Raw genomic sequence first — 114,259 nt, 5'->3', positions numbered from 1 at the left:
CGCCGTCGCGGGCGTCCAGGCCTGCTACTTCGCCGCCATCGCGCGCATCCCGGTCAGCGTGGCGCTGCTGATCGAGTTCCTGGGGCCGGTGCTGGTGCTGGGCTGGATCAGGTTCGTCCGGCGGCGGCCGGTGAGCCGGTCGGCCGCGGTCGGCGTGGTCATCGCGCTGGCCGGGCTGGCGTGCGTGGTCGAGGTCTGGTCCGGCCTGACCTTCGACCCGCTCGGCCTGCTGCTGGGGCTGGCCGCGGCGGCCTGCCAGGCCGCCTACTTCGTGCTCTCCGACAGCAGTGCCGAGGCCGACCCGCGGGCGCTGACCTCCTACGGCCTGCTCGTCGGCGCGGTGGTGGTGGCCGTCATCGCGCGGCCGTGGGAGATCGAGTGGTCGCGGCTGGCCGGCCAGGTCCAGCTCGCCGGGTACGCGGTGCCGGCGCTGGTCTGCGTCGCATGGGTGGTGCTGGTGGGGACCGTGCTCGCCTACCTGACCGGCATCGTCGCGGTGCGGCGTCTGTCGGCGCCGGTGGCGGGTGCGGTGGCGTTCCTGGAGCCTGTGGTGGCCACCGTGCTCGCGTGGTCGCTGCTGGCCGAACACCTCGGTCCGGTGCAGCTGGTGGGCGGTGCGCTGATCCTCGCCGGCGCGTTCATCGCCCAGCGCACCGCACCGGACAAGCCGGGGGAGCGGGAGCTGCTGGGCGTGTGAGGGCCGCTCAGGCGGCCACGCGGCGGAACGCGGACTTGGCCAGGCTGATGACCAGGGTCTCGATCAGCGCGATGGCCACACCGGTCAGAACGGTCGTCAGGAAGTTCATGGTGCTCGTTCTCTTCGCTCGGGAACCAACCTTGCACCGTCGACGGTGAACGGACGAGGTGAGCCGACGGTGGGTGCAACGTGACGGGCAGGTAAAACGCCTGCTAACAGTCGTGTCCCCCGGCGGCGCGCCGCTGTCACCGGCCGGTTGCGGACCCCTCACCGCCGCTCTGGAGCTGCCAGATCCAGACCGCGACCGTCGCCACCGCCGCGGCGGTGAGCGCGGCCAGCCACTGGTGGGCCAGCAGCGGGCTGCTGCCGAAGAACTGGCTCACACCCGGCACCTGCACGACCCCGGCGAGCACGACCATCGACGCCGCGCCGGCCAGCAGCACCAGCGGCGTCCTGCCCCGCATGGCCATGGTCTGGCCGAGCTGCGCCGACACCAGAGCCACCAGCCCCGCGGTGCGGGCCTGCCCCGCGGTGGCCAGCGGCCGCGTGAGCAGCCACGCCGCCGCCGCGGCACCCGCGGTGGCCGCCGCGCGGACGTAGACGTCCCGGTTCAGCGCGGCGCCCAGCGACACCTCCGGGCCCTCCGACAGCAGCTGCTCGGGCGTGGCACCCGGCGGCGGGCGGACGGCGATGGCCAGGGCGGGCAGCACGTCGGTGAGCAGGTTGACCACCAGCAGCTGGCGGGTGTTGGGTGCGGCGGCGGTACCCAGCAGCCCCGCCCCGAGTGTGAAGGCGATCTCACCGAGGTTGCCGCCCAGCAGGATCGACAGCGCGTCGTGCACCGAGGCCCACATCCCGCGGCCCTCGACGATCGCGTCGCTGATCGTCTCGATCCGGTCGTCGGCGATGACCAGGTCGGCGGCCTCCCTGGCGGCGGGCGTGGCGCGCGAGCCGAGGGCGATGCCGACCTGGGCGAGCTTGATCGCCGGGACGTCGTTGGCACCGTCCCCGGTCATCGCCACCACCCGGCCGCCCTGGCGCAGGCTGCGCACGATGCGGGCCTTCTGCGACGGGCTGACCCGGGCGAACACCGCGATCTTGGGCAGGTTGGAGGTCAGCTCGTCGTCGTCCATCGCGTCGAGCTCGGCGCCGTTGACCACGCGCCTGCCCCGCAGCATGTCCAGCTCGACGGCGATCGCCTCCGCGGTGCTGGGGTGGTCGCCGGTGATCATGATGACGTCGACGCCGGCGCGGGAGAGCCTGCCGACCGCTTCGGCGGCGGTGGGGTGCACCGGGTCGGCCAGCGCGAGCAGACCGTAGAAGTCCAGGTCCGCGACGTCGTCGTCGTCCAGCTCCGGCCTGGGGCTCGCGGAGCGCTCCGCGACCGCCAGCACCCGGTAGCCGAGCTGGGCGAGCCGTTCCACCTCGTCCTCGATCTCCACCCGCGCGTCGCGGTCGAACGGCCGCTCCCCGTCCTGCCCCAGCCACCGGACGCAGCGGCCCAGCACCACCTCCGGGGCGCCCTTGACGCTGACGCGGTGGCCTCCGGGCCCGGCGGCGCGCACCGCGTGGTAGCCGCGCGAGGGCTCGAACGGGAGATCGGCCAGCACCGTGAAAGCGTTGGTGATGCCGATCCCGGCCCGCTGCGCACCGTCGACGACGGCCTGGTCGGTCGGGTGCGCCAGCGGCCGGTCGTCCTCCGGCTCCGGGCTGGCGTGCACGGCGGTGGTGACGACCTGGCGCAGCCACGGGTCGAGGTGCTCGACGGCGCGGCTGGAGCGGCCGTCGGAGACCTCCCGCAGGCTGATGCGCCCCTGGGTGAGGGTGCCCGTCTTGTCGAAGCAGAGCGCGTCGACCCGGCCCAGCGCCTCGATCGTCTTCGGGCTGCGCACCAGCACCCCCCGGTCGGCCAGTCGCCGCGCCGCCGCGGTCTCGGCGACCGTGGCCACGAACGGCAGGCCTTCGGGCACCGCGGCCACCGCCAGTCCCACGGCGCGGCTGATCGCCTGGCCCGCCGGGTGGCCCCGCACCAGGTCGGCCACCGCCAGCGCCACGCCGGCGCCCGCCGAGATCGGGATCGTGCGCTTGGTCAGCGCGCTCAGCCTCGCCTCGACACCGCCGGTGCCGGAGCATGCGCCGCCGTCGTCCTGGGTCGTGGTGCTGCCGAGCTCGGTGCGCGAGCCGGTGGCGACCACGACGGCGATGGCGCGACCGCTGGCGACCACGGTGCCCTGGTAGAGCATGGAGGTGCGGTCGGCGACCATCGTCGCCCCGGTGGCCTGCGGTGACTTGGCGACCAGCTGCGACTCGCCGGTGAGGCTGGACTCGTCGAGCTCGACGCCCTCGGCCTCCAGCACCCGGCAGTCCGCGGGCACCCCGTCACCGGCGTGCAGCTCGACGATGTCGCCCGGCACGAGCTGGTCGGCGGGCACGGTCCGGGTGGTGCCGTCGCGCCGCAACCGCGCGGGCAGCTGCCCGGCCGAGAGCAGCTTGGCCAGCTCGCGGTTGGTGCTGACCCGCTGCACGCCGTCGACCACCGCGCTGGCGCCGAGCACGAACATGATCATGCCGGCGTCGAGGAAGGAGCCGAGCCCGGCCGAGACCGCCGCGCCCACGCCGAGCACCGCGGTCATCGGGTTGATCAGCCCTTCGATGGTCGCGGTCGTAACCCCCACCTCGGTGTGGTCGGTCTCCACCGGTTGCTTGCGGCGGGCCGCCTCCGGCTCGTCGAGTCCGCGGGGTGAGGTACCCAGCAGCGCGAGCACCGCCTGCACCGGCAGAGCGTGCCAGGGCGTGCGCGCCCGCGCGGACGGCGGAGGCAGGTGCGTGACCTGGATGCCCGTCCACGTCCCGGTGCCCAGGGCGCACAGCGTGGCCGCCTGCACGGGCATCGACGCCCGGGACGGGGCGGTCGCGGCGGGACCGAGCGCGCCGAACGCGGCTCCCGCGCAGGACCCGGCCACCGACAGCGCGGCGGCGTAGTTGCTCGCGCGGCGCGCGTAGGGCACGGCGGCCAGCAGCGTGTGCGCCTCGGCCGGGTTGATGCAGGAGACGTGCGCGCCCCAGGGCACCCGGCTCTCGGCGTCGGGCAACCCGATGCCGACGTCGGAGGCGAGCAGCGCCGAATGCGCCCGGAAGGAGACCACCGCGACGACGCGCCCTTCGGCCTGCAGGTCGCGCACGGACTGCGCCAGCCGGCTGCCGCCCGCCACGACCCGGTCTACCTCGAGCCGTTCCCCGAGCTTGCCGCCGATGCCGGCGACGGCCACGGTGCCGACCCCGCGCGCCGCGTCGACGAGCGCCTCGGCCAGCGGGTCGAGCTCCGGGGCGACGCTTGCGATGGCGACCGGTTCGGAGTCGTGCAGGAGCACCACGACGGTGCCGCCGCGCCGGCTCTCCTCCCTTGCGGCGTCGCGGATGTGGGACGGCAGCGCTGCTTTGCAGTCGGCCAGCGGCATCGTCGACCAGGCGCCGTTGCGCTCGCGCTTGCGGGGGTCGGCGGGGTCGATGAGCTCGTTGGCGCGCTCGACGAACGTGGTGATGTCGGTGCCGGGGTCGACGCCGAGAACGGTGTCGACGACGTCACGTCCGGTGCGCAGCACCGCCGCGTCGAAGACCACCGCGTCGACGCGGTCCAGCCGGCGCAGCGCGTCGGGGTCGAGCACGAGATTTCCCCGGTGCGACAGGGCGCTCGCGACCTGCGCGGCGAACGCCTCGCGTCCCGCCGAGCCCGGGCGGGGCACGCCCGCTGCGAGGGTGGCCAACGCGCGCTGGGGGAGCCGGGAGATCGCGAGCACCGCGCCGTAGCCGCCGAGGGCGAGCGCACCCGAGGTGTTGGCGACGCGTTCCACCGCGCCGTCGGGCAGCGGTACCGGACGCGGTGCGACCTCGACCGGTGCGCTGCGGTGCGCGCCCGCGGCGGCGTTCTGCTCCCACCGCCGCCACGCCTCGCGGCGGGCCAGGTACTCGCGCGTGGTGCACAGCCGCTCGCAGGTGTCGGTGAACAGGCCGAGCGGCCGCTGGGCCAGTGCCTGCGATGTCAGGCCGGCCGCGGCCAGCGAGGTGTCCAGGAACGTGCGGCCCACGGCCTTCTCGGCCGTGGATCGCATCCACGGCACGCTGCCGACCAGCGAGAAGGTGACCGGAACCAGCGAGGGCAGGGCCCGCACCGGCAGCACGGACGTGGCCATCGCGTAACCGAGTCCCGCGATGCCGAGGCCGACCGCGCCGACCTCGCGCAGCAGGAGCGCGGCGTCACCGGGGTGTTTGACGCCCTGGGCCGGGCGGCCGTCGAGGTCGTGGCGCTGCTCGAAGTCGGTTATGGCGTCGGCGAGCTCGTGCGGGGTGACCGTTTCGGGGTCGTAGGTGATCGCGATGCGGCCGAGGACCCCGTTGACTTCCGCGGACCTGACGCCGGGCATGTCCTGCAGCAGTACTTCCAGCTTTCCCGCGAGGGCTTCGGTGCCCGGACGGTGCAGTCCCCTGACGTCGAGGTGCGTCCGGTCCTCCGCGGCGAACATCCGCCGCCGGGAAGGCGAGGCGACCACGGTGCGGACGGCGTCCCACACCGGGCTCGCGAGTTGTGAAGCTGCTGAGATCACGCGCCCTAGCGCCATGTATCACACTCCTGCCGGATTCGCGGTGCATCGCGGCGTGCGCCACCGGAGAGCGGGTCACTCGGAGCTGCGGGAGCTCCCCTGCTTCGACGCGGACCCGCCGCGTCGCACCATCGCGGTGCCGGCACCGATTGCAAGAGCCACCGGCCACTCGATCACCGACAGCGCGGCACCGAGGCCGAGCGCGCCGTAGAAGGCGGCCTGGCCGGGGGAGGGCAGCCTCGAGCGCACCGAGCTGGCGGCGGAGTTGACCTCCTGCCGGGTCGGCATGTGCACGTCGGGGGTGTGGAAGCGCGCGGTGACGAACGGCAGGTTGACGGTCGCGCCCTGCGCCTTGTTGCCGCCGCTGGAGCGCGCGGTGCTCGCCTGTGCCGAACTGGTCTGGGCGGTGCTCGTCCGCGCAGCGCTGGTGCGGGATCGTGCCGAAGTGGACCGCGCGGAGGTCGAGCGCGTCGAACGCGTTGATCCGGTGCGGGAACGCGCGGACGAGGACTTGGCGCTCGTGCTGGTGGAACGTCGCGCGGTGCTCCCGCCCGAGGTGCCGGTCTGGCGCGTGCCGGACTTCCTGGCGGCGCTCGAGCGCGAGGTGGCCTGCCTGGTGCCGCTACCGCTGCTACTGCTGCCAGCGCCGGCACTGCCGCGGGTCTGCCCGGACTTCCTGGCGGTCGAACCGCCGCGCCGCGTGCTGGACTGCCTGGTTTTCCTGGAGCTCGTTGTGGTAGCCATCAGGACCCCCTTCGCAGGTACTCGTAGTCCTCAAGCCTACGAGAGGGTGAACGGTCGATGAACCGTTTGGAGCAATGTTCTCTCGAACGAGGTGCGTTCCGGGCGTGCTCGGTCAGGCCGCGTCGACGTCTCGTTCCAACGCGTTGCGGTAGCGGCGTGCGACGAGTTCGACGACGCGGGGGTGCGCGCCGATGGGTTCGGCGACACCGGCGACCGGCAGCTCCGCGAGCGTCCGGTGGAACAGACCCGGCGCCAACAGGTACGGCGCTACGAACGCGCGCACACCGTCGCCGCACAGCTCGGCGGTCAGCGGTCGCGCGGTGGTGACGTAGCTGGGTCGCAGTCGCTGACCGCACCGGCGGCCGAGCAGCCGCGCGGCGGTGCGCACGTCGTCGAGTGCACGCGCGTCGGAGGAACCGGCGGCGGAGAACAGCACGCGGTCGCCGCGCCGCCATCCGGCGTCCCGGAGCCGGTCGAGCATCGCCTCGGCGAGTTCCGGTGCGGGTCCCAGCGGCGGGCAGACGGCGACCTCGGCATCGGGGCCGAGCTGCGCGGGCAGGTCGGTGCGGACGTGGTAGCCGGCCGCCAGGAACGCGGGCAGCACGACGGCCGGGCCGCCGATGGCGCGCAGTGCTTCGCCCACGGTCGGCCCGATGACGTCGACGTAGGCCACGTGCACCGGTACGTCGAGGACCTGGCGCGCCGCCTGTGCGATGCGGTCGATTTCGCGGGGACCGCACGGGTTCCTGGTGCCGTGGGCCACCAGCAGCAGCGGTGTCGTCACGGTCGCGGTCGTGCGCATGGTGCCTGGTCCTCCGTCGGTTCCAGCGGAATCCGGTATCCGCGTTTGATCACGGTCTGCACGAGCTCGGGCGCGCCGAGCGAGGCGCGCAGCCGGGCGATGGCCTGTTCGACGGCGTGCTCGTCGAGCGGGCGTTGCGCGGGCTGGCCCGCGTTGAGGGTTCCGGCAAGGTCGCGGCGCGCGATGACCCGGCCGGGTTGTTCCATCAGCGCGCGCAGCAGTGCTTTCGCGCTGGGGGAGAGCGGTTTGAGCTGGCCGTCGACCACCGCCGCGTGGCCCCGCAGCTGCAACCGGCGCCCGGCGACGGGCAGCACGCGCGCCCGTGCGGGCAACGCCTCGCACAGCGCGCGCACCAGTCCGCCGAGGCGGTAGCGCTCCGGCATCACCACGGCGATGCGGTGCTCGGCCAGCGGCGCGGCGGTCGCCGGTCCCACGCACGCCGCGAGCACCGGTCCGCGCAACGCCGACACGAGCCGGTCCAGGCGGCCGCGTTCGCCCGCCAGCGCCAGCAGGTTTTCCGCCGCGGGCGCGCTGGTGAAGGTGACCGCGTCGAGCTCGTGCGCGCATACGGCGTCGAGCAGGTTCTCCAGGCCGGTTACGTCGGTCGGCGCCGACCACCGGTAGACCGGCAGCTCCACGACGTGCGCGCCCGCCGCGCGCAGCGCCGCGGTGAACTCCGGCAGCGGCCTGCCGTGCAGTTGCACCGCGACGCGCCGTCCGGCCAGCGGCTCGGAGAGCAGCATCTCGAGCACCCCCGCGGAGGACTCCGACTCCGGCGACCAGGGGTCGGGCAGACCCGCCGCGCGCATCGCGCCCCTGGCCTTCGGCCCGCGCGCCAGCATCCGAGAGTCGTGCAACGCGCTCAGCAGGTCGTCGCCGACGCCCCAGCCCTCGGCGGCCTCGACCCAGCCGCGGAAGCCGATGCCCGTCGTGGCCACCACCACGTCGGGCGGCGCCTGGATGCACTCGTCCGTCGCGCGCCGCAGTTCCGTGTCGTCAGCCAGCGGCACGATGCGCAGCGCGGGGCCGTGCTGCACCCGCGCTCCGCGGCGTTCGAGGAGGGTGCCGAGCTCGTCGGCGCGGCGGGCCGAGGTCACCCCGACGGTGAACCCGGCCAGTTCGGGAGAAGCGGTCACGGAAGCCCGATCTCGACCACGTCGTCCTTGCGGCGCACCGCGAACGTCGGCAGCCGCGTGCCGGGGTCGTCCAGGCACTCGCCGGTCCGCAGCGAGAACACCTGCTTGAGCATCGGGGAGGCGACGGTGGGCTCGCCCTCGCGGTCGCCGACGATGCCGCGGCTGATGACGCCCGCACCGCAGTACGGGTCGACGTTGCCGACGGCGAACAGCTCGCCGTCACCGGTGCGGAACAACGCGACCGCGTGGTCGCCCAGCAGCGCGGGCACCCCGTACTCGGGGCTCAGCGACTCGTACGCGCAGATCTGCTGCCACTTCACGCTCGGACCTCCTGTCGGATCGACGGCATGGGAAGGGAGACGGGGCGGATCTGCCCGCGCTCCTCGGTGAAGCTGATGGTCGGGTCGGGTGCGTCCGGGGCGTTGACGAACGAGACGAAGCGCGCGAGCTTGTCCGGGTCGCGCAGCACGCCCGCCCACTCGTCGCTGTAGTTGCCGACGTGCTCGGCCATCGCGGCCTCCAGCTCGGCGGCGATGCCCAGCGAGTCCTCGACCACGACCTCGCGCACGTGCTCCAGCCCGCCTTCGAGCGACTCGATCCAGGCCGAGGTGCGCTGCAGGCGGTCGGCGGTGCGCACGTAGAACATGAGGAACCGGTCGATGAGCCGCACCAGCCCGTCGTCGTCGAGGTCGGCGGCCAGCAGCTCGGCGTGGCGCGGGGTGAACCCGCCGTTGCCGCCGACGTAGAGGTTCCAGCCCTTCTCGGTGGCGATCACGCCGAAGTCCTTCGAGCGGGCCTCGGCGCACTCCCGCGCGCAGCCCGACACACCGGACTTGAGCTTGTGCGGGGAGCGCAGCCCCCGGTAGCGCAGCTCCAGCCGGATGGCCATGGCCACCGAGTCCTGCACGCCGTAGCGGCACCAGTCGTTGCCGACGCAGGACTTCACGGTGCGCAGCGCCTTGCCGTAGGCGTGACCGGACTCGAAACCGGCGTCGACCAGCCGCCGCCAGATCTCGGGCAGCTGCTCCACCCGCGCGCCGAACATGTCGATGCGCTGACCGCCGGTGATCTTGGTGTAGAGGCCGAAGTCCCTGGCGACCTCCCCGATGGTGATGAGCTTGTCCGGGGTGATCTCGCCGCCCGGGATCCTGGGCACCACCGAGTACGTGCCGTTGCGCTGGAGGTTGGCCAGGAACCGGTCGTTGGTGTCCTGCAGGCCGGCGTGCTCGCCGTCGAGGACGTGGCCGCGGCCGAGGCTGGCCAGGATCGAGGCCACGGCCGGTTTGCAGATGTCGCAACCGCGTCCGCTGCCGTGCCTGCCGATCAGCTCCGAGAAGGTCTGGACACCGGTGGCGTGCACGATCTCGAACAGCTCGGAGCGGGACTGCGGGAAGTGCTCGCACAGCGCGTTGGAGGTGCTGACGCCGCATTCGGACAGCAGGTTCTTCAGCATCGGCACGCACGAGCCGCAGCTGGTGCCCGCCTTGGTGCAGCCCTTGACGGCGGGGACGTCGGTGAGCCCCTGCTCGGTGATGGCGCTGGTGATGTCCTGTTTGGACACGTTGTTGCAGGAGCAGACGATCGCATCGCCCGGCAGCGCGCCGGCGTCGACGCCGCTGCCCGCCGGCAGCAGGAGCTGCTCGGGCGGCGCCGGCAGCTCGCGCCCGACCAGCGGCCGCAGCACCGCGTAGGCGCTCGCGTCGCCGACGAGCACACCGCCGAGCAGCACCTGCGCGTCGTCGCTGAGCACGAGCTTGGCGTAGGTGCCGGCCGCGTTGTTGGCGTAGACGACCTCCAGCGCGCCGTCGGTCGTGCCGTGCGCGTCGCCGAAGCTGGCCACGTCGACCCCGAGCAGCTTGAGCTTGGTGGACATGTCGGCACCGGGGAAGCCGTCACCGGCGGCGTCCACGAGCTGCCCGGCGACCACCTCGGCCATCGTGTAGCCGGGCGCGACCAGCCCGTAGCAGCGCCCCTCGACCGCGGCGCACTCGCCGACGGCGTAGATGTGCTCGTCGCTGGTGCGGCACCGGTCGTCGACCAGGATTCCGCCGCGCTCGGCCCGCTCCAGCCCGGCCGGCTCGGCGAGCTCGTCGCGCGGGCGCACACCCGCGGAGAACACCACCACGTCGGTGTCGATGGTGGTGCCGTCGGCCAGCGTCACCCCGCGCACCCGGCCGTGTTCGTCGGCGTCGACGGACTGCGTCGCGGCGCCGCAGTGCACGGTGAGCCCGAGGTCGCCGACCAGGCGCGACAGCACCTGCCCACCGCCCTCGTCGACCTGCAACGGCATCAGCCGCGGCGCCATCTCGACCACGTGCGGGCGCATGCCGAGCAGCCGCAGCGCGTTGGCCGCCTCCAAGCCGAGCAGACCGCCGCCGATCACCACGCCTGGCCTGCCCTCGGTCGCGGCGTCGCGGATCTCGTCCAGGTCGTCCAGCGTCCGGTAGACGAAGCAGCCGTCGAGGTCGTGGCCGGGCACCGGCGGGACGAACGGTCGCGAGCCGGTGGCCAGCACCAGCGCGTCGTAGCCGAGCACCGCGCCGTCGGTCGTGGAAACCGTCCTGGCGTGCCGGTCGACGGCCGCCGCGCCGGTGTCCAGCCGCAGGTCCACCAGCGGGTCGTCGAGGAACTCGTGGCTGACCAGGCTCAGGTCCTCGGCGCTCTTGCCGTCCAGGTAGGACGACAGCGCGACGCGGTCGTAGGCCGGGCGCGACTCCTCGCCGAGCACGACGATCCGCCAGGTCCCGGCCGCGTCGCGGGCGCGCACCTCCTCCACGAGGCGGTGACCGACCATGCCGTGGCCGACGACGATCAGGGTGCGGGTCATGCGGCGCCCTCCTGTTGCTCTTCGGTGCGGGTGCGTAGTGAGCCGCAGATGCGGCGGACGTCGTCGGCGCAGCCACCGCAGCCGGTGGTCGCGCGAGTGGCCTGGGCGATGTCGGCGACGCTGCGCGCTCCCCCGTGCCACGCGGTGGTCAGCGCCTTCTTCGTGACGTTGTTGCAGCGGCAGACCACGGCGTCGTCGGGCAGCTCGACCGGGGTGGCGCGGGTGGCCGCGGCCGTGCCGAGCAGCAGGCCCAGCCGGTCCGAGGGGACCGGCAGGTCGCCGTCGTGCAGCTGGGTCACCGAGGCGATGGCCTGCGGGAAGCCGAACAGGACCGCGCCCGCGACGCGTTCGTCGGCCAGCGCGATCCGCGCGTAGCGGCCGCGCGCCGGGTCGGACAGCGTGACGACTTCGGCGTCGAGGCTGGCCAGCGCTTCGCGGGAACCGATCGAGACCAGGTCGATGCCGCGGGCCTTCAGCCGCGTCACGGTCTTGGTGCCGCGGTACCGGCCGCGCGCCCCGGTCAGCCGCTGGGCCAGCGCCTCGGCCTGCTCCCATGCGGAGGCGATGAGCCCGGACACCGTCCCGCCGTGTTCGGCGCAGTCGCCGACGGCGTGGATGTTCGGGTCGCTGGTGGCCATGCCGTCGTCGACCACGACACCGTGCGCGACCCGCAGCCCGGCGTGCTGTGCGAGCCCGGTCTCCGGTTCGACGCCGGCGCAGACCACGACCTCGTCGGCCAGCAGCACCTCGCCGTCGTCGAGGACGAGCTTGCCCGGTTGCCGCTCGACCGCCTTGCGCTCGAGCCGCGTCTCGACGCCGAGCGTGCCGAGCCGTTCGGCGAGCAGCTTGCCCGCGGTGGCGTCGAGCTGCCGGTCCATCGGGTACCTGCCGGGGTGCACCAGCACGACATCGGCGCCGCGTCCGGCGAGCGCGCGCGCCGCCTCGACGCCGAGGATCCCGCCGCCCAGCACCGCGACCCGGCCGCGGGGGAGCTCGGCACAGTCGGCGAGCGTGCGCAGGGTGCGGACGCTTCCGCCGTCGCGCAGTCCGGGGACGTCGGGCACGCGCGGGCGCGCCCCGGTGGCCAGCACCAGCTCGTCGTAGTGGTGGACGCCTCCGGTGTCGGTGTGCACCTCGCGGCGTGCGCGGTCGATTCCGGTGGCGCTCACCCCGAGCCGGACGTCGGCGTCGAGCGGGGGCAGCGCGATGCCGTCCGCGGTGAGCGAGCCGTCGAGAACCGAGCCGAGCAGCACGCGGTTGTAGGCGGCGTGGCTCTCGGCACCGAGCACGGTGATCGGACCGCTGTGGCCGTGGTGGCGCATCCGCTCGGTGAAGCGGTGCGCGGCGGGGCCGTTGCCGACGACGACGATGCGGCTCATCGGGTCACCTCCGGCTGGATGCGCACGGCGCTGACCTTGAACTCGGGCATCCGGCTGCGCGGGTCGAGCGCGTCGCCGGTGATGAGGTTGGCCCGCGCCTGGTCGGGGAAGTGGAACGGCAGGAACACCGTGTCGGTGCGCATGGTCCCGACCAGGCGGACGCGCGCCACGGTGTGCCCGCGCGCCGAGCTGACGCGGGCGAGACCGCCGTCGCTGAGCCCGGCCCGGTCGGCGGTGTCGGGGTGGATCTCCACGAACGACTCCGGTGCCGCGGCGTTGAGGTCGGGGACCCGCCGCGTCTGGGCGCCGGACTGGTACTGGGCCAGGACGCGTCCGGTCGTGGCGCGCAGCGGGAAGTCCTCGCTGGGCGTCTCGGCGGGGTCGCGGTGGTCGACCGCGGCGAACCGCGCCCGGCCGTCGGGGTGGGCGAAGCCGTCGAGGAACAGCCGCGGGGTACCCGGGTGCTCGGGGCCGGGGCACGGCCAGTGCAGGGCCTCGCCGTTGTCGAGGCGCTCGTAGGTGATGCCGGAGTAGTCGGCGCGCCCACCGCGCGAGGCGCGGCGCAGCTCGTCGAAGACCTCGCGGGGCGCGGTGGGGTAGCGGTGGCCGGGTTCGCCGAGGCGGGTGGCCAGGCCGTGCAGCACCTCCAGGTCGCTGCGCGCGTGCCTCGGTGGGACCTGCAGCCTGCGGCGGCGCAGGACGCGACCCTCCAGGTTGGTCATGGTGCCGTCCTCCTCGGCCCACTGGGTCACCGGCAGCACCACGTCGGCCATCCGCGCGGTCTCCGACGGCACGAAGTCGGCCACCACCAGCAGGTCCAAAGAGGACAGCCGCTCGGTGATGTGGCCCGCGTTGGGCGCCGAGACCGCGGGGTTGGACCCGAACACCAGCAGCGCACGCGGACCGCCTGCGGTGCCGAGGGCGTCGAGCAGCTCGTACGCGCTGCGGCCCGGTCCGGGCAGCGACTCCGGCGGCACGCCCCAGACGCCGGCGACGTGCTCGCGCGCCGCCGGGTCGGTGATCATCCGGTAGCCGGGGAGCTGGTCGGCCTTCTGGCCGTGCTCCCGGCCGCCCTGCCCGTTGCCCTGCCCGGTCAGGCAGCCGTAGCCGCTGCCCTCCGTCCCGGGCAGGCCCAGCGCCAGCGCGAGGTTGACGAAACCGGAGACGGTGTCGACGCCCTTGCTGTGCTGCTCGGCGCCGCGGCCGGTCAGCACGTAGGCGCGCTCGGCCTCCGCGAGCATCCGGACCGCGGTGCGCTGCGCGCTGACCGCGACACCGGTGACCCGCTCGACCCGCTCCGGCCACCAGGCCAGGGCCCGCTGCCAGGCGGCGTCGAAGCCGGTCGTGCGGGCGCGGACGTAGTCGGTGTCGGTCCAGCCGTCGACGACCGCGATGTGCAGCAGACCGAGCACCAGGGCCAGGTCGGTGCCGGGTGCGGGCTGCAGGTGCAGCGCCGCCTGTTCGGCGGTCGCGGTGGTGCGGGGGTCGATGACGACCAGCTCCGCGTGCCGCAGGTGCTGCATCAGCGGCGGCATGGTCTCGGCCGGGTTCGCTCCCGCCAGCAGCACCACGTCGGCCGATGCCAGGTCGGTGACCGGGAACGGCAGTCCGCGGTCGAGGCCGAAGGCGGCCGTGCCCGCCGCGGCGGCCGACGACATGCAGAACCGGCCGTTGTAGTCGATCTGGCTGGTGCCCAGCGCGAGGCGGGCGAACTTGCCCAGCAGGTAGGCCTTCTCGTTGGTCAGCCCGCCACCGCCGAAGACGCCGACCGCGTCCGGCCCGTGCTCGTCGCGGATCCGCCGCAGACCGCCGGCGACCACGTCGAGCGCGGTGTCCCAGTCGACCGCGGTGAGCCTGCCGTCGGCGCCGCGCACCATCGGGTTGCGCAGCCGGTCGGGCGTGTCCAGCAGCGCCGGGGCGGTCCAACCCTTCTGGCACAGCCCGCCGTTGTTGACCGAGAAGTCCGACGGTCGCACGGTCACACCCGCGCGTTCGCGGGAGAGCCGGGTGCCGCATTGCAGGGCGCAGTAAGGGCAGTGCGTTGCCACGGTGCGCAGATCAGGCATCGGCGCCGACCTTCGCCGAAACCCGGGTCGCCGACGCCTCCCTGGCGGCCGCACCCCGCAGGTACACCGCCCAGGTGACGACCACGCACGCCGCGTAGAAGGCGAGGAAGGTGAGCAGCGCGGCGTCCCCGCTCGCTGCCGCACCGCCGAAGGAGGCGCGGAAGGTGAGGTTGATGAACACCCCGCCGAGCGCGCCGACCGCGCCGGCGATGCCCATCACGGTCCCGGAGAACCTGCGGACCCAGGCGAAGGCCTCGACCGCGTCGCCGCCCTCGGTGATGGTCTGCTCGGCCTGCCGGGCGAACACCGCCGGAATCATCTTGTACACCGAGCCGTTGCCGATGCCGGTCAGCACGAACAGCACCACGAACGAGCCCAGGTACAGCGGGAACGAGTCGACCGCCGAGGCCACCAGCAGCATCCCGGTGCCTGCGGCCATGCCGATGAAGTTCCACAGCGTCACGCGCTCGCCGCCCCAGCGGTCCGACATCCAGCCGCCCACGGGCCGCGACAGCGAGCCCAGCAGCGGGCCGATGAAGGTGTAGGTCGCCGCCTGCAGCGGGGTGAAGTCGAACTGGTTCTGCAGCACCAGGCCGAACGCGAAGCCGTAACCGATGAACGAGCCGAACGTGCCGATGTAGAGGAACGAGATCCACCAGGTGTGCTTGTTGCCCGCGGCGGCGCGCAGCATCCCCGGCTCCCGGCGGACGGCGTCGACGTTGTCCATGCGCAGTGCGGCGAGCAGGGCCGCGACCACGATCAGCGGCAGGTACAGGCCGGCGACATAGGCGGGGCTGGTGCTGCCGACCGTCGCGATCACGAGCAGTCCGACCACCTGGATCACCGCGACCCCGATGTTGCCGCCGCCCGCGTTGAGCCCCAGCGCCCAGCCCTGGTGACGCTGCGGGAAGAAGGTCGTGATGTTGGTCATCGAGGAAGCGAAGTTCCCGCCTCCGACACCGGTCAGGGCGCCGATCACCAGGAACACCCACAGCGGCGTCCCGGGCTGCTGGACGAACCAGAACGTCAGTCCCGTCGGTACCAGCAGGATCGAGGTGGAGAAGATCGTCCAGTTCCGACCGCCGAAGCGGGTGATGCCCTGGCTGTATGGGATCCGCAGCAGCGCGCCGACCGCCGCAGGCGTGGTCACCAGCAGGAACTTCTCACTCGGCGAGAAGCCCAGGCCGATGGCCGGCGACATGAACAGCACCATGACCGACCAGATGCTCCAGACGGAGAATCCGATGTGCTCGGACAGGATGGACAGCCACAGGTTGCGGCGGGCCACGTACTTGCCCTCGCGCTCCCAGAACGCCTCGTTCTCGGGGTCCCAGCCCTCGATCCAGCGTCTGGAACCGGCTCCGGGGGAACGTGTCGTGCTCACCTGGCGTACCTCCTCGCGTCGTGCTGGGCCGACCTTAGGAACGGGGTGTTTCCAGGACCGGCGGTTCGCGTTACCGAGATGCAAAGCGGCCTTCACAAGATCGGCAGCCGCCTGTGTGAGGCGTGCGACGCAGGTCACGCCCGCATCGCCCGGCCGGGGGTGTGGGACGGTGGAGGGGTGACAGGACGAGGTGGCGACGCCGCCGCTGAGTGGCGGCGGGCGCGGGAGTTGTTCGGCGCGGCCCGGCGGATCACCGCCCTCACCGGGGCCGGGGTCTCGACGGCCTCGGGCATCCCCGACTTCCGGGGACCCAACGGGGTGTGGACCAGGAATCCGCAGGCGCAGCGGCTCAGCGACATCGAGAGCTACCTGGGCGACCCCGAGGTCCGCAGGCAGGCGTGGCAGAACCGGGCGCGGCACCCGGCGTGGAGCGCCGAGCCCAACGCCGCGCACCGGGCCTTCGCCGACCTCGCGGGCTCCGGCAGGCTCGGCGTCCTGCTCACCCAGAACATCGACGAGCTGCACCAGCGCGCCGGTCTGCCGGGGGAGAAGGTGCTGGAGCTGCACGGCTCGATGTTCGGCACGGTGTGCATGGACTGCGGTTCGACCGGGTCGATGAAGGCGGCCCTGGAGCGGGTGGCCGAGGGCGACGAGGACCCGCCGTGCCGGGCCTGCGGGGGCATCCTCAAGTCGACCACGGTGTCGTTCGGGCAGGCGCTGGACCCCGAGGTCGTCCGCGAGGGGCGCCGCGCGGCGCTGGACTGCGACCTGTTCCTGGCCGCGGGCACCTCGCTGACGGTGTACCCGGCCGCCGGGTTCGCCGAGCTGGCCGCCAAGGCGGGCGCCGATCTGGTCATCTGCAACGCCGAACCGACGCCCTACGACGACCTGGCCGCGGCCGTCCTGCGGGGTCCCCTGATCGAGGTGTTGCCGGAACTGGCCGCCGTCGCCTCGGACGACTCGCAGCGACCCCTCCGGACCTGGGGCGACCCCAGCACATGGACCTGACCGGCCACCACCGGTCGCCTTCCACCGCCGGCTGACGCGCCGGTGTGTTGTACGTGGGACGTGTGAGCCCTCGCGTTGCAAAAGTGGCAGTTTGCACCCCGAGCGGTGAGACTCCATTCAGCTCGCCGCCTCGTGCGAACAGGCGCGTCGAGGGCAGTAGGAGGAGGTGGCCGTGGTGGAGCTGTCCCGCGCGACGAGCAGAGCCGGCGCCGGAATCCTCACCGCGGTGACCGCCTTCGCGCTGGCCGTTCACGTCCCCGCCGCGGCCGCTCCGGAACAACCTCCGCCCGACCCGGCCGCGGCGACGTCGGAAGCGGGCCGGGTGGGGGAGCTGACCAGCACGCTCGCGGCGGCCGACGCCGAGCTGGTGGCTCTGGCGGCCGAGGTCGAGGTCAAGATGGAGGACGCGAACAAGGCGCGGGTGGACCTGTCCCGCGCCGAACGCGCCGCGCGCGATGCCCGGCGAGCGGCAGCCGCGGCCCGGGCCGAGGCCGACGCCGCCGCGGAGCGGATCGAGCGCCAGCGCCGCAGGATCGACGAGTTCGCGGCGAGCAGCTACCGGCAGGGCAGCGCGCTCGGCTCGGTGACCGCCTTCGCCGGCACCGGCAGTCCGGAGGAGCTGCTGGCGCGCGCGGAGTTCCTCGACGTGATCAGCCGGTCCGAGCTGGGCGTGCTGGAACGCCTCGAACGAGTCCGGGCGGACAAGGTGAACCGCGACTCGCTGGCCCGCGGGGCGGCGGCCGACGCCGAGCGCAAGCGGGCGGCCGCCGAGCGCGCGCGCCGCGCCGCCGAGGCCGCCGAGCGGACCGCCATCCAGGCCCAGGCCGGGCACCTGCGCCTGGCCGAGCGGCTGGCGGCCGGCCGGACCGCTGTCGAGGCGCAGCTCGCCGACGCCCGGGCGCAGGTGTCCGGGCTCGCCGGGCGGCCCGGGGCGGACGCCCGGTGGCCCGCGTCGCTCGGGATGGCGATCGGGGAGGGCTACGGCGGTGCCGACGGCGAGGCGGCGGACCCGAAGGTGGAGGCGGTGATCCGCCGGGCGCTTTCCCAACTCGGCGTGATCTACGCGTGGGGCGGAGGGAACGCCTCGGGCCCGACCAAGGGCATCCGCGACGGCGGTGTGGCCGACGCCAACGGCGACTTCGCCAAGGTCGGCTTCGACTGCTCGGGGCTCATGCTCTACGCGTTCGCCGCGGTCGGCGTCCAGCTCGACCACTACAGCGGCTACCAGTACGAGTCCGGGCGCAAGATCCCGCTGGACAGGATGCGCCGCGGCGACATGATCTTCTGGCGGGACGGTGCCAGCACGCACCACGTCGCGCTCTACCTCGGCGGCGGAAAGATGGTCGAGGCGCCGTACTCGGGGGCCCGGGTGCGCGTCACCGACGTCCGCTACGGCGGCATCGCCCCGTTCGCGGTCCGGATGTTCTGACCGCGTTGTTGTGACCGGGCGGTCGTGACCGGGCGGTTGTGACCGGGGTGGGCGCTGTTTCGGCGGTGCTGCGAGCATCAGCGGTATGACGTTGGCGTTCGCCGCGGTGGTGCTGGCCGGTGGGAGCGCGCGGCGGCTCGGCGGAGTGGACAAGCTCGGCCTCGCCGTCGGCGGCCGTTCGATGCTGGACCGCACGCTCGACGCGGTCGCGGGGGCCGACCCGGTCGTGGTGGTCGGGCCGCGCCGCGACACCGCGGCCGAGGTGGTCTGGGCGCGCGAGGACCCGCCCGGCGGAGGACCGCTGGCTGGTCTGAGCGCGGGCTTGCACGTGCTGCCCGAGGGCGTCGAGCTGGTCGCCGTGCTCGCGGGCGACCAGCCGCACCTGACCTCGGCGACCGTCATGCGGCTGCTCGGCGCCATCGGCTCGGCGAACGGTGCGGTGCTCACCGACGCCGACGGCATGCCGCAGTGGCTGCTGGGGGTGTGGCGGGTGCCGGCACTGCGCTCGGCGATGCCCGCGCAGGTGCGCAACCTTTCCGCGCGAGCGGTGTTCAAGGAGTTGGGACCGGTGCACGTGCCCGTGGTCGGCGCCGAGGCGTCGGACGTGGACACACCCGAGGACCTGCATCGCGCCCGAACCCGCAACCGTTCCTGACCGTTTTCGGCCGGCTTCCACGGGCCTGGCCACCACGCCCGTGATCACCACAGGCATCCATGAGTGGCCACCACGGGCGTGGTGATCACGGCTCCACGGGTCTTCGACCTGGGAAAAGATGGTTTCTCCAAGTGAATTATGACTGTGATTTCAGTGAAGAACGAAATCAATTCGCTGAGCGGAAAGCAACAGCCGGGCTGGCGAAGTCAGAGGACGGAATCAGCTCACGGGAGGGAACGGGCTGAGCCATTGAGGCGATGCGGGCGAGGCGGGACCGTGCGGCTGAAGGCCGCGATGGGCCCCGTCTGCCGTTTCGGCGGCGGGAGTGCGGGGTTGCCTGAGCACCGGCAGCCGCCGCAGGTGTCCGGCCGACTCGACCGCCGCGTCAGCCAGGGCTCGCCCCAGGTGCGGGCGCGGTGGTCAGGTGAGGGCGCTGTGGGGCGGCCAAGGTTGGTCAGCGAAGGGGAGCGGCGTGTGCCCGGCGCCCGCGTGCGTGAGTCTGCGGCAAGCGTGGTGGCCGTTCCCTGAGCGACCACGAACCCGTACCCCCACGGCGCCCACCGTCGTCACAGCAGCGGGCCGCCGTGCCTGGGCCATCCCCGCCGGCCAGGGGCACAGCGGCGGACCGTGCACGTCCGCGCGGTGGCTGCTGGGCCGGCGGTCCGCCGTGCCGAGCGGGCGCGTGTTCTTCACAGTGGTCACACCGGCCGTGCGATTGGCTGAGGATGGGCTGTTGCCCCCGCGCGTGGGCGGGGCGGTGGCGTGCCAGGATCTTGGTCGGCCGTACCGGCCGGACGGAGATGCCCGTGCGTGGGCCGACGACGCGGGCGAGAACAGGAGGCTGCAGAAGTGACCGAGCCCGGCAACGGTGAGGGCGGGACCGCGGGAGCGCCGGCCCGCGCCTCGGAGCAGGTGAACACGCCTGCTCGCGACGCGCAGCTGCTGGAGCGCACCGTCTTCGAGGTCAAGCGGGTGATCGTCGGCCAGGACCGGCTCGTCGAGCGGGTGCTGGTGGGGCTGCTCGCCAAGGGCCACATCCTGCTCGAAGGCGTGCCCGGCGTGGCCAAGACCCTCGCGGTGGAGACCTTCGCCCGGGTCGTCGGCGGTTCCTTCTCGCGGCTGCAGTTCACCCCCGACCTGGTGCCCGCCGACATCCTCGGCACCCGGATCTACCGGCAGGGCAGCGAGCGGTTCGACGTCGAGCTGGGGCCGGTGCTGGCCAACTTCGTGCTCGCCGACGAGATCAACCGCGCCCCGGCCAAGGTGCAGTCCGCGCTGCTGGAGGTGATGGCCGAGCGCCACGTCTCCATCGGCGGCGAGAGCTTCCCGATGCCGAGCCCGTTCCTGGTGCTGGCGACCCAGAACCCGATCGAGAACGAGGGCGTCTACCCGCTGCCGGAGGCGCAGCGCGACCGGTTCCTGTTCAAGCTGCAAGTCGAGTACCCGTCGGCCGAGGAGGAGCGGGAGATCGTCTACCGGATGGGCGTGGCCTCTCCGGAGCCGAACCCGGTGCTGGACCCCGACGAGCTGACCCGGTTGCAGGGCGTCGCGTCGAAGGTGTTCGTGCACCACGCGCTGGTCGACTACGTCGTGCGGCTGGTGCTGGCGACCCGGACGCCCAACGACCACGGGCTGTCCGACATCGCGGGCTGGGTCTCCTACGGCGCCTCGCCGCGGGCCAGCCTGGGCATCGTGGCCGCGGCGCGGGCCCTGGCGCTGGTGCGCGGCCGCGACTACGTGCTGCCGCAGGACGTGGTGGACGTGGTGCCCGACGTGCTGCGGCACCGCCTGGTGCTGTCCTACGACGCGCTGGCCGACGGCATCCCGGTCGACCACATCGTGAACCGGGTGCTGCAGACCGTGCCGTTGCCGCAGGTCTCCGCGCGTCCGCAGGGCGGTCCGCCCGCGCCGGTGGGTGCGCCCGCGCCGGGGCCGTCGGGTCCCGGTCACGCGCAGCCGCCCGGTGGTGGGCCCGCCTACGGGCAGGGGCCGCTCGGTCCGACCCAGCACCAGTGAGGGGAGGGCAGGTCGTGCCGGGGGCAGCCCGCGACGAGGGGCGACCGAGCTGGGCGCCGCCGTCGCTGGACAGCGGTCGGTTGCAGGCCGCGCTGAAGTCGCTGGAGCTGACCGTGCGGGGCAGGCTCGACGGGCTCCTGCAGGGCAACCACCTGGGTCTGGTGCCGGGTCCCGGCACCGAGCCGGGGGAGGCGCGGATCTACCAGCCCGGTGACGACGTGCGCCGGATGGACTGGGCGGTCACGGCGCGGATGAACGAGCCGCACATCCGGCAGACGGTCGCCGACCGGGAGCTGGAGACGTGGGTGGCGCTGGACCTGTCGCCGAGCCTGGACTTCGGTTCGGCGGCGTGCGACAAGCGCGAGCTGGCGGTGGCCGGTCTGGCGGCGGTGACGCACCTGACCAGTGGTGGCGGCAACCGGATCGGTGCCGTGGTCGACAACGGTGAGCGGCTGACGCGGATGCCGGCGCGTGGTGGTTCGGCGTATGCGCGGGCGTTGCTGAAGAAGGTCGTGGAGATGCCGCGGGCCGAGGAGGGCACGCGTGGTGATCTGGCGCGGTTGGTGGAGTCGCTGCGGCGGCCGCCGCGTCGGCGCGGGTTGGCGGTGGTGATCTCGGACTTCCTGGGGCCGTTGGAGTGGCAGCGGGCGTTGCGGGGGCTGGGCACTCGGCATTCGCTGCTGGCGATCGAGGTGCTCGATCCCCGGGATGTCGAGCTGCCGGATGTCGGCACGGTCCTGCTGTCGGATCCGGAGACGGGCAAGCAACGAGAGGTGCGGACGACGCCGGTGTTGCGCAAGGAGTTCGCCGCTGCGGCGGCGGCGCACCGCGAGGAGGTGGCGGCGGCGCTGCGGCGGGCGGGCTGCGCGCACCTGGTGTTGCGGACGGACTCGGACTGGATCGCTGATGTCGTGCGGTTCGTGATGGCGCGCAAGCGGGGTTGGTCCGGGGGAGCGGCTTGATGTTGAGTTTGTCGGGCTTCACGGCCCCGTGGTGGTTCCTGCTGCTGATAATCGTCGCCGGTCTGGTCGGTGGCTATCTGTGGGCGCAGCGCCGTCGGCGCAAGGACACGCTGCGGTTCAGCAACCTGGAGGTGCTGGACCGGGTGGCGGGCAAGGGCCAGGGGTGGTCCAAGCACGTGCCCGCGGCGTTGCTGGGTGTGGCGTTGATCCTGCTGACGGTGGCGTTGGCGGGGCCGACGGCCGAGCAGCGGATTCCGCGCAACCGGGCGACGGTGATGCTGACGGTGGACGTGTCGTTGTCGATGAAGGCCACCGATGTGGAGCCGAACCGGTTGGAGGCGGCCAAGGTGGCGGCCAAGGAGTTCGCCGATCAGTTGACGCCGGGTATCAACCTGGGTTTGGTGTCGTTCGCGGGTACCGCGACGGTGCTGGTGATGCCGACGACCGACCGGGCGAGCGTGAAGCAGGCCATCGACAACCTGAAGTTGTCGGAGGCGACGGCGACCGGTGACGGGATCAACGCGGCGATGTCGGCGATCGACTCGTTCGGGAAGATGGTGGGTGGTCCGTCGGGTGCGCCGCCCGCGCGGATCGTGCTGATGGCCGATGGCGGTCAGACGATTCCGCGGGAGCTGGACGCGCCGCGGGGTGCCTACACCAAGGCGCAGGAGGCGAAGAAGGCCAACATCCCGATCTCGACGATCTCGTTCGGCACCAAGCACGGCAGCATCGAGATCGAGGGTGAGCAGGAGTTCGTCGAGGTCGACGACGAGGCGATGCAGGAGATCGCGAGGTTGTCGGGCGGGGAGTTCCACAAGGCGGCCAGTGCCGAGCAGTTGCGGGAGGTCTACGCGACGCTCGGGGAGCAGATCGGCTACGAGATCAAGCACACAGATGCCAGCAAGCCGTGGTTGGTGCTGGGTACTCTTGCCGCGATCGTGGCGGCCGGGGTGGGTTTGTTCCTGGGTCGTCGGCTTCCTTAGACACTGCCTCGACACACCCGGGAGTGGTCGACCGTGCGCGGTTCGGGTCCTGCGGGCGCTGCGGAGTTCCTGCGCGAGTTCGTGAAGTCGCCGACGACGACGGCGGCGGTGGGGCCGAGTTCGCGGTTCCTCGCCGATCAGATGGTGGCTCCGGTGCCGGGTCGTGGTGAGCCGGTGGTGGTGGAGCTGGGGCCGGGGACGGGTGCGTTCACCGCGGCGATCCAGCAGCGGTTGGGTGGTCGTGGCCGTCATCTGGCGTTGGAGCTGAATGCCCGGTGGGCGGCTGATCTGGGGCGGCGGTTCCCGGATGTGGAGACGGTGTGCGCGGACGCGCGTGCGCTGCCGGAGCTGATGGCCGAGCGCGGGTTGCGGGCGGATGTGGTGGTCAGCGGTCTGCCGTGGGCGGCGCACACCGCGGTGGACGGGGTGCCGTTGGTGCGGTTGGTGGCTGACGTGCTGGTGCCCGAGGGGGCGTTCACGCAGTTCGCCTACACCTGGACGCGGTGGGCGCCGCCGGCGCGGCGGCAGTTGCGGGATCTGCGGGCGACGTTCGAGGAGACGGTGATCAGCCGGACGGTGTGGCGCAACGTGCCGCCGGCGCTGGTGTACCTGGCGCGCCGGCCGCGGTGAGGTCTGCCGCGGGTCAGTAGTCGGTGCGGAAGTTGCCGATGAAGGTGATCCGGTTGCCGTCGAGGTCGGTGGTGGTGGAGAGCCGGACGTCCTTGCCGGCTGTTTCGACGGGTCCGGTGGTCAGGCCGCGGTGGTCGAGTGCGGTGCGGTGCTGGTCGAGGTCGTCGACGGCGAGGTTGAGCAGGGCGGTGCCCGCGCGGGTGGGGTCGCGGTGGACCTGGACCCAGCCGTTGGTGGTGATCCGCCATTCGACGGGTCCGTCCATGGGGCGGTTGTCGGCGGGGCGGTCGAACAGGCGCTCGGACCAGGCGTCGGCGGTGTCGATGTCGGAGACCGGGACGACGGCCGGCAGGTGTTGGATGGGCATGTCGGCTCCTCGCGGTCCGGGGCCATCCTGTCCCGGTGTGGTGCTGGTTGTCCATTGTGTACTGGTTTTCCGGGTGTTGCGTGGCGGAGGCCTCATCGGTGGTGGGCGTCGGCTGATTGTCGTGTCCGCGGCGGCGGGGTTACGTTGCGGGGATGCCTGACGCCGTGGTCTCGGGGTTCCGCGAGGTGCCCCTGCTTGTGGAGCTGGGTGCGGCGCTGCTGCTGTCGAGCCTGATCGGGCTGGAGCGGGAGATCCGGGCGAAGAGCGCCGGGATGCGCACGCACGCGCTGGTCGGGGTGGGTGCGGCGGTGTTCATGCTGGTGTCGAAGTACGCGTTCGGGGATCTGCTGGTGTTCGACCGGGTGTCGTTCGACCCGTCGCGGGTGGCGGCGCAGGTCGTGTCGGGGATCGGTTTCATCGGTGGTGGGCTGATCTTCGTGCGGCGGGACGCGGTGCGGGGGCTGACGACGGCGGCGACGGTGTGGGTGGTTGCCGCGGTGGGGATGGCCTGCGGTGGTGGGTTGTTCCTGCTGGCGGTGGCGACGACGGCGGCGCATTTCGCGGTGGTGCTGGGCTATCCGCGGTTGCTGCGGCTGGTGCGGCGGTCGTTGCGGGAGCCGCAGGTGATGCGGATCGGCTACCTCGACGGGTACGGCGTGCTGCGCGGCGTGCTGACGTTGTGCACGAGCCGGGGCTGGCGGGTGCTGGATCTGGAGGTGGAGCGTGAGGACACCGACGACCAGCAGCAGCGGGTGGCGGTGGTGGCGATCCGGGTGAGCGGCAAGGAGCCGGTGTCGTCGTTGGTCGGTGAGGTGGGTGTGCTGCCGGGGGTGTTGCACGCGGCGGCGGGGGAGTCGGTGGAGCCCGGCTTCTGAGTCCGGGCGGTTCGTCCAGTTCGTACGTGTGAGCCATCCACTGTGTACGCGTTGTTGCCTGGGCTGGGGGCCGGAGGAAGCAGTCGTGAGCGCGTTCCCTGTTGTCCGCCTGGAGGCGCCGGGCGATGACCGGAACCCGTCATCGCCTGGTTCGGCAGGCCGCGCCGGGGAAGAATCGGCGCGGAAGCGGTGGCCGGGTGGAACGGGGGCGTGTGCGTTGTCGGAGTTCATCGAGGCGCGGTTCGAGGTGTTGGACGAGCGTTTTTCCGGGGTCGGCGGGGACGGGCTGGTCGAGCGGCTGCACAGCGGTTGCCGCTGGACGGAGGGCCCGGTGTACTTCGCGGCGGGGCGCTACCTGCTGTTCAGCGACATCCCCAACGACCGGTTGCTGCGCTGGGACGAGACCACGGGCGTCGTCGGGGTGTTCCGGGCGCCTGCCGGGTACACCAACGGTCACACCGTCGACCGGCAGGGCCGGTTGGTCAGCTGCGAGCAGGGGCACCGGCGGGTCACGCGCACCGAGCACGACGGCTCGGTGGTGGTGCTGGCCGATCGGTGGAACGGCAAGCGGTTGAACAGTCCCAACGACGTGGTCGAGCGGGCCGACGGGTCGGTGTGGTTCACCGATCCCAGTTACGGCATCGACAGCGATTACGAGGGGCATCGCGCTGAGACCGAGATCGGTGCTTGCCACGTCTACCGCGTCGATCCGGCCACCGGGGACGTGCGCGCGGTCGCGCAGGACTTCGACCGCCCCAACGGTCTGGCGTTCTCCGCCGACGAGCGGCGCCTCTACGTCGCCGACACCCGGCGCAAGCACATCCGGCTGTTCGACGTCGCCGATGACGGAGCGCTGTCCGGCGGCGAGGTGTTCGCCACCTGCGATGCGGGCAGCTTCGACGGGGTGCGGCTGGACGCGCTGGGCCGGGTGTGGGCGGCGGCGCACGACGGGGTGCACTGCTTCGACGCCGACGGCACGCCGCTGGGCAAGCTGCTGCTGCCGGAGGTGGTGTCGAACTTGGTTTTCGGCGGGCCCAAGCGCAACCACCTGTTCATGACGGCGAGCTCGTCGGTGTATGCGTTGCGGGTCAACTTCAACGGGGTGGCGTATCCGCGGTGAGCGCGCGGGCGACCAGCGTGGCCAGGTGCACCGGTTCGGTGCCGGTGGCCTGGCGCAGCTGGGTGCGGCAGCTGAAGCCGTCGGCGACGACGTCGGTGCCGGGCTCGGCGGCGCGCACCGCGGGCAGCAGGGCGTGTTCGGCGCAGGCCATCGACACCTCGTAGTGGCCGCGTTCGAAGCCGAAGTTGCCCGCGAGTCCGCAGCAGCCGGAGTCCAGCACGCGGGCGCGGGTGCCGGTGGCCTCCAGGGCGGCGCGGTCGGCGTCGAAGCCGAGCTCGCTGTACTGGTGGCAGTGCACCTGCACCAGCGACTCCGGGGCGCTGCCGGACTCGCGGGTCCATTGGGCGCGGGTGGGCTCGACCCATTCGGCGAAGGTCCGGGTCGCCTCGGCCAGCGCGGTGACGTGGGGGTCGTGCGGGGCCAGTTCCAGCGCGTCGTTGCGCAGGAACGCCGTGCAGCTGGGTTCCAGGCCGACCACCGGCAGTCCTGCCTGGACCTGGGGGCCCAGGACGCGGGCGGTGCGCCGGACCATTCGCCGGGCGATGCCGAGCTGGCCGGTGGAGGCCCAGGTCAGCCCGCAGCAGACCTGGCTGCGGGGCAGGTCCACGGTCTGGCCCAGCGCTTCCATCGCGGTCACCGCGTCCTGGCCGACGTGGGGGTCGAAGTGGTTGGTGAAGGTGTCGGGGAACAGCACCACCGACGGCTGTTCCAGGCGGCGGTCGCGTGCCGACCACCAGGCGCGCAGCGTCTGCCCGGCCAGCGGCGGGATGGCGCGTTCGGGGGCGATGCCGCCCATTCGCTTGAGCAGGCCCGCGGCTCTGCTGGTGAGTACGCGGTTGGCCAGCCGGGGGGTGTGCTGGCCCAGTGCCAGCCACAGCGGCAGGAAGCCCATCGAGTAGTGCGAGGCGGGTCGGGGGCGGTGCCGGTAGTGGTGGTGCAGGAACTCGGCCTTGTAGGTGGCCATGTCCACCCCGACCGGGCAGTCGGTCTTGCAGCCCTTGCACGACAGGCACAGGTCGAGCGCCTCGCGGACCTCCGGTGAGCGCCAGCCGCCGGTGATGACGCGTCCGGCCAGCATCTCGAACAGCAGGTGGGCGCGGCCGCGGGTGGAGTGCTTCTCCTCGCGGGTAGCGCGGTAGCTCGGGCACATCACCCCACCTGTGGTGTTCAGGCACTTGCCCATGCCCACGCAGCGCCGGGAGGCCGGGGCGAGGTCGCCGTCGTCGGCGTGCAGCGCCAGGGTGGTGCGGGTCGGGATGCGCGGGGGAGCGACCAGCACGCGCAGGTCGGAGTCCAGCGGGCGGGGGCGCACGATCTGGCCGGGGTTGAACAGGTCGTCGGGGTCGAAGGCGGCCTTGAAGCGCTCGAAGCCGCCGATGATCTCCGGCGGGTACATCCGCGACAGCAGCTCCGAGCGGGCCTGGCCGTCGCCGTGCTCGCCGGAGACCGACCCGCCGTGGGAGACCACCAGGTCGGCCGCGGACTCCAGGAACGACCGGTAGTCCGCCGCGCCGGAGGTGCTCATCAGGTCGAAGTCGATGCGCACGTGGATGCAGCCGTCGCCGTAGTGGCCGTAGGTGACGCCGCGGCGGCCGAAGCGCTCCAGCAGCGCGTCGAACTCCCGCAGGTATGCGCCTAGGTGCTCGGGGGGCACGGCGGCGTCCTCCCAGCCCGACCAGCGCTCGGTGCCGTCGGCCAGCCGCGTGGAGTAGCCCGAGCCCTCCTCGCGGATCTTCCACAGCGCGGCCATCCGGGTGGGTTCGACGTGCACGACGGTTTCGGCGCGCTCGCCCATGGCGCGCGCGATGCGCTGCGCGGCGGCCTCGGCCTCGGCGCGGTCGGCGCCGCCGACCTCCACCAGCAGCCAGCTGCGTCCGCCGGGCAGCAGCCGCAGGGCGGGGGAGGAGGGGTTGCGCTGGCCGACGACCTCGACCAGCTCCGAGCTCAGCCCCTCGATGGCCAGCGCGTCCAGTCCGCGCAGGTCGGTGACCTGGTCGGCGGCGGCGTAGCTGTCGGGGAAGCCCAGTACCGCCATCGCGCGGGCGCCCGGGGTCTCGACCAGGTGCACGGTGGCCCCGAGCACGGTCGCGCAGCTGCCTTCGGTGCCGACCAGGGCGCGGGCGAGGTCGAATCCGTTCTCGGGCAGCAGCTGGTCGAGGTTGTAGCCCGACACCCGGCGCCGCAGGTCGGGGAAGGAGCCGCGGACCAGTTCGCCGAGGTCGTCGCGCAGCGCGCGCAGGTCCTGGTAGAGCCGTCCGGTGCGGTCGCCCCGCGCGCACAGCGCGGTGAGCTCGTCCTCGGTGGTGGGGCCGGCCTGCAGGCGGGTGCCGTCGGAGAGCAACACGTCCAGCGAGCGGACGTTGTCGACGGTCTTGCCCCAGGCCACCGAGTGGGTGCCGCAGGAGTTGTTGCCGATCATGCCGCCGAGCGTGCAGCGGCTGTGGGTGGAGGGGTCGGGCCCGAAGGTCAGCCCGTGCGGGGCCGCCTGCACCCGCAGGGAGTCCAGCACCACGCCGGGCTGCACCCGCGCCAGGCGGCGTTCGGGGTCGAGTTCGAGGATCCGGTTCATGTGCTTGGAGAAGTCCAGCACCAGGCCCGGGCCCACGGCGTTGCCGGCGATGCTGGTGCCCGCGCCGCGGCCGGTGACCGGCACCCGGTGCGCGCGGGCCACCGCGACCGCGGCGGCGACGTCGTCTTCGTCGCGCGGGTAGGCCACCGCCGCCGGGACCTGCCGGTAGTTGGAGGCGTCGGTGGAGTACAGGGCGCGGGTGCCCGGGTCGAACCGGGCCGGTCCCCGCAGCGCCGCGCGCAGGTCGGCGGCGAAGTCCTGCGTGGTGGTCTGCATCTGCGCTCCCGAGGCGTGGTGGGTACGGCACCGCGCAGTGTGCCGTTGATCGGCACTGTAGGTGAACCACGACACGGGGGCCGGATTTCTGTATGGGTGCGATGAGAGCGGCCCGGTGCTCAGCCGATAGTGTCGCGGCTGGTTGAGAGCGAATCCCGGATTCGCGCAGGCTCGCATGTGGAGGTAGATCGACAGTGGCACGGTCCGTACTGGTGACCGGCGGGAACCGCGGCATCGGGTTGGCCATCGCGAGGGCGTTCCAGGCCGCCGGGGACAACGTCGCGGTCACCCACCGCGGATCGGGTGCTCCGGAGGGGCTGCTGGGGGTGCGCTGCGACGTCACCGACACCGAGCAGGTCACGGCCGCCTTCGACGAGGTGGAGGCCGCGCACGGCCGCGTGGAGGTGCTGGTGGCCAACGCCGGCATCACCGACGACGGGCTGCTGCTGCGGATGGACGACGAGCAGTTCGGGCGGGTCATCGACGCGAACCTGGCCGGGTCCTACCGGGTCGCCAAGCGCGCGGCGAGCAGCATGCTGCGGCTGCGCCGGGGCCGGATCGTGTTCATCTCCTCGGTGGTGGGGCTCTCCGGCGGCGCCGGGCAGGCCAACTACGCGGCGAGCAAGGCGGGCCTGGTGGGTCTGGCGCGTTCCATCGCCCGCGAGCTGGGCTCGCGCAGCATCACCGCCAACGTCGTCGCCCCCGGTTTCGTCACCACCGACATGACCGACGTGCTGGAAGAGGACCGCAAGAAGGAGATCCTCGGCCAGATCCCGCTGGGCCGGTTCGCCTCCACCGACGAGGTCGCGGGCACCGTGCAGTGGCTGGCCTCCGACGCGGCGGCCTACGTCACCGGCGCGGTGATCCCGGTCGACGGCGGCCTGGGCATGGGGCACTGACCGCCCCGGCCACGTCTCTCACACCTTTCTTTCTCGAGATTTCCAACGCAAGCGGAGGATGTACGTGTCCGGATTGCTCGAAGGCAAGCGGCTGCTGATCACCGGTGTGATCACCGACGCCTCGATCGCCTTCCACGCCGCCAGGGTCGCCCAGGAGCAGGGCGCCCAGGTCGTGCTGACCGGCTTCGGCAGGCTGGGACTGGTCGAGCGCATCGCCAAGCGGCTTCCCGAGCCGGCGCCGGTGATCGAGCTCGACGTCACTGACCAGGAGCACCTGGACGGGCTGGCCGACAAGGTGCGCGAGCACGCCGACGGACTGGACGGCGTGCTGCACTCCATCGGCTTCGCCCCCGCCAGCTGCCTGGGCGCGCCGTTCCTGGACGCGCCGTGGCAGGACGTCTCGGTGGCCCTGGAGGTCTCGGCGTACTCGCTGAAGTCGCTGACGACCGCTGCGCTGCCGCTGCTGGGCGAGGGCTCCTCGGTCGTGGGCATGGACTTCGACGCCCGGGTGGCCTGGCCCGCCTACAACTGGATGGGCGTGGCCAAGGCGGCGCTGGAGTCGACCAACCGCTACCTCGCCCGCGAGCTGGGCCCCAAGGGCATCCGGGTCAACCTGGTCTCGGCGGGCCCGGTGCGCACGATGGCGGCCAAGTCGATCCCGGGCTTCGGCGAGCTGGAGGAGAGCTGGGGCACCCGGGCGCCGCTGGGCTGGGACGTCAACGACCCGACGCCGGTGGCGCGCTCGGTGTGCGCGGTGCTGTCGGACTGGCTGCCCAAGACCACCGGCTCGATGATCATGGTCGACGGCGGGGTGCACGCCCTGGGCCAGTGAGCCGCAGACCCCCGCGCGAAGCCCCCGCATCCCCACGGGTGCGGGGGCTTTTCCGCGGCCGGGCACTGGCCGCACCCCGGGTGCGCGGCCACCGCGCTGCGGGGCCATGATGGTCCGGTGAGCTTTGACGCGTTGCTGTTCCTGTCGTTCGGAGGACCGGAAGGCCCGGAGGACGTCCGGCCGTTCCTGGAAAACGTCACCAGAGGCAGGGGAGTGCCGCCCGAGAGACTCGACGAGGTCGCCGAGCACTACCTGCACTTCGGCGGTGTGTCACCGATCAACCGTCTCAACCGGGACATGATCAAGGCGCTGGAGACCGAGCTGGCCGACGCCGGCGTCGAGCTGCCGGTGTACTTCGGCAACCGCAACTGGCATCCCGTGGTCGAGGACACGGTGGCGAGGATGGCCGAGGACGGGGTCGGCCGCGCACTGGTGTTCGCCACCTCGGCGTGGGGCGGCTACTCCGGCTGCAAGCAGTACCACGAGGACATCGTGCGGGCCCGCGAGTCGGTCGGCGAGCGGGCTCCGGACCTGGTGAAGCTGCGGCAGTTCTTCGACCACCCCGAGTTCGTGGCGGCCAACGCCGACGCCGTGCGCCGCGCGCTGGCCGCGCTGGAGCCCGGCCAGGCCGAGCGGGCGCGGCTGGTGTTCACCGCGCACTCCGTCCCGCTCAAGGCCGACGACCAGCCCGGTGCCGACGGCAGGCCGCAGTGGTACTCCCGCCAGGTCGCCGAGGCTTCCCGGCTGGTGGCCGAGGAGGCGGGCATCGCCGACTACGACGTGGTGTGGCAGTCCCGCTCCGGCCCGCCGCAGGTGCCGTGGCTGGAGCCCGACATCGTCGACCACATCGAGGCGCTGCACGGCCAGGGCACCCCGGCGGTGGTGGTCAGCCCGATCGGGTTCGTCTCCGACCACCTCGAGGTCATCTGGGACCTGGACAACGAGGCCAAGGACAAGGCCGCCGAGCTGGGCATGGGTTTCGTGCGGGCCGACACCGCCGGCACCGACCCGCGCTTCGCGAAGATGATCGTCGAGCTGGCCGCCGAGCACCTCAGCGGCCGGCCGCCGCGCAAGCTGTCGCTGCTGGCCGCCGCCGGCTGCAGCACCAACGGCGAACCCTGCGCGCCCGGCTGCTGCTGCTGAGGGAACTTCTCGGGCGGGTTTGCGTCGCGGTGTGTGGGCGGGCCGGTGTGGGCCGGGTCCCGCACCGCACGCGGCTGACGCCGCTCATGAGACAAGCACCGAGCCGAACCCGCACAAAGGAGGCGCCGCCCGGATCGGGCGGCGCCTCCTGGCGTTTGCGGGGGAAGTTCTTTCCGCGAGGGCGTCAGTGCTTGCCGGCGCGGTCGGACAGCACGCGGACCATCTCGGCCACCGAGGCCCGGCGCGCGGCGCGCACCGAGTCGAACAGCGGCCGCAGCGCCTCGGTGCGAGCGCGGGTCGCCGACGCCGACAGCGCCCCGCCGGGCGCGTCGTCGGTGGCCACCCACAGGATCGCCTCGACCTCCGAGGCGCGCTGCAGGATCCGCAGCGGACGCTGCGGGACGTCCTGCGGCCACGGCGGCTGCGGGCGCGAGGAGACGGTCTTGGCGATCTCGTCGCGCACCCCCGGGCGGTGCTTGGCGATGTCGAGGTCGATCAGGGTGCTGGCGGCCTCGCGCATCGCCGAGGACATGCCGTGCTCGGCTTCGGCGATCGGCAGGTGCTCGGCGGGTGGCAGCTCGTCGGCGAGCTCGAAGACCGTCCAGCGCACGACGCCCTCGGCCACGTTCTGGGGGACCAGGCCCAGACCGGCCTCGCGCAGCACCGCGGCCTCCCCGGTGCGCAGCGCCAGGCGCGCGAACGGGTTGGCGCCGCCGAGGCCGCGGACGTCGCCCGGCACGGGCAGCACCAGCTCGCCGCCGGCGGCGCCGGATCTGCGCAGCGCGGCCAGCAGCAGAGCGGGGCCCGCGGCGGGCTCATCGGGACCGGGCAGGTCCAGTCGGGTCGCGAGGTCCTGGTCGGCGGCGCGCACCTCGTGCGACTCGCCCCAGGGTTTCAGGGCATCGAGCACGTCATCCGAGGCGGCCGCGCCATGCAGCCACGCGGATGTCCATACGACCATCGTTGCGCTTGGGCAAGGCACGGCTGACAAGGGTACGGATTCGCGTGCGCTCGCGCGGGCGGGGGTGCGGCGGATGTGATCTGGCTCCAGCCGCCCCGCCGGCGCTCCGCGGGGTGTCGATCTCGCGGACCCCGGCACCGCGGGCCGGTAGGTTGGACCGCGTTCGCCGCCGGGAGCGTCGGCGGCCCCGACCTCAGCGCAGGCAGGAAGAGACACATGCATTACGGCAAGGACGTGCTCGCCGGCGGTCGGCGGCGCCGCGCGGTTCCCGAGGTGCCCGCCGAGCCCGGTCTGGTCGTCGAGGACCCGGCCAGCGGCTTCTGCGGCGCGGTCATCCGGCTGGAGAAGGGCAACGTCGTCCTGGAGGACCGCCACGGCAGGCAGCGGTTGTTCCCGATGCGCCCGGCCGCGTTCCTGTTCGAGGGCAAGCCCGCCACGCTCGTCGCGCCCGCAGCGCCCGCGCCGGCCCGTCCGGCTCGTTCCGCCTCCGGGTCGGTGCGCGTCGAAGGGCTGCGCGCCCGCCAGGCCCGCGGGAGCCGCATCTGGGTGGAGGGTCTGCACGACGCCGAGCTCGTCGAACGGGTCTGGGGCCACGACCTGCGCGTGGAAGGCGTGGTGGTCGAGCCGCTGCACGGCGTGGACGACCTGGCCGGGATGCTCGCCGAGTTCGCACCCGGTCCCGGACGCAAGGTCGGCGTGCTGGTGGACCACCTCGTCCCCGGCAGCAAGGAGTCCCGGCTCGTCGAGAGCATCACCGACCCCCACGTGATGGTCACCGGCCACCCCTACGTCGACATCTGGGAGGCGGTCAAACCCGCCGCGCTGGGCATCCCCGCCTGGCCCGGCGTGCCCCGCGGACAGGACTGGAAGCAGGGCGTGTGCGCGGCCCTGGGCTGGGGCGAACCCGCCGACGGCTGGCGGCGGGTGCTGGCCGAGGTCTCGACCTTCCGCGACATCGAGGCGCCGCTGCTGTCGGCGGTCGAGCAGCTGATCGACTTCGTCACCGCCGAGCAGGACTGAGCCGCCCGGTCACGCGTCGATCACATCCGCGAAACCACCCCACCCGGGGGTGGCCGTTCTGCCACCATGGAGACATGGTTCCCGCGCTGCTGTGGCTGATCGCCGGGGTCGTGCTGATCGCCGCCGAAGTCCTCTCCGGAGACTTCGTGCTGGTCATGCTCGGCGCCGGCGCGCTGGCGGCGGCGGGGGCCTCGGCTCTGGGGGTCCCGCTGGGACTGGACGCGGCGGTGTTCGCCGCGCTGTCGCTGGGACTGATCTTCCTGGCCCGCCCCGCGCTCAAGCGCCGGATGCGCGTCGAGCACGAGCTCAAGACCAATGTGGACGCCCTGGTCGGGCACAAGGCCGTCGTCGAGTCCACTGTGGATGCACACGGTGGACGGGTGCGCATCGGCGGTGAGCTGTGGTCGGCGAGGGCCTTCGACGAGACGCAAGTGATGCACAGCGGCCAGACGGTGACGGTCATGGAGATCTCCGGCGCCACCGCCGTCGTGTGGGCGGAACCGTGAGCAGGCTCCGCCCCGCCGCGAGGAACCTAGGAGGCTGACGTGGACCCGACCGGACTGATCGTGCTGGCGGTCGTGGCGCTGCTGGTGATCGTGATCGCGGTGAAGTCCGTGCTGGTGGTGCCGCAGGCGCAGGCGGCGGTGATCGAGCGGCTGGGACGGTTCCGCACCGTCGCCTCGCCGGGGCTGAACTTCCTGATGCCGTTCCTGGACCGGGTGCGGGCCCGCATCGACCTGCGCGAGCAGGTCGTGTCCTTCCCGCCGCAGCCGGTCATCACCCAGGACAACCTCACCGTCTCCATCGACACGGTGGTGTACTTCCAGGTCACCGACTCCCGCTCGGCGGTGTACGAGATCTCCAACTACATCGTCGGCGTCGAGCAGCTGACCACCACCACGCTGCGCAACGTGGTCGGCGGCATGAGCCTGGAGGAGACGCTGACCTCCCGCGACCAGATCAACACCCAGCTGCGCGGGGTGCTGGACCAGGAGACCGGGCGCTGGGGAATCCGCGTCGCGCGGGTGGAGCTCAAGGCCATCGACCCGCCGCCGTCCATCCAGGACTCGATGGAGAAGCAGATGCGCGCCGACCGGGAGAAGCGCGCCATGATCCTCAACGCCGAGGGTCAGCGGGAGGCGGCGATCAAGACCGCCGAAGGTCAGAAGCAGTCCCAGATCCTGGCCGCCGAGGGCTCCAAGCAGGCCGCGATCCTGGGTGCCGAGGCCGACCGCCAGTCCAGCATCCTGCGCGCCCAGGGCGAGCGGGCCAGCCGCTACCTGCAGGCCCAGGGCCAGGCCAAGGCGATCGAGAAGGTCTTCGCCGCGGTCAAGCGCGGCAAGCCCACCCCGGAGCTGCTGGCCTACCAGTACCTGCAGACGCTGCCGCAGATGGCCCAGGGCGACGCCAACAAGGTCTGGGTCGTGCCCAGCGACTTCGGCAAGTCCCTGGAAGGCTTCGCCCGGATGCTCGGCGCCCCCGGCGAGGACGGCGTGTTCCGCTACGAGCCCCCGCAGGAGGAGCCACCCTCGGCCCGCCCGGAGGACGAGGAGGAGTCGGTCCAGTCCTGGTTCGACGTCTCCACCAACCCCGAGGTCGCCGAGGCCGTGCGGGCCGCCGAGGCCGTGGCGCGCAAGGAGGTGCCCGGCCCGGCCAGCATCGGCGGGACCACGCCCGGTGCGCTCACCGGCGACGTCGGTGCGCTCGGCGAGCCCGGCGCGCTCGCGCAGCCGCCCGCCTCCGGCCAGCCGCCGGCCGTGCGGCCCGAGCAGCAGCGGCAGGAGCCCGAGCAGAACGGCTGAACCCCGTCGCCCCGAGGCCCCGGCGGAGCACGACTCCGCCGGGGCCTCGTGCGTCGTCACAGCTCCGGCGCACCGGTGTTGGGAATGCCCAGCTTCTCGGCGTAGGCGTCGTTGAGCCGGCCCCAGCCGTGGTCGAGCGCACCGGCGCCCCGGATCGGCTCCACCGGCTCGCCCGCCAGCACGTGCTCGGCCACGTCCAGGCACAGGTGCCAGCCCGCGGCGACCTTGGGCACCCACTCGCGGTCCTCGACGGTGTGGCGCAGCGTCAGCCGGGTACCGGTCGCGGTCTCGGCGAGCTCCCAGCGCAGCAGGTCGGTGCCCCACACGTACTCCAGCAGCCACGGCGGCTCGGCCCGCCGCACCGTCGACGCCAGGTCCTGCGGAGTCTCGCCGTCGATCATCGTCAGCGTGGCGGCGCCGGTGCTGCCCAGGTCGCGGTCGGCGGTGTAGGGCGCCCACGCGGCCAGTTGCTCCGGATCGGTCAGCGCGGCCCACACCTTGCGCGGTGAGTGCCGCAACTCGCGCACCATGACCAGGGTCCAGCCCCCGGACTCGGCGGCGCAGTCCACATCGCAGGGCGGGCTGGGTTCGAACTGCTGCGGGCTCATGGTTCCTCCACGGTGTCGAGGTGGTCTTGCAGGGCGTCGAGATGCCGCGTCCACAGTCGCCGGTAGGGGGCCAGCCACGCGTCGACGGCCCGCAGCGCCGCCGGCTCGATCCGGTAGACCCGGCGCTGGGCGTCGGTCCGGCACGAGATGAACCCGGCCTCCCGCAGCACCTTCAGGTGCTTGGACACGGCGGGCTGGCTGGCCGACAGCGCCGCCACGAGCTCGCCGACGGTGCGTTCGCGGTGCCGCAGCTCGTCGAGGATCCGGCGTCGGGACGGCTCGGCGAGCACGGCGAAAGCATCCACACCGCTATATTCTGGGCTGGTTATATTCCTGTCAAGGAATGTAGCCCGGTTTGCAGCCGATCAATATATGAAAAGTCTTCAGTGATGAGTGAAATGAATGCCCAACAAGCCGAACAGGAACAAGGCAGCGGAAAGCCTCAGCTCTCGCCGGTCTGCTCCAGGAGGGGGCCACCCGAGACGTCCAGCGCCCGGACCGTGTCGAGCAGGTGCGCGCGCAGGCGGGACTTGGCCAGTCCGGCGTCGCCGTCGCGGACGGCCTCGGCCAGCAGCGCGTGCTGGTGGGTGATGCGGGCCCGTCGGGTGTGGGTGCGCGCGGTGGCGGTGATGCGCATCTGCCGGTCGCGCAGCGCGTTGTAGAGGTCGTCGACGACGGGGTTGCCGGAGGCGGCGACCAGCCGGGCGTGGAAGGCGCGGTCCACCTCGTGCAGTTCGGCGTCGGTGAGGCCGCCGGCGTCGCAGGCGGGATGCTTGATGAGCTCCTCGCCGACCTCGGTCATCGTCTCGGTGCCCAGCGCGGCGAGCTTGTCGATGGCGAAGCTCTCCAGCGCCAGCCGGGCCTCGACCAGCGCGCGGGCCTCGGTCGGTGTCACCGGCACGACGAGGGCGCCCCGCTTGGGGTAGAGCTTGAGGAAACCCTCGGTCTGCAGGCGCAGGAAGGCTTCGCGGACCGGGGTGCGCGACATCCGCAGCGCGGTGGCGATCTCGCCCTCCGACAGCAGGTGGCCGTCGGGGAAGGAGCCGTCCAGCAGGCCGGTCTTGACGTGGCGGTAGGCCCGGTCGGCCGCCGGCGCCTCGGGGACGGCCGTTGTGGCGGGAGACACGGGGTCATGTGGTGTTGCGCTCGACACGCGCTCATCGTACTGGGGCCCCTCTTGTATCTAAGGTGCATACGAGCGTTTTCTTGGAGGTTCGTGTGCAGGCGTCGGCGCTGGCGGTGGAGCCGGTCGGAGATCAGCGGCATCAGCGACGGCACCGGCCGCCGCGCTCGGCGTGGCTGGTGTGGGGCGTGGCCGCCGTGTGCTACTTCGCCGCGCTGTTCCACCGCGCGAGCCTGGGCGTGGTCGCCCAGGAGGCGCTGGACCGCTTCCACACCGGACCGGCGGTGCTGGCGCTGTTCTCGGCCATGCAACTCGGGGTCTACCTGGCGTTGCAGGTGCCTTCCGGACTGCTGGCCGACCGCCTCGGGCCGCGACGGGTTATCACCGGGGGAGTGCTGGCGCTGGCGGTGGGATCGGCGGTGTTCGCGGTGAGCGGCTCGGTGCTCGGCGGCATCGCGGGCCGGGTCCTCATCGGCTTCGGCGACGCGTTCATGTTCACCAACGTCCTGCGGCTGGCCGCGCAGTGGTTCCCCGCCGACCGCTTCGGCAGGGTCGCGGCGCTGACCGGTCTGGCCGGCGGCCTCGGCCAGGTGTTCTCCACGCTGCCGCTGGGCACCTCCCTGCACGCCCTCGGCTGGACGGGGACCTTCCTCGGCGCGGCCGCGCTGACCCTGGCGCTGGCGGTGGCCGGGTGGCTGGTCATCCGGGACCGCCCGGCCGGCTACGCGCCCGAGGCGACCGGGCAGGCCGAAGGCATCGGGCACACCCTGAAGGTGGTCGTGGCCCAGCGCGGCACCCGGCATTCCTTCTGGGTGCACTTCGTGCTGATGGCCCAGTTCGTGGCGGTGACGACGCTGTGGGGCTCGCCGTGGCTCACCGACGCCCAGGGCCACGGCGAGGCCGAGGTCGGCACGCTGCTGATGCTGTGCGTGTTCGGCTTCATCGCGGGCACCTGGTTCGCCGGCCAGTACATCGCCGGCCGCCACCTGCGGCGGGAGCGGTTCACGCTGGGGCTGTCGGTGGCGGTGGTCGCGGTGTGGGCGCTGCTGGTGCTGTGGCCGGGCACGCTGCCGATGCCGGTGCTGGTGGCGGCGCTGGTCGTCATCGGGATCGGTGGCGGCGGGGCGATGCTGGCCTTCGACGGTGCGCGGGCGGCCAACGCCACGCACCGCTCCGGGGCGGCCTCGGGCGTGGTCAACATGGGCGGGTTCACCGCCGCCGTGCTGATCCAGCTGCTGGTCGGCGTGGTGCTGCAGGCGGTGGCGTGGCTGCCCGCCGCCGCGGCCTACCGCTGGGCTTTCGCGCCGGTGCTGCTGTTGCTGGTGCTCGGAACTCTCGCGCAGGCCTCGCGCAGGCAGCACCGAGCGCGATAATCGGCGAGCCGTCTCCCCGAGCGCGGCGGGACGGATAGGGTCGGGACCAACGTTGCACACGCTCGGCCGGTGGCCGGTCCACCGGTGGCGCGATGGAGGTTCTGTGACCACGGCGCTGGAACTGCACAACGTCGTCGGCGGCGAGCGCGTGGGGACCCTGGCGAGCGAGACGCTGCCGCTGGTGGACCCCAGCACGGGCGAGGAGTTCGGGATCTCGCCGCTGACCAGGTGGATGGACGTCGATGCGGTGATGGGCGTCGCGGCCGCGGCGTTCGAGTCGTGGTCGCAGACCACGCCCCGCCGGCGCCAGCAGCTGCTGCTGCGCATCGCCGACGCGATGGAGGAGCGCTCCGAGGAGCTGGTGGCCGCCGAGTGCCGCAACACCGGCAAACCGCGGGCGGTGGTGCGCGACGACGAGCTGCCGACGGCGGTGGACCTGATCCGCTTCTACGCGGCCGCGGCGCGGGTGCAGGAGACCGGTGCGGCCACCGAGTACCAGCCGTCGCGGACCTCCTTCGCCCGGCGGGAGCCGATCGGGGTCTGCGCGCAGGTCACCTCCTGGACCCACCCGCTGCTGCTGGCCGCGGCGAAGTTCGCGCCCGCGCTGGCGGCGGGCAACACGGTGGTGCTCAAACCGGCCGAGACCACGCCGCTGAGCTCGTCGCTGCTGGCCGAGATCGCCTCGGAGGTGCTGCCGCCGGGGGTGTTCAACCTGATCTGCGGGGACCGCGACAGCGGCCGGGCGATGGTGGCCCACGAGGTGCCCGGGATGTTCTCGATCACCGGGACCGTGCGCTCGGGCATGGAGGTCGCCGGGTCGACCGCCGCCGACCTCAAGCGCGCGCACCTGCAGCTGGGCGGCAAGGCGCCCGCGGTGGTGTTCGGCGACGCCGACCTGGACCGCGCGGTGCGCAGCATCGCCGAGGCGGCCTTCGGCAACGCCGGGCAGAGCTGCACCGCGGCCAGCAGGGTGCTGGTCAGCGCCGAGGTGCACGACGAGGTCGTGGAGCGGTTGTGCGAGCTCGCCGCCGCGATGCGCCCGGGGCCGCCGCAGGACCTGGACGCGGCGTTCGGTCCGCTCAACAGCCTCGGTCAGCTGGAGTCGGTGCAGGCGCACCTGGAGCGGCTGCCCGAGCACGCCCGGATCGCCGCCGGTGGCGCGCGCCGGGGCGAGCGGGGCTACTTCTTCGAGGCCACCGTGGTCACCGGGGTCGAGCAGGACGACGAACTGGTGCAGAACGAGGTGCTGGGGCCGCTGCTGACGGTGCAGAGCTTCGCCTCCGAGCAGGAGGCCCTCGAGCTGGCCAACGGGGTCCGCTACGGGCTGGTGGCCAGCGTGTGGACGCGCGACCACTCGCGGGCGATGCGGCTGTCGCGCAAGCTGCAGACGGGCACGGTGTGGATCAACACCCACCACCCGTTCACCGCTGAGATGCCGCACAGCGGTTTCAAGCACTCGGCTTCGGCGCGCGACTTCGGGCGCTACGGGCTGGAGGAGTACAGCCGGATCAAGCACGTCATGTCCTACGTGGAGGAATGACGGCGGCGCGGCCGGTCAGTCCGGGGTGCGCATCGCGATGGCCAGCAGCGCGGCGGCCGGGCCGGTCAGCCGCAGTCCCGAGCGCCACACCGCGTGCAGCGGGCGTCGCAGGTCCAGGCCGGTGACGCCGACCTCGGTGACGCGCTGCTCGGCCAGGTCGGTGCCCACCGCCAGGGTGCTCAGCACCGCCGGGCCCGCGCCGGCCACGACGGAGTTGCGCACCGCGGTGGTGGAGTGCAGCTCGAGTAGCGGTGCGACGGGGTCGGCGCCGACTTCGGCCAGCGCGCGGTAGAGGGTCTCGCGGGTGCCCGAGCCCTCCTCGCGGACGATGAGCGGGGTGGCGGCGAGCTCGGCCGGGGTCAGGGGCCTGCGCAGCCGCGCCCAGGGGTGTTCGGGCGGGACCACCACGACCATCCGGTCGCGGGCGACGTGGCGGATCGAGACGCCTTCGGGTGCCAGCGGCGTCTCGATGAAGCCGAGGTCGGCGTGGCCGTGGCGGACGGCCTCGGCGACGGCCTGCGAGTTGGTGACGTCGAGCTCGAGGTGGGTCTCGGGCAGGGCGCGGCGCAGCCGGCTGATCCAGGCCGGGGCCAGGTACTCGGCGACGGTCATGCTCGCCGAGACCCGCAGGCGCGGTTCGTGCTGGGCGCGCAGGGCACGCACGCCGTTCATCAGCCCGTCGACCTGGGCCAGCACCTGGCGGGCCCAGTCGGCGACGATGACCCCGGCGGGGGTGAGGGTGCAGCCCTGCCTGCTGCGTTCGACCAGTTCCAGCCCGAGTCCGCGTTCGAGGCTGCTGAGGCGTTTGCTCGCCGAGGGCTGGCTGACCCGCAGTTCGACCGCGGCCGCCCCGATGCTGCCGAGGTCGGCGACCAGCACCAGCAGGCGCAGCGATTCGGGGTCGGGCGGGGTCATGCCCCGAGGATAGGTCGCCGCCGCTGGCTGGGATCAGTCAAGAGTGGTAGCGGGCATGCAGTGGCGTTATGACGTCCTGCGCGGTCGACGGCTACGCGCGGCGGGTCGTGGCGGCGAGGCTGGGCTCGTGGCTGGAACGTTAAAACACCGCGAGGCGCTCGTCGAGGGGTCGTTGTGGCCGGGGCTGGCGTTGACCGGCGCCGCGGTGGCGCTATCGCTGGCATTGGCCGGGCTCGTGCCGTCGGTGAGCGCGTTGACCTCGGCGGTGGTGCTGGGCGTGGTCGCGGGCAACGTGCCCGGTGTGCCGTCGCGGGTGCGGCCAGGGCTGGCCTGGGCCACCCGCAGGCTGCTGCGCGCGGGTGTGGTGCTGCTGGGGTTGCAACTGGCGGTGGGGCAGGTGCTCGGCCTGGGCGTGGGCACGGTGGCGGCGGTGGTGCTCGTCGTCGGGCTGACCTTCGCCGGGACGCTGGTGCTGGGGCGCTGGCTGGGGGTGTCGCGCGGGTTGTCGCTGCTGGTGGCGACCGGGTTCTCGATCTGCGGTGCCTCGGCGATCGCGGCGGTGGAGGGTGTGGTCGACCGCGAGGACGAGGACGTGGCCGGCGCGGTGGCGCTGGTGACGGTGTTCGGTAGCGCCTCTATGGTGCTGCTGCCGCTGCTGGCCACCGCGACGGGCATGTCGCCGGAGGACTACGGACGCATCGCCGGGGGCAGCGTGCACGAGGTCGCCCAGGTGGTGGCGGCGGCTTCGCCGATGGGCGCGGCCGCGGTGGCGGTGGCGGTCGTGGTCAAGCTGAGCCGGGTCGTGCTGCTGGCACCGCTGGTGGCGGCGGTCAGCCTCGTGCGGCGCCGCGCGGCGGGCCGGGCCGCGGGCACGCGTCCGCCGCTGGTGCCGCTGTTCGTCGTCGGGTTTCTGGCCGCGGTGGCGGTGCGCAGCCTCGGGATGGTTCCCGGGCCCGTGCTCGACGTGGCCGGGCAGGTGACGACCGTGCTGCTGGCCGGCGCGCTGTTCGCGCTGGGCAGCGCGGTTCGGCTGCGGGCGCTGCTGCGCACCGGGCCGCGGGCCTTCGCGCTGGGCGCGGGTTCGACCGCGCTGGTCACCGCGCTCGCGCTGGCCGGCATGCTCGCGCTGACCTGAACGCGGTGCCCAGGTCAGCGCGATGGTGGCGGTTCAGCGGGCCGGGCGGCTCCACGGCCGGGCCTGCTCGAAGGCCCGGGCCGCCCGCAGCACGCGCGCGTCGGAGTGGCGCGGCCCGACGATCTGCAGCCCGATGGGCAGGCCCTCGGCGGTGAAGCCGCACGGGACGCTGGCGGCGGGCTGCTGGGTCATGTTGAACGGATAGGTCAACGGCGTCCAGCTGGTCCAGCGCGGCTGCGGCCACCCCGGCGGCACCTCCACGCCCGCCTCGAACGGCGGGATCGGCACCGTGGCGGTCAGCAGCAGGTCGTAGGTGTCGTGGAAGGCGCCCATGCGCTGCCCGAGCAGCATGCGGGTGTTGGTGGCCTCCAGGTAGTCCTGCGCCGAGTAGGTCAGCCCCTGGCTGACGATCTCGTGCAGGCCCGGGTCGAGCAGTTCCCGCTGCTCGGCGGTGAGGTGCTCGACGGACTTGGCGGCCCCGGAGAACCACAGGACGTGGAAGTCCTCCACCGGGTCGGTGATGCCCGGGTCGGCGTCCTCGACGATGGCGCCCAGGTCGGTGAAGACCTTCGCCGCGGCCGACACCGACTTGGCGATCTCGGGGTCCACGGTGGCGAAGCCGAGCCCGGGGCTCAGCGCGATGCGCAGACCGCGCACCCCGTCGTCGAGGCCGTCCAGGAACGAGGTGGTCATCGGTTGCAGCGCCGACCAGTCGCGGCTGTCCGGCTCGGAGAGCACGTCCATCATCAGCGCGGTCTCGGCCACCGTGGTGGTCATCGGGCCCGCGTGGGCCATCGTGCCGTAGGGGCTGGCGGGGTAGTGCGGCACGCGGCCGTAGGTGGGCTTGATCGTGAAGATCCCGCAGAAGGAGGCCGGGATGCGCACCGAGCCGCCGCCGTCGGTGCCGATGGCCAGCGGCGCCATGCCCAGCGCGACCGCCGCCGCGGCGCCGCCGCTGGAGCCGCCCGGGGTGCGGGTGGTGGCCCACGGGTTGCGCGTGATGCCGTTGAGCGTGTTGTCGGTGACGCCCTTCCACGCCAGCTCCGGGGTGGTGGTCTTGCCGACGAACACCGCGTTGTGCTCGCGCAGCCGCGCCACCGTCGGGGCGTCGACGCTCCAGTGCTGGTCGGGGTCTACGGTGCGGGAGCCGCGCAGCGTCGGCCAGTCCCGGGTGAGGAAGATGTCCTTGACGGAGGTCGGAACACCGTCGAGCCTGCCGACCGGCTCACCGCGCTGCCAGCGCCGCTCGGAGGCCCGCGCCTGCTCCAGCGCGCGGTCGGCGTCGACCAGGCAGAAGGCGTTGACCGCGCCGTCGGCCTCGTCGATCCGGCGCAGGGTGGCCTCGGTCGCCTCCACCGGCGACAGCTCGCCGCCGGCGTAGGAGTCCAGCATCTCGGTGGCGGTGAGGTCGGCTGCTGTCCGGGTGGTGTTGACCATCAGTTGCGCTCCGATCCGCTGACGTAGCCGCGTTGTTTGTCCACGACGTTGCGCAGCTGCCCGCCCTCGGCGTAGCCGCGCAGGTTGCTCAGGAACAGGTGCACGAGCTCGTCGGTCCAGCCCACCGTGTCGCCGGACATGTGCGGTGAGACCAGCACGTTGGGCATCTCCCACAGCGGGGAGGACTCCGGCAGCGGCTCGGTCTCGAAGACGTCCAGCGCGGCGCCGGCCAGCCGCTGCTCCTGCAGCGCCCGCACCAGGTCGTCCTGCACGACCAGCTCACCGCGGCCGACGTTGATCAGGCGTGCGGTCGGCTTGAACCGGGCCAGCGCGTCGGCGTCGATCAGGCCCTTGGTCTGCTCGGTCAGGGGAGCGGCGAGCACGACGTAGTCGAAGTCGCCGAGCACCCCGGCCAGCTCGGTGGAGGCGTGCACGTCGCCGAAGTCGGGGTCACCGCTGCGGGCCACCCGGCCCGCGCCGCTGACGGCCATGCCCGCGGCGCCGAGCAGTCCGGCGATCGCGCGCCCGATCGGCCCGGTGCCCACGACCAGGACCTTCTTGCCCTCGATGCGTTCGGTCTCGCGGTGCTGCCAGTGCTCGCGGTCCTGGAAGCGGACGCTGGTGTGCAGGTCCTTGGCGAACGACAGCACCGCGCCGAGCACGTACTCGGCCATCGGGCGGTCGAAGACGCCGCGGGAGTTGGTGAGCACGACCTCGGAGTCCAGCAGCTCGGGGAACAGCAGCCGGTCGACCCCGGCGCTGGCGGCGTGGATCCAGCGCAGCGAGTCCGCGGCGGGCCAAGCCGCCCGCACCGCGTCGGAGCGGAAGTGCCAGACGAACAGCACGTCGGCGCCCGGCAGCGCCTCGGCGAGTTGCTCCCCGGTGGCGTAGCGGACCTCGGCGACCCGCTCGATCTCGGACGTCGCGGAAGGAGTCGTGCCGCCGTGCAGGACGACGACGGTGGGTTGCTTGGTCATGACCTGCCTTGGAGGGAAGGAGGGGTTGTTCGGTGCCGAGACCGCTGTAACACGAATGCAAGAACAAGCGCCGGAGGAAGCATTGACACGCTATGAAGCGCTCGTAGGATTGTCAACAATCCGCGGGTGCGCTGGCCGGCGGGTCGGCCCGGTCCCGACCGGCGCCGGCCTGGTTCGAGTGGCGCGATGGGCCGGGACCCGCCGGGAGCAACGCAGTTCATCTTCCAAGCCCCTCACGCGAAACGGAATTCACGATGCCCAGGTACATGTCGATCACGCTGGAGAAGCGCGGTGTCTCCTGCGTGGCCGAGCTGCTGGACAAGGACGCCCCGCGGACCTGCGAGGTGGTGTGGCAGGCGCTGCCGCAGGCGGGCCCGGTCCACCACGCCAAGTACGCGCGCAACGAGATCTACACGATGGTGCCGCACTTCGCCGCCCAGGAACCCGGGCAGGAGAACCCGACGGTGACCCCGATCCCCGGTGACGTCGTGTACTTCTCCTTCCACGGCGGCATGCTCGACCGGGAGTTCAAGGAGGAGAAGGACATCCACGAACTGCCCGGCGTCATCGACCTGGCCATCTTCTACGGGCGCAACAACCTCCTGCTCAACGGCGACGTCGGCTGGGTGCCCGGCAACGTCTACGCCACCATCGTGGAGGGCCTGGACCGGATGGCCGAGGCCTGCAACGACGTCTGGCGCTCGGGCAGCGTCGGCGAACGTCTCGTCTACGACCGCCACGCCGGTTGACGGGGAGAGACGGATGCCGCCTGACTTCCTCGGGGCGGTGCTGGGGCCGGAGCCGCAGCGCGGCGTCGGCCTGATCGTTCCGTTCGACCTCGCACTCGACCGCGAGCTGTGGCGCTGGGTACCCGCCAGCGTCTCGCTCTACCTGACCAGGACGCCGTTCGTGCCCGTCCCGGTCACGGTGGAGATGGCCAACCTGGTCAGCGACGAGGCGGCGGTGCACAGCGCCACCCGCGACCTGCTGGTGCCCGAGCCGGAGGTGGTGGCCTACGCCTGCACCTCGGGCAGCTTCGTCAACGGGGCCACCGGCGAGCGCGCCCTGATCGAGGTCATGCAGGAGGCCGGGGCGCCCGCGGCGGTCACCACCGCGGGCGCACTGGTGCAGGCGCTGGAGATGCTGGGAGTGGGCCGGGTCGCGGTCGCCACGCCGTACGTGGCGGCGGTGACCGAGCGGCTGCACACCTACCTCGACGAGCACGGGGTCGAGGTGGTCACCAGCGTCGGCCTCGGCCTGCAGGAGCAGATCTGGAAGGTCGGCTACCGGCAGGTGATCGACATCGTGCGCTCGGCCGACCGCCCCGAGGCCGAGGCGATGTTCATCAGCTGCACCAACCTGCCCACCTACGACATCATCGGCCCGCTGGAGGCCGAGCTGGGCAAGCCGGTGCTCACGGCCAACCAGGTCACGATCTGGGCGGCGCTGCGGGCCATGGGCCTGCAGGCGGTGGCACCGGAGCAGCGGCTGGTGCAGGCGGTCGACCTGCCCGCCGCGTGACGATCGCGTCACGAATGCACATGCACGAAACGGCCCGCCGCGGACCGTGCGGTAACATTGTCAACAATCGACCGATGATCGGCGGCCCCGGGTGCCGTCCGGGTCCGCTCATCGGGGTTGAGGTGCCGACCGCCGTCCGCCGTGCCGTTGCCCGCACCCGCGGGTCCGAGCACATCCGGTGGCCCCGGCCACCGGCGACGACGAAGGATGGAGCCCCCGGTGTCGCACACCGCAGGAATCCTGTACCCCGGATACAGCGCCGAAGACGACTACCCGACCCTGGAGGGCCTGCTCGGCGGAGGCGTGCGCCTCCCGTTGGTGCACACCCTCATGCGCGAGGACGCCCACCGCGTCGATGCCCTGCTGGACGTCGGCTCGGAGGACGTGCTCTCCGAAGGGGCGGGCAAGCTGCTCGAACACGAGGTGCAGTCGGTGATCTGGGCCTGCACCAGCGGCAGCTTCGTCTTCGGCTGGGACGGCGCGCGAGAGCAGGTGGAGAAGCTGCAGGCCGTCACCGGCCTGCCGACCTCCAGCACCTCGTTCGCGTTCGTGCACGCCGCGGCCCGCCTCGGGCTGCAGCGGGTGGCGGTGGCCGCGACCTACCCGGCCGACGTGGCCGAGCGGTTCGTGGAGTTCCTGCAGGTGGCTGGCATCGAGGTGGTCAGGCTGTCCAGCCGGGGCATCATCACCGCCGCCGAGGTCGGCACCCTGGGCCGCGAGCAGGTGCTGGACTTCGCCGCGGCCAACGACGACGAACGCGCGCAGGCGCTGCTGATGCCCGACACCGCGCTGCACAGCGTGGCGTGGCTGGACGAGCTGGAGCAGCGGCTGGGCAAGCCGGTGCTCACCGCCAACCAGGTCAGCGCGTGGGAAGGGCTGCGCCTGGCCGGGGACCGCGCGGCCCGAGAAGGATTGGGAACCCTCTTCCGGCAGGCACCGGCGCAGGCCGAAGAGCAAGAGGGAGGGGAACGCGGCAGTTCCCCGAACTGAGGAGATGGTGTGTCGTGCTCGGATTGGACGAGCAGAACCAGCCCGGTGAGTTAGAGCCGGTGCAGCGCAAGTCGACCGCCGCGATCGTGGCCGACCAGCTGCGCTCGGCGATCATGTACGGCTCGTTGGCACCGGGGAGCCAGATGGGGGAGGCCGAGCTGGCCGCCCGGCTCGGGGTGAGCCGGGGACCTCTGCGGGAGGCGATGCAGCGGCTGGTCGCCGAAGGCCTGCTGCGCAGCGAGCCGCATCGCGGGCTCTTCGTCACCACGCTGGACGCCGACGACGTCCGCGACATCTACCTGGCGCGGCTGGCGGTGGAGCGCGCGGCCTGCGAGCAGATCGTGCGCCACCACCGGTTGGAGGCGGTGGCCGAGCTGACCGCCGCGCAGGGCCGCATGGTGGCCGCGGTGTCCAAGGGCGACTCGATCGAGCTCGCCGACGCCGACCAGGAGTTCCACGAGACGCTGGTGCGGGCCTCCGGCAGCCCCCGGCTGCAGCGCATGGCCCAGACCCTGCTGGTGGAGAAGCGGATGTGCCTGACGGCGCTGCAGGACAAGTACCACGCCGACGCCCAGGCGCTGCTGGACGAGCACCGCGGCATCGTCGACGCGATCGAGGCCGGCGACGAGGCCCTGCTGCTCACGCGCCTGGAGGCGCACATGAACGACGCGCTGGAGCGCCTCAACGGTTCGATGGCGCTCTGAGCGGCCGCTGACCGGGTGTTGCGGGCCCCTGCTCCCATCGGAGCAGGGGCCCGGTCATGTCGGGGCCCTGCCACGAGCGCCGTCACCGAGCCGACCCGCACACGCGGGTGGGGTCCTCGCCGGCTCGGCGAGGACCCCACCCGGGTCGGTCACAGACCGCCGACAGCGACGTACTTGGTCTCCAGGAACTCGTCGATGCCGACCTTGCCGCCCTCCCGGCCCAGGCCGGAGTGCTTGACCCCGCCGAACGGCGCCGCCGGGTTGGACACGATGCCCTGGTTGAGCCCGATCATGCCCGACTCCAGGGCCTCCGACACCCGCAGCGCCCGCTGCAGGTCGCGGGTGTAGAGGTAGCTGACCAGCCCGTACTCGGTGTCGTTGGCCTGGTTCACGACCGCCTGCTCGTCGGTGAAGGTGGTGATCGGGGCGACCGGCCCGAAGATCTCCTCCCGGTTGAGCCGCGCCGACACCGGCACGCCGGTCAGCACGGTCGGCTGGTAGAAGTAGCCGTCGCCCTCGCCGGGCGAGCCGCCCACGACGACCTCGGCGCCCCGGTCCAGCGCGTCCTGCACCAGCTCGGTGACCTTGCCCAGCTGGTCGGAGTCGATCAGCGGGCCGACCTCGACCTCGTCGGTGACGCCGCGGCCGATGCGCAGCGACCCCATCCGCTCGGCCAGCCGCCTGCCGAACTCCTCGGCCACGTCGGCGTGGACGTAGAAGCGGTTGGCCGCGGTGCAGGCCTCACCGATGTTGCGCATCTTGGCCAGCATCGCGCCGTCGACGGCGGCGTCGAGGTCGGCGTCGTCGAAGACGATGAACGGGGCGTTGCCGCCCAGCTCCAGCGACACCTTCAGCACCTGCTCGGCCGACTGCTCGATGAGCTTGCGCCCGACCTGGGTCGAGCCGGTGAACGACAGCTTGCGGGCGCGGCCGTCGCGGATCATCGGCTCCATCAGCTTGCCCGCGCTGCGCGAGGTGACGACGTTGAGCACGCCGTCGGGCAGCCCGGCCTCGATGAGGATGTCGGCCAGCGCCAGCATCGACAGCGGCGTCTGGTGGGCGGGCTTGATCACCGAGGTGCAGCCCGCGGCGATGGCCGGGCCGATCTTGCGGGTTCCCATCGCCATCGGGAAGTTCCACGGCGTGATCAGCAGCGCCGGGCCCACGGGCTGGCGCATCACCAGGAACCGGCCCTTGCCGTTGGGCGCGACGGCGTAGTCGCCGCCGATGCGCACGGCCTCCTCGGCGAACCAGCGGAAGAACTCCGCGGCGTAGGTGACCTCGGCGCGCGACTCCGTCAGCGGCTTGCCCATCTCCAGCGTCATCAGCAGCGAGAGGTCCTCGTGGCGCTGCATGATCAGCTCGTAGGCGCGGCGCAGGATCTCACCGCGCTCGCGGGGCGGGTGCTTGGCCCACTCGTGCTGGGCCTCGTGGGCGGCGGCCAGCGCGGCCAGGCCGTCGTCGGGGGAGGCGTCGGCCACCGAGCACAGCGCCCTGCCGGTGGAGGGGTCCTCGACCTCGTAGGTGCGGTCCTCGGAGGCGGGACGCCACTTCCCGCCGATGAGCAGTTGCTTGGGGGCCGCCTCGACGACGGTGCTCTCGCGTGGGTTCTGTTCGGTTGAGCGAGTCATGGCAGTGGCAGACCCTTCTGTCTGGAGACGGTGGACACCGACGCTGCGTGATGGTTGCATGTCACACGAGATTGTCAACAATCCTACAGCCTGAACGGGATCTTTCCTCCCCGTCGTTTGGAGTCGATCATGGCTGAGCTCTCACCGGTGCTGAAGCAGGCCACGCCCGTGCTGGCCGCCCGAGGGGAAGGCGTCTACCTCTTCGACGAGGACGATCGCCGCTACCTGGACTTCACCGCCGGTATCGGGGTGACCAGCACCGGCCACTGCCACCCGCGCGTGGTGGAAGCCGCCCAGCGCCAGGTGGGTACCCTCATCCACGGCCAGTACACGACGGTGATGCACCGGCCGCTGCTGCGGCTGACCGAGCGGCTCGGCGAGGTGCTCCCGTCCGGACTGGACCGCGTCTTCTACGTCAACTCCGGCAGCGAGGCCGTCGAGGCCTCGGTGCGGCTGGCGCGCCAGGCCACCGGGCGGCAGAACATCGTGGCCTTCGAAGGCGGCTTCCACGGCCGCACCATGGGCGCCGGCGCGCTGACCTCCTCCGGGGTCAAGATCCGCGCGGGCCTCGGCCCGATGATGCCCGGGGTGGCCTTCAGCCCGTTCCCGGAGACCTACCGGCACGGCTGGTCGCAGGCCGAGGCGGTGCGCTTCGCGCTGCGCGAGCTCGACCAGCTGCTGCTCACCGTCACCTCGCCCGCCGACACCGCGGCGTTCATCATCGAGCCGGTGCTGGGCGAGGGCGGCTACATCCCGGCGCCGCCGGAGTTCCTGGAGGGCCTGCGCGAGCGCGCCGACCGCCACGGCATCCTGCTCATCGTCGACGAGGTGCAGACCGGCGTCGGGCGCACCGGCAGGTTCTGGGGCCACGACCACGCCGGCATCCGCCCCGACATCATCATCACCGCCAAGGGCCTGGCCAGCGGCTTCCCGCTGTCGGCGATCGCGGCCGGACAGGAGCTGATGAGCAAGGCCTGGCCCGGCTCGCAGGGCGGCACCTACGGCGGCAACGCCGTGGCCGCGGCCGCCGCGCTGGCCACCCTCGACGTCGTACGTGACGAAAACCTCGTCGACAACGCCGCAGAGCAGGGCGCCCGCCTGAAGGAGGGCCTGCGCAAGGTCGCCGCCGAGTACCCGGTCATCGGTGATGTCAGGGGCCTGGGGCTGATGGTGGGCAACGAGTTCACCACCGACGACGGCCGGCCCGACACCGCCACCGCGACCCGGGCACACAAGGCCGCCGCCGAGCGCGGTCTGCTGCTGCTGACCTGCGGTCCGCACGGCAACGTGGTGCGGATGATCCCGCCGCTGGTGGTCAACTCCCAGCAGGTCGACGAGGCGGTCTCGCTGTGGTCCGAGGCCGTCAAGAACGCCGTCTCCGGCTGATCACCACAGCGGTGGTGGCGGGGTCGGGATCGCCGCCCCGCCACCACCGCTTCTTGACGCACAGAGTGGCCGCTCCTGCACCTGGGGGCACCAGATCAGGTGACGACTGATCACTGTTCGGTAGCACTGTGTGCCTTCCGATCAGGTGTCTGGAATGCTGCACGGCGGAAGGGACCGGTGCGCCCGGGCGCGCCGGTGAGTCGACTGGCGCAGGTGTGAGGTCATGAGTGATTGGTCGGCGGGCCCACCGCCGAAGGGCCGAAGGCCGCGGAGTGGCGACGCCTACGACTACTACGGTCGCGGCCGCGAGCGGGCCGCCGCTCCCCGTCCGGCGGGACCGCCCCCGGCCGGGCCGCCGCCGCGGCGCCCCGGCGGGCCCGGGCCGTCCGACGACGGCCGCAGGCCCCAGCCCCCGCAGCGCAAGCCGAAGCGGTGGGGCAGGCGCATCGGGATCACGCTGCTCGTGCTCGTGGTGCTGGCCGGCGGCCTCGTGTTCTACTTCGACTCGATGCTGCAGCGCACCGACGCGCTGGACTACCCGGGACGGGAGTCCAAGGACACCCCCGGCACCAACTGGCTGCTGGTGGGCTCCGACAGCCGCGAGGGACTCGACGACTCGCAGCGCGAGGAGCTCTCCGCGGGCAACGCCCCCGGGCGGCGCACCGACAGCATGATGCTGATCCACATCCCCGAGAGCGGTGGCCAGCCCGCCATGATCAGCCTCCCCCGCGACTCCTCGGTGCCGATCCCCGGCCACGGACGCGACAAGCTCAACTCCGCCTTCTCCTACGGCGGACCGCAGCTGTTGGCCCAGACCCTGGAAGGGGTCACCGGCGTGCACATCGACCACTACGCCGAGATCGGCTTCGGCGGCTTCGCCGACCTGGTCGACGCCGTCGGCGGGGTCGACGTATGCCTGGACCAGCCGATCAAGGACGACATGGCCCACATCGACCTGCCCGCCGGGTGCCAGGAGCTCGACGGCCCCAACGCGCTGGGCTTCGTGCGGGCCCGCTACGCGCTGGCCGACGGCGACATCGGCCGCGCGGCCAACCAGCGCAAGCTGCTGGGCGCGCTGGTGGACAAGGCGAGCAGTCCGGCCACGCTGTTCAACCCGTTCCGGCTGGTGCCGCTGGCCTCCAGCGCCAGCAAGACCTTCACCGTCAACAACGGCGACCACGTCTGGCACCTGGCTTCGCTGGGACTGGCCATGGGCGATCTCAGCGGCGGTCAGGGCGTGACCACCAGCGTGCCTTTCGGCGGCTTCGGCAAGGTCAACGGCCAGTCGGTGATCCTGTGGGACAAGGAGCGGGCCGCGGCGATGTTCGACGCGATCGCCAAGGACCAACCGATCCCCCCGGAAGTCCTCGACAACTAACGCTCCTCCACGTGGGAAGGGGGCGTGCCGGCCACTCGGCACGCCCCCTTCCCGCTGTTGTCAGGAGGTGAAGCGGGCCAACTGCTCGGGTCCGCCGTTGAAGGTGTTCTGGTCACCGGGGAACACGCCCCGGTCGGCGAACTGCCAGATCGTGTGGAACCTCCAGCCCGCGGGCAGCGCACCGGGCTCGGGCGCGTAGCGGGCCAGCCACAGCGGGTTGTTCGCCCCGAAGGAAGGGTTCCCGCCGGTGCACTGCTGCCACCAGCGCGTCGTGGTGTAGATCGCCGGGAACCGGCCGGTGCGCGCCCGGTAGGTGTCGCTGAACTCGGCGATCCACCGCGACATCCCCTCCGGCGGCAGCCCGTAGCAGGCGCCGCCGTAGGGGTTGTGCTCGACGTCCAGCGCCCCGGGCAGGGTGTGGCCGTCGGGCACCCACCCGCCGCCGTTGTCGACGAAGAAGTGGGCCTGCTCGGCGCCGCTGGAGCGGTCGGGCAGCGCGAAGTGGTAGGCGCCGCGGACCATGCCCACACCGCGCGAGCCGTCGTACTGCTGGGGGAAGTGCTTGTTGCGGAAGCCGACGCCCTCGCTGGCCTTGACGTAGGCGAAGCGGGCGCCGGCGTCCCAGGCCGCCCGCCAGTCGACCACGCCCTGGTGACCGCTGACGTCCATGCCCGCGACGCTGCCGGCGGGCGCGGCGTACCGCGGCGCGGACGTGTCGGAGCTGCGGCCGAGGCTGTAGCCGGCCCACGCTCCGTTCGGATCGCCGGGGTCGAGCCGGGGTGTTTGCGAGTAGGCGGCGTGCGCGCCCGGAGCGAGCGCGGTCAGCGCCGTTGCCAGGGCGCAGACCAGCAGCCTGCGCGGGCGGTACCGGGAAGAGCGTGCGATGCGAGATGGGGCCACTGCGGTTCGCCTCCTCGCTACGGCGGCGCCGCGAGCCCGCGGCACGGCATGGGTGAGCGGTCTTGCGCGCAACGCAGAATAATCCGGTCGCCGCGTCGGTGCTGTCCACATGGGACCATCCTGTTCCGCTGCAGCGGCCTGAAGAATTCGCAACGCCACACCCGGTCGGGTCCACCACACCGGCGTGTGATCACCTGAGTGTGATTCGAGTTTTCCCGGCTGGGGCGCGGAAATCGCGCTGCGTGCATCGTCGCGGCCTGCTCTCATCCGATCGAGGGTTGATGCGCCGCGCCTCAGGCGTGGCGGCGTCGCCAGGCGGCGTGACACGCGTCGGACGGCGTGTCGCGAGGACCGCTCATAGCCTGGGAGGACCGCGGCCGCCCGGATCAGCGAGGAGTGGGCTCAAGGCGCAGCAGGCAGACGACACCGCCCGGGTCCGGGAGCTCGTCGAGCGGTGGGCCAGGGCGGTCCGCGACCGAGACCTGGACGGCATCCTCGCCCACCACAGCCCGGACCTGGTGTTCTACGACGTCCCCGAGCCCGTCCGCTTCCGGGGCCTGGAGGCCTACCGCCGGTCGTGGGAGGAGGAGTTCTTCCCCTGGTTCGGCGACTCCGGCCTCTTCGAACTCGACGAGCTGGGAGGTCACCGCGGGCGCTGAGGCGGCGTTCTGCCACTGCGTGGTGCGCTGCGCGGGCAGCGGGCCGGGCGCCGATCCCGCCGAGCAGCTCGACGTGCGGCTCACGATGGGGCTGGCCAGGCGAGCAGGGCAGTGGACCGTCGTGCACGAGCACCACTCCGTGGCCGCGGACTGAACCGCCGCGCGCCGCTCAGCCGTCGGCGACGGCCGTGGCGTGCAGCCAGTCGCGCACCGGCACCATGCGGGGGAACGGCCGGAACTGCTCGACGTGCTCCAGCCGGAAACCCGCCCGCTCGACGGCGGAACGCGTGTCGCGGTCGAGGTGGCAGCCCGCGGCGACGCGGGTCCACACCGGAGTGAGCCGCCGCTGCCAGCGGCCGAGCGAACCGGGACTGCGCACGTGTTCGAGCACGGCCAGCCGCCCGCCCGGCCTGAGCACGCGTCGCGCTTCGCCCAACGCCCGGTCGGGAGAGTCGACCGTGCACAGCACCAGGGTGAACACCACGGTGTCGAAGCTGTGCGCGTCGAACGGCAGCGCCTCGGCGTGGGCGTCGCTGACGACCACCGGCACCCGGGCCCCCGCCGCGCGCGCGGCCAGACGCCGGCGCATCGCGGGGTCGGGCTCGCTGGCCACGACCCGCTCCGCGCTGCGGTAGAACGGCAGGTTCGCCCCGGTGCCCGAGCCGATGTCGAGGACCTGACCAGGCAGCTCGGCAAGCAGCCGCGCCCGGTGCGCGGCCAGCGCCCGCCGTTCCAGCGGACTCATCATCCGGTCGTAGACCGCGGCGAAGAACCGGTGTGCCCGCAGCATGATCACCTCGTCCGGTGGGCAGGGAGGAGTGTTCTCGAACATAGCCGCCGACGGCGCTGCAGCCGGGCAGGACGTGCCGAGTGGTCCGGCTACCGCGCCTGCCCGATCCGAGTAGCCGGTCTCCAGGAGGGGCAGTTCGCCGACCGAGACCAGGGGGTGACCGATATGTCCGAGTGGAGAAACCCCGGCACGTCGGGTACGTCTCGGGACATGGCACAGCGAACAGGACCGCGCCGCGGCGACCGGCGGCAACCGCAGACCGGCAGCGGGCGGCGGGACGAGCAGGCACTCCGCGACGAGCTCGGGAACATGCACGGCACGAGCTACGGGCGCTACAAGGCGCTGCGCGGCTCGTGGACCTTCGGCGGGTTCACCCTCGAGGTCCAGCGGGTCCAGCCCGACCCGTTCGCGCCCGCCAGCCGCTGCGAGGTGCGGGTGCCCGCGCAGGTGGCCGGCTTCCCGCGCGAGCTGTGGCACAACCAGGTGCGAGCCCGCGCGCTGGCCGGGTTCCTGGTGCGCGCCGCGCACCGGCGGCTGCGCGACAGCAGGCTGCGGGTCGACGCCGGCCGCCAGCAGGTGCTGGACCGCAGCGCCTGCCAGGTCGTCGACGGCGAGATCGTGCTGCGCCTGGGCATCGACCTGCCCGGCCGGGGCCGCACCATCGACGGCAGGCAGGCCGAGCACGCGCTGTGCGAGGACCTGCCCGCGGTGGTGGAGCAGGCGTTGCGCTTCGCCACCGCCGAGCAGACCCGGCTGCGGGAGTTCGTCGACTCCATCGAGGACACCGACGCCCTGCGGCGCGGACTCACCGAGCACGGCCTGGTGGCCTTCGTCGCCGACGGCTCGATCCTGCCGCGCCGCAGCGGCGTGGACGACCGCCCGCTGGCCGACGCGGTGCCGTTCCGGACGCCGGAGTCGCTGCGGGTGACGATGCGGGTGCCCAACCGCGGCGAGGTCACGGGCATGGGCGTGCCCGAGGGCATCACGCTGATCGTCGGCGGTGGCTTCCACGGCAAGTCCACGCTGCTGCGGGCGCTGGAGTACGGCATCTACGACCACGTGCCCGGTGACGGCCGCGAGCTGGTGGTCTGCCGCGACGACACGGTCAAGATCCGCGCCGAGGACGGGCGCCGGGTGCACCGGGTCGATGTCAGCCCGTTCGTCTCGCACCTGCCCACCGGCGCCGACACCGCCGACTTCTCCACCGACAACGCCTCTGGCTCCACCTCGCAGGCCGCGGCGATCTCGGAGTCGGTGGAGGCCGGGGCCGGGGTGCTGCTGGTCGACGAGGACACCGCGGCGACCAACCTCATGATCCGCGACGCCCGGATGCAGGCGCTGGTGGCCAAGGACTCCGAACCGCTGACGCCGTTCGTGGACCTCATCCGCCCGCTGTCGCGCCAGCGCGGGGTGTCCACGGTCCTGGTGATGGGCGGTTCCGGGGACTACATGGACGTCGCCGACCGGGTGCTGATGATGGATTCCTACCGTGCGCTCGACGTGACCGAGCGGGCGCGGGAGCTGGCTGCCAACCCGACCGGCCGGAATTCCGAGGCCGACGGCTTCCCGGCGCTGCGCGCCAGGGTGCCCGACCCGCGTTCGGTGGACACCGAGCGGCCCAAGGTGCGGGCCCGGGGCGTGGACGCCCTGACCCTCGGCGAATCCACAGTGGAGCTGCGGGCGGTGGAGCAGATCGTCGACCCCTCGCAGGTCACCGGGATCGGGCTGGCCCTGGTGACCTGCGTGCGCCGGGGGCTGCTCGACGGCGACCGGACGGTGGCCGAGGTGCTGGAGGCCTTCGCGGCCGAGGTCGCCGAGCGCGGCGTGCACGCCGTCGACGACCGCTACGTGGGCGACTTCGCCGTGCCGCGGACCTTCGAGCTCGCCGCGGCGCTCAACCGGCTGCGGACGCTGCGCGTGTCGCGGTTGGCCTGACCGGGTTTGGCGCCGCCCGGCAGGCGGGCATCTCGGTGGGGTGACCCTCACGACTCGATGTCGTGCGCGTGCGCACGCGCGGCGGAGGGAGGCCAGCGATGTCACGCAGCGGATTCGCCGCACAGGCCCGGGAAGGCTTCCAGGATCGCAGGCACGCCGGCAGGCTGCTGGCCGAACGGCTGCGGGAGCTGGAGCTGGTGGATCCCGTGGTGCTGGGCCTGGCCAGGGGAGGGGTGCCGGTGGCCGCGGAGGTCGCAGGAGCCCTGGACGCGCCGCTGCGGGTCGCGGTGGCCCGCAAGATCGGCGCGCCGGGCCAGCCGGAGCTGGCGCTGGGCGCGGTGACCGCGCAGGGCCCCGCCACCTACGACCCGCGACTGCTGCGTTCTTTCCACCTCGATGAACAGGCCTTGCAGTCCGACTGCGAACGCGAACGCGAGGAAGCGAGGCGACGGGAACGCGCTTACCAGAAGGGCGACCCGCTGCCACTGGCCGGGCGCGACGTCGTGCTGGTCGACGACGGGCTGGCCACCGGCGCGACAGCCCGCGCCGCCGTGCGGATGCTGCGCGAGTCCTCGCCGCGCTCGGTGGTGCTGGCCGTCCCGGTCGGAGCACCCGACGCTGTGGCCGCGCTGCGGCGGGAGGCCGACACCGTGGTGTGCGTGCTGCAGCCGGTCGCCTTCGCCGCAGTAGGGCAGTGGTACCGCAACTTCCGCGCGACCACCGACGAGGAGATCTACCAGGTGCTGGACGAGGTCGACACCGGCTGAGCGGACCGGCGCCGGGAGTTCAGGCCCTGGCCGCAGGGGAGCGGGGTCGCGAACGTCGGCCCCGGCGCCGAAGCGGCCAGGGCCGGTGCAGCGGCTGAGGCAGCGACGCCGAAGCAACGGGCCAGGGCAGAACCGCTCAAGGACAAGCTGTGCAGTCGGCGACTCGCTCCAGGCGGATCCGGCACCCGGTCGACAGGGGAGCGGGCGCCACGGCCGACCAACTGGACCAGCGGCTGGAGGCCCACAGCGCCGAACGCGGGTGCCCGTCGGAGCCAGCGCCGGCTCTGCTGTCCGGCCTCGCGGAGGAGGCGGACAGCGCCGGTGCGAAATCCCACATCCTGATCACCGGCTCTCATTTCAGCGGTGGTACCGCTACCAACCTCCTGTTTTGTTACCGTCTATGGTTTCAGTGTTGACCGAAACAAATCGTCCAGACCAAAAACCTCCACTTCTCGCCCGGAAGGGGATAGCCTCCTCGCCAAGCAAGAACACTCACGGGCCGGTAACCGGGTGGTTTTCCACACCGGTCGGGCGGCTTTGGGCGCGTCGGGGTAGATACGAGAACGGGACTCGGGTTGGCTGGTTGGTTATGACTGCCGCTGGACATTCCGACAAGCAACGGACCAACACCGGACGGCACTCGCCGCCGCGACGGACCGGTGCCAGACGGAGTGCCGAGTCCGGCGACGCCGAGTCCGGCTACTCCGCGGAGGTCGCCGCACAGCTCGGCGAGGCCGCCGCGCAGCTGGGCGCGCGGCTGGGCGATCCGGCGGTGGCGCACTCCGTGGCCGAGATCGAGGAGGTCGCGCGCGGGTTCTCCGCGGTGGCCGACGGGATGTCGCAGGGCATGGGCGGGGTCACCGAGTGGCTGCGCGCGGCAGGGCACGTCGGACCGGTGTCCGGGCACGCCAGCGTGATGGCCGACCGGCTCTCGCACGTCAGCAAGGAGCTGACCAGGCTCGCCGAGGCGATCGAGCAGGCGCGGCACAGCACCAACTGAGGCGACGGCTCCCGCTGCGGGAGCGGGTTCCTCCGTACGGGCCCTGAGGTTAGTTTAGCTAACAACATAGACTGCGGAGGTGACCGCAGACCTCTCCCGTGCCCAGCACACCGCGCCGCCGCAGCGCGCGGCCCGGCTCTCGCGCGGTCTGGTGCTCACCATCGCCTTCGGCGCGGTGCTGCAGGCGCTCAACGCCTCCACCATGGCCGTGGCGATGGTCGACATCCGGGAGCAGTTCCAGGCCGGTGCGGCCACCTCGTGGCTGATCTCCGGTCTCTACCTGGCCACCGCGGTCGGCTCGCCCACCGCGGGCAGGCTGGCCGACCTGTTCGGCCCGCGCCGGGTGTTCCTGTCCTCGCTCGCGCTGACCGTGCTGGCCTCGGTGGCCGCGCCGTTCTCGCCGAGCCTGGGGTGGCTGATCGCGTTCCGGGTGCTGCTGGGCATCGGGACCTGCGCGGCCTACCCGGCGGGGGTGGCGCTGCTGCGCCAGGAGGCCGACCGGCTCGGTCTGCCGCTGCCCGCGGGCGCGCTGAGCGCGCTGGCGATCGGCGGGCAGGTGATGATCGCGGGTGGCCCGGTCATCGGCGGGGTGCTCGTGCAGTACTGGGGCTGGCCGGCGATCTTCCTGGTCAACCTGCCGTTGGGGCTGGTCGGGGTCGTGCTGGCGCTGGTGTGGCTGCCGCGCGACCGGCGCCGGGCGCCGAGCGGTGAGTCGGTGCTGGGCAGGCTGGACCTGGTCGGGGCCGGGCTGTTCGCCGCGGTCATCGCGGTGCTGATGCTGTTCCTGCTGTCGCTGTCGGAGCAGCCGCGGTGGTGGCTGCTTGCGGTGTGGGTGCTGCTGACGGCCGGTTTCGCCGCCTACGAGCTGCGGGCGCGCAGGCCGTTCGTCGACGTGCGGGTGCTGGTGCGCAACCGGCCGCTGACGGGGACCTACCTGCGCACGGCGCTGACCTACGTGGCCTTCTACGTGGTGTTCTACGGCTTTCCGATGTGGCTGGAGAGCGCGCGTGGGCTGGATCCGGCGCAGGTCGGGCTGGTGGTGCTGCCGATCGCGCTGACGGCCATGGTGTCGGTGGCCGGGGCCGGGCGGCTGCTGCGGCGGATGGGGCACTGGCCGGTGCTGCTGGCGGGGTCGGTGGCGCTGCTGGTCGGCGGCCTGCTGCTGACGGGTCTGCACGCGGGCAGCGCGGTGGTGGTGCTGGTGCTGGTCGCGGCGGTGCTGGGCATCCCCAACGGGTTCAACAACATCGGCAACCAGACCGCGCTGTACGGGCAGGCCGACGCCGCCGATGCCGGGATCGCCTCGGGGCTGTACCGGACCTCTCAGTATGTTGGTGCCAACATCGCGGCGGCGGTGATCGAGCTGTGCTTCGCGGGCACGGCGTCCGACCCGGGCATGCACCGGCTGGGTACCGTCGTGGCGGTGATCAGTGCGGTGCTGCTGGTGGGCGCGCTGGCCGGACTGGCGGGTGGCCGGGTCCGGCGGTGACCTCCCGGTGGCGCACTGGTCGCGTCAGGTGTGGACGGACGCGGGCGGCGGTGGCCGCGGCCCGCGGTGTGCGTGGAGGTCAGTTCGTGAGTCGCGGCAGTGCCGGAGATTCCTCTGCCGCCTTCGACTCGCTGCTCAGCGAGTTGTTCGAGGTGCATTCCGCCGGTGGTCCGGCGGTGTCGCAGCCTGCGCCCGGGCCGGGCGGGCTGGAGCTGGGCAACCTGCTGGACGAGCAGGCCCACGAGGTGGTGTCGAAGGCGATCCGGGCGACCGTGGAGTGGGGCAGCCGGGAGCTCGACAGCGCTCACCTGCTGTGGGCGGTGACGCAGGTGGGGCCGACGGCGCGGATGCTGGGCGACTCGGGTGTGCGGGTGGAGGAGCTGGCCTCGGCGGTGCGGACGGTGGCGGGCACCTACGACGCGCTGGGCGGTCAGGCGCAGGGCAAGCCGGTGCTGTCGTCGTCGGCGCGGCGGGCGCTTCTCGGAGCGCACCAGCAGGCGTTGAGCGAGGGTGCCGACGCGGTGGGGGCGCGGCACGTGCTGCTCGGGCTGGCCACCGACGCCGACTCGGTGGCCGGGCGGGCGCTGGCGCGGGCGATGGAGCGCAGCGAGCGGACGCGGCCGAACGCGCGGCCCTCGGTGCTGAGCACGACGCCGAAGCTGGACGAGTTCGGCATGGACATGACCGAGCTGGCCAGGGCGGGCCGGCTGGATCCGGTGGTGGGCCGCTCGCAGGAGGTCGAACAGGCCGTGGAGGTGCTGGGGCGGCGCACCAAGAACAACCCGGTGTTCATCGGTGATCCGGGCGTGGGCAAGACGGCGATCGTGGAGGGCCTGGCGCAGCGGATCGTCGACGGTGCGGTGCCGTGGTCGCTGGCGGGCAGGCGGGTGGTGTCGCTGGACCTGGCCGGGATGGTGGCCGGGGCCAAGTACCGCGGCGAGTTCGAGCAGCGGTTCCGGGACCTGATGAACGAGATCCGCCAGCACCGCGACGAGGTGCTGGTGTTCATCGACGAGATCCACGGCATCGTCGGCGCGGGGGCCGGTGAGGGCACGATGGACGCGGGCACGATGCTCAAGCCGGCGCTTGCGCGCGGCGAGGTGCAGGTGGTCGGTGCGACGACGGTGGAGGAGTACCGCAAGCACATCGAGAAGGATCCGGCGCTGGAGCGGCGGTTCCAGCCGATCCTGGTGGCCGAGCCGTCGGTGGGTGACACGGTGGCGGTGCTGCGGGGCCTGCGGGACCGCTACCAGCTCCACCACCGGGTGGTGATCGCCGATGACGCGCTGGTGGCCGCCGCGCGGTTGTCGCAGCGCTACATCGCCGACCGGTTCCTGCCGGACAAGGCGGTGGACCTGCTGGACCAGGCGTGCTCGCGGGTGCGGTTGCTGCGGGGTGGTTCGCCGAACGATCCCGGTTCTTCGGCCGAGCACCAGCCGAGCGTGGGGCGTGACGACGTGGCCGATGTGGTGTCGCGGCGGACGGGGATCCCGGTGTCGGACCTGACCGCGGCCGACAAGCAGCGGTTGCTGGGGTTGGAGAAGGTGCTGCGGTCGAAGGTGATCGGTCAGGACGCGGCGGTGCGGTCGGTGGCCGAGGCGGTGCGGCGGGCGCGTGCGGGTCTGGCCGATCCGGAGCGGCCGATCGGCAGTTTCCTGTTCCTGGGGCCGACCGGGGTCGGCAAGACCGAGCTGGCGCGGGCTCTGGCGCGGGCGCTGTTCGGTGACGCGCAGCGGTTGATCCGCTTCGACATGGGCGAGTTCCAGGAGAAGCACACGGTGTCGCGGCTGATCGGGGCCCCGCCGGGCTATGTCGGCTACGGCGAGTCGGGGCAGCTGACCGACCGGGTGCGCAGGCAGCCGTACTCGGTGCTGCTGCTGGACGAGGTGGAGAAGGCGCACCCGGACGTTTTCAACACGTTGCTGCAGTTGCTCGACGAGGGGCGGTTGAGCGATGCGCAGGGGCGCAGCGTGGATTTCCGCAATGTCGTGGTGATCATGACCTCCAACATCGGTGCCGACCGCATCCTCGACGCCGGTGGCTCGGCCGGGGACTCGGCGCTGGAGCTGCTGGAGGAGCTGCGTTCGTTCTTCCGCCCGGAGTTCATCAACCGCATCGACGACGTGACGGTGTTCCAGCCGCTGGGCCCGGCGGCGTTGCGGGAGATCACCGGGCTGCTGCTGGAGCGGACCTACCAGCAGCTGCTGGCCCGGGGCATCGGCATGGAGGTCACCGAGGCCGCGGTGGCGTGGCTGGCCGAGCGGGGCCACCAGCCGGAGTTCGGGGCGCGGCCGCTGCGGCGGGTGATCCAGCGGGAGCTGGACAACCGGCTGGCGGCGATGGTGATCGACGGGGAGCTCTCGTCGGGACACCGGGTGCTGGTCGACGCCGTCGGTGAGGATCTGGTGCTGGAGGTGTCGGTGGAGTGGGAGTCCTCCGGTGGTCGGCACGCCGCACCGATGGGTGAGCACGTGTTCGGCTGAGCCGTGAGCTGGCAGTCTTGAGCCATGGTGGAGGCTGCCTTCGACGTGATCGGCGAGCGGTATGTGAAGGAGACCCAGGAGCTGCGCGCGCAGCGCCTGGCCGGGCAGTGGGTGATCGACCGGTTGCCCGCCCGGGGTGCGCGGGTGCTGGATCTGGGGTGCGGGACGGGTTTTCCGACCGCCGAGCAGTTCGACGGCGCCGGTGTCGAGGTGGTGGGGGTCGACGAGTCGCCGCGGATGCTGGAGCTGGCGGCGCGGCGCGTTCCCGGGGCCCGGCTGGTGCGCGGTGACATGCGGGCGCTGGATGCCGGGCTCGGTGATTTCGACGCGGTGACGGCGTTCTTCTCGCTGCTGATGCTGTCGCGGGCGGAGGTCTCGGCCGTGCTGGAGTCGGTGCGGGATCGGTTGCGGGGTCCGCGCCTGCTGGCGCTGGCGATGGTGCAGGGCGATTCCGACGCCGAGCGCATGTCGTTCCTGGGCGCCGACCTCACGGTGACGGCGTACTCGCCGCGCGCGTTGGGCGAGGTGGTCTCCGGCGCGGGGTTCGTGGTGGAGGAGCTGCGCGAGGTGGAGGTCGTGTGCGAGTCCGACCGGCCTTTTGCGGTGGAGCCGCAGGTGTTCGTCTACGCGCGGGCGGCCGGGTGAGGGCGGGGCAGCGCAGTTGTTCGAAGTGGGGCTTCTGCGCGGGGTAGTAGCGAGATCTGCCTGCGCACGGGGTCGGCGATCGCGACGGCAGCCTCGTCCACATCGGAAACCGCACCCTCCCGATGAAGCGTTCGGGAAGGCTTCGGCGGCCGCGGCTCCGCGCAGATCGTTTCGGGGCGCGGTGGCGCGGGTAGTTCGCAGTGGGACTGGCCGGCTGCAGGGGAGGCCGCAACATGCCGCGTTCACTCGCCCACAAGCTCATCGGCGCGCACCTGGTGGAAGGCGAGATGGTCCCGGGGCGCGAGATCGCCCTGGCCATCGACCAGACGCTGACCCAGGACGCGACGGGCACGCTGGTGATGCAGGAGCTGGAGGCGCTCGGGCTGGACCGGGCGCGCACCGAGACCAGCGTGCAGTACGTCGACCACAACCTGCTGCAGACCGACCAGAAGAACGCCGAGGACCACCGGTTCCTGCGATCGGCCTGCCGGCGCTACGGGCTGTGGTTCTCCAAGGCGGGCAACGGGGTTTCGCATCCCACGCACATGCAGCGCTTCGGGGTGCCGGGGGCGAGCATGGTCGGTTCGGACTCCCACACCTGCGCGGCGGGGTGTATGGGCATGCTGGCCATCGGGGTCGGCGGGCTGGAGGTGGCGATGGCGATCGCCGGCCGTCCGCTGCGGATCCGGATGCCGGAGGTGTGGGGCGTGCGGCTGACCGGGTCGCTGCGGCCGTGGGTGTCGGCCAAGGACGTCATCCTGGAGATGCTGCGCCGCCACGGGGTTTCCGGCGGGGTGCACCGCATCATCGAGTACCACGGGCCGGGCCTGGCGGGCCTGGCGGCGATGGACCGCCACGTCATCGCCAACATGGGGGCCGAGCTGGGGGCCACCACGACGGTGTTCCCGTCGGACTCGGCGGTGTGGGAGTTCCTGCGCGCCGAGGGCCGCGAGCGGGACTTCACCGTGCTCACCGCCGACGACGGCGCCGAGTACGACGTCGAGGAGACCATCGATCTCTCCGAGGTCGAGCCGCTGATCGCCCAGCCGTCGGCGCCGGACAAGGTGGTGCCGGTGCGCGAGGTCGCCGGTACCGCGATCGGGCAGGTGGTCATCGGGTCCTCGGCCAATCCGGGGTTGCGCGACTTCGCGATCGCGGCGGCGATGGTGCGCGGCAGGCAGGCCGATCCGGCGGTGAGCTTCGACGTCAACCCGACCTCGCGGGAGATCCTGGCCGACCTGACCCGCATGGGGGCCACGTTCGACCTGATCAGCGCCGGGGCGCGGATCCACCAGGCGGGGTGCATGGGTTGCATCGGGATGGGGCAGGCGCCGGCGGTGGGGCAGAACTCGCTGCGGACCTTCCCGCGCAACTTCCCCGGCCGGTCGGGGACGCGGGAGGATTCGGTGTGGCTGTGCTCGCCGGAGACCGCCGCCGCGTCGGCGCTGATGGGCGTCATCACCGACCCGCGCGACCTGGGGATCGAGTACCCGGAGCCGGCGTTGCCGGAGAAGGCGTCGGTCAACACCGCGATGCTGGAGCCGCCGCTGCCCGAGGAGCAGGCTCTGCAGGTGGAGCTGCTCAAGGGCACCAACGTCTCGGCGTTGCCGGAGTTCGACGAGCTTCCCGACCGGTTGGAGCTGCCGGTACTGCTCAAGGCGGGCGACGACGTCTCCACCGACGAGATCTCCCCGGCCGGGGCGCGGGCGCTGCCGTTGCGCTCCAACATCCCGGCGCTGGCCGAGTTCAGCTTCGCCGGTGTCGACTCCGACTACCCGCAGCGCGCGCGGGATGTCGTGGGCGGGCACGCGGTGGTCGGCGGTGACAACTACGGCCAGGGCTCCTCGCGCGAGCACGCCGCGATCGCCCCGCGCTACCTGGGGCTGCGGGTGGTGCTGGCGCGGTCCTTCGCGCGCATCCACTGGCAGAACCTGTCCAACTTCGGCATCGTGCCGCTGGAGTTCGACGACCCGGGCGACTACGACCGGATCGAGGTCGGCGACGTCCTGGAGCTGTCGGACCTGCGCCGCGAGCTTTCCGACAACGAGATCACGATCCGCGACACCAGCCGCGATCTGGTCATCCGCGCTCGGCACCGGTTGTCACCCCGGCAGGTGGAGGCCGTACTCGCGGGAGGCGTGATTCCGCTGATCGCCACTCGGCCGTGAGTGCGTGTCACACGAAAGTGGCGAGTCTTTGTTGGGAGTCGGACGGGCTCCTACGGTGGAGGCAGCAGCGGAGCAGACCCTGTCGCGGGGGCGATGAGGGAGGTCGGGAGTCCGGCAGGGCGGCTCGCCCCGCCGCCGCGGCAGCGGCAGTCCGAATCCATGGAGGTAGCGTGATCGTCTTCAGATCCGGCACGCCTCGCCCGCCCGCCGGGTGGTCACCCGGTCTCGGACTCATCGCCGCACCCCGCTCGCCCGGCGACCCGCCGATGCGCTCCAGCTGCGCGATGGCGACCCTGCGCCTGTCGGTGGAGTGGCCGTCGCCGGGGGTGGTGGTGGTGTCCATGCAGGGCGAGATCGACCTGGCCTGCGTGCCCCGCCTCACCGAGCTGATCCGCCAGCGCCTGACCGCGGCCTCGCTGCGTGCGGTCGTGCTCGACCTCTCCGGCGTCACCTACTCCAGCAGCTCGGGCCTGGAGCTGCTCATCCACGCCCAGCGCCGGGCCGAGCACCGCGGTATCGACCTGTACGTGGTGCCGGGCACCGGACCGGTGCGGCGGTTGCTGGGACTCACCGGGCTGCTCGGGCACTTCACCTGCCGCGACACCGCCACCGAGGCCGTGGCCGAAGCACGCCGCTGAGCGGTCGTGGCGGGTTCAGCCCGAGGCCAGGTGGTCGGCCAGCGGCGCCCAGCCGCCTCCCGGTGCGTAGGGTCCCCAGCCGCCGGGGTCGTTGGACCAGTACCACCAGCCGGCACCTCGCCGGCTGGCTTCGGTCAGCACGTCGTCGACGAACTCCAGTGCGCCGGGCTTGGTGGCGTCCAGGCCGAACTCGCCGACCACCATCGGTGCTCCCAGCCGTCGCGCGGTGGCGGCGTTGGCGTCGAACCACCAGCGCATCGTGTTGCGCACCAGCGCCTTGGTGGCTCCGGTATAGGTCTGCCCGGCGCCGAGCAGGGTCGGGTAGAAGTGCGGGGCGTAGGCGATGCGCGGCGCTCCCGTGCGGGGATCGTGCAGCGCGGGCAGCGCCGAAGGCAGGCCCTGGTTGACTCCGAGCGCCTGGGGTTCGACGAAGATCCAGTGCTGCTGGTCGACGGTGCGGATCTCGGTGATGAGGCGCTGGTAGAGCGGTCCGAGCAGGTCGCGTTCGAACAGCGGCCACGGCACGCTGCCGCCCCAGGGCTCGTTGAACAGGTCGTAGCCGAGCACGGCGGGCGAGCCGGCGAAGCGCTGGGCGAGGTGGCGCCAGGCGGCGGTGAAGTGCTCGCGCAGCTCGGGGTGGCGGCCGGTGGTGCCCCAGAAGTGGTCGAACGCGCGGGTCACGCCGGGCTGCAGGTAGGTCAGCGGCCAGGGGTCCTGCACGGTGGCGGGAAGGCCGTCGAAGTGCGTGGCCCAGGCAGGGGCGCCGTTGTTGGGCGAGGAGCCCGCCACGGCCGGGCCCCACATGTCCTGGTGCATGTCGAGCACGACGCGCATGCCCGCCCGCTCGTACCAGGCCACCCGCTGGGCCACGGCGTCGAGGTAGTGCTCGTCGTAGTGGCCGGGGCGGGGCTCCAGGCGGGACCAGAACACCAGCAGCCGCGTTGAGTTGGAGCCGATCCTGTCGGCTTCGGCGGCGATGTCGCCGGGACCGGTCCAGGCCATCGCGTCGGCCGACTCCTTGGCGCTGTGGCCGTTGTTGAGCCCGCGCGGCACCAGCGGGGTGCCGTCGAGGTCGGTCAGCGGGGGCGGGTTCTGGGCGGCCTGCGCGGGTGTGGTGAGTCCCAGCAGCAGGGCGAGCGCGGCGAACGCGGTGATCCAGCGCCGGAGGGTCATGGTCGTGGACGCTAGCCACCCCACCCACATAATGTGAAGAAGATTCGCGTAAATGGTGGAGTGGTGGCACGCGCCGCCGCTGTCGGGGGCGGCTTCTACACTGCGCACTCGCCTGGGGAGGGGACAGGATGAGCACCCACATCGCACTGCTGCGCGGGATCAACGTGGGCGGACGCACCAACATCGCGATGGCCGACCTGCGCGCGGTTTTCCAGGAGCTGGGCTGCGAACCGGTGGCGACCTACCTGCGCAGCGGCAACGTCGTGTTCATCGCCGACGACCCCGGCGGGGTCGCCGCTGAGGTGCAGAACCGCGTCGCCGCCCGACTCGGGGTCAGCACGCTGGTGCAGACCCGCTCGGCCGAGGAGTTCGCGCGCGTGGCCGCCGGCCATCCGTTCCTGGAACGCGAAACCGACCTGGCCAAGCTGCACGTGGTCTTCCTCGACGCCGAGCCCGACCCGCGGCGGCAGGCCGGGCTGGAGGTGCCCGGCGGGGGACGCGAGCAGTTCCGCTTCGCCGGGCGGGAGCTGTACCTGCACTACCCCGACGGTGCCGGTCGCAGCCGTTTCACCAACGCCTACCTGGAAAAGCAGCTCGGGGTCTCGGCCACCGCCCGCAACTGGAAGACGGTGCTGACGCTGGCGGAGATGGCAGCCCGGGTTTGAGTCGTCCAGCGGCCGCAGGGCGTCATGACGCGGTGCGGTAAGGGGCGAGGATGAAGCGCAGCCGCTCGCCGAGGCGCTGCGCGGGCACACCCTCCGGTTCGATGGCCCAGGCGATCATCGTGCCGTGGTAGGCGGTGACCACCGCCGCGGTCAGCCCTTCCGGATCCGGGCAGTGCAGGTCGCCGGTGTCGGCGGCCTCGGCGAGCAGGTCGCCCACTGCCGTGCGCAGGCCGGCCGCGAAGTCCCGTGCGCGGGCGAGCAGGTCCGGGTCGGACAGGTCCATCAGCAGGAACGCGACGTGGTGAGCCATCTGCTGGTGGGTGCGGATGCCCGCGGCCAGCTCCGACAGGGCCTCGACCAGCGCCTCCAACGGTTGCCGCCGGCGGGTGCGGGCCTGGGCGAAGACCGCGGGCAGCGCGTCGGCGCCCCGGGCGGACAGCGCGGCCAGCAGTCCCTTCTTCGACCCGAAGCGCTTGACCAGGGTGGCGGGAGAGGCGCCGGTGCGCTCGGCCACGTCGGCCAGGGTCAGCCGGGCGGGGCCGAGGTCGTCGATGGTCGCGGCGGCGGCGTCGAGCAGCTCGTCGTCGGTGAAGGCCTGCGGGCGTGGGCTCATGCGGCAGACTCTACTTGTTAATAAATGAATGAACATTTACTATCGTAGGGTCGAACTCGGAGAAGGGCCGCAGGTGAACACCGACAAGCCGTTGCAGGGACACATCGCACTGGTCGCCGGAGCCACCCGGGGCGGCGGGCGCGGGATCGCCGTCGAGCTCGGCGCCGCGGGCGCCACCGTCTACGTGACCGGGCGCAGCAGCCGCTCCGGCGCCTCGGAGATGGGACGCCCGGAGACCATCGAGGACACCGCCGAGCGCGTCAGCGCGGCCGGCGGCACCGGCATCGCGGTGCGGGTGGACCACAGCGACCAGCAGCAGGTGCGCACGCTGCTCGAACGCATCGCCACCGAACAGGACGGCAGGCTCGACGTGCTGGTCAACGCCGTTTGGGGCGGCGACCCGCTGGTGGACTGGGAGCACCCGATGTGGGAGCAGGACCTCGAGACCGGCATCAGGCTGCTGCGCCAGGCGGTGGAGACCCACATCGTCACCAGCCGCCACGCGCTGCCGCTGATGGTGGCGCGCGGTCGCGGCCTGGTCGTGGAGGTCACCGACGGCAACACCGCCCGCTACCGGGGCACGGTGTTCTACGACCTGGCCAAGTCCTCGGTCATCCGGCTGGCCCAGGCCCAGGCCGCCGAACTGCGCCCGCACGGGGTGGCGGCGGTGGCGATCACACCCGGGTTCCTGCGCTCGGAGGCCGTGCTGGACCACTTCGGTGTCACCGAGGACAACTGGCGCGACGCGGTGTCGCAGGACCCGCACTTCGCCCACTCCGAAACACCCGCCTACCTGGGACGGGCCGTGGCGGCGCTGGCTGCCGACCCCCGGGTGATGGACAAGAGCGGCCGGGCGCTGTCGACCGCGGGCCTCTACCCCGAGTACGGCTTCACCGACGCCGACGGCACCCGGCCCGACTTCGCCGCCTACTGGGCCGTCGCGCTCCAGGACGAGTTCGGGCCGTTGGGCGAGCCCCTGTGAGCCGCTGCTGGACCCTTCCCCCGGGGGAGACCGCAGACTGGTCGGCGTGATGAACATCGGAGAATTCGCGCAGCTGACGGGGCTGAGCATCAAGGCGTTGCGCCGCTACGACGAGCAGGGCCTGCTGCGGCCCGCCGTGGTCGACCCCTGGTCGCGCTACCGGCGGTACTCGGCGCCGCAACTGGACACCGCGGTGCGGCTCAAGGCGCTGCGCGCGGCCGGGGTCGGGCTGGCCGAGGCCGAGCGCGCGCTGACCGGTCCGGCGGCGGCCGCCGAGGTCCTGTCCGAGCACCGCGAGGCGGTGCAGGCCGAACGCCGCCGCCAGGAGCAGGCGCTGGAGGCCGCCGAGGTCCTGCTGCGCAGCGGCGCCCAGGACTTCGACGTCCAGCAGCGCCAGGCCCCGGCGCGGCACTGGGTGGGCGTGGTGCTCACCGAGACCGGCGAACCCGACGACGAGGACGCCGCCACCGAGCACGCCAACGAGGCCTTCGCCGCGCTGTGGCGAGCCCTGGCCGCCGAGGGCAACGCCCCGACCGGCGCGTTCTGGACCTCGATGCGGGTGTCACCGCAAGAGCCCGATGCCGTCGAGCTGCTGTGCTGCCGGCCGGTCGCCCGTCCGCTGCCCGACAACTGGTCGCTGCCCGGACACCGCGTCGAGACCGGGCAGCTGCCCGCCGGACCCGAGCTCGTGGTCGGCTGGCGCCACGATGACCCGGTGCCGGCCATCGACGGGGCCAACCACCCCGCCGTGCTCGCCCTGCTGGTGCAGGCCGAGGCGCGCGGGGTGGACCTCGACGTGACCCGCCTGCGCCAGGGCGGCCTGCTGGAGGACGGCGAGAACGTCGGGGTCGAGGTCTGCATCCCGCTGGCCGCCCAGCTCTGACCAGCGCCCAGGGCTGACGACGCGTTGCCGTGCGCTCTCGAGTTCCGCGGCGGCTGGGGGCGCGGGGCCCGAGGGGGCGGGTTCTGTGCGGCCGGCTCAGGCGGTTTTCCGAACGTGCGACGCCTCGGCGGAAAGCGGCGCCCCGTCGTGGCCGAGCGCGTGGAGCTCGGGAAGCCGCCGCCCCCGGTCGTCGACGAGAACGGAGTGCGGCTCGTCTGGGGCGAAGGCGTGGCGCTCGCCCCATTGGCGCAGAGCGACCACGGCCGTGAACAGGTCGTGCCCGGCTTCGGTGAGCCGGTAGGTGTGTCGCCTGCCGTCGGCGGCGGCGCTCTTGTCGAGGATGCCGTGCTCGACGAGTTTGCGGAGCCGGTCGGTGAGGATGTTGCGGGCGATTCCCAGCCGCTGGTGAAACTCGGTGAAGGCGGTCGCCCCGTCCATCGCGTCGCGGATGATCAACAGGCTCCACCGGTCGCCGATCAGGTCGACGGTCCGTGCGACCGGGCAGGCCGGGTCGGTCCAAGCGCTTCCTGCGGCGAGTGAGACGTCCACTGGCCCCTCCGTGGTGAGTTGCAATCTGAAACCAGTATGCCCTAACCTCCAATAGGTTTCATTTTGAAACCTATTGGAGGGTGATATGCAGCCAGGTCTGACCGGGAGGCAGCGGGGTGTGCTCGCGCTGGTGTGTGCGGTGGCGGTGTCGACCATCTACGGCATCCAGCCGGTCCTCGAGGCCGCGGGCGAGGACCTGGGTCTGGGGGAAGGAGCACTGGGGTGGCTGGTCGCCGCCGGCCAGATCGGCTATCTCGCGGGGCTGGTGCTGCTGGTCCCGCTCGGTGACCTGTTCGACCGCCGCGGACTCATCACGGTGCACTTGCTGCTCACCGCGGCAGGTGCGGGAGTGGCCGCCGCCGCTCCCGGTGGTGGCATCGCGATCGCGGGCCTGGCCCTGGCCGGACTGTTCGCCGTGGTCGTGCAGATCACGGTGGCCTACGTCGCCGCCGTCTCACCGACCGGCGAGCGCGGCCGCAACATCGGGGCGGTCACCTCGGGCGTGGTCATCGGGATCCTCGGAGTGCGGGTGGTCGGCGGCACGCTGGGCGAGCTGACCGGCTGGCGCATGGTCTACCTCGTTCTCGCCGGGCTGTGCGCGATGCTCGCGCTCGCCGCCCGGTTCACGCTCGAGGCCGACGTCCGCCGTCCCCGAGCACGGTACGGGCAGCTGCTGCCATCGCTGGGTCGTCTGCTCGTCGGCGACCGGCTCTTCCTCAGCCGCGGACTGGTCGCGTTCTTCCTGTTCGCCTCGTTCGGCACGCTGTGGAGCGGACTGGCGCTCCCGCTCGGCGACGCGCCGTGGCACTTCGGCACCACCGAGATCGGGTTGTTCGGACTCGCCGGGCTGACCGGGGCGCTGGGCGCGGCCCGGGCCGGCCGATGGGCCGACCGCGGCCTGGCGCCCGTGGTCACCGGCTGGTCGCTGGCCCTGCTCACGGCCTCGTGGCTGCTGGTCGCCCAGGCGGGGGCATCGCTGTGGCTGTTGATCATCGGCGTCGTCGTCCTGGACTTCGCCGTGCAAGCCGTTCACGTCAGCAGCCAGCATCTGCTCACCACAGCCCGCCCCGACCAGAACAGCAGCGTCATCGGCGCCTACATGGCCTTCTACTCCCTCGGCTCCGCGCTCGGTGCGATCACCACCACCTGGGCCTACAGCGCCGCGGGATGGTCGGCCGCCAGCCTGCTCGGCGCAACCTATGCCGCACTCGGACTTCTCGTCGCCATTTCGACCCGGCGTTTCACCGCCCTACCACGGGCGCAACAACCCAGTGCGCCCGCATCGGCTACGTCCGCCGACCTCTGAAGCCGCTGTGCTACCTCGCTTACCGCTCAGCGGCCGGTCCAGCGGGGCTTTTCCTTGTCGAGGAAGCTGCGCACCCCGTGCCGGAAGTCCTCGCTGCCGAACACCGCGCGCACCAGGTCGTCGCCGTCGGGCAGGTTCGCAAGGCGCAGCCGCCGCGCGGCCTGCTTGGCGGCCCACATCGTCAGCGGCGCGTGCTGGGCCAGGAGACCCACCACGGCCTCGACTGTCGCATCGAGGTCGTCGGTCAGTTCGGCGACGAACCCGGCGGCGTGGGCCTGCTCGGCGGTGAGCATCCGGGCGCGCAGCAGCACGTCCAGCGCGCGGGCGGGCCCGAGGTGGTGCACCAGCAGGGAGTAGGTGTTCATCGCCAGGCAGTTGCCCAGCGTGCGGGCCACCGGCACGCCGAAGCGGCCGGTCGGCGTGGACACCCGCAGGTCGCACACCGCGGCCACGGCCAGCCCGCCGCCCACGCAGTAGCCCGAGATCGCCGCGACGGTGGGCACCCGCGTGGTCTCCAGGCGGTCCAGGACCCGCTCGACCCGCCGCTCGTAGGCGATGCCGTCCTCACCGGAGCTGAATTCGCTGAACTGGCCGATGTCGGTGCCGGCGACGAACGCCTCGTCCCCGGCACCGCGCAGCACCAGCACGCGCACCTGTTCGTCGGCGTCGGCGCGTTCGCAGGCCTCCACCAGCCCGTCGTACATCGTCCAGGTCAGGGCGTTGCGCTGGGCGGGCCGGTTGAACAGCACGTGCAGCGCCGGGCCCTGGCGGGTGGTGATCAGCTCGTCAGACATGGATCTCCTCATCGGTACGCGGGGAACGCAGGCGCCGCAGCACGGCGGGGCCGGCCACCAGCGCGGCGGCCAGCGCCAGGATCACCACCGCGATCGGCCGGGTGAACACCAGCAGCAGGTTGCCGTCGTGGATCGCCGAGGTCTGCACCAGCGCCTTCTCGAACAGCGCCCCGATCACCACGCCGACCACCAGCGGCGCCATCGGCAGCCCGAAGCGCTTCATCCCGTAGCCGACGACCCCGAACACCAGCACCAGCCACACGCTGAAGACGTTGTTGTCGATGGCGAAGGCGCCCACGAAGCTGGTGACCAGGATGATCGGGTACAGGTAGCCGTAGGGGATGCGCAGCAGCTGGGCGAACACCGGCGCCAAAGGCAGGTTGAGCACCAGCAGGATCACGTTGCCGATGAAGAACGACACCAGCAGGCCCCACACCAGCTCCGGCTGCTCGGCGAACAGCAGCGGGCCCGGCTGCAACCCGTAGACGGTCAGCGCGCCCAGCAGCACCGCGGTCGTGGCGCCGCCGGGGATGCCCAGGGTCAGCGTCGGGATGAAGTTGGCGTTGGCGGCGGCGTTGTTGGCGCTCTCGGGCGCGGCCACGCCCTGGATGGCGCCGTGACCGAACCGCGCGGAGTTCTTCGACACCCGCTTCTCCACGCCGTAGGCGATGAAGGAGGCCAGGGTGGAGCCGGCGCCGGGCAGGCAGCCGAGCAGGAAACCCAGGGCGCTGCCGCGGCCGATCGCACCGGCCGACTCGCGCAGCTCCGACCGGCGCAGCGACAGGTCGCGGAAGCGGGCGCGGATCGGCTCGGCGGCCCCGGCGTGGATCTGGTGCAGCACCTCGCCGACGGCGAACAGGCCGATGACGACCTCGACGTAGGGGATGCCCGAGAGCAGGTTGACGTTGCCGAAGGTGTAGCGGGCCTGCCCGCCGCCCGCGTCGATGCCCACGCACGCCAGCAGCACCCCCGCACAGGCCATCGCGCCGGCGCGCAGCTTGGACCCGGTGGAGAAGGCCACCATGGTCACCAGCGCCAGCACCATCACCGCCAGGTTCTCGGCGGGCCCGAAGCGCAGCGCGAACTCCGCGAACGGCGGCGCCAGCGCGGCCAGCAGCACCAGCGACAGGATCGCCGCGGCGAAGGAGCCGATCGCCGCGATCGCCAGCGCCGCACCGGCCCGGCCCTGGCGGGCCATCTGGTATCCGTCCATCGTGGTCACCACGCTGGCGGCCTCGCCCGGCGTGGACAGCAGCACCGAGGTGATCGTGCCGCCGTACTGGGAGCCGTAGTAGATGCCGGCGAGCATGATCAGCGCGGTCACCGGCTCCACGGTCAGCGTCAGCGGGATCAGGATCGCGATGCCGGTGCTGGAGCCCATCCCCGGCAGCAGCCCGATGACGGTGCCCAGCAGCACCCCGGCGAAGCACCACAGCAGGTTCTGCGGGGTGAACGCGGTGGTCAGCCCCAGCCACAGGTTGTCGAGCACGACGCCTCCTCCGGCTCGTCAGAAACCCAGCACTCCGGTGGGCAGCGGCACCCGCAGCAGCACCGCGAACACCAGGTGGGTGGCCACCGCGCACCCGGCGCTCATCAGCAGCGCCTGCGGCCAGCGCCGCCCCTCCAGCCAGGTGGAGATCACCAGCACCAGCAGCCCGAAGGACACGACCATGCCCAGCACCGGCATCACCAGCAGCGCGCCGAGCAGCAGTGCGAACACCCGAAGCAGAATTCGCTGGCGCTGGCGGGCGTCACGCCCCTGCTGGTCGGTGCCCTCCGGCTCCTGCGGCGGTGGGGCCGCGCGCAGCCGTTGTCGCAGCAGCAGCGCCGAAAGCACCGCCAGCAGCCCGCCCGCCGCCAGCGGCAGGAACCCCGGGCCGACCCGGCCGCGGGGCAGCACCACGCCGTAGCCCACGGCGCTGACCGCCACGGCCACGCCCAGCACCACCAGACCGCCGTAGAGCACGATCTCCTGTCGTCGCGCCGGATTCACCGCGCCACCACCTCCGCCAGCAGCGCGTCGTTGGCGCGCAGGTACTCGGCGAACTCCGCGCCGAACGCCGTTTTCGGTTGCAGGTACTCCGAGCGCACGTACTCGGCGTAGCCGGGCGAGGCGGCGTACTCGCGGGCGGCGGCGATCCAGAACTCCCGCGCCCGCGGGTCCAGGCCGCCCGCGGCGATCACCCCGCGGAACTGGGCGAAGGAGACCTCCACGCCCTGCTCGGCGGCGGTGGGGATCGCGGCCAGCTCCGGGTAGTCGTAGCGGGTGTCGGCGAAGACGCACAGCGCCTTGAGCCGGCCCGCCCTCAGCTGACCGACGACCTCGCTCGGGTTGAGCGAGGCCAGCTCGACCTGTCCGCCCAGCAGCCCCGCCAGGGTCTCCCCGCCGGACTCGTAGGGAACCTGGTCGAACCCGGCGCCCTCGCGCCGCCGCATCAGCTCGAAGACGATCGCATCCGGGCCCGCCGCACCCGAGATCCCGGCCAGCACCCGTTGCTCCTTGCTGCGCCGCACCGCCTGGTCGCAGGTGTTCATCGGCGAGTCCTGCCGCGCGACCAGCAGCGTGTAGTCCTCGCCGAGCTTGAACACCGGGGTGAAGTCGCGGTGCGAGAAGGCCACGTCCTGGCTGCGGGGCAGCGAGATCAGCGAGGTCTCGGTGGCCAGCAGGTAGTCCGGTGAGCCCGCCTTGGCCAGGAAGTAAGAGTAGCCGACCGCGCCCGCCCCGCCGTCGCGGTTGTCCACCGTGATGCGCAGCCCCGGCTCGGCGGCCTCCAGGCCCCGCGCCATGGCCCGCCCGGCGATGTCGCTGCCGCCGCCGGCGGCGAAGGGCACAACCATCGTCACGTCCCCCGACGGACGCGGTGCCCCCGCGCCGACGACCTCCTCGGTCATCGCGCACCCGGCCAGGGCGGCCGCGCACGAGACGGCCACGGCCGTCCGCAAGAACTCGCGCATTGCTCCTCCTCGAGCCGCCTCACCCCGGATGGGGGTCAGTGCCCGATCACGCCCGCACGGCGCAACCGGTCGATGTCCTCTGAGTCGAAACCGGCCTCGCCGAGGACGTCGGCGGTGTCGGCGCCCAGCACCGGACCGGCCGCACCGCGCCGGACCGGGGTGGCGGAGAAGCGCATCGGCGAGCCGATCTGGCGCACCCCGCCGAGGTCGGGATGCGGCGCGTCCCAGAAGAAGTCGCGCTGGTTGAGGTGCTCGTCGCCGAAGACCTGGTCCATGGTGGCGATCGGCGCGCACGGCACCCCGGCCTCCACCAGCACCTTCACCAGCGACTCGGTGCTGCGCGTGCCGGTGGTGGCCTCGATGGCCGGGATCAGGGTGTCGCGGTGGCGCTGACGGTCGAAGGCGTTGGTGTAGCGGGAGTCCTCCAGCAACTCGTCCAGTCCCAGCGCGTGGCAGAACGCCGGCCAGGTCTTGGGCGTGGTGGCGCCGATGGTGACCCAGCCGTCGCTGCTGCGCACCGCCTGGTACGGCGCGGTGGTCTGGTGCGCCGAGCCCAGCGGAGCGCCGACCTCACCGGTGGCGAAGTAGGTCCCGGCCTCCCACACCGCGAAGGACACGCCGGACTCCAGCAGGTTGACGTCGATGTGCTGGCCCTGCCCGGTGTGCTCGCGCGCCCGCAGTGCCGCGACCGCCGCCATCGCCCCGTACAGCGCGCACACCAGGTCGCACATCGGCACCCCGACCTTGGTCGGCGTGCCGTCGGGGGTGCCGGTGATGCTCATCAGCCCCGATCTGGCCTGCGCCATGATGTCCAGGCCGGGCTGGGCGGCCAGCGGCCCGTCCTGGCCCCATCCCGACGCCGAGACGTAGACCAGCCCGGGGTTGATCTGGCGCGCCTCGGGATAGCCGAAGCCCAGACGCGTCAGCGCGCCGGGGCGCAGGTTCTCCACCAGCACGTCGGTCTCGGCCAGCAGCCGCCGCAGCACGTCCTTGCCCTGCTCGGTCTTGAGGTCCACCGCCACCGAGCGCTTGTTGCGGTTGAGCCGGGCGAACGGGGAGGAGTGGCCGTCGAGGAACGGGCCGGTCTGGCGCACCGGGTCACCGCCCTCGGGGTTCTCGATCTTGACGACGTCGGCCCCGAGATCGGCCAGCTGCATCGTGGCGAAGGGGGCCGCCATGAACGCCCCGATCTCCAGCACGCGCACGCCGTGCAGTGGGGCAGAAGGACCAGTCATGCGCCGCTCCGTGGACGAAGGGGGAACATCCGGTGCTGCGACGTGATCGGGATCACTGACTTTTGTCTACAGCAGTCAGCCGAACGTGAACAGCTTTTCTGCCAAGGTTGCTCCAGGCGGAGCACCGGGGGGCGCGGCGTGATCCGCCGGAAACCGCCGTGGAGCACGTGCACGGGAGAGGACACTGCGATGGTGAGCGGATCTTCGGACGACAGCACCGCAAGCGGCGTGCGCGCCCCCAGCATCGTCGGCCCGCCGAGCCTGGTGGACCTGGCCGCGGCCACCCTGCGCCGCATGATCGTCGGCGGTGAGCTGCTCTGCGGTCAGCGGATCGTGGAGAACCGCCTCACCCACGAGCTGGGCATCAGCCGCCCGCCGCTGCGGGAGGCGCTGCGGACGCTGGAGCGCGAGGGTCTGGTGCGCCAGGTTCCCCGCAAGGGCGTCATCGTCACGCCGCTGACGCTGCACGACATCTACGAGATCTTCACGCTGCGCGCGGAGTTCGAGCGGCTGGCGGTGCGCCTGGGCGTGCCGGTGCGCGAGCAGGCCAGGCTGCGGCGCTGCAGCGAGGCGCTGCGGGCGATGGGCGAGGCCGCCGACGCCGGCGACGAACCCCGCTACGCCGAGTGCGCCTTCGAGTTCCACGTCTCGATCGTCGGGCTCTCCGGCCACCGGCGGCTGGAGGACGCCTACCGGTCGCTGCAGCTGCAGATGATGCTGGCCATGGCGCTCAACCGGCGGGCCCGCCAGCCCACCGAGACCCTGAGCGAGGACATCGCCCGCCACCGGCAGCTGCTGGAGGCGGTGCGCACCGGGGACCCGGATACGGTGCTGCGGGAACTGGGCAGCCACGGCGACCGCAGCTTCCTGGAGGGCATCGAGTCCGAAGTGGAAGGCCACACCGAGGTGGCGCTGCAGTGGCTGCGGCGGCAACGCGAGAACCAGGAGACACGATGACCCAGCAGATCTTCACCCTGGCCATCGACGGGCACGAGCCCGAGATCGACCCCGGCGCCTGGGCCGCGCCGGGCGCCAGCCTCATCGGGCGCGTCCGGCTCGTCGCCGGCGCCAGCGTCTGGTACGCCACCGTGCTGCGCGGTGACACCGAGTGGATCACCATCGGCGCCGACACCAACGTCCAGGACGGCTGCGTCGTGCACGCCGACCCGGGCTTTCCCACCACCGTGGGCAGCGGCGTCACCGTGGGTCACCGGGCGGTGCTGCACGGCTGCACCGTCGGCGACCACGCGCTGATCGGGATGGGCGCGGTGCTGCTCAACGGCTCGAAGGTCGGCGAGGGGTCGCTGGTGGCCGCCGGGACCGTGCTGCTGGAAGGCGCCGAGGTCCCGCCGGGAAGCCTGGTGGCCGGCACCCCGGGCAAGGTGCGCCGCGAGCTCACCGACGACGAACGCGCGGGGCTGCGCGTCTCGGCCCAGCAGTACGTCCAGAACGCGGGCCGCCACCGCGACGCACTCGGCGGGTAACCAACCGGCGCGGGCCGCCTGTCACCCACACGTGGCGGCCCGAAACACGACAGTGCCGTGACCACGAAACGTGGTCACGGCACTGTGCACGTGACGCCCTTCCGCTCGGGGAAGGGAACTTCTGCGAGGCGAACCCCGTTGTGGGACCACGGCGTTGGCGGCGCGGAATCCCCGTGCCGCGACCCGACGGTTGACCACGCTCAGCTTGCCCTCGCACGCGGGCATCTCCCCACCGGGAGGCGCTGAGAGAGCAGAGCCTGTGTTTCAGCCCTGCGCGCGGCTCTGGGTGGCAGCCGATCCCGGGTTCCGCATCACCATGCGGGCCCGCTCCATCTCACGTGCCATGCTTCCCAGCCAACGAACCAGACCTGCCATTGCGGCGCCCTCCACTTGCGTCATATTGGTCCAATTCGAGATCCACCGTCCGCCTTAAGGGGTCTTGGTCCCGTGACCGCTGGCCCCGCCGGTGTTGAAGGGTCTCACCCGCATCATCGCCACTGGTAGGCGCTGTATTTCAGGCCAAAGGTAACGAAAATATAACGGAAGATCGGAAGAGGTTGCCTCGCTGAAACAGTGCGCTGAACGCAGCAGAAGGCGGGGCGCGCCGGATGAATGCGCACCCCGCCGAACAGCCCTGCGGTAGGGGCCGGAAAGACCAATGTGTGACCTGGATCGTATTTGGATCGAGACATCCCCGGAACTGCGGTGCGATCACACCGGGGACGCCACCGCCGTCAGCTCGGGTGCGCGCCGACGGTGTCGCGCAGCTCCCCGGCCATCGACATGTCCGACTGCCGCGCGCAGTGGGCGCAGCAGAAGAAGCGGCCGCTGGCCTCCACCCCGTGCCCGAGGATGCGGCACCCGCAGTGCTCGCACTGCGGCGCCAGGCGCTGTGCGGCGCACTCGAAGCTGTCGAAGGTGTGCACACCGCCGCCAACGGTGTGAATCTCGAAGGTCATCCAGTAGTCGTTGCCGCAGACTTCGCATGTGCCCATCGTCGACCTCCCTGCGGGTTTCGCCGGAGAACCCAGCATGCGGTGGGGTGCATGTCCCGGCAACCGCACCGGCGGCGGGAGTTGATCGCCACGGCCCCGCCTGGCAGCGTGCGAGCTCTCAGCGCGACCACGGGAGTGCCCATGCACGACGACCGCAGCATTGTCGAAAAGCGACTGGAACGCGTGCTCGCCGAACGCCTGCGGCCGGCCCTGCACACCGCGAGCACCCCGTGCGAGGTCGCGGTGTGGCACGTGCCGGGCGAACCGGTGCCGGTGGAGGAAGCGCTGGCCGCCGACTACGACCCCGCCGCGATCGGCGACCGGTGGGGTCCGGCCTGGGGCACCAGCTGGTTCCGCATCAGCGCCACCGTCCCCGAGCAGTGGGCGGGTCTGGCCGTGGAGGCCGTGGTCGACCTCGGTTTCGACGACGACCGCGCCGGGTTCCAGTCCGAGGGACTCGTCTACCTGCCCGACGGCCGGCCGGTGAAAGGGCTCAACCCGCGCAACACCTTCATCCCCGTGGGCCCCGACGCCGCCGGGCAGCGGCGCACCTGGTTCGTCGAGGCCGCCGCCAACCCGCTGATCCTGTGCCCCGAGGGCTTCCGGCCCACCCCGCTGGGCGACCCGGCCACCGCCGGACCCGACCCGCTGTACCGGTTGGAGCGCGCCGATCTGGCGGTGCTGGACCAGACGGTGTGGAACCTGGTGCAGGACACCGAGGTCCTCGACCAGCTCATGCGCGAGCTGCCCACCGACAGCCCCCGCCGCCACGAGATCCTGCGCGCCCTGGAACGCATGCTCGACGCCCTGGACCTGCACGACGTGCCCGGCAGCGCCGCGGCGGCCCGCTCCCAGCTCGCCGAGGTGCTCGCCCGGCCGGCGCACGCCAGCGCCCACGTGCTCTCGGCGGTCGGCCACGCCCACATCGACTCGGCTTGGCTGTGGCCGCTGCGCGAGACGGTGCGCAAGGTCGCGCGCACCGTCGCCAACGTCACCGCCCTGATGCCCGAGCACCCCGAGTTCCGCTTCGCGATGTCGCAGGCCCAGCAGCTGGACTGGGTCAAGCGCCACCACCCCGCGCTGTTCGAACGGGTCCGCGAGCACGTGCGCGGCGGCCAGTTCGTGCCGGTCGGCGGGATGTGGGTGGAGTCCGACACCAACATGCCCGGCTCGGAGGCGATGGCCCGGCAGTTCGTGCACGGCAAGCGCTTCTACCTGGAGGAGTTCGGCATCGACACCCAGGAGGTGTGGCTGCCCGACTCCTTCGGCTACAGCGCCGCCCTGCCCCAGCTGGTGGTGGCGTCAGGATCGCGGTGGTTCCTGACCCAAAAGATCTCCTGGAGCCAGACCAACAAGTTTCCGCACCACACCTTCTGGTGGGAGGGCATCGACGGCACCCGGGTGTTCACCCACTTCCCGCCCGTCGACACCTACAACTCCGAGCTCTCCGGCGGCGAGCTGGCCCACGCGGCGCGCAACTTCGCCGAGCACGGCTTCGCCACCCGCTCCCTGGTGCCCTTCGGTCACGGCGACGGCGGCGGCGGGCCCACCCGCGAGATGCTGGCGCGCGCCTACCGCACCGCCGACCTGGAGGGCTCGCCGAAGGTCCGCCTGGAGTCCCCGCAGGCGTTCTTCGAGGCCGCCCACGCCGACCACCGGGCCCCCGCGGTGTGGTCGGGCGAGCTGTACCTGGAGTTCCACCGCGGCACCTACACCTCCCAGGCCCGCACCAAGCAGGGCAACCGGCGCAGCGAGCACCTGCTGCGGGAGGCCGAGCTGTGGTGCGCCACGGCCGCGGTGGCCGCCGGGCACGACTACCCCCACGAGGACCTGGACCGGCTGTGGAAGACGGTGCTGCTGCACCAGTTCCACGACATCCTGCCGGGCTCGTCGATCGCCTGGGTGCACCGCGAGGCCGAGGCGGCCTACCGGCGGGTGGCGGTGGAGCTGGAGGAGATCATCGGCGCCGCGCAACGCGTGCTGGCCGGCCCCGCCGGGGCGCAGCAGATCACCTTCAACGCCGCACCGCACGCCCGCAACGGCGTGCCTGCCATGGCCGCCGGACCCGCGCAGGAAGGCGCCGCGCCCACGGTGGCGCGCCAGCCCGACGGCACGATCCTGCTCGACAACGGCCTGGTGCACGCCAGCATCGACCACCGGGGCCTGCTGACCTCGGTGCACGACAGCACCGCCGAGCGCGAGGCGCTGGCGCCGGGGGCGGCGGGCAACCTGCTGCAACTGCACGCCGACCACCCCAACGAGTGGGACGCCTGGGACATCGACGAGTTCTACCGCCACCAGGTCCGCGACCTCACCGAGTTCGACACCATCGACCTCGACGACACCGGCGTGGTCATCCGCCGCAGCGTCGGCTGCTCCACGATCACCCAGCGGATCAGCCTGGCCGCGGGGGTGCGGCGGGTCGACGTCGACACCGAGGTCGACTGGCACGAGTCGGAGAAGCTGCTCAAGGTCGCCTTCCCGCTGGACGTGCACGCCGACCGGTCGGCATCGGAGATCCAGTTCGGCCACGTGCACCGCCCCACCCACACCAACACCTCCTGGGACGCGGCGAAGTTCGAGATCTGCGCCCACCGCTGGATCCACGTCGGCGAGCCCGGCTACGGCCACGCGGTGACCAACGACTCCACCTACGGCCACGACGTCACCCGCGACACCCGGCCCGACGGCGGCACGACCACCACGGTCCGGCTGTCGCTGCTGCGCGCGCCGCGGTTCCCCGACCCCGACACCGACCACGGCGTGCACCGCCTGCACTACAGCCTCGTCGTCGGCGCCGACATCGCCGACGCGGTGCGCGAGGGCTACCGCCGCAACCTGCCCGAGCGGACCTTGCCCGGCACCCGCACCGTGGAGCCGCTGGTGGAGGTCGACGACGACGCGGTGGTCGTGGAGTCGGTCAAGCTGGCCGACGACCGCAGCGGTGACGTGGTGGTCCGCCTCTACGAGTCGCGGGGCGGGCGGGCCAGGGCGCGGCTGTCGACGACGTTCGCCGCGGACTCGGTGACCCGCACCGACCTGCTGGAACGTCCGGTGGAGGAGCCATCGGGCGCCACCGACGCGCTGGAACTGCGGCTGCGGCCGTTCGAGATCGTGACGCTGAGGTTCACCAGGCGGGATCGGTGACGACGACGACCTGGATCAGCGGCCCCTCGTCCTCGGTGACGCGCAGGAGGTAGCGGTAGGCCTCGCGCTGCTTCACGGCGCCGTCGGCATCGAGGTAGGACCACACGACGTCGACGGTCACCAGCTGCCCGGTCAGCGGCCAGTGCCCGCGCACCGACGGCCGGGCGGTGACCAGGCCGCGGGCGCGGTGCTGTTCGGCGGAACCGTCGAAGTAGGCCTCGATCTCCTCGGCCGCCGAGATGGCCACGCTGCCGGCGTCGGAGAGCACCAGCGCCGGGACCCGGTAGCAGCTCGCGATGGCCGTCGGGTCGCCGCCGCTGAGCGCCTGGCCGTAGTCGGCGAAGAAGTCGGTGAGCATGTCCAGATCGATCCGAACCGCACTCATGCCCGCACGGTAGCCGCCCGGGTCGGCCACCGCCTGCGCAGATCCGGGCTTGATCTCCAGTGCGCTGGAGGTCCTACCGTCGGCTGGACGCGGGAGGCGGTCGTGGAGGCGATGGACATGCGCGTGGTGTGGGCGAGCGGATTCGGGGGTCCGGACGTGCTGGTGGCGGGGCGGGCCGAGGCACCGGTGGCCGGGCCCGGACAGGTGGTGGTGGCGGTGGAGGCCGTCTCGATCACCTTCGTGGAGACCCAGATCCGCCGGGGCGAGTCTCCGGGGCCGCCGCTGCCGGAGGCGCCCTACGTACCGGGCAACGCCATCGCCGGGCGGGTGATGGCCACCGGTGGGGGTGTGGCCCCGGCGTGGCGGGGCAAGCGGGTGGTCACCGAGACCGTCGACGACAACGGCGGCTACGCCGAGCAGGCGCCGGCCGCGGTGGAGGACCTGCTGTCGGTGCCCGACGGGCTGGGCCTGCCCGAGGCGGCGGCGCTGCTGCACGACGGCAGCACCGCGCTCGGGCTGTTCGACAACGCCGGGATCCGGGCGGGCGAATGGGTGCTGGTGGAGGCCGCGGCGGGTGGCCTGGGCAGCCTGCTGGTGCAGTTGGCCCGCGCGGCGGGAGCGCGCGTCATCGGTGCGGCACGCGGCGAGCGCAAGCTCGACGTGGTGCGCGGGCTCGGGGCGGAGGTCGTGGTGGACTACTCCGAGCCGGACTGGACCGACCGGCTGCGCGACACGCCTCCGACGCTGGTCTTCGACGGCGTGGGCGGTGCGATCGGCCGCGCGGCCTTCGAATGCCTCGCACCAGGCGGCCGGTTCTCCATCCACGGCGCGGCCAGCGGCGCGGTCACCGCCCTCGCCGACGGCGAAGCGCGGCGGCGCGGCGTCACCGTGCTCGGGCTGGAGCAACTGTTCTGCCTGCGCACCGGGATGCGCGACCGCGTCCAGCGGGCCCTGGCCGAAGCGGCGGCGGGACGCCTGACCCCGACCATCGGCCAGACCTACCCGCTGGAGCAGGCCGCCGAGGCCCACGCGGCCATCGAATCCCGCAGCGTCATCGGCAAAACCCTGCTGCTGCCCTGACAGCGGGCGAGGTCAGCCCAGGGAGCGCAGGAACGCGCCGAACACGGCGGGGGTGAGGCGGAGGACGGGGCCGTTCGGGTCCTTGGAGTCCCGGACGGCAACCGTTCCCGGAGCGAACCCGACTTCGACGCAGTTCTCGGAGGGGCCGCTGCGGCTGCTCTTGCGCCAGGTGAGGGCGGACTGCTCGGTCTGTCTCATTCCCGGCTCGCTTCCGTGTCCAGACGTCGTGCCAGCTCGGCGATCAGCTCGGCTGATTGTCCCTCACCCAGGGCTCGGGCTGCCAGGTTCCTGAGCGCATCGCGGTAGACGTCGACCTCGTGTCGTTCCTCGACGAACAGGCTCGAGGTCAGGTTCTCCAGGAACACCACGCCGGGGCCTTCGTGTTGCTGGAGCAGGGTGAACGCGCCGCTGGCGCCGACGTGGCCTCCGGTGTTGGCCACCACCCGGATGCTGATGTTGTGCTTCGCCGAGCATTCCAGCAGATGCTCCAGCTGGCGTCGCAGGACGTCACGTCCGCCGACCATTTGGTGCAGCGCCGATTCGTGGATGAGGACGTGCAGCTTCGGCGGGCGCTCGCGCAGCAGCACCTTGTGGCGGTTCAGGCGTGTGATCATGTGCTGCTCGACCGCCTCGGGCGGCACGGCCTGCGACTCGGTCATGAGCGCTCGTGTGTACTCGCCCGTCTGCAGCAGGCCCGGCACCACGGTCGTCTCGAAGTTGATGATCCGTTGCGCTCTGGCTTCCAGGGCGATGAGGGTGCGTTGTCTTTGGGCGAAATCGGGGTGGTTGCGCTGCCACCAGCCGCGGCGTTCGGCTTCTCGCGCGAGCACGAGGAGTTCGCGCCGTCGGGGGCCTTTCACGCCGTAGACGGCGAGCAGTGAGGCGATGTCCTCGGCGGGCAGGGTGCGGCGGCCGGTTTCGCGAAGCGGCTGAGCTTGCCGGCCGAGGCGTCGATGCGTTCGGCGGCGTCGGCGAGGCTGAGGGCGTTGGTCTCGCGCAGGGTGCGCAGTTCCTCGCCGAGTTGCTGGCCGCGGACGGTGGGATCTGGGTCTGTCATGTCGATGTCCCCGTGGTGAGTCGGTTGATCATCATCACCACGCCCCGGCCGCCGCTGTCGCGCCGCCGCGCCCGCTGCCGCCGAGCATCCAGCCCAAGGCGGGAACCGTTGCCAGCACTGCAAAAACGGGCGGTCGCACAGCATGGAAGCTGGTACGACCGCCCGGTAGCGCTACCTCAGCGCAGGAGGCGCTTCCACACCTCGTGGTCGGCGACGCCGGTGGGCTGCAGGCCGTTGGCGGCCTGGAAGTCGCTGACCGCGGTGGCGGTGCGGCCCGCGTAGTGGGCGTCGGCGGGCACGTAGTGCCCGCGCGAGGTGAGCAGGGTTTGCAGGGCGCGGACGGCGTCGCCCTGCCCGTCGCCGGAGAGCACCGGTGCCAGCGCGGTCCAGGCGGTGCCGCCGAACAGGCTGGGTTCCTCGATGCGGGTGGCGTAGCAGGTGGCGGTCTCGAAGTGGTGGTCGCGCAGGAACTGCGCGGTGGCCGTCTGGGTCTGGGGGCCGTAGACGCCGTCGACGGGTACGTCGGTGGCACCCTGGGCGCGCAGAAGGTACTGGGTGGCGGTGACGGCGGGGCCGGTGGCGCCGGGCTTGAGCAGCAACCAGGTCACCGGGTGCACGACGTGTTGCCCGACGGCGGCGCCGACGGCTTCGCGCAGTTCGGGTAAGCGCCCGTAGAGCACTTCGCCCGGGCATTCGGTGGACATGAAGTCGCGGTGGCCGTAGATCGCGCTGGCGCTGATGCCGTACTGGGCGATCATGTAGGTGCACAGCTCCACCAGCGAGGTCCACAGCTTGGCCGGGACGTCGGTGCTGGTGTAGGTGCCCTCGTTCTCGATGCCCAGCGACACCGAGTTCTGGTCGCCGGCGTGGGCGCCGAGCACGTGCTGCTCTCCGGCGGTGAGCACCGACAGGCTCTTGTGCCTGCCTTCGGTGAGCCAGCCGCCGCGGCTGTTGGTGAAGTTCTGGCCGGTGTCCTTCCAGCCGTTGCCGTCCATGTGGTGGTCCTGGATGGCCCGGGACAGGGCGAACGCCTGGGCCTGGGAGGTGTCGTCGACGTTGGCCGAGGCGGTGTGGTGGACGATGATCTTGGTGGGCTTGCTGTCCAGGACGTCGATCGCGCTGGTGGGCTCGCGCGCGCCCCACTCGTCGCAGCCGGCGATCGACGGTGCGGCCGGCCTGAACGGCGCGCCGTGTGCGGGGAGGCCGAGGGTACCGACGGCGGTGACGGTGAGTCCGCCGACGAGGAACGAGCGGCGTGCCAGCGGCGAGCGGCGAATCGACATGGAGTTCTCCAATGCGGCCAGGTTGATCACGTTCGGGGTCGGGGCGAACCTAGGAACAAGAGCGTGCAGGTACCAGGCCCGCGGAAGTAAATAGTTGGCGAAAAAGCGCCAACGGATGGTTGCTTGATCACGCGTCGGCGGCGAGGAGCTGGTCGGGGCCCGGCGCTACTGTGAGCACGGGCGATCATCGACGGAGGCGGACGTGAGGGTTGCGGTGACCGGCGCGAACGGCCGGATCGGCCGGGTCGTGGTGGATGCGCTGGTGCACGACGGGCACGAGGTGGTGGCCATCGACCGCTCGCTGCCGCAGGCCCGGGCGGGGGTGGAGGCGGTGGCCGCCGATGTCACCGACTTCGACGCGGTGCGGGACGCGCTGGAGGGTTGCCGGGGTCTTGCGCACCTGGCCGCGGTTCCCTCGCCGTGGCACGACGCGGGGCACGTCGTGCACAACACCAACGTCACGGCGGGTTTCAACGCGCTGTCGGCGGCGGTGCAGGCCGGGATCTGGAAGGTGTGCCAGGCCTCGAGCATCAACGCGGTGGGCGGGGCGTTCTCGCGGCGCGCCCGCTACGACTACTTCCCGGTCGACGAGGCGCATCCGACCTACAACGAGGACCCCTACAGCCTGTCGAAGTGGATCGCCGAGGCCCAGGCCGACTCCTTCGCCCGCCGCTACGCGCAGCTGACGGTGTCGAGCCTGCGCATCCACGGCGCGGTGCCCGACCGCGACGCCGCCCGCGTGTCCGATCCGGGCGATCCGATCGCGGTCAACCACCTGTGGGGCTATGTGCGGCTGGACGCCATCGCGCAGGCGTTCCTGCTGGCGTTGCGGGCCGACTGGCGGGGCCACGAGGTGTTCAACATCGTGGCCCCCGACACCGCGGTGGACGTCGAGTCGCGGGAGCTGGCCGCCGAGCACTACCCGCAGGTGCCGATCCGCGCCGAGATGGCCGGGCGCGACGGGTTCTACGACTGCTCCAAGGCGCGTCGCGTGCTGGGCTGGACCCACGAACCGGGGCACGCCCACGGCTGAGCGCCGGCGGTCTCCCCATGGCCGCGGCTGCAATGCGATCAAACGGCGTCATGCCCGCGGTGCGGCCGGGTCCCACTGGCGGAGACATCCGGCACTGCGATGGTTGTGAGGGGCATGGGGACCCATGGACCGATTCGCCGACTTCCTGCGGCGGCAGATCGACATCGACCTCGAGTTGCTGCGCTGGGTCCGCGAGGACGCCGAGGCCGGCAGCGAGCGCGGCTGCTACGTCAGCGTCATCCGGGGCTTCCGGGAGTGCGAGCTCAAGACGCGGCTGCTGCGGGCGCACCAGTGGTGCGGGTCCGGGGCGGGGCCGTGCGACCAGGTCGGCGACGCGTTCCCGCCGGAGGACGAACGCGGCTGCGCGACGCGCGCGCTGCTGGGTCTGCCCTATGCCGACCGGCCCGGATACGCCAAGCGCTGGCGCCCGTGAGCGGAGCTCAGGGGTTCCGGACTGTTCGGTGGAATTTGTCGAAGTGTGGAGGAATGTGCTGGGTTGGTGGGGGCGCCTGGGATTGTCGGTGCCCGGCGATACTGTTGCCGGTGATGAGCACGGTGTTGCAGGCGTACCGGTTCGCGCTCGACCCCAATCCTGGGCAGGAGTCTGCGTTGCGGTCGCATTGTGGTTCGCAGCGGTTCGCATTCAATTGGGGACTCGGCAAGATCAAGGCGAACTTGTCCCAGCGGGAGGCCGAAGCGTCCTACGGCATGGGCGGTGACGAGTTGACGCCGCTGGTGGGCTGGTCGGCGTATGGGTTGCGGAAGGACTGGAACCAGGCCAAACATGAAGTGGCGCCATGGTGGGCCGAGAACTCCAAGGAGGCGTACTCGTCCGGGCTGGCCAACCTCGCGAGTGCGTTGAAGAACTGGCGTGATTCCCGTGTCGGCAGGCGTCAGGGTCGTCGGCTGGGGTTTCCTCGGTTCAAAGGCAAGCGAGCCGGGTTGTCGTGCCGGTTCACCACCGGCAGCTTCGGTCTCGTCGACCAGGACCGGCGCCATGTGCGGCTGCCTCGCATCGGGGTGGTCCGCACGCACGAATCCACCCGCACACTCGCGCGGCGCGTCGAGAAAGGCACCGCCCGGATCCGTTCGGCGACCGTGTCGTATCGGGCGCGACGCTGGTTCGTGTCCTTCTCGGTGGAGATCACCCGCAACGACTCCACCCCCACCCGGCCGGGCACGACGCTGGGCGTGGATCTCGGGATCAAGTCCCTCGCGGTGCTGTCCACCGGCGAGGTGATCGCCAACCCGAGACACCTCGAAGTCGCCCAGCGGGAGCTGCGCCGCTTGCAACGGCAGGCGTCTCGACGTCAAGGCCCGGACCGGCGTCACGGGCAGAAGGCATCGAATCGATGGAGCAAAACCCAAGCCCGGATCAGGAAGCTGCACGCCGACGTGGCCAACGCCCGCCGCGACGGACTGCACAAGCTCACCACCCGGCTGGTGCGCACCTACGGTGCGATCGTGTTGGAAGACCTCAACGTCTCCGGCATGGTCACAAACCGCAGGCTGGCCCGGCATGTCGCGGGTGTCGGCATGGCCGAGCTGCGGCGCCAGATCGAGTACAAAGCCGCCTGGGCCGGGGTGCGCGTGCATATCGCGGACCGGTGGTATCCCAGCTCAAAAACGTGTTCGGGCTGTGGTGTGGTGAAAGCCAAGCTACGCCTGTCCGACCGTGTTTTCGCCTGCTCCTCCTGCGGAACGAGCATGGATCGTGACCTCAACGCAGCCCGAAACCTCGCGAACCTCGTTGAGGCGTCCTCCCACAGTTGGTGGGCGACGGAAAACGAGCCCGATGGAAACCCATGTCAGACCCGCACCATGCGGGCAGCGGGTACCGCCACGGGAAGACCCGCACCCCATGGTGCGGGCCAACGCCGGCACCGCAAGGCGCCGACTCACGAGACATTTTCACACGTTTCGTAAACGGTTGATGGCGTATTCGGTGAACCGGCCGCCGGCGCGGAAGCCCAGACGCCGGTAGACGCGCTCGCCGTCGGCGGAAGCCTGCAGGACCGCCGTGCGGTGGCCGGCGTCGCGGGCGGTGTGCAGGGCGGCCAGGGTGATGGCTGCGCCGTAGCCGCGGCGGCGCTGGGCGGCGAGGGTGGCGATGTTGTAGAGGCCGGCGACTCCGGCGTGCAGGAACACCTCGGCTGCGCAGACAGGGATTCCGGCCACGTAGCCGACCAGGTAGCGGGCGGGGCAGCCGGGCGCGAGTGCCGCGTCGGCGGCGTCGGCGTAGAAGCGGGTGACGGTGGCCGCGGGCGGGTCCCAGTTGGCCGCCAGGACGGCGGCGTAGTCGGCGAGTTCCGCGCGGGTGCCGACCTGGCGGATGCGCAGGCCCTCGATGTGCGTGAGCGGTGGCGTGTGGTCGAGGTGGGCCCACATACCGGTCTCGGTCTCCGATGGAGACAGTCCCGCGTCGCGCAGGTGTGCGGGCAGTTGCGGTGGTGTCGAGGCGGGGCCCACCCACCAGGAGAACGGGCGTGCGGTGGCGGTCAGCTTCCGCACGGTCTCGGCGACCCTGGTCGCGGCGGTGGCGGGGGTGAGCCGGGCGGCGGCGACGATGTTGAAGGTGTCGTCGTGCAGGCCGCTGTCGGCGACGATCAGGTCACCGGTGTCGGTGACGGTGGCGCCCGGTAGGTGGCGGTGCAGGTGGCAGGCGTGCTCGGCGAGGTTGTGCTCCATCCTGGCCGCCGGTCCGGCCTCGGCGGTGCTGTCCTGCGGTGGGTTCATGGTGGTTCATTGCAGCACCGCGAGCCGGTGCGGGCACGCGGTTTTCACCCGCGGCGGACCGCGGTGCGGGCGTGCCGGGCGGGTAGTACTGCGGGGATGGGCATGACGACGGGCGGGGTGATCGGCGGATGAGCGAGGCGGTCGTGGTCGGCTCCGGTCCCAACGGGCTGGCCGCCGCGGTGGCACTGGCGCTGCGGGGTGTGTCGGTGACGGTGCTGGAAGCGGCCGGGGAGATCGGGGGCGGTGCCCGCTCCGGTGAGCTCGACGTGCCCGGGGTGGTGCACGACCACTGCTCGGCCGCGCACCCGACGGGGGTGGGCTCGCCGTTCCTGCGGATGCTGCCGCTGGAGCGGTACGGGCTGCGGTGGCGGTGGCCGGAGGTCGACCTGGCGCATCCGCTCGATGACGGCAGCGCGGGGGTGATGCTGCGTTCGGTCGCCGACACCGCCGCGCTGCTGGGTGCCGACGGCGGCAGCTGGCGGGCGCTGTTCGAGCCGCTGGCGGCGGATTTCGACGCGGTGGCCGCCGAGATCATGCGCCCGGTGACCCACCTTCCCGCGCATCCGGTGGCGTTGGCGCGGTTCGGGCTGCGTGCGGTGCAACCGGCGACGGTGCTCGCGCGCCGCTGGCGCACCGCGCAGGCGCGGGCCCTGTTCGCCGGGACCGCGGCGCACGCGTTCCGCCCGCTGCACTCGCCGGTGTCGGCGGCGATCGGGGTGATGATGACCGCGGCCGGGCACCGCTACGGGTGGCCGGTGGCCGAGGGCGGGTCGGGGGCGGTGACGGGTGCGCTGGCGCGGATGCTGCGTGCGCACGGCGGCCGGATCGAGACGGGGGTGCGGGTGCGGTCGCTGGCGGAGCTGCCCGCGGCGGAGGCGGTGCTGCTGGACGTGTCACCGCAGGCGGCCGTGGAGCTGGCCGGGGACCGGTTGCCGGTGCGGGTGCGGCGCGCCTACGAGCGGTTCCGGCGTGCTCCGGGGGCGTTCAAGGTGGACCTGGTCGTGGAGGGCGGGGTGCCGTGGCGCAACGAGCACTGCCGGCGCGCCGGGTTCGTCCACGTGGGAGGGACGCTGGAGGAGGTCGCCCACGCCGAGCGGGAGGTCGTGCGGGGACGCATGCCGGCGCGGCCGGTCGTGCTGGTGGCCCAGCAGTACCTGGCCGATCCCGGCCGCTCCCGCGGTGACCTGCATCCGGTGTGGACCTACGCCCACGTGCCCCACGGCTATCCCGGTGACGCCACTCCGGTGGTGCTGGAGCAGCTGGAGCGGTTCGCGCCGGGACTGCGGGAGCGGGTGGTGGCGGTGCGTTCGCGTTCGACGGCGGAGATGGCCCGCTACAACCCCAACTACGCGGGCGGCGACATCATCATGGGCGCCAACACCCCGGTGCAGGCGGTGTTGCGGCCGCGGGTGGCGTGGGATCCCTACCGCACCGGTGTGCCGGGGGTGTACCTGTGTTCGGCGGCGACCCCGCCCGGTGCCGGGGTGCACGGCATGTGCGGTTTCAACGCCGCCCGCTCGGCGCTTCGCTCGCTGTAGGAAGTCCCAGTCGGTCAGGTGGTGTGCAGTGGTCTCATCCGAACCCGGCAGGAAGGGCGGTTCCATGCGTCGCGTCATCTACTCGGTCGCGTCGTCTCTCGACGGCTACAACACCGACGCGCAGGGCGACTACTCCTGGGCGGTCCCCGACGAGGAGGTCATCGCCGCACTCAACGCCGACGCCGGCGAGGTGAGCACGTACCTCTACGGGCGGCGGATGTATGAGGCGATGGCGGGGTGGGAGACCGATCCGGCGGTCGCTGCTCAGTCGCCCGAGTCGGCGGCGTTCGCGGCCACGTGGCAGGCCGCTCACAAGATCGTATTCTCGGCCGGCCTGCCCGAGGTGTGGACGAAGCGCACGCGGCTGGAGCGAGAACTGACGGCCGAGGCGGTCGAAAGAGCCCGGGCCGAGGCGTCCGGGGACTTGACGGTGGAGGGCCCGACCTTGGCCCGCAGTGCGCTTCGGCTCGGGCTCGTCGATGTGATCGAGCTGCTGATCTGTCCCGTCGTCGTCGGGGCGGGGACACCGGTTCTGCCGGACGGGTTTCGAACCGCTCTCTCCCTGACGCGCGAGCGCCGGTTCAGCAACGGCATGGTGCAGCTCACCTACGCCGTCCGGTAGCCGCCTCACCTGGCCATGGCGCGCTCGGCGCTGTGAGCGCGGCGAGTGCCACCCTTCTGGACGCGACTGTTCGGGTGACGGTTCAACCACTCGTGACAGCCACCGCTGTGCCCACATCGGGCATCGTGCGGCCTGCGCCCGTACGGCGAGGGGGTCATGTCCCGCACGCGGACGGCCGGACGCGGATCATTTCTGTGGCGCAAGATCACGTTCGCTGATCCTGAATCTCCGGATCGGTGACAATTCTCAGAATCGCCGAAATCGATCGGGAAATCGTCGTCGGTCGCGCGTTGGAACACGGGCGCGGTCCGGGTGCTGCGGTCCGGGTGACGGTTCACTCGCCTGTGGCGGCCACTCTTTTATCTGTATTGGCGGCAAAAGTCGGCTCATAGACTCCTGCACCGGACTGATCGACATCCTGCGAACGGACGAGGAAACACGCCATGCTCATGCAGCGGCAGGTCGCCTCCGCTGATCCGGTATCCGCTACACGGCACCCGCGTCGGAACTGCCGAAACCACGCCGGGAAATGCGACGTCCGCGGGATGTGCCGGAAGGCGCCGGAGAACGCAGGCGCCGACCGGGGGCACGGTCGTGGCCGCCGGCCCGAGGGCCGTGGCCGCGGTGTCGGCGGCGGGGCACCCGCGTCGGCAGCGGGCAGCGGGTGCCCGCGCCGCCGATCCTCGGCCGGTCCTTCCCCGCCGGCGTGGTCGCACATGGCGTGAGCAGACGCGGGAGGCCGGTGTCGCGATCGCGTTCCCGGACCGCCGAGCGGCTGCTGGACCCCTGACAAGCCCACCGCACACCAGCAAGTCCACCGACCGGGAGGTTCGTGACGTGCCATCGTCACCCGCTGCCGAACCGTTGTCGTCCCTGCGAACCCAAGCGGCTCGTCTGCTGGCGACCACGACGAAGACGCCGCCGCAGATGCAGTCCATCAGTTCCCGCAACCTGCTCAGGCGGTTGCCGTGGGTCGATGTCACCAGTGGCACGTACCGGGTGAACCGGCGCCTGCAGATCAAGGTGGGCCGGGGGCGGGTGTCGTTCCTCCAGCACGGCGCCGATGTCGTCATCATCCCGGGCACGCTCACGGAGTTGTCGGCCCTGCGGGGCTACAGCGACACCGAAGTGCTGGAGCGGCTGGCGGGGTTGTTCACGGCCCGCCAGGTCACGCCCGGGCAGGTCCTGGCCAGGGAGGGCGATCCGGTCCGGGAGGTCTTCGTCGTCGCGCACGGCCGGATCGAACGCCTGGTGACCGGGAAGTACGGCACCGTCGACCACCTGGGGGTGATCACCGACGGCGACCAGGTCGGAGACGAGGCCGTGGGAGTCGAGGACCCGAGTTGGTCGGCGACCCTGCGCTGCTCCACGGCGGGCACGGTGATGGTGCTGGACTGGGACGCGCTGCGGGGGCTTCTGGACGAGGCGCCGGGTCTGCGCGCGCATCTGGAGGACTTCGCGCGGCGCCGTGCGCTGCCGCAGAACCGGCGGGGCGAGGCCGAGATCGCGCTGTCGGCGGGTCATGAGGGCGAGGCGGTGGTGCCGGGGACGTTCGTCGACTACGAGCTCGAGCCGCGCGAGTACGAGCTGTCGCTGACCCAGACGATCCTGCGGGTGCACACCCGCGTCGCCGATCTCTACAACGACCCGATGGACCAGGTCGAGGAGCAGCTGCGGCTGACGGTGGAGGAGATCCGCGAGACCCAGGAGCACGAGCTGGTGCACAACCGCGAGTTCGGGTTGCTGCACAACACCTCCTACGACCAGCGGATCTGCACTCGCAGTGGGCCGCCGACGCCTGACGACATGGACGACCTGCTGTCGATGCGCCGCTCGACCGATGCGTTCTTCGCGCATCCGAAGGCGATCACGGCTTTCCTGCGCGAGTGCAACCGGCGCGGGCTGGTCGTGGACGCGGGGCGGACCGACGACGGTTCCCGGGCGCTGACGTGGCGGGGTGTGCCGGTGTATCCGCTGGGCAAGATCGGCATCAGCGACCACAACACGACCTCGATCATCGCGATGCGCCGCGGTGAGGACAAGCAGGGCGTGGTGGGTCTGCGGCCGGCCGCGCTGCCCGATGAGGTGCAGCCCGGTCTGAACGTGCGGTTCATGGGCATCATCGAGCAGGCGATCCTGCGCTACCTGGTGACCGCCTACTACAGCGTCGCTCCGTTGGTGCCGGATGCGGTCGGGTTGCTGGAGCACGTGGAGATCGGGCGGGAGGCGTCATGATCGAGCTGATCGGCCACGAGACACCGGTTCCCTCGCAGCAGCAGCACACCGGTGGGGTGCGCGGGACCAGCGCGTGCACTCCGCCGGGGGTGGGTGAGAGGACGACGGTGCTGTACTGCCCGCCGCCACCGCCCGAGCGCCCCGAGGTCGCCGCCGAGATCAACCGCCGCGTGGTGGTGTGGATGCAGGGGCTCGGCCTGGGCGGTGAGGACAACGTCGCCGGGGTCTACAAGCACGACCCGGGTCGCGGCATCACGTTGTGCCATCCCGGTAGCCAGGACGTGGAGCGGATGACGGCCGCGGGCAAGATGATCGTGGCCGAGACGGCGGTGGACGACTACTTCTGCGAGACCAACAGCCGCCGCGACGCCAACGACCAGACGATCGGGCCGAACCTGTCGCTGGCGCAGTCGGCGATCGACGCGCCGCGCCTGACCCCGGATCTGCAGGCGTTGTGGAACAAGTGCCGCGACGACCATCCGGTGCTGCGGGCCCAGCACGAGGCGTTCGGCGACCTCGAGCGGATCAGCAGCCCGGCGCAGGCCCAGCGCGTCCGCCACGACATCGCCCAGCTCTACCTGGGCTACAACGCCGAGAACGGGTGGCGGTTGCTCAACCGGCTGCCGCCGGTGTGGCAGTACCTGGCCAACCGGCAGATGAACTCGTTCCGCCCGTGCCTCAACCTCACCGACGCCCTCGACGGCTACGAGCTGGCGCCGCAGCTCTACGCCCACCCGCTGGTGCAGGACTGCACCGCGCGGGCGACGCTGATCGCCACCCTCTACAACGACCTGGCCTCCTGCGAGCGGGAGATCCGCGAGCACGGCCTGCCGTTCAACCTGCCCGCGGTGATCGCCGCCGAGGAGCGCATCGCCCTGGACGAGGCGTTCGTCAGGGCCTGCGAGATCCACAACGAGCTGATCCAGGCCCTGGAGGAGGCCACCGGACACGCCGCGTCCGCGCTGGCCGACCCGGCTCTGAGCCGCTATCTGACGGGCCTGTGGTCGTGGCTGGCGGGCAGCCGCCACTGGCACTTCACCACCGCACGCCACCGCGCATGAAGGGATCAACGACCATGACCAAGTCGATCCACGAGAACGGGACCGCCGCCAGCGTCTACCAGGGCAGCATCGCCGAGTACTGGAACCAGGAGGCCAATCCGGTCAACCTGGAGCTCGGCGAGGTCGACGGCTACTTCCACCACCACTACGGCATCGGTGAGCCCGACTGGTCGGTGGTCGAGGGGGATGCCGCGACCTCCCACGAGCGCACCACCCGGGAGCTGCACCGGCTGGAGACGTGGCAGGCCGAGTTCCTGCTCGACCACCTGGGTGGCGTCGAGCCGGAGCACCGGATCATGGACGCCGGGTGCGGACGGGGCGGCTCGTCGTTCATGGCCCACGAGCGGTTCGGTTGCAGCGTGGAGGGGGTGTCGCTCTCGCGCAAGCAGGTCGATTTCGCCAACGCCCAGGCCCGCGAGCGCGGTGTGGCCGACAAGGTCGCCTTCCACCAGCTCAACATGCTCGACACCGGGTTCGACACCGCGAGCATGCGGGCGATCTGGAACAACGAGTCCACCATGTACGTCGACCTGCACGACCTGTTCGCCGAGCACTCGCGGCTGCTGGCGCGCGGCGGCCGGTACGTGACGATCACCGGCTGCTACAACGACGTCTACGGGTTGCCTTCCCGCGCGGTCTCCACGATAAACGCGCACTACATCTGCGACATCCACCCGCGTTCGGGCTACTTCCGGGCGATGGCGGCCAACCGGCTGGTGCCGTGCGCGGTGGTGGACCTGACCGAGGCGACCGTGCCGTACTGGCGCCTGCGCGCCAAGTCCCCGCTGGCGACGGGCATCGAGGAGACCTTCATCGAGGCCTACACCAGCGGCAGCTTCCAGTACCTGCTCATCGCCGCCGACCGCGTCTAGGTGAGCGGACCGGGGTGGTCCCCGGGCGGGGATCTCGCCTGGGGACCACCCTTGTCGTGCGCTTGCGCGGGTCAGGGCGTCAGGCCCCAGAAGCGGGCCGTGTGGTGGGTCGAGCAGAGGGTGTCGAGGTAGTAGGTGGCGGTGGTGCCGCACTGGTCGTCGCCGCTGCCGGGGTCGACGGGCAGGCCGTGTCCCATGCCCGCGATGGAGTACTCGGCGACCAGGGTGCTGCCGTGGGCGTCGGCGTAGGTGCGGCGGGTGGTGCCTGCGGGCAGTGTGGTGGTCTCGGTCGGGGTCTGGGACAGGCCGTGGACGTTGGTCCACTGGTCGCGCAGTTCGGTGGCGTTGACCGGGGCGACGGTGGTGTCGGCGGTGCCCTGCCAGATCGCGACCTTCGGCCACGGGCCGGTGTGTCCTGGGGCGGAGGAGCGCACGAGGTCGCCCCACTGCTGCGGTGTCTTGCGCTGGTCGCTGCTCATGCAGCCGAAGGCCTGGGCGACGGTGCGGGCGCACTTGGCGGGTGGTCCGGAGTGCAGTGCGCCGCCTGCGAAGACCTCGGGGTAGTCGGCCAGCAGGTTGGCGGCCATGCCGGCGCCGGCCGACAGCCCGGAGAGGTAGGTGCGGGCGGGGTCGGTGCCGTAGGTGCCGTGGGCGTGGGCGACCATCCGGCGGATCGAGGCGGCTTCGCCGCGGTCGCGGTCGCTGTCGGCGGGTTCGAACCAGTTGAAGCACTGGCGCAGGTTGTTGACGGCGGGCTGTTCGGCCAGCACCAGCGCGAACTTGTGCTGGTCGGCGTATTTCTGCCAGCCGGAGTGGGTGAAGTGGTCGGCGGCGTTCTGGGTGCAGCCGTGCAGCAGCACCACCAGCGGCGCGCCCGCGGGAAGCCCGTCGGGCAGGTAGGCGTACATGCTCAGGGCGCCGGGGTTGTCGCCGAAGGACGGCACGGGGGTCAGCGCGGCGCGCGGCACTGCGGTCTGCGCCGCCGCGGGGGTGGCCGCGTATGCCGGTGGGGCGGCGGCCAGGGCGAGTCCGCAGGCCAGTGCCGCGAGGAGCCGGCGGTGGCGGCCGAGCGCGGTGGGCGAGGGGAGATGCGGTGTCATCGCGTCCCTTTCGTCGAGCGGAGCGCCCCGGCCGTTGTCACGCTAGAGCGCTCGTGCGCGTGGTGACCATGTGCGCCGACGCCAGGAAACGGCGGGCCGCTGTGGTGGACCGGGACACCGGGGATCTGCGGTGCCGCCGTGGTGCGAGCCGCTCAGCGGGTCAGGGCAGCGGGCGTCCGCACAGGCCCTCGGCGGCTTAGTCGGCGGCCTGGTGCCGGGGGTGCGCGGGCTCGTTGTCGGCGACGAACCGCGCGACCTCGGTGCTGGCCGAGGCCCAGTCGGTCAGCACCGCCCGCAGGTCGGCGGGGCTTGCGGCGATGAAGGTCAGGTTGCCGGGACCGGCGGAGGTGGTCGTGGCCGCGGCGGTGACGGCGGGAGGCGGGTTCGGTACCGGTGAGGTGCTCGCCTGCCCGTCCTATTCGCGAAGGAGAGCGCGGCGAGTGGATCGAGACCCGCGCCTGGACCACCGGGGACGGGCCGAAGGCGTTGTTCGACAGAGGCACCCTGGGGGGCGGCCACTGGGGCCGCCCCCCAGGCGAAACCGGGGCACTGCGGTGCCGGCGTCCCGGTAGACGGTCTCCAGCACGACGTCCTCGCGCGCCTGACCCCGGCGCCGCGCCACCAGCCGGTCGATCGCGGTGTCGGTCGGCGGCGCGACGACGGTGGACACCCGCGTCTCCCTTTGCCACGGATAACAGGGCCGCTTCACGCAGTCCCGCGGGCACGTTCCTGCAGAACGTGATCAGCAATGCCGCAGAAAATGGAGCGTTCTCTGTAGCAAGACTTCAAGCGCCGCCAGTGATCGACACCGCGTCCACCGGTCACCAGGGCCGACGAAGGCCTAGCGCTGTTCTCCGCTCCGTTGTTCCTCGCCCCCCCGTGTCGTGCGGGTGTCGTCGCGGTGACCGCCGCACCCCGTCCGGTGGCCGGATTCGCCATGGTGGTGCGAGTTTTTGTGGTCGTTTGCCACATATTCCGGTCGGGCCGATCACATTAGCGTGACCGCCACAGTCGGTGGAGCGAGGCGGAGGAGCGCACGCGATGGATCTCGACGACCGCACGGCACTGGTCACCGGGGGCGGTGCGGGGATCGGCGCGGCCTGCGCGCGGGCGCTGGCCGAGGCGGGGGCCGTGGTGCACGTGGTGGACCGCGACGGCGAGTCCGCCCGTGCGGTTGCCGCCGAGGTCGGCGGGCACGCCCACGTGGCCGATCTGGCCGTGGCTGACGAGCTGCACGGTCTGCCGCGCGAGGTCGACGTGCTGGTCAACAACGCCGGGATGCAGCACATCGCGCCGGTGCACGAGTTCGACCCGGACATCTTCGTGCGGATGCAGCAGGTGATGGTGACCGCCCCGTTCCTGCTGGCCCGCCGCTGCTTGCCGCACATGTACCGGCGGGGCTGGGGCCGGGTGGTCAACGTCTCCAGCGTCCACGGGCTTCGCGCCAGCACCGGCAAGTCGGCCTACGTGGCCGCCAAGCACGGCCTGGAAGGGCTGAGCAAGACCATCGCCCTGGAAGGTGCCGCGCACGGGGTGACCAGCAACTGCGTCAACCCCGGCTACGTCGACACCGCGCTGGTGCGCGACCAGATCGCCGACCAGGCCGCCGCGCACGGCACCGACCCCGAAGACGTCGTCGAGCAGGTGCTGCTGACCCGCCCGGCGATCAAACGCCTCATCGATCCCCGCGAGGTCGCCGCGGCGGTGAGGTGGCTGTGCGGCCCGCACTCCGGCTACGTCTCCGGCGCGTCCCTGGCCCTGGACGGGGCCTGGAGCAGTTCCTGACCACACCCCTCGTCAGACAGGTGCACGAGATGACCCATAACCCCGCCACCACCCCGGCGCAGAACCCGCCGCGCACGCCGATCGCGCGCGTGGTCACCGCCAGCCTCATCGGCACCACCATCGAGTGGTACGACTTCTTCCTCTACGGCTCGGCTGCGGCGCTGGTGTTCAACACGCTGTTCTTCCCCGCCGCCGACCCGGTCACCGGCACGCTGCTGGCGCTGGCGACCTTCGCCATCGGTTTCGTGGCCCGCCCGGTCGGCGGCCTGGTGTTCGGCCATTACGGCGACCGGTTGGGCCGCAAGAAGCTGCTGGTCCTGAGCCTGCTGCTGATGGGCGGCTCGACGGTGGCGATGGGCCTGCTGCCCACCTACGCCACGATCGGGGTGGCCGCGCCGCTGCTGCTGACGCTGCTGCGGCTGGTGCAGGGCTTCGCGCTGGGCGGCGAGTGGGGCGGGGCGGTGCTGATCGTCTCCGAACACGGCGACGCCCACCGCCGCGGGTTCTGGGCGGCCTGGCCGCAGGCCGGGGCCCCGGGAGGCAACCTGCTGGCCACCGCGGTGCTGGCGCTGCTGGCCGCGGTGCAGCCGGAGGCCGACTTCCTGGCGTGGGGCTGGCGGATCCCGTTCCTGCTCTCCGGTGCGCTGGTGCTCATCGGGTTGTGGATCCGCATCAACATCGCCGAGACCCCGGCGTTCCAGGCCGCCGCCGAGGCCGCCCGCCACCGGCCCGAGCCCGAACGCGCGCCGATCGTGGAGGTGCTGCGCACCCAGTGGCGGCAGGTGCTGATCGCGATGGGCGCGCGGCTGGGGGAGAACATCTCCTACTACGTCATCACCTCCTTCATCCTGGTGTACCTGACCCAGTCGCTGGAGCTGCCCAAGCAGGTCGCGCTCAACGCGGTGCTCATCGGCTCGCTGGTGCAGTTCTTCGCGCTGCCGCTGTTCGGGGCGCTGTCGGACCGCTTCGGCCGCCGCCGCGTGTACGCGTTGGGGGCGCTGGGCATGGCCGGGTGGGTCTTCGCGTTCTTCGCGCTGCTGGACACCCGCTCGCCGCTGGCGATCGTCGTGGCCACGACGGTCGCGCTGGTGCTGCACGCGGCGATGTACGGGCCGCAGGCGGCGTTCTTCTCGGAGCTGTTCTCCACGCGGGTGCGCTACTCGGGTGCGTCGGTGGGCTACCAGCTGGCCTCGATCCTGGCCGGGGGCCTGGCGCCGCTGATCGCGACCGCGCTGCTGGGGGCCTTCGACTCGTCGGTGCCGGTCTCGCTGTACGTGGCAGGGGGAGCGCTGCTGACGGTGGTGGCGCTGACCGCGTCCGCCGAGACGCGGGGCCGGGCCTTGAGCTCGCCGCGACCGGCCGATGAGCCGGCGGTTTCGTGACACGATGACCGCCGTGACGACAGCGGACTCTGCGATGGCGCACCTGCTGGACCTGCTGGACTCGGGTGCTCCGGTGGAGCGCATCGCCCAGGTCGCGACCTGGGCGGGCGAGTGCGACGGGGTCGAGCAGGCGGTGGAGACCGCGCTTCGCATCCGCGGCAGGCTTTCCCAGCACCACCGCCGCGAGGCGGAGCTGACCGCCCTGTTCGACACCGCCAACGACCTGGCGCTGCTGCGCGACACCGACGCGGTGCTGCGCTCGATCGTGCGGCGGGCCCGCACGCTGCTGCATTCCGACACCGCCTACCTCACGCTCAACGACCCGGAGGCCGAGCAGACCTTCATGCGGGTCACCGACGGTTCGACCTCGGCGGTGTTCCAGCAGCTGCGGCTGGGCATGGGCGAGGGCCTGGGCGGGCTGGTCGCCCAGACCGCCCTGCCGTACGCCACCGCCGACTACCCCAACGACCCGCGTTTCCGCCACACCACCGCGATCGACACCGGCGTCGGCGAGGAGGGTCTGGTGGCCATCCTCGGGGTGCCGCTGCAACTGGGCGGCACGGTGATCGGGGTGCTCTTCGCCGCCAACCGCTCGCCGCGGGAGTTCTCCGCCGCCGAGGTGTCGCTGCTGACCTCGCTGGCCAACCACGCCGCGATCGCGCTGGACACCGCCCGGCTGCTGGAGGAGTCGCAGCGGGCGCTGGCCGAGCTCAACCGCGCCAACGACCTCATCCGCGGCCACAGCGACGCGCTGGCCCGCGCCCAGGACGCCCACGACCGGCTGACCGATCTGGTGCTGCGCGGCGGTGACGTGCAGCAGGTGGCCACCGCGCTGGGCACGATCCTCGGTGGCGGGATCGTCGTGCACGACGCCGCGGGCGTGGAGCTGGCGCGCGCGGGCAGCCAGGCGCTGGCCCCGTCGGCGGAGCTGCTGGCCGACTCCCGCGCCACCGGCCGCGCGGTGTGCCGGGACGGGGTGTGGGTGTGCGCGATCCTGGCCGGTCCCGAACCGCTGGGCGGGATCGCCCTGACCGGCCGCCCGGGGTTGTCGGCGGCTGACCAGCGGTTGTTCGAGCGGGCGAGTCTGGTCACCGCGCTGCTGCTGTTGTTGCGCCGCTCGGTGGCCGAGACCGAGGACCGGCTGCGCGGTGAGCTGATCACCGACCTGCTCACCGCTCCGGAGCGCGACCCGGCGGGTCTGGTGGCGCGGGGCAGGCGGCTCGGGGTGGATCTGGCGGCGCCGCACCTGGTCGCGGTCGCCCACGCCGACAGCACCAGCCGCCGCCGGCTGACCTCGGCATCCGCGCCGCTGATTCCCACGGCGAGCCTGGCCGGGGTGCACGCCGACGAGGTGGTGCTGCTGGTTCCCGGTGACGACCCGGGTGCGTTGGGAGAGCGGCTGGCCGCCGACCTCGGCGCGGCCCTGGGGTGCGCGGTCACGGTGGGCGCGGCGGGTCCGGCGCGGGGGCCCGCCGCGCTGGCGGCCGCCCACGCCGAGGCGCAGCGCTGCCTGCGGGCGCTGCTGGCGCTGGGTCGCGGCGGGCGCGGGGCGGCGATGTCGGGTCTGGGGTTCGTCGGCTCGCTGCTGGGCGATCGCAGCGACCTGGCGGGCTACGTGCGGGCGACGATCGGCCCGGTGCTGGACTACGACCGGCGGCGCGGGACGCGGCTGGCCGACACGCTGTCGGCCTACTTCGCCTGCGGTGGAAACCTCAGCCGCACCAAGGACAAGCTGCACGTGCACGTCAACACCGTGGTGCAGCGCATGGAACGCATCGCGACGCTGCTGGGCGAGGACTGGCAGTGTCCCGAGCGCGCGTTGGAGATCCAGCTCGCGCTGCACCTGCACACCCTGGTCGGCTAGCGGCTGCCATCCGGTCAGCGGCCTTGCCGCCCGGGCGCGGTGGCCGCAGGCTGGAGCGGTCTGTTCGGTGGCAGGGGAGGACGGGACATGGCGGCCAGGACTGATCTGCAGCCCGCGACCCGGCAGCTCGCCGGGCTGGTGCGGGCGGTCGGCGACGGGCAGCTGTCCGCGCCGACGCCGTGCCGCGACTACACCGTGGGTGATCTGCTCAGCCACATCGACGACCTGGCGATGGCGTTCACCCTGGCCGCGGGCAAGGAGTTCGGCGAAGCGCTCGACCGGGCGCCCTCGCCGGATGCGAGCAGGCTGGGTTCGGACTGGCGCGAGCGCATCCCGCGGCGCCTGGAAGGGCTGGCGCAGGCCTGGCGCCGGCCCGATGCCTGGGAGGGCATGACCCGAGCCGGCGGTCTCGACCTGCCCGGTGAGATCGCCGGGCAGGTGGTGGTCGACGAGCTGGTGCTGCACGGCTGGGACCTGGCCCGCGCCAGCGGGCAGCCTTTCGACGTCGATCCGGAGCTGCTGCGGGTGTGCGGGGAGTTCGTCGCCGCGATGTCGACGCCGGGGCAGGAGGCCTCCCGGGAGGGCCTGTTCGGCCCGGCCGTGCCGGTTGCCGGTGACCGGCCGGAGCTGGAGCGGGTGCTGGGGATGGCGGGCCGCGACCCGGACTGGCGACCGGCCTGAAGCCGATCACGGCGATGTCCACGGCCGGACTCGGGCGGTCACCACCGGTGAGAGCCAGGTGGGCCCCGGACGGTCGAGGTGCCGAACGGGAAGTTCTGCGCGGGTCTACTGCTCGGTGTTGGCCTCGCGCAGGGTGCGCATCACCTGGGCCAGGGCGGCGGCCTGCTCGGTTCCCAGGGGAGCCAGCACCCGGTCGCGCAGGACCTGCGCTCCGGTGGCGCGGGCCTGCTCGGCGACGGTGCGGCCGTGGTCGGTGAGCGCGGCGTAGGTGACGCGGCGGTCGGCCGGGCAGGGTTCGCGGCGCAGGAGTCCGGCGGCGGCCATCCGGTCGGCGACCTTGGTGAAGCCGCCGCTGCTGAGCGCGGCCTCGCGCGCCAGCCGGGTCATGGGCATGCGGTGGTCGGGGGAGCGCACCAGCCGCAGCAGGATGTCGAAGGCGGCGGGGGTGATGGCGAAGCGGTCGGCGATCGCGCCCATCAGCCGGTCCTGGGTGGCGTGGTAGCCCTCGATGACCAGGCCCCACCAGGTGATGACCTCGTCGTCGTCGGGGCGCGGAGTGGTGGTGGCGGCTGCCGGGCTGGTGGCGTCGCTGCTCAAGAGCGTTCTCCTCGCGGTGCGGACTGCGCGTCCAGTGTACACCGCAACGCTTACTTGGAAACCTCTTGCCAGAAAGAGAACTGGGGCGTAGTGTCTTCCAGGTAAGAGGAAGTCGGGCGGCACACCGGGCTCGGCGACCGAGCAGTCAGCACCGGCCAGTGAAGGAGCGCGCGATGACCATCGCCACCAGCGGCCTGCACCACGTCACCGCGATCGCGGGCGACCCGCAGCGCAACGCCGATTTCTACCTGCGCACGCTCGGACTGCGCATGGTCAAGACCACCGTCAACTTCGACGACCCCGGCACCTACCACCTCTACTACGGCGACGAGGCGGGCCGGCCCGGCTCCCTGATCACCTTCTTCCCCTGGAAGGGCGCACCCGCCGGACGCCGCGGCACCGGGCAGGCCACCACCACCGCCTTCTCGGTCCCCGAGCAGTCGCTGGGCTGGTGGAAACAGCACCTCGACGGCCTCGGCGTGGACACCACCGAGATCACCGAACGCGACGGCGAACGGGCCCTGGGCCTGCGCGACCCCGACGGCCTCGCCATCAGCCTCGTCGCCCACCCCCAGGGCGATCCCCGCGCACCGTGGGACAACGGCATCGTGCCCGCCGAGCACGGCATCCGCGGCCTGCACTCGGTCACCCTGGCGGTCACCGCCGAGGACGCCACGGTCGCGATGCTCGGCGACCTCGGGCTGCGCCCCCACGACCAGCAGGGCAACCGGCTGCGCTTCGCCGCGGGCGAGGGCGGCCCCGGCGCGTTCGTCGACGTCCTGGTCACCCCCGCCGCCCCGCGCGGACTCGTGGCCGCCGGCACCGTGCACCACGTCGCCTGGCGCGCCCCCGACGAACCCACCCAGGCCGCCTGGCGCGCCGAACTGGCCGACCAGGGCGTCGGCGTCACCTCCGTGCTGGACCGCCAGTACTTCCGCTCCATCTACTTCCGCGAACCCGGCGGCACCCTGCTGGAGATCGCCACCGACGAACCCGGCTTCACCGCCGACGAACCCCTGCTGGAACTCGGACGCGCGCTGAAGCTGCCGCCGTGGCTGGAACCCAACCGCGAACAGATCCAGGCCACCCTGCCCGAACTCGACCTGCCCGACGAGAACAACCCCGAACTCGCCCAGCGACTCGCGGAGAACCGATGAACACCCTGTCCCTGCAGCACAAGTTCACCGACGGGGAACCCGACCGGCCCGTGCTCCTGCTGCTGCACGGCACCGGCGGCGGCCCCGACGACCTGCTCGACCTCGCCGCGCACCTCAGCCCCGGCTCACCCGTGCTGGCCCCGGCGGGACCGGTCAGCGAGAACGGCATGGCCCGCTGGTTCCGCCGCCTGCGCGAAGGCGTCTTCGACCACGACGACGTCATCGCCCGCGCCGGCCAGCTCGCCGACTTCGTCCAGGCCGCCCGCGACCACTACGGCCTGCACCAACGCCGCCTGGTCGCCGTCGGCTTCTCCAACGGCGCCAACATCGCCGCCGCCACCGCCCTGCTGCGACCCGACGCCCTGCGCGAGGCCGCCGCCTTCGCCGCCATGCTCCCGGTCCCGGAACCGCCCGACCACGACCTCACCGGCACCCGCGTCCTGCTCTCCAACGGAGAACAGGACCCGATGGCACCGCTGCCGTCGGCCGAGGCGCTCGCCGATGCCTTCCAGCGCCGCAACGCCGAGGTCGCCACCCACCGCCACCCGGGTGGACACCAGATCACCGCCGACGCGATCGAGATGGCCAAGAACTGGCTGACCGCACCAGCCGAGGCCACCTGAGCAACTCCCACCCACCGGACCCGCAAGGCCCCATGCCCACCGCGGGTTCTAGCGATCCTCGCAACACCCTGGAGTTCAGGGAGTTGCGGGGATCGTGGTTTCTGGGGAGTTGCGGGCGAGGTTCTTCGAGGCACTGGACCGGGAGAACGGCAGCATCTCGGGTGCTGCTCGGGCAGTCGGGGTGAACCGTGCCACGGCGTTCGGGTGGGCGCGCAAGGCCGGTGTCCGTGGTCGTGGGAAGACGGGCACGACCGGGCATCCGGGGCGGGCGGAGTACGACAGGCTTCGTGCGGCTGGAGTGCGGCGGCGGGATGCTGCGGCGCAGGTCGGGGTTCACGAACGCACTGCCCGGGACTGGGACCGCGGTATCCGGAAGATCGGCGACGCGCGCCTGCACCCGGATGGGCGCCGGATCGACTACAAGACGGGTGTGACCACCACCGTCGCCGTTGCGTCAGGACCGTCTCTTGCGGCAGTCGAGGCCGAGCTGCACCCTCGGTTCCTCACGGTGACAGAGCGGGAGTTGATCGCTGACATGCGTCGTGGTGGCCGGTCGCTGCGGGCGATCGGGCGGGCACTGGGCCGGTCGGCGTCCACGGTCAAGCGCGAGATCGATGCCCGTTCGACCGATGGTGTCTATCAGCCGCACCGGGCGCAGCGGGCGTGGGCGAACAGCCGTGCCCGGCCCAAGGAGTCCAAGCTCGCCCTGGACGGTCCGCTGCGCGATTACGTCGCCTGCAAGCTGCGGGAACGGTGGTCACCCGAGCAGATCTGTCACGCTTTGGTCCTCGAATTTCCCGACGACGAGAGCATGCGGGTGAGTCCGGAGACGATCTACCAAGCGATCTACGTCCAGGCCCGTGGCGGACTGCGGCGCGAGGTCGCGGCCGCGCTGCGCACCGGGCGCACCCGCCGCAAACCACACCGTAAACCGGACCAGCTCACACCCCGGTTCGTCGAGGAGATGGTGATGATCTCCGAGCGGCCACCGCAGGTCGAAGACCGGGCCGTGCCCGGCCACTGGGAAGGCGACCTGATCGTCGGCGCCCGCAACGAGAGCGCGATCGTCACCTTGGTCGAACGCTGCACCCGCTACGTCATGCTCGGGCATCTGCCCGGCGGGCACACCGCCGAGGAAGTCCGCGACGTGCTGGTGCCCCTGATCCAGACCCTGCCCGAGCACCTACGCGGCTCGCTGACCTGGGACCAAGGCTGCGAGATGGCCGCGCACAAGCAGTTCACCGTGACCACGGCAGTGCCGGTCTACTTCTGCGACCCGCACTCACCCTGGCAACGCGGAACGAACGAGAACACAAACGGCCTGCTGCGCCAGTACTTCCCCAAAGGCACCGACCTGTCCGTCCATAGCGCCGAAGACCTTGAGCATGTCGCCCAGCAACTCAACGGCAGACCACGCAAAACGCTCGGCTGGAGAACTCCAGCCGAGCGCCTGCATGATCTACTGACGACCACATAGGCCATCAGGTGTTGCGAGGACCCCGAGAATCCGCCCACCGGCATGGGGCCTTCTGTCCTATTCCACCGAGCCAGGCCCGGGCCCACCGCTACGCCTTTCACCGCAACCCGCGGCGAATAAGTACCCATACGTACCGATACACGGATTGTTCGGCTTCCCACCGCCCGCAAAAGTGATCTGCATTACCGCCGCGACAGCCAACACCCCCGACCGCGGCGGTGGCTCCACAAACCCCCTCCCCGCACGGGGAAGGGGTCACCCGAAGCCAAGGAGCAGAGCAAATGAGAGCAGGCAGAAGCCGCTTCACCGCGTTGTGCCTGGGTGCGGTCGCCACCACCGTGCTGGCCGCCGCCGGCACCGCCACCGCGGGCCAGGACACCCTCGGCGAGATCCGCAACGCCGGCCAGGCCGGCACCGTCGCCGGCCAGTACATCGTCGCCCTCACCGGCCCCGCCTCGCTGTCGGCGACGGCCGAAGCCGCGGTCAGCACCCAGGCCGAAGGCCTGGCCGACCGCTACGGGGCCACGGTGCGCGACGTCTACTCGGCCTCCTTCCGGGGCTTCGCCGTCAACGCCACCGAACAGCAGGCCCGCCGCCTGGCCGCCGACCCCAACGTCCGCTACGTCGAGGCCGACGGCATCGCCCACGTCGCAGGCACCCAGCAGAACCCGCCGTCGTGGGGCCTGGACCGCATCGACGGCCGCCGCGACAGCGCCTACACCTACCCCAACGACGGCGCCGGAGCCACCGCCTACGTGCTCGACACCGGCGTCGACCTGCGCCACACCAGCTTCGAGGGCCGCGCCCGCTCCGGGCACGACTTTATCGACAACGACAGCGACGCCTCCGACTGCCAGGGCCACGGCACCCACGTCGCGGGCACCATCGCCAGCCGCGAGTACGGCGTGGCCAAGAAGGCCGACATCGTCTCGGTGCGGGTGCTCAACTGCCAGGGCTCGGGCCAGTGGTCGCAGGTCATCGGCGGCATCGACTGGGTCGCCCAGAACGCCGAGGCCCCGGCGGTGGCCAACATGAGCCTGGGCGGCGGCGCCAGCCAGTCCGTCGACGACGCCGTCCGCGGCGCCATCCGCGCCGGCGTCAGCTTCGCGCTGGCCGCGGGCAACGACAACCGCGACGCATGCAACACCAGCCCCGCCCGCGTCACCGAGGCGATCACCGTCGGCTCCACCGACTCATCCGACCGCCGGTCCAGCTTCTCCAACTATGGCCGCTGCCTGGACCTGTTCGCCCCCGGCAGCAACATCACCTCCACCCGCAACGGCGGCGGCTCCACCTCGATGAGCGGCACCTCGATGGCCACCCCGCACGTCGCCGGCGCAGCCGCCATCTACCTGGCCGCCCACCCCGGCGCCACCCCGCAGCAGGTCCGCGACGCCCTCGTGCGCGGCGGCCAGCAGGGCGCGGTGACCAACCCGGGCAGCAGATCGCCCAACGTGCTGCTCAACGTCACCCAGCTCGGCCGGTGACGACCACCCGCTGAACCACCCCGCAGCACCCACCGTGGCCTACCCGGCCGGCTTTCCGGGTAGGCCACGGCACTTCCACCACGCCTTTCGCCGCGACCGCGACGAACGCCCACGCCGAAACCAAGCGCCCGCTGGAGGAGCACGGCACCCTCCACCGCATCGCCGCCGACTTCGACCGCCTCAACGCCGAACGCACCGACATCGCCGACCCGCCCACCGTCCACTGTGTTCAGACGACCCGGCCGCCGGCGACGGCGGGGAAGGGGAGAGGCGCGCGCGGTCCATGATTAATTCGCCGCCGATCGGGTACCTGCCCGGTATGAGGACCATGTGGCGCGGCGCGATCTCCTTCGGCCTGGTCAACATCGGCGTCCGGCTCTACGCCGCCACCGCCGACCACGACTACCAGTTCCACCAGGTCCACCGGCAGGACCACGGCCGCATCCACCACAAACGCGTCTGCGAGGAATGCGGCCGGGAGATCGACTACGACGACATCGTCAAGGGCTACGAGACCTCCGACGGCGAACTCGTCGTACTCGACTCCCAGGACCTGCGCAAACTGCCCATCCGCACCGACCGCGCCATCGACCTGCTCGAATGCGTGCCCGCCGAACAGGTCGACCCCACCTACTTCCAGAAGACCTACTACCTCGAACCGGAGAAGTCCGCGCGACGCCCCTACGTGCTGCTGCGCGAAGCGCTCCGGCGCACCGACCTGCTCGCCGTCGTCAAGATCACCATGCGCCAACGCGAAACGCTGGCCACCATCCGCCCGGCGGGCGACGTCCTGGTCCTGCACACCATGCTCTGGCCCGACGAGATCCGCCGCCCCGACTTCGACTTCCTCACCGACGACGCGGGGGACACCGAGGTCAGCAAGCAGGAGATCGACATGGCCACCTCGCTGGTGGAGAACATGACCGAGGACTTCGACCCCACCGAGTTCACCGACGACTACCAGCGCGCGCTCGCCGAGCTCATCGATGCCAAGACCAAGGGCACCAAACCGCCCCGCAAGCGTCCCGAGCCCGCCGACGAAGGCGAGGTGGTCGACCTGATGGGCGCGCTGGAACGCAGCGTCGACCAGGCCAGGACCTCCCGCACCTCCCGGCGCAAGACCACCGCCTCGGCGTCGCGACGCCGCTCCAGCAGCAACCGGGAGAAGACCGGCAGCCGGGACAAGACCCGCAAGAGGGCCTGACCTGCCCACACTCCGCAAGCTGGAAAAACCAGCTGAAAACCTAATGTCATTAGGTTTAGGTTGTCTCCGCAAACACCACCCAGCAACACCCGGAGCGGAGAGACCCCCACCATGACCCCGGTCAAGACCGGCACCCTGCCCGTCCCCGGCGCCACGCTGCACCACGAAACCCGCGGAACCGGCCCGCTGCTGCTGCTCATCCCCGGCGGATCCGCCGACGCCGCCATCTTCGGCGGCCTCGCCACCCACCTGGCCGACCGCTACACCGTCCTCACCTACGACCCACGCGGCTTCTCCCGCAGCCCCCTCCACGGCCCGGTCGGCGACCAGCGGGTGCAGACCCACAGCGACGACGCCCACCTCCTCCTCGACGCGCTGCTCCCGCCCGGCCAGACCGCACACGTCTTCGGCACCAGCTCCGGCGCCTTCGTCGCGCTCGACCTGCTCACCCGGCACCCCGACCGGCTGGGCACCGTCATCGCCCACGAACCACCCGCGGTCGAGATCCTGCCCGACGCCGCACAGCACCGAGCGATGTTCGCCCACGTCCGCCAGACCTACCGCGAACAGGGCACCGCGGCGGCGATGGCCGCCCTCACCGCCGGCCTCGCCCCGGAAGGGCAAGCCGAGCCGGAAATCCCGCCTGACGCCGGTCTACCGGCCCAACGCGACGCCATGCTCGCCCGCATGCACGCCAACCTGCCGGTGTTCCTGGAACACATCCTGTGCCAGTTCACCGCCTACACCCCAGACCTGCCCACCCTGCGATCCCGCGCCCACCAACTCGTCCTCGCCGTGGGACAGGACTCCCGCAACGAGCTCCCGCACCACACCGCCGCATCCCTCGCACACCACCTCGGCACCGAACCCGTCGAGTTCCCGGGCGGACACATCGGCATTGCCGAACACCCCGTGCCCTTCGCCGACCGACTGGGGGAGACGCTGGAGACCACCGACACCACCACACCCGACGACCACCACAGGACCGGTCAACCCGCCAACGGATAACGCAACCCCGCATCCGCCTGCTCCGGCGGCCAGACCACCACCCGCACACCGTCCTGCCACTGCACCGTCAGCACCTGGTGCCCGATCTGCCGCCCCGACTCCGGAGACAACCGAAAACGCCCGAACAGCGTCGTGCAGTCCAACGCTCGCGCAGCCCCGGCCAACGCCGCGTCGTCAGCACCACCCGCATCACGCAGGCAACGCAACGCCACCACACCCGCCGCGAACGCCTGAGCAGCGGGGTAGGGCGGCTCACCACCCGCCAACCCGCCATAAGCGGCGACGAACTCCCGCACACCCGGTCCCTCATCCGGCCGGGGCGCCGCCGCGGGCAACCACTGCGCCGGACCGAGCAACCCCTCGCGGCGAGCCCCCAGCTTCGCCAGCACCTCCTCGACCCCCGCACCGACGAAACCCACCGCAGACCACCCACCCCGAGCCAACCCCCGGGCGACAGCCACCTCCTCGTCGAACCGCCCGGCCACCAGCAGCACATCACCACCAGGCGGTTCAGCGGGAAGCACCGCACGCTCGACCACGAAACCCAGCCGCACCGCCTCCCGCTCAGCCCCCAACGCCACACCACGACCGAAACCCGTCGCACCGTGCAGCAACGCCACCCGCCGCGCACCACGATCGGCACGCCGAACCACCCGCAACGCACCCTGGAAATAACTCGCCGCGGGCGCAAGCACGTTGACCACGTTCACCCGCGGCTCCAGACGAGCCCCACCGTGGTTCCACACCAGACGAGACGTCGCCGACACCACCGCGGCCGCCGGACCACTGCCATACGGCCCGAACAACAACTCCGGCCGCGACCGCTCAACCGACCGCACCGCCATCCGCGCGTCGGGATGCGCGTCGACGACCTCCAGCTCCACCCCGTCGGCACCGGAGAACCGCTCAGCCCAGACCCGCAACGCCATCGCCGTCGCCCGGCCGAACCCGGCCAACGGCCCCGACAACGGCGTCACCAGAGCAGCCCGAACCCTCGCCATCACCCAACCCCCGCACCACGCGGCACTCAGTGGTGGGTGACGTCCTTGTTCTCCATCGCACCCCACCCGTGCCAGCGCTCCACCTCGATCCACGCGCTGACACGCTTGCGATCACGCACGGGATAGGGCTTGCCGAAGTAGCGCTGAGCCAACCGGTCGATATCGACCAGCTCGGGATCGTCCACCATCTCCACCACCCGGCCCTGCAGGCTCACATGGGTGTGCCAGTCATCGGAATCGAGCACCGTCAAGGTGACCCGGGGCTCCTGCCGCAAGTACTCCAGCCGCTTGCGCCCCTCATCCATGTTCACCAGCACCCGGCCGTTCTCCCACAGGTACCACGTCGCCACCGACACCGGCTGCCCGTCAGGCCGCACGGTCGCGATCGTCGCCGGATTCGCCTTCTCCAGCAACCGGCCCACTTCCTCGGGCACAGGCGGCTTGGCCATCACCGAACCTCCTCATCGCATTGCATGACACCCGACAACGCCCGGCGAAGCAGACCCAGGTCAACTCCCGGAACCGTCCACCAGCACGTATCACTCGGCAGCGGCTCACCCGGCAGGCACGACTCCGACACCTCCCTGATCCCCGTCGCAATCCGCCGCTGCGCCCCCACCGTCATCCCCGAACAATTGATCGTCATCGCATGCCTCGGCATCGAACGCCACGGATGATCCGCAGGAGCCGGCTGCGGCTGCCATCCATCAACGGCAACGCCAGGCACACCACGTCGGACCAGACGCGCGAGCTTCACCTGCGATCTCCCGTCAGACGTGGGGGACTGGTGCGGGCAACCGCCCGCCGACTACCCGGCACCGCGCATTCAGAAACCCGCAGCGGGCCGAACCACCGCGCCTTCGGATGTTCCACAGTTCGGTCGGTCTGGGCCGACCCGAACGGCAGCGGCTGCAGGAACCTCTGGTGCCGCAACACGTCGAGCTTGCAGATGACGGCCGTAAACGCACGTCGGACTGCCGACACCAGCATTGGTGCTCAGCCCAACCGGTGCAAACCGGTCAGCGGCGGGGAGAAGCCGACCGGCCAGGGGAGTGTGGCATGGGTTTGTACGAGCACGCCGCATGGGTGAGGCAGGAGGGCGCATGGAGCGCGCGATGGAGAAGAGAGCGGCACCGCGCGGTCGGAGACGGCGAGCTGAGCCAAAGTGCGAGTCGAGTGCACGTGCGGATCGACGTCGTCCTCGGTCGTCCTCGCAGACGGTGTTTGATGGATAATCTTCATTATCCATCAAATGGAGAAAGGGCTCCGAGAAGTGTAGCGACCCCGCCCGGGGGATGGAGCCGAATCGCCGCTCTTGCCGCCGGGCTCGGTGCGGCCCATGCGACGCGTACTGGTGCGCCGTCTTGGGATCGTCGTTGACCGCGCGGCATCGTCCGAGGCTGGACGCCGCCGGGAACGAGCGCTTCGCCCAGGCAGGGATCGACATCAACTTCGAGGTGCCGTGTGGCGTCGAAGCTTCTGCGCACCAAGGAAACCTGCCCGGTATCCCTGCTCCAATACGTCACTGTGACGTTAATGTCCGGCGGAGCCCGTCCAGCCTGCGCAGGGAGACCGGCGGGCCGGCCGGGTCCCGAAGCTGCGCTGTCGCGGCCTGACGACGGGCCCGGCTGCTCAGCGCCGGCACTCGGATCACGACACCTGACGGTCCGCCGACGATCGCTGAGCGCGCCGACCGCGAGGTGCGCCTGCCGCCGCGACGGCGTTCGACAGGCGGCACACGCGTAGGCCGATACGGACATCGCGAGTGACGACAACGACGACGACCGCTCTCCGGGGCGTTTCAGCAGCTCGCCAAAGTGCCGATAATGTACATTATGTTAAGTAACTCGTTGCGCCCCACTCCCTCGGCTCTTGCCATGCGGTGCCTCTGTCGCAGCGGACCCTGACCAAGCCCGATGGCGTTGGCAGCGCGTGCGCTCAGCGGCCCGATTGGCTGCGACGCGGCCCGGATGGGCATTTGCGGGTGATCTCCCCGGTACCTGGTGGGCTCCGACGGTCCGCGCAGCCGGGTCCGTGAGCCGGCCGGTCTCCCCTGTCCCGAGGTGAACCCGCTGACACCGCCGCGGCTGCGCGGCGAGGCCACTCTCCCGCTGGTTCGGCACATGAGTACATGAGACCGAATATGTGGCACGATCCCGCTGTGACCAGCAGAGCCGCCGCCGACCAGCGTCTGAGCGACCTGGCGCGGTTGCGCCGGGTGCGGGACCGGATCGACCGGGAGTACGCGCAGCCGCTGGATGTCGAGGCGCTCGCCCGCGGCGTGAACATGTCGGCGGGACATCTGAGCCGGCAGTTCCGGCTCGCTTACGGAGAGTCGCCGTATTCGTATCTGATGACGCGGCGCATCGAGCGTGCGATGGCGCTGCTGCGGCGTGGCGACCTCAGCGTCACCGAGATCTGCTTCGCGGTCGGTTGCGCGTCGCTGGGTACCTTCAGCAGTCGTTTCACCGAGCTGGTCGGTGTGCCGCCGAGTGTCTATCGGCGTGACGCGGTGGGTGCGACGGTGGGGATGCCGTCGTGCATGTCGAAGCAGGTGACCAGACCGGTCAGGAATCGAGAAGCCCGGTCAGCGGGGCGCGCTTAGTGTGTCCGTCATGGACATCACCATTCACGCGAGCTTCCTCCCCCACGACGACGCGGACGCTGCTCTGGCCTTCTACCGCGACATCCTCGGTTTCGAGGTGCGCAAGCACGTCGAGTACGGCGGGATGCACTGGATCACGGTCGGTCCGCCGGGGCAGCCGGGCACGTCGATCGTCCTGCACCCGCCGGCGGTCGATCCCGGCATCACCGAGGATGAGCGGCGCACGATCGTCG

The 114,259-nt window shown here is 72.1% G+C and carries 104 protein-coding genes (2 of these 104 cut by a window edge); 64 read left to right on the top strand and 40 right to left on the bottom strand.

Annotated elements, in window-relative coordinates:
- Window positions 1-697, top strand: partial view of an EamA family transporter gene (locus SACE_RS18465; RefSeq protein WP_009948317.1) — the 3' portion only. 245 nt of this gene lie to the left of the window's left edge; only the last 697 of its 942 coding nucleotides appear in the window; the start codon falls outside the window, past its left edge; the stop codon is at window positions 695-697.
- A gap of 245 nt (window positions 698-942) precedes the next feature.
- Here SACE_RS18465 and SACE_RS18460 read toward each other — a convergent pair whose 3' ends face one another.
- Together SACE_RS18460 and SACE_RS18455 are read right to left on the bottom strand one after the other, a co-directional pair.
- Window positions 943-5,313, bottom strand: coding sequence for a cation-translocating P-type ATPase (locus SACE_RS18460; protein ID WP_011874158.1), 4,371 nt, complete (start codon window positions 5,311-5,313; stop codon window positions 943-945).
- Between the two features lie 57 nt (window positions 5,314-5,370).
- Window positions 5,371-5,583 (bottom strand): hypothetical protein, encoded by a 213-nt coding sequence (locus tag SACE_RS18455; protein WP_009948322.1) that lies wholly within the window; start codon window positions 5,581-5,583, stop codon window positions 5,371-5,373.
- A 28-nt stretch (window positions 5,584-5,611) separates the two neighbouring features.
- On the opposite strand from SACE_RS18455, the gene SACE_RS38170 reads away from it, so the two are divergent.
- Window positions 5,612-6,100, top strand: a complete 489-nt coding sequence (locus SACE_RS38170) for a hypothetical protein (protein ID WP_021342175.1) — start codon at window positions 5,612-5,614, stop codon at window positions 6,098-6,100.
- 51 nt (window positions 6,101-6,151) lie between these two features.
- Here the strand turns inward: SACE_RS38170 and SACE_RS18445 are convergent, their stop codons facing one another.
- From SACE_RS18445 to SACE_RS18415, 7 genes are read right to left on the bottom strand one after another with little or no spacing between them, the layout of a single operon-like run.
- Window positions 6,152-6,841 carry a sirohydrochlorin chelatase gene (locus SACE_RS18445; RefSeq protein WP_009948324.1) on the bottom strand — a complete coding sequence of 230 codons (690 nt, stop codon included), beginning with the start codon at window positions 6,839-6,841 and terminating at the stop codon, window positions 6,152-6,154.
- Entirely contained in the window at window positions 6,820-7,977 is a 1,158-nt protein-coding gene (locus SACE_RS18440) for a uroporphyrinogen-III synthase (RefSeq protein WP_009948325.1), read from the bottom strand. Before SACE_RS18440 ends, SACE_RS18445 begins: the two co-directional genes overlap by 22 nt.
- The gene (gene nirD, locus SACE_RS18435) at window positions 7,974-8,297 is read right to left on the bottom strand and encodes a nitrite reductase small subunit NirD (RefSeq protein ID WP_009948326.1); all 324 of its coding nucleotides are present in this window, start codon (window positions 8,295-8,297) and stop codon (window positions 7,974-7,976) included. Before nirD ends, SACE_RS18440 begins: the two co-directional genes overlap by 4 nt.
- On the bottom strand, window positions 8,294-10,804 hold the full coding sequence (gene nirB / locus SACE_RS18430; RefSeq protein WP_009948327.1) for a nitrite reductase large subunit NirB: 2,511 nt from the start codon (window positions 10,802-10,804) through the stop codon (window positions 8,294-8,296). The genes nirD and nirB overlap by 4 nt, the downstream gene beginning before the upstream one ends.
- A complete protein-coding gene (locus tag SACE_RS18425; protein WP_009948329.1) occupies window positions 10,801-12,183 on the bottom strand; it encodes an FAD-dependent oxidoreductase in 1,383 nt (460 codons plus the stop codon). The genes nirB and SACE_RS18425 overlap by 4 nt, the downstream gene beginning before the upstream one ends.
- A complete protein-coding gene (locus SACE_RS18420) occupies window positions 12,180-14,249 on the bottom strand; it encodes a molybdopterin oxidoreductase family protein (RefSeq protein ID WP_011874155.1) in 2,070 nt (689 codons plus the stop codon). Before SACE_RS18420 ends, SACE_RS18425 begins: the two co-directional genes overlap by 4 nt.
- Entirely contained in the window at window positions 14,242-15,633 is a 1,392-nt protein-coding gene (locus tag SACE_RS18415) for a nitrate/nitrite transporter (protein WP_009948330.1), read from the bottom strand. The genes SACE_RS18420 and SACE_RS18415 overlap by 8 nt, the downstream gene beginning before the upstream one ends.
- Window positions 15,634-15,810: 177 nt before the next feature.
- Here SACE_RS18415 and SACE_RS18410 point away from each other — a divergent pair, with 177 nt between their 5' ends.
- From SACE_RS18410 to SACE_RS18380, 7 genes are all read left to right on the top strand, one after another.
- Window positions 15,811-16,641, top strand: coding sequence for an SIR2 family NAD-dependent protein deacylase (locus tag SACE_RS18410; protein WP_372491168.1), 831 nt, complete (start codon window positions 15,811-15,813; stop codon window positions 16,639-16,641).
- 172 nt (window positions 16,642-16,813) lie between these two features.
- Window positions 16,814-18,070, top strand: a complete 1,257-nt coding sequence (locus SACE_RS18405) for an NlpC/P60 family protein (protein ID WP_011874154.1) — start codon at window positions 16,814-16,816, stop codon at window positions 18,068-18,070.
- Between the two features lie 85 nt (window positions 18,071-18,155).
- Window positions 18,156-18,725: a molybdenum cofactor guanylyltransferase gene (gene mobA / locus SACE_RS18400; RefSeq protein WP_009949713.1), complete on the top strand. Its 570-nt coding sequence runs from the start codon at window positions 18,156-18,158 to the stop codon at window positions 18,723-18,725.
- Between the two features lie 849 nt (window positions 18,726-19,574).
- Window positions 19,575-20,741 carry an AAA family ATPase gene (locus tag SACE_RS18395; protein ID WP_009949714.1) on the top strand — a complete coding sequence of 389 codons (1,167 nt, stop codon included), beginning with the start codon at window positions 19,575-19,577 and terminating at the stop codon, window positions 20,739-20,741.
- A 14-nt stretch (window positions 20,742-20,755) separates the two neighbouring features.
- Window positions 20,756-21,703, top strand: coding sequence for a DUF58 domain-containing protein (locus SACE_RS18390; RefSeq protein WP_009949716.1), 948 nt, complete (start codon window positions 20,756-20,758; stop codon window positions 21,701-21,703).
- Window positions 21,704-21,705: 2 nt separating this feature from the next.
- Window positions 21,706-22,686 (top strand): VWA domain-containing protein, encoded by a 981-nt coding sequence (locus tag SACE_RS18385; RefSeq protein WP_029621988.1) that lies wholly within the window; start codon window positions 21,706-21,708, stop codon window positions 22,684-22,686.
- 33 nt (window positions 22,687-22,719) lie between these two features.
- Entirely contained in the window at window positions 22,720-23,316 is a 597-nt protein-coding gene (locus SACE_RS18380) for a class I SAM-dependent methyltransferase (RefSeq protein WP_011874152.1), read from the top strand.
- Window positions 23,317-23,329: 13 nt separating this feature from the next.
- Here the strand turns inward: SACE_RS18380 and SACE_RS18375 are convergent, their stop codons facing one another.
- Entirely contained in the window at window positions 23,330-23,683 is a 354-nt protein-coding gene (locus SACE_RS18375; protein WP_009949720.1) for a VOC family protein, read from the bottom strand.
- Between the two features lie 152 nt (window positions 23,684-23,835).
- Here SACE_RS18375 and SACE_RS18370 point away from each other — a divergent pair, with 152 nt between their 5' ends.
- Window positions 23,836-24,558: an MgtC/SapB family protein gene (locus tag SACE_RS18370; RefSeq protein ID WP_009949721.1), complete on the top strand. Its 723-nt coding sequence runs from the start codon at window positions 23,836-23,838 to the stop codon at window positions 24,556-24,558.
- 217 nt (window positions 24,559-24,775) lie between these two features.
- On the top strand, window positions 24,776-25,678 hold the full coding sequence (locus SACE_RS18365; protein ID WP_009949722.1) for an SMP-30/gluconolactonase/LRE family protein: 903 nt from the start codon (window positions 24,776-24,778) through the stop codon (window positions 25,676-25,678).
- Here the strand turns inward: SACE_RS18365 and SACE_RS18360 are convergent.
- Window positions 25,653-28,523 (bottom strand): FAD-binding and (Fe-S)-binding domain-containing protein, encoded by a 2,871-nt coding sequence (locus SACE_RS18360; protein ID WP_009949723.1) that lies wholly within the window; start codon window positions 28,521-28,523, stop codon window positions 25,653-25,655. The genes SACE_RS18365 and SACE_RS18360 overlap by 26 nt on opposite strands.
- A gap of 194 nt (window positions 28,524-28,717) precedes the next feature.
- On the opposite strand from SACE_RS18360, the gene fabG reads away from it, so the two are divergent.
- The 3 genes from fabG (at window position 28,718) to SACE_RS18345 (ending at window position 31,397) form a co-directional block, all read left to right on the top strand.
- A complete protein-coding gene (gene fabG, locus SACE_RS18355) occupies window positions 28,718-29,422 on the top strand; it encodes a 3-oxoacyl-ACP reductase FabG (protein WP_009949725.1) in 705 nt (234 codons plus the stop codon).
- 64 nt (window positions 29,423-29,486) lie between these two features.
- Window positions 29,487-30,254 (top strand): enoyl-ACP reductase FabI, encoded by a 768-nt coding sequence (gene fabI / locus SACE_RS18350; protein ID WP_009949727.1) that lies wholly within the window; start codon window positions 29,487-29,489, stop codon window positions 30,252-30,254.
- Window positions 30,255-30,371: 117 nt separating this feature from the next.
- A complete protein-coding gene (locus SACE_RS18345) occupies window positions 30,372-31,397 on the top strand; it encodes a ferrochelatase (protein ID WP_029621998.1) in 1,026 nt (341 codons plus the stop codon).
- 184 nt (window positions 31,398-31,581) lie between these two features.
- On the opposite strand, the gene SACE_RS18340 is transcribed toward SACE_RS18345, so the two are convergent.
- Window positions 31,582-32,358 carry a hypothetical protein gene (locus SACE_RS18340; protein ID WP_009949729.1) on the bottom strand — a complete coding sequence of 259 codons (777 nt, stop codon included), beginning with the start codon at window positions 32,356-32,358 and terminating at the stop codon, window positions 31,582-31,584.
- Window positions 32,359-32,574: 216 nt separating this feature from the next.
- On the opposite strand from SACE_RS18340, the gene SACE_RS18335 reads away from it, so the two are divergent.
- The 3 genes from SACE_RS18335 (at window position 32,575) to SACE_RS18325 (ending at window position 35,180) form a co-directional block, all read left to right on the top strand.
- On the top strand, window positions 32,575-33,378 hold the full coding sequence (locus SACE_RS18335; protein ID WP_009949730.1) for a DUF3097 domain-containing protein: 804 nt from the start codon (window positions 32,575-32,577) through the stop codon (window positions 33,376-33,378).
- Window positions 33,379-33,452: 74 nt separating this feature from the next.
- Entirely contained in the window at window positions 33,453-33,884 is a 432-nt protein-coding gene (locus tag SACE_RS18330; RefSeq protein ID WP_009949732.1) for an NfeD family protein, read from the top strand.
- 39 nt (window positions 33,885-33,923) lie between these two features.
- A complete protein-coding gene (locus SACE_RS18325; RefSeq protein ID WP_009949734.1) occupies window positions 33,924-35,180 on the top strand; it encodes an SPFH domain-containing protein in 1,257 nt (418 codons plus the stop codon).
- Between the two features lie 56 nt (window positions 35,181-35,236).
- Here SACE_RS18325 and SACE_RS18320 read toward each other — a convergent pair whose 3' ends face one another.
- The 3 genes from SACE_RS18320 to SACE_RS18310 form a co-directional block, all read right to left on the bottom strand.
- Window positions 35,237-35,788: an SRPBCC family protein gene (locus tag SACE_RS18320; RefSeq protein ID WP_009949735.1), complete on the bottom strand. Its 552-nt coding sequence runs from the start codon at window positions 35,786-35,788 to the stop codon at window positions 35,237-35,239.
- A complete protein-coding gene (locus SACE_RS18315; RefSeq protein WP_009949736.1) occupies window positions 35,785-36,093 on the bottom strand; it encodes an ArsR/SmtB family transcription factor in 309 nt (102 codons plus the stop codon). The genes SACE_RS18320 and SACE_RS18315 overlap by 4 nt, the downstream gene beginning before the upstream one ends.
- Before the next feature lie 137 nt (window positions 36,094-36,230).
- Complete coding sequence (locus SACE_RS18310; RefSeq protein WP_009949737.1) at window positions 36,231-36,914, bottom strand: GntR family transcriptional regulator; 684 nt, start codon at window positions 36,912-36,914, stop codon at window positions 36,231-36,233.
- Window positions 36,915-36,994: 80 nt separating this feature from the next.
- Between SACE_RS18310 and SACE_RS18305 the strand changes: the two genes are divergently transcribed.
- Window positions 36,995-38,284, top strand: a complete 1,290-nt coding sequence (locus tag SACE_RS18305; protein WP_231849691.1) for an MFS transporter — start codon at window positions 36,995-36,997, stop codon at window positions 38,282-38,284.
- A 103-nt stretch (window positions 38,285-38,387) separates the two neighbouring features.
- Entirely contained in the window at window positions 38,388-39,824 is a 1,437-nt protein-coding gene (locus SACE_RS18300) for a gamma-aminobutyraldehyde dehydrogenase (RefSeq protein WP_009949739.1), read from the top strand.
- Between the two features lie 15 nt (window positions 39,825-39,839).
- Here SACE_RS18300 and SACE_RS18295 read toward each other — a convergent pair whose 3' ends face one another.
- Window positions 39,840-40,739, bottom strand: a complete 900-nt coding sequence (locus tag SACE_RS18295) for a LysR family transcriptional regulator (RefSeq protein WP_009949742.1) — start codon at window positions 40,737-40,739, stop codon at window positions 39,840-39,842.
- Window positions 40,740-40,794: 55 nt separating this feature from the next.
- Here SACE_RS18295 and SACE_RS18290 point away from each other — a divergent pair, with 55 nt between their 5' ends.
- The gene (locus tag SACE_RS18290; RefSeq protein ID WP_011874147.1) at window positions 40,795-41,874 is read left to right on the top strand and encodes a YeiH family protein; all 1,080 of its coding nucleotides are present in this window, start codon (window positions 40,795-40,797) and stop codon (window positions 41,872-41,874) included.
- A 33-nt stretch (window positions 41,875-41,907) separates the two neighbouring features.
- Here SACE_RS18290 and SACE_RS18285 read toward each other — a convergent pair whose 3' ends face one another.
- Both SACE_RS18285 and SACE_RS18280 read right to left on the bottom strand, forming a co-directional pair.
- Window positions 41,908-43,311 (bottom strand): amidase, encoded by a 1,404-nt coding sequence (locus SACE_RS18285; RefSeq protein ID WP_009949744.1) that lies wholly within the window; start codon window positions 43,309-43,311, stop codon window positions 41,908-41,910.
- Window positions 43,311-44,288: a D-2-hydroxyacid dehydrogenase gene (locus SACE_RS18280; RefSeq protein WP_009949745.1), complete on the bottom strand. Its 978-nt coding sequence runs from the start codon at window positions 44,286-44,288 to the stop codon at window positions 43,311-43,313. Before SACE_RS18280 ends, SACE_RS18285 begins: the two co-directional genes overlap by 1 nt.
- 254 nt (window positions 44,289-44,542) lie before the next feature.
- Between SACE_RS18280 and SACE_RS18275 the strand changes: the two genes are divergently transcribed.
- From SACE_RS18275 to SACE_RS18260, 4 genes are all read left to right on the top strand, one after another.
- Window positions 44,543-45,037, top strand: a complete 495-nt coding sequence (locus tag SACE_RS18275) for a DUF3830 family protein (RefSeq protein WP_011874146.1) — start codon at window positions 44,543-44,545, stop codon at window positions 45,035-45,037.
- Window positions 45,038-45,050: 13 nt separating this feature from the next.
- On the top strand, window positions 45,051-45,809 hold the full coding sequence (locus tag SACE_RS18270) for a maleate cis-trans isomerase family protein (RefSeq protein WP_009949747.1): 759 nt from the start codon (window positions 45,051-45,053) through the stop codon (window positions 45,807-45,809).
- Between the two features lie 219 nt (window positions 45,810-46,028).
- Window positions 46,029-46,799 carry a maleate cis-trans isomerase family protein gene (locus SACE_RS18265; protein WP_011874145.1) on the top strand — a complete coding sequence of 257 codons (771 nt, stop codon included), beginning with the start codon at window positions 46,029-46,031 and terminating at the stop codon, window positions 46,797-46,799.
- A 14-nt stretch (window positions 46,800-46,813) separates the two neighbouring features.
- Entirely contained in the window at window positions 46,814-47,503 is a 690-nt protein-coding gene (locus SACE_RS18260; RefSeq protein WP_021341960.1) for a GntR family transcriptional regulator, read from the top strand.
- A 149-nt stretch (window positions 47,504-47,652) separates the two neighbouring features.
- Here the strand turns inward: SACE_RS18260 and SACE_RS18255 are convergent, their stop codons facing one another.
- Window positions 47,653-49,134, bottom strand: coding sequence for an NAD-dependent succinate-semialdehyde dehydrogenase (locus SACE_RS18255; protein WP_009949750.1), 1,482 nt, complete (start codon window positions 49,132-49,134; stop codon window positions 47,653-47,655).
- 129 nt (window positions 49,135-49,263) lie between these two features.
- Here SACE_RS18255 and SACE_RS18250 point away from each other — a divergent pair, with 129 nt between their 5' ends.
- Window positions 49,264-50,520: an aspartate aminotransferase family protein gene (locus SACE_RS18250; RefSeq protein WP_029622003.1), complete on the top strand. Its 1,257-nt coding sequence runs from the start codon at window positions 49,264-49,266 to the stop codon at window positions 50,518-50,520.
- A gap of 223 nt (window positions 50,521-50,743) precedes the next feature.
- Window positions 50,744-51,898 (top strand): LCP family protein, encoded by a 1,155-nt coding sequence (locus tag SACE_RS18245; RefSeq protein WP_011874143.1) that lies wholly within the window; start codon window positions 50,744-50,746, stop codon window positions 51,896-51,898.
- A gap of 60 nt (window positions 51,899-51,958) precedes the next feature.
- Here SACE_RS18245 and SACE_RS18240 read toward each other — a convergent pair whose 3' ends face one another.
- Window positions 51,959-52,798 carry a lysozyme gene (locus SACE_RS18240; protein ID WP_009948516.1) on the bottom strand — a complete coding sequence of 280 codons (840 nt, stop codon included), beginning with the start codon at window positions 52,796-52,798 and terminating at the stop codon, window positions 51,959-51,961.
- Window positions 52,799-53,118: 320 nt separating this feature from the next.
- Between SACE_RS18240 and SACE_RS39775 the strand changes: the two genes are divergently transcribed.
- Together SACE_RS39775 and SACE_RS39770 are read left to right on the top strand one after the other, a co-directional pair.
- On the top strand, window positions 53,119-53,457 hold the full coding sequence (locus SACE_RS39775) for a YybH family protein (protein ID WP_269453492.1): 339 nt from the start codon (window positions 53,119-53,121) through the stop codon (window positions 53,455-53,457).
- Between the two features lie 19 nt (window positions 53,458-53,476).
- Window positions 53,477-53,611 carry a nuclear transport factor 2 family protein gene (locus SACE_RS39770; protein ID WP_009948518.1) on the top strand — a complete coding sequence of 45 codons (135 nt, stop codon included), beginning with the start codon at window positions 53,477-53,479 and terminating at the stop codon, window positions 53,609-53,611.
- A 15-nt stretch (window positions 53,612-53,626) separates the two neighbouring features.
- Here the strand turns inward: SACE_RS39770 and SACE_RS18230 are convergent, their stop codons facing one another.
- Window positions 53,627-54,247, bottom strand: a complete 621-nt coding sequence (locus SACE_RS18230) for a class I SAM-dependent methyltransferase (protein ID WP_009948519.1) — start codon at window positions 54,245-54,247, stop codon at window positions 53,627-53,629.
- Window positions 54,248-54,457: 210 nt separating this feature from the next.
- Here SACE_RS18230 and SACE_RS18225 point away from each other — a divergent pair, with 210 nt between their 5' ends.
- The 8 genes from SACE_RS18225 (at window position 54,458) to SACE_RS18185 (ending at window position 65,372) form a co-directional block, all read left to right on the top strand.
- Entirely contained in the window at window positions 54,458-56,182 is a 1,725-nt protein-coding gene (locus tag SACE_RS18225; protein WP_021342121.1) for an ABC-ATPase domain-containing protein, read from the top strand.
- 98 nt (window positions 56,183-56,280) lie between these two features.
- Window positions 56,281-56,949, top strand: coding sequence for a phosphoribosyltransferase (locus SACE_RS18220; RefSeq protein WP_009948520.1), 669 nt, complete (start codon window positions 56,281-56,283; stop codon window positions 56,947-56,949).
- 589 nt (window positions 56,950-57,538) lie between these two features.
- A complete protein-coding gene (locus SACE_RS18210) occupies window positions 57,539-57,949 on the top strand; it encodes a hypothetical protein (protein WP_009948523.1) in 411 nt (136 codons plus the stop codon).
- A gap of 79 nt (window positions 57,950-58,028) precedes the next feature.
- Window positions 58,029-59,438: an MFS transporter gene (locus SACE_RS18205; RefSeq protein WP_009948524.1), complete on the top strand. Its 1,410-nt coding sequence runs from the start codon at window positions 58,029-58,031 to the stop codon at window positions 59,436-59,438.
- 86 nt (window positions 59,439-59,524) lie between these two features.
- A complete protein-coding gene (locus SACE_RS18200; RefSeq protein ID WP_052635541.1) occupies window positions 59,525-61,921 on the top strand; it encodes an ATP-dependent Clp protease ATP-binding subunit in 2,397 nt (798 codons plus the stop codon).
- Between the two features lie 24 nt (window positions 61,922-61,945).
- Window positions 61,946-62,566, top strand: a complete 621-nt coding sequence (locus tag SACE_RS18195; protein ID WP_009948526.1) for a class I SAM-dependent methyltransferase — start codon at window positions 61,946-61,948, stop codon at window positions 62,564-62,566.
- A gap of 233 nt (window positions 62,567-62,799) precedes the next feature.
- A complete protein-coding gene (locus SACE_RS18190) occupies window positions 62,800-64,734 on the top strand; it encodes an aconitate hydratase (protein ID WP_009948527.1) in 1,935 nt (644 codons plus the stop codon).
- Window positions 64,735-64,904: 170 nt separating this feature from the next.
- The gene (locus tag SACE_RS18185; RefSeq protein ID WP_009948529.1) at window positions 64,905-65,372 is read left to right on the top strand and encodes an STAS domain-containing protein; all 468 of its coding nucleotides are present in this window, start codon (window positions 64,905-64,907) and stop codon (window positions 65,370-65,372) included.
- 15 nt (window positions 65,373-65,387) lie between these two features.
- Here SACE_RS18185 and SACE_RS18180 read toward each other — a convergent pair whose 3' ends face one another.
- Window positions 65,388-66,545: a glycoside hydrolase family 5 protein gene (locus SACE_RS18180; protein WP_009948530.1), complete on the bottom strand. Its 1,158-nt coding sequence runs from the start codon at window positions 66,543-66,545 to the stop codon at window positions 65,388-65,390.
- A gap of 128 nt (window positions 66,546-66,673) precedes the next feature.
- Between SACE_RS18180 and SACE_RS18175 the strand changes: the two genes are divergently transcribed.
- A complete protein-coding gene (locus SACE_RS18175) occupies window positions 66,674-67,210 on the top strand; it encodes a DUF1697 domain-containing protein (RefSeq protein WP_009948531.1) in 537 nt (178 codons plus the stop codon).
- Window positions 67,211-67,232: 22 nt separating this feature from the next.
- Here the strand turns inward: SACE_RS18175 and SACE_RS18170 are convergent, their stop codons facing one another.
- On the bottom strand, window positions 67,233-67,823 hold the full coding sequence (locus SACE_RS18170) for a TetR/AcrR family transcriptional regulator (protein WP_009948532.1): 591 nt from the start codon (window positions 67,821-67,823) through the stop codon (window positions 67,233-67,235).
- Between the two features lie 73 nt (window positions 67,824-67,896).
- Between SACE_RS18170 and SACE_RS18165 the strand changes: the two genes are divergently transcribed.
- Both SACE_RS18165 and SACE_RS18160 read left to right on the top strand, forming a co-directional pair.
- Window positions 67,897-68,805, top strand: coding sequence for an SDR family oxidoreductase (locus SACE_RS18165; protein ID WP_009948533.1), 909 nt, complete (start codon window positions 67,897-67,899; stop codon window positions 68,803-68,805).
- A gap of 49 nt (window positions 68,806-68,854) precedes the next feature.
- Window positions 68,855-69,688: a MerR family DNA-binding transcriptional regulator gene (locus SACE_RS18160; RefSeq protein ID WP_009948534.1), complete on the top strand. Its 834-nt coding sequence runs from the start codon at window positions 68,855-68,857 to the stop codon at window positions 69,686-69,688.
- Between the two features lie 96 nt (window positions 69,689-69,784).
- On the opposite strand, the gene SACE_RS18155 is transcribed toward SACE_RS18160, so the two are convergent.
- A complete protein-coding gene (locus SACE_RS18155) occupies window positions 69,785-70,237 on the bottom strand; it encodes a winged helix-turn-helix transcriptional regulator (protein WP_009948535.1) in 453 nt (150 codons plus the stop codon).
- A gap of 85 nt (window positions 70,238-70,322) precedes the next feature.
- Between SACE_RS18155 and SACE_RS18150 the strand changes: the two genes are divergently transcribed.
- Window positions 70,323-71,543 (top strand): MFS transporter, encoded by a 1,221-nt coding sequence (locus tag SACE_RS18150; RefSeq protein ID WP_011874137.1) that lies wholly within the window; start codon window positions 70,323-70,325, stop codon window positions 71,541-71,543.
- A gap of 26 nt (window positions 71,544-71,569) precedes the next feature.
- Here SACE_RS18150 and SACE_RS18145 read toward each other — a convergent pair whose 3' ends face one another.
- Genes SACE_RS18145 through SACE_RS18125 form a run of 5 tightly spaced genes read right to left on the bottom strand, consistent with a single transcriptional unit; the run spans window position 71,570 to window position 76,527 of the window.
- A complete protein-coding gene (locus SACE_RS18145) occupies window positions 71,570-72,337 on the bottom strand; it encodes an enoyl-CoA hydratase/isomerase family protein (protein ID WP_009948537.1) in 768 nt (255 codons plus the stop codon).
- Complete coding sequence (locus SACE_RS18140; protein ID WP_009948538.1) at window positions 72,330-73,826, bottom strand: tripartite tricarboxylate transporter permease; 1,497 nt, start codon at window positions 73,824-73,826, stop codon at window positions 72,330-72,332. The genes SACE_RS18145 and SACE_RS18140 overlap by 8 nt, the downstream gene beginning before the upstream one ends.
- Before the next feature lie 18 nt (window positions 73,827-73,844).
- Window positions 73,845-74,330, bottom strand: coding sequence for a tripartite tricarboxylate transporter TctB family protein (locus SACE_RS18135; protein WP_009948540.1), 486 nt, complete (start codon window positions 74,328-74,330; stop codon window positions 73,845-73,847).
- Window positions 74,327-75,292 carry a tripartite tricarboxylate transporter substrate binding protein gene (locus tag SACE_RS18130; protein ID WP_009948542.1) on the bottom strand — a complete coding sequence of 322 codons (966 nt, stop codon included), beginning with the start codon at window positions 75,290-75,292 and terminating at the stop codon, window positions 74,327-74,329. The genes SACE_RS18135 and SACE_RS18130 overlap by 4 nt, the downstream gene beginning before the upstream one ends.
- A 35-nt stretch (window positions 75,293-75,327) precedes the next feature.
- Window positions 75,328-76,527: a CaiB/BaiF CoA transferase family protein gene (locus tag SACE_RS18125; RefSeq protein ID WP_011874134.1), complete on the bottom strand. Its 1,200-nt coding sequence runs from the start codon at window positions 76,525-76,527 to the stop codon at window positions 75,328-75,330.
- Window positions 76,528-76,716: 189 nt separating this feature from the next.
- On the opposite strand from SACE_RS18125, the gene SACE_RS18120 reads away from it, so the two are divergent.
- Both SACE_RS18120 and SACE_RS18115 read left to right on the top strand, forming a co-directional pair.
- Window positions 76,717-77,484, top strand: coding sequence for a GntR family transcriptional regulator (locus SACE_RS18120; protein ID WP_009948544.1), 768 nt, complete (start codon window positions 76,717-76,719; stop codon window positions 77,482-77,484).
- A complete protein-coding gene (locus tag SACE_RS18115) occupies window positions 77,481-78,011 on the top strand; it encodes a gamma carbonic anhydrase family protein (protein WP_009948545.1) in 531 nt (176 codons plus the stop codon). Before SACE_RS18120 ends, SACE_RS18115 begins: the two co-directional genes overlap by 4 nt.
- Before the next feature lie 734 nt (window positions 78,012-78,745).
- Here SACE_RS18115 and SACE_RS18110 read toward each other — a convergent pair.
- A complete protein-coding gene (locus tag SACE_RS18110; RefSeq protein WP_009948546.1) occupies window positions 78,746-79,006 on the bottom strand; it encodes a hypothetical protein in 261 nt (86 codons plus the stop codon).
- 141 nt (window positions 79,007-79,147) lie between these two features.
- On the opposite strand from SACE_RS18110, the gene SACE_RS18105 reads away from it, so the two are divergent.
- Window positions 79,148-82,153, top strand: a complete 3,006-nt coding sequence (locus tag SACE_RS18105; protein ID WP_009948547.1) for an alpha-mannosidase — start codon at window positions 79,148-79,150, stop codon at window positions 82,151-82,153.
- On the opposite strand, the gene SACE_RS18100 is transcribed toward SACE_RS18105, so the two are convergent.
- Window positions 82,134-82,538 (bottom strand): hypothetical protein, encoded by a 405-nt coding sequence (locus SACE_RS18100; protein WP_011874133.1) that lies wholly within the window; start codon window positions 82,536-82,538, stop codon window positions 82,134-82,136. The two genes, SACE_RS18105 and SACE_RS18100, sit on opposite strands and share 20 nt — an antisense overlap.
- Window positions 82,539-82,649: 111 nt before the next feature.
- Here SACE_RS18100 and SACE_RS18095 point away from each other — a divergent pair, with 111 nt between their 5' ends.
- On the top strand, window positions 82,650-83,618 hold the full coding sequence (locus SACE_RS18095) for a zinc-binding dehydrogenase (RefSeq protein ID WP_009948550.1): 969 nt from the start codon (window positions 82,650-82,652) through the stop codon (window positions 83,616-83,618).
- A gap of 12 nt (window positions 83,619-83,630) precedes the next feature.
- Here the strand turns inward: SACE_RS18095 and SACE_RS18090 are convergent, their stop codons facing one another.
- The 4 genes from SACE_RS18090 to SACE_RS18080 form a co-directional block, all read right to left on the bottom strand.
- Window positions 83,631-83,816, bottom strand: coding sequence for a DUF397 domain-containing protein (locus SACE_RS18090; protein ID WP_009948551.1), 186 nt, complete (start codon window positions 83,814-83,816; stop codon window positions 83,631-83,633).
- Entirely contained in the window at window positions 83,813-84,478 is a 666-nt protein-coding gene (locus SACE_RS18085) for a DUF5753 domain-containing protein (protein ID WP_231850025.1), read from the bottom strand. Before SACE_RS18085 ends, SACE_RS18090 begins: the two co-directional genes overlap by 4 nt.
- Window positions 84,475-84,675: a helix-turn-helix domain-containing protein gene (locus tag SACE_RS39320; protein WP_011874130.1), complete on the bottom strand. Its 201-nt coding sequence runs from the start codon at window positions 84,673-84,675 to the stop codon at window positions 84,475-84,477. The genes SACE_RS18085 and SACE_RS39320 overlap by 4 nt, the downstream gene beginning before the upstream one ends.
- A gap of 176 nt (window positions 84,676-84,851) precedes the next feature.
- On the bottom strand, window positions 84,852-85,958 hold the full coding sequence (locus SACE_RS18080; protein ID WP_011874129.1) for a peptidoglycan recognition protein family protein: 1,107 nt from the start codon (window positions 85,956-85,958) through the stop codon (window positions 84,852-84,854).
- 202 nt (window positions 85,959-86,160) lie between these two features.
- Between SACE_RS18080 and SACE_RS18075 the strand changes: the two genes are divergently transcribed.
- The 3 genes from SACE_RS18075 (at window position 86,161) to tnpB (ending at window position 88,917) form a co-directional block, all read left to right on the top strand.
- Window positions 86,161-86,991 carry an NAD-dependent epimerase/dehydratase family protein gene (locus tag SACE_RS18075; RefSeq protein ID WP_231850024.1) on the top strand — a complete coding sequence of 277 codons (831 nt, stop codon included), beginning with the start codon at window positions 86,161-86,163 and terminating at the stop codon, window positions 86,989-86,991.
- A 124-nt stretch (window positions 86,992-87,115) separates the two neighbouring features.
- Window positions 87,116-87,424, top strand: a complete 309-nt coding sequence (locus SACE_RS18070; RefSeq protein WP_009948557.1) for a DUF6221 family protein — start codon at window positions 87,116-87,118, stop codon at window positions 87,422-87,424.
- A 113-nt stretch (window positions 87,425-87,537) separates the two neighbouring features.
- Window positions 87,538-88,917, top strand: coding sequence for an IS607 family element RNA-guided endonuclease TnpB (gene tnpB, locus SACE_RS18065; protein WP_011874128.1), 1,380 nt, complete (start codon window positions 87,538-87,540; stop codon window positions 88,915-88,917).
- On the opposite strand, the gene SACE_RS18060 is transcribed toward tnpB, so the two are convergent.
- On the bottom strand, window positions 88,903-89,727 hold the full coding sequence (locus SACE_RS18060) for a GNAT family N-acetyltransferase (RefSeq protein WP_009948561.1): 825 nt from the start codon (window positions 89,725-89,727) through the stop codon (window positions 88,903-88,905). The two genes, tnpB and SACE_RS18060, sit on opposite strands and share 15 nt — an antisense overlap.
- A 128-nt stretch (window positions 89,728-89,855) precedes the next feature.
- Here SACE_RS18060 and SACE_RS18055 point away from each other — a divergent pair, with 128 nt between their 5' ends.
- The 5 genes from SACE_RS18055 (at window position 89,856) to SACE_RS18035 (ending at window position 96,055) form a co-directional block, all read left to right on the top strand.
- Window positions 89,856-91,265, top strand: coding sequence for a phytoene desaturase family protein (locus SACE_RS18055; RefSeq protein WP_011874127.1), 1,410 nt, complete (start codon window positions 89,856-89,858; stop codon window positions 91,263-91,265).
- 28 nt (window positions 91,266-91,293) lie between these two features.
- Entirely contained in the window at window positions 91,294-91,887 is a 594-nt protein-coding gene (locus tag SACE_RS18050) for a dihydrofolate reductase family protein (RefSeq protein ID WP_009948562.1), read from the top strand.
- Window positions 91,888-92,724: 837 nt separating this feature from the next.
- The gene (locus tag SACE_RS18045; RefSeq protein WP_044547426.1) at window positions 92,725-94,122 is read left to right on the top strand and encodes a family 2B encapsulin nanocompartment shell protein; all 1,398 of its coding nucleotides are present in this window, start codon (window positions 92,725-92,727) and stop codon (window positions 94,120-94,122) included.
- Window positions 94,119-95,183: a family 2 encapsulin nanocompartment cargo protein terpene cyclase gene (locus SACE_RS18040; protein ID WP_011874125.1), complete on the top strand. Its 1,065-nt coding sequence runs from the start codon at window positions 94,119-94,121 to the stop codon at window positions 95,181-95,183. The genes SACE_RS18045 and SACE_RS18040 overlap by 4 nt, the downstream gene beginning before the upstream one ends.
- Before the next feature lie 14 nt (window positions 95,184-95,197).
- Window positions 95,198-96,055 carry a geranyl diphosphate 2-C-methyltransferase gene (locus SACE_RS18035; protein ID WP_009948569.1) on the top strand — a complete coding sequence of 286 codons (858 nt, stop codon included), beginning with the start codon at window positions 95,198-95,200 and terminating at the stop codon, window positions 96,053-96,055.
- A gap of 71 nt (window positions 96,056-96,126) precedes the next feature.
- Here SACE_RS18035 and SACE_RS18030 read toward each other — a convergent pair whose 3' ends face one another.
- Entirely contained in the window at window positions 96,127-97,155 is a 1,029-nt protein-coding gene (locus SACE_RS18030; RefSeq protein WP_009948570.1) for an extracellular catalytic domain type 1 short-chain-length polyhydroxyalkanoate depolymerase, read from the bottom strand.
- A 1,041-nt stretch (window positions 97,156-98,196) separates the two neighbouring features.
- Here SACE_RS18030 and SACE_RS18025 point away from each other — a divergent pair.
- From SACE_RS18025 to SACE_RS18010, 4 genes are all read left to right on the top strand, one after another.
- Complete coding sequence (locus SACE_RS18025) at window positions 98,197-98,940, top strand: SDR family NAD(P)-dependent oxidoreductase (RefSeq protein ID WP_009948572.1); 744 nt, start codon at window positions 98,197-98,199, stop codon at window positions 98,938-98,940.
- Window positions 98,941-98,969: 29 nt separating this feature from the next.
- Window positions 98,970-100,322, top strand: a complete 1,353-nt coding sequence (locus tag SACE_RS18020; RefSeq protein WP_011874124.1) for an MFS transporter — start codon at window positions 98,970-98,972, stop codon at window positions 100,320-100,322.
- Window positions 100,323-100,326: 4 nt separating this feature from the next.
- The gene (locus tag SACE_RS18015) at window positions 100,327-102,186 is read left to right on the top strand and encodes a helix-turn-helix domain-containing protein (protein WP_044547423.1); all 1,860 of its coding nucleotides are present in this window, start codon (window positions 100,327-100,329) and stop codon (window positions 102,184-102,186) included.
- Between the two features lie 87 nt (window positions 102,187-102,273).
- A complete protein-coding gene (locus SACE_RS18010; protein ID WP_009946802.1) occupies window positions 102,274-102,867 on the top strand; it encodes a TIGR03086 family metal-binding protein in 594 nt (197 codons plus the stop codon).
- A gap of 105 nt (window positions 102,868-102,972) precedes the next feature.
- On the opposite strand, the gene SACE_RS18005 is transcribed toward SACE_RS18010, so the two are convergent.
- Window positions 102,973-103,464, bottom strand: coding sequence for a MarR family winged helix-turn-helix transcriptional regulator (locus tag SACE_RS18005; protein WP_009946803.1), 492 nt, complete (start codon window positions 103,462-103,464; stop codon window positions 102,973-102,975).
- Window positions 103,465-103,637: 173 nt separating this feature from the next.
- On the opposite strand from SACE_RS18005, the gene SACE_RS18000 reads away from it, so the two are divergent.
- The 6 genes from SACE_RS18000 (at window position 103,638) to SACE_RS17975 (ending at window position 110,420) form a co-directional block, all read left to right on the top strand.
- Window positions 103,638-104,621, top strand: coding sequence for a ring-cleaving dioxygenase (locus SACE_RS18000; RefSeq protein ID WP_011874122.1), 984 nt, complete (start codon window positions 103,638-103,640; stop codon window positions 104,619-104,621).
- Window positions 104,618-105,244 (top strand): alpha/beta hydrolase, encoded by a 627-nt coding sequence (locus tag SACE_RS17995; RefSeq protein WP_009946806.1) that lies wholly within the window; start codon window positions 104,618-104,620, stop codon window positions 105,242-105,244. The genes SACE_RS18000 and SACE_RS17995 overlap by 4 nt, the downstream gene beginning before the upstream one ends.
- Before the next feature lie 298 nt (window positions 105,245-105,542).
- Complete coding sequence (locus SACE_RS17990; protein WP_009946807.1) at window positions 105,543-106,721, top strand: IS30 family transposase; 1,179 nt, start codon at window positions 105,543-105,545, stop codon at window positions 106,719-106,721.
- A 281-nt stretch (window positions 106,722-107,002) separates the two neighbouring features.
- On the top strand, window positions 107,003-108,208 hold the full coding sequence (locus SACE_RS17985) for a S8 family peptidase (protein WP_029621623.1): 1,206 nt from the start codon (window positions 107,003-107,005) through the stop codon (window positions 108,206-108,208).
- A 319-nt stretch (window positions 108,209-108,527) separates the two neighbouring features.
- Window positions 108,528-109,412 carry a non-homologous end joining protein Ku gene (gene ku, locus SACE_RS17980; RefSeq protein WP_037304753.1) on the top strand — a complete coding sequence of 295 codons (885 nt, stop codon included), beginning with the start codon at window positions 108,528-108,530 and terminating at the stop codon, window positions 109,410-109,412.
- Window positions 109,413-109,523: 111 nt separating this feature from the next.
- Window positions 109,524-110,420, top strand: a complete 897-nt coding sequence (locus SACE_RS17975; protein ID WP_009946810.1) for an alpha/beta fold hydrolase — start codon at window positions 109,524-109,526, stop codon at window positions 110,418-110,420.
- On the opposite strand, the gene SACE_RS17970 is transcribed toward SACE_RS17975, so the two are convergent.
- Both SACE_RS17970 and SACE_RS17965 read right to left on the bottom strand, forming a co-directional pair.
- Complete coding sequence (locus SACE_RS17970; protein WP_037304754.1) at window positions 110,402-111,421, bottom strand: ABC transporter substrate-binding protein; 1,020 nt, start codon at window positions 111,419-111,421, stop codon at window positions 110,402-110,404. The two genes, SACE_RS17975 and SACE_RS17970, sit on opposite strands and share 19 nt — an antisense overlap.
- A gap of 26 nt (window positions 111,422-111,447) precedes the next feature.
- Window positions 111,448-111,870, bottom strand: a complete 423-nt coding sequence (locus SACE_RS17965; RefSeq protein WP_009946813.1) for a PPOX class F420-dependent oxidoreductase — start codon at window positions 111,868-111,870, stop codon at window positions 111,448-111,450.
- Window positions 111,871-113,564: 1,694 nt separating this feature from the next.
- Between SACE_RS17965 and SACE_RS17955 the strand changes: the two genes are divergently transcribed.
- Together SACE_RS17955 and SACE_RS17950 are read left to right on the top strand one after the other, a co-directional pair.
- Window positions 113,565-114,026 (top strand): helix-turn-helix transcriptional regulator, encoded by a 462-nt coding sequence (locus SACE_RS17955; RefSeq protein ID WP_009946816.1) that lies wholly within the window; start codon window positions 113,565-113,567, stop codon window positions 114,024-114,026.
- Window positions 114,027-114,036: 10 nt separating this feature from the next.
- Window positions 114,037-114,259: the 5' portion of a VOC family protein gene (locus tag SACE_RS17950; RefSeq protein WP_009946818.1), read on the top strand. The gene runs 188 nt beyond the window's last position; the window shows 223 of its 411 coding nt (coding positions 1-223); it begins with the start codon at window positions 114,037-114,039; its stop codon lies beyond the right edge, outside the window.

It is taken from the genome of Saccharopolyspora erythraea NRRL 2338, assembly GCF_000062885.1.
Lineage (GTDB): Bacteria > Actinomycetota > Actinomycetes > Mycobacteriales > Pseudonocardiaceae > Saccharopolyspora_D > Saccharopolyspora_D erythraea.
Note: the sequence above shows the minus strand (reverse complement) of the source record. Positions and strands in the feature narration are given on the sequence as shown.

Bases quoted from the DNA above. Each gene is read 5' to 3' on its own strand.
- SACE_RS18460 (WP_011874158.1), bottom strand. From the start codon at position 5,313: ATGGCGCTAGGGCGCGTGATCTCAGCAGCTTCACAACTCGCGAGCCCG.
- SACE_RS18455 (WP_009948322.1), bottom strand. From the start codon at position 5,583: ATGCCGACCCGGCAGGAGGTCAACTCCGCCGCCAGCTCGGTGCGCTCG.
- SACE_RS18445 (WP_009948324.1), bottom strand. From the start codon at position 6,841: ATGCGCACGACCGCGACCGTGACGACACCGCTGCTGCTGGTGGCCCAC.
- nirB (WP_009948327.1), bottom strand. From the start codon at position 10,804: ATGACCCGCACCCTGATCGTCGTCGGCCACGGCATGGTCGGTCACCGC.
- SACE_RS18425 (WP_009948329.1), bottom strand. From the start codon at position 12,183: ATGAGCCGCATCGTCGTCGTCGGCAACGGCCCCGCCGCGCACCGCTTC.
- SACE_RS18420 (WP_011874155.1), bottom strand. From the start codon at position 14,249: ATGCCTGATCTGCGCACCGTGGCAACGCACTGCCCTTACTGCGCCCTG.
- mobA (WP_009949713.1), top strand. From the start codon at position 18,156: ATGACGTTGGCGTTCGCCGCGGTGGTGCTGGCCGGTGGGAGCGCGCGG.
- SACE_RS18375 (WP_009949720.1), bottom strand. From the start codon at position 23,683: ATGCCCATCCAACACCTGCCGGCCGTCGTCCCGGTCTCCGACATCGAC.
- SACE_RS18370 (WP_009949721.1), top strand. From the start codon at position 23,836: ATGCCTGACGCCGTGGTCTCGGGGTTCCGCGAGGTGCCCCTGCTTGTG.
- SACE_RS18360 (WP_009949723.1), bottom strand. From the start codon at position 28,523: ATGCAGACCACCACGCAGGACTTCGCCGCCGACCTGCGCGCGGCGCTG.
- SACE_RS18340 (WP_009949729.1), bottom strand. From the start codon at position 32,358: ATGGTCGTATGGACATCCGCGTGGCTGCATGGCGCGGCCGCCTCGGAT.
- SACE_RS18335 (WP_009949730.1), top strand. From the start codon at position 32,575: ATGCATTACGGCAAGGACGTGCTCGCCGGCGGTCGGCGGCGCCGCGCG.
- SACE_RS18330 (WP_009949732.1), top strand. From the start codon at position 33,453: ATGGTTCCCGCGCTGCTGTGGCTGATCGCCGGGGTCGTGCTGATCGCC.
- SACE_RS18320 (WP_009949735.1), bottom strand. From the start codon at position 35,788: ATGAGCCCGCAGCAGTTCGAACCCAGCCCGCCCTGCGATGTGGACTGC.
- SACE_RS18295 (WP_009949742.1), bottom strand. From the start codon at position 40,739: ATGACCCCGCCCGACCCCGAATCGCTGCGCCTGCTGGTGCTGGTCGCC.
- SACE_RS18290 (WP_011874147.1), top strand. From the start codon at position 40,795: ATGCAGTGGCGTTATGACGTCCTGCGCGGTCGACGGCTACGCGCGGCG.
- SACE_RS18285 (WP_009949744.1), bottom strand. From the start codon at position 43,311: ATGGTCAACACCACCCGGACAGCAGCCGACCTCACCGCCACCGAGATG.
- SACE_RS18280 (WP_009949745.1), bottom strand. From the start codon at position 44,288: ATGACCAAGCAACCCACCGTCGTCGTCCTGCACGGCGGCACGACTCCT.
- SACE_RS18275 (WP_011874146.1), top strand. From the start codon at position 44,543: ATGCCCAGGTACATGTCGATCACGCTGGAGAAGCGCGGTGTCTCCTGC.
- SACE_RS18270 (WP_009949747.1), top strand. From the start codon at position 45,051: ATGCCGCCTGACTTCCTCGGGGCGGTGCTGGGGCCGGAGCCGCAGCGC.
- SACE_RS18255 (WP_009949750.1), bottom strand. From the start codon at position 49,134: ATGACTCGCTCAACCGAACAGAACCCACGCGAGAGCACCGTCGTCGAG.
- SACE_RS18250 (WP_029622003.1), top strand. From the start codon at position 49,264: ATGGCTGAGCTCTCACCGGTGCTGAAGCAGGCCACGCCCGTGCTGGCC.
- SACE_RS18245 (WP_011874143.1), top strand. From the start codon at position 50,744: ATGAGTGATTGGTCGGCGGGCCCACCGCCGAAGGGCCGAAGGCCGCGG.
- SACE_RS18230 (WP_009948519.1), bottom strand. From the start codon at position 54,247: ATGCTGCGGGCACACCGGTTCTTCGCCGCGGTCTACGACCGGATGATG.
- SACE_RS18225 (WP_021342121.1), top strand. From the start codon at position 54,458: ATGGCACAGCGAACAGGACCGCGCCGCGGCGACCGGCGGCAACCGCAG.
- SACE_RS18220 (WP_009948520.1), top strand. From the start codon at position 56,281: ATGTCACGCAGCGGATTCGCCGCACAGGCCCGGGAAGGCTTCCAGGAT.
- SACE_RS18210 (WP_009948523.1), top strand. From the start codon at position 57,539: ATGACTGCCGCTGGACATTCCGACAAGCAACGGACCAACACCGGACGG.
- SACE_RS18195 (WP_009948526.1), top strand. From the start codon at position 61,946: ATGGTGGAGGCTGCCTTCGACGTGATCGGCGAGCGGTATGTGAAGGAG.
- SACE_RS18190 (WP_009948527.1), top strand. From the start codon at position 62,800: ATGCCGCGTTCACTCGCCCACAAGCTCATCGGCGCGCACCTGGTGGAA.
- SACE_RS18180 (WP_009948530.1), bottom strand. From the start codon at position 66,545: ATGACCCTCCGGCGCTGGATCACCGCGTTCGCCGCGCTCGCCCTGCTG.
- SACE_RS18175 (WP_009948531.1), top strand. From the start codon at position 66,674: ATGAGCACCCACATCGCACTGCTGCGCGGGATCAACGTGGGCGGACGC.
- SACE_RS18170 (WP_009948532.1), bottom strand. From the start codon at position 67,823: ATGAGCCCACGCCCGCAGGCCTTCACCGACGACGAGCTGCTCGACGCC.
- SACE_RS18160 (WP_009948534.1), top strand. From the start codon at position 68,855: ATGAACATCGGAGAATTCGCGCAGCTGACGGGGCTGAGCATCAAGGCG.
- SACE_RS18150 (WP_011874137.1), top strand. From the start codon at position 70,323: ATGCAGCCAGGTCTGACCGGGAGGCAGCGGGGTGTGCTCGCGCTGGTG.
- SACE_RS18145 (WP_009948537.1), bottom strand. From the start codon at position 72,337: ATGTCTGACGAGCTGATCACCACCCGCCAGGGCCCGGCGCTGCACGTG.
- SACE_RS18130 (WP_009948542.1), bottom strand. From the start codon at position 75,292: ATGCGCGAGTTCTTGCGGACGGCCGTGGCCGTCTCGTGCGCGGCCGCC.
- SACE_RS18125 (WP_011874134.1), bottom strand. From the start codon at position 76,527: ATGACTGGTCCTTCTGCCCCACTGCACGGCGTGCGCGTGCTGGAGATC.
- SACE_RS18120 (WP_009948544.1), top strand. From the start codon at position 76,717: ATGGTGAGCGGATCTTCGGACGACAGCACCGCAAGCGGCGTGCGCGCC.
- SACE_RS18115 (WP_009948545.1), top strand. From the start codon at position 77,481: ATGACCCAGCAGATCTTCACCCTGGCCATCGACGGGCACGAGCCCGAG.
- SACE_RS18110 (WP_009948546.1), bottom strand. From the start codon at position 79,006: ATGGGCACATGCGAAGTCTGCGGCAACGACTACTGGATGACCTTCGAG.
- SACE_RS18105 (WP_009948547.1), top strand. From the start codon at position 79,148: ATGCACGACGACCGCAGCATTGTCGAAAAGCGACTGGAACGCGTGCTC.
- SACE_RS18100 (WP_011874133.1), bottom strand. From the start codon at position 82,538: ATGAGTGCGGTTCGGATCGATCTGGACATGCTCACCGACTTCTTCGCC.
- SACE_RS18095 (WP_009948550.1), top strand. From the start codon at position 82,650: ATGGACATGCGCGTGGTGTGGGCGAGCGGATTCGGGGGTCCGGACGTG.
- SACE_RS18090 (WP_009948551.1), bottom strand. From the start codon at position 83,816: ATGAGACAGACCGAGCAGTCCGCCCTCACCTGGCGCAAGAGCAGCCGC.
- SACE_RS39320 (WP_011874130.1), bottom strand. From the start codon at position 84,675: ATGACAGACCCAGATCCCACCGTCCGCGGCCAGCAACTCGGCGAGGAA.
- SACE_RS18080 (WP_011874129.1), bottom strand. From the start codon at position 85,958: ATGTCGATTCGCCGCTCGCCGCTGGCACGCCGCTCGTTCCTCGTCGGC.
- SACE_RS18070 (WP_009948557.1), top strand. From the start codon at position 87,116: ATGGACCGATTCGCCGACTTCCTGCGGCGGCAGATCGACATCGACCTC.
- tnpB (WP_011874128.1), top strand. From the start codon at position 87,538: ATGAGCACGGTGTTGCAGGCGTACCGGTTCGCGCTCGACCCCAATCCT.
- SACE_RS18060 (WP_009948561.1), bottom strand. From the start codon at position 89,727: ATGAACCCACCGCAGGACAGCACCGCCGAGGCCGGACCGGCGGCCAGG.
- SACE_RS18055 (WP_011874127.1), top strand. From the start codon at position 89,856: ATGAGCGAGGCGGTCGTGGTCGGCTCCGGTCCCAACGGGCTGGCCGCC.
- SACE_RS18040 (WP_011874125.1), top strand. From the start codon at position 94,119: ATGATCGAGCTGATCGGCCACGAGACACCGGTTCCCTCGCAGCAGCAG.
- SACE_RS18035 (WP_009948569.1), top strand. From the start codon at position 95,198: ATGACCAAGTCGATCCACGAGAACGGGACCGCCGCCAGCGTCTACCAG.
- SACE_RS18030 (WP_009948570.1), bottom strand. From the start codon at position 97,155: ATGACACCGCATCTCCCCTCGCCCACCGCGCTCGGCCGCCACCGCCGG.
- SACE_RS18025 (WP_009948572.1), top strand. From the start codon at position 98,197: ATGGATCTCGACGACCGCACGGCACTGGTCACCGGGGGCGGTGCGGGG.
- SACE_RS18020 (WP_011874124.1), top strand. From the start codon at position 98,970: ATGACCCATAACCCCGCCACCACCCCGGCGCAGAACCCGCCGCGCACG.
- SACE_RS18015 (WP_044547423.1), top strand. From the start codon at position 100,327: ATGACCGCCGTGACGACAGCGGACTCTGCGATGGCGCACCTGCTGGAC.
- SACE_RS18010 (WP_009946802.1), top strand. From the start codon at position 102,274: ATGGCGGCCAGGACTGATCTGCAGCCCGCGACCCGGCAGCTCGCCGGG.
- SACE_RS18000 (WP_011874122.1), top strand. From the start codon at position 103,638: ATGACCATCGCCACCAGCGGCCTGCACCACGTCACCGCGATCGCGGGC.
- SACE_RS17995 (WP_009946806.1), top strand. From the start codon at position 104,618: ATGAACACCCTGTCCCTGCAGCACAAGTTCACCGACGGGGAACCCGAC.
- SACE_RS17985 (WP_029621623.1), top strand. From the start codon at position 107,003: ATGAGAGCAGGCAGAAGCCGCTTCACCGCGTTGTGCCTGGGTGCGGTC.
- ku (WP_037304753.1), top strand. From the start codon at position 108,528: ATGAGGACCATGTGGCGCGGCGCGATCTCCTTCGGCCTGGTCAACATC.
- SACE_RS17975 (WP_009946810.1), top strand. From the start codon at position 109,524: ATGACCCCGGTCAAGACCGGCACCCTGCCCGTCCCCGGCGCCACGCTG.
- SACE_RS17970 (WP_037304754.1), bottom strand. From the start codon at position 111,421: ATGGCGAGGGTTCGGGCTGCTCTGGTGACGCCGTTGTCGGGGCCGTTG.
- SACE_RS17965 (WP_009946813.1), bottom strand. From the start codon at position 111,870: ATGGCCAAGCCGCCTGTGCCCGAGGAAGTGGGCCGGTTGCTGGAGAAG.
- SACE_RS17955 (WP_009946816.1), top strand. From the start codon at position 113,565: ATGTGGCACGATCCCGCTGTGACCAGCAGAGCCGCCGCCGACCAGCGT.